107 protein-coding genes and 1 pseudogene (1 of these 108 only partly in view) are annotated in these 110,157 nt (G+C 73.7%); 50 read left to right on the forward strand and 58 right to left on the reverse strand.

The window, feature by feature from the left end; genetic code table 11:
- The first annotated feature begins 166 nt into the window (after positions 1-166).
- The 3 genes from ACFWUZ_RS11760 to ACFWUZ_RS11770 all read left to right on the forward strand — a co-directional run bounded on the left by ACFWUZ_RS11760 (position 167) and on the right by ACFWUZ_RS11770 (position 2,913).
- The gene (locus tag ACFWUZ_RS11760) at positions 167-583 is read left to right on the forward strand and encodes an ankyrin repeat domain-containing protein (protein ID WP_384370869.1); all 417 of its coding nucleotides are present in this window, start codon (positions 167-169) and stop codon (positions 581-583) included.
- A gap of 98 nt (positions 584-681) precedes the next feature.
- Complete coding sequence (locus ACFWUZ_RS11765) at positions 682-2,046, forward strand: cytochrome P450 (RefSeq protein ID WP_384370871.1); 1,365 nt, start codon at positions 682-684, stop codon at positions 2,044-2,046.
- Positions 2,047-2,124: 78 nt separating this feature from the next.
- Positions 2,125-2,913: a GNAT family N-acetyltransferase gene (locus tag ACFWUZ_RS11770; RefSeq protein ID WP_384370873.1), complete on the forward strand. Its 789-nt coding sequence runs from the start codon at positions 2,125-2,127 to the stop codon at positions 2,911-2,913.
- Between the two features lie 55 nt (positions 2,914-2,968).
- On the opposite strand, the gene ACFWUZ_RS11775 is transcribed toward ACFWUZ_RS11770, so the two are convergent.
- Positions 2,969-3,526 carry a DUF4232 domain-containing protein gene (locus tag ACFWUZ_RS11775; RefSeq protein WP_384370875.1) on the reverse strand — a complete coding sequence of 186 codons (558 nt, stop codon included), beginning with the start codon at positions 3,524-3,526 and terminating at the stop codon, positions 2,969-2,971.
- Between the two features lie 673 nt (positions 3,527-4,199).
- Between ACFWUZ_RS11775 and ACFWUZ_RS11780 the strand changes: the two genes are divergently transcribed.
- From ACFWUZ_RS11780 to ACFWUZ_RS11790, 3 genes are all read left to right on the forward strand, one after another.
- Positions 4,200-6,164 carry a DUF6777 domain-containing protein gene (locus ACFWUZ_RS11780; RefSeq protein WP_384370877.1) on the forward strand — a complete coding sequence of 655 codons (1,965 nt, stop codon included), beginning with the start codon at positions 4,200-4,202 and terminating at the stop codon, positions 6,162-6,164.
- A gap of 206 nt (positions 6,165-6,370) precedes the next feature.
- The gene (locus ACFWUZ_RS11785) at positions 6,371-6,493 is read left to right on the forward strand and encodes a hypothetical protein (RefSeq protein WP_384370879.1); all 123 of its coding nucleotides are present in this window, start codon (positions 6,371-6,373) and stop codon (positions 6,491-6,493) included.
- Positions 6,493-7,512 carry a serine/threonine-protein kinase gene (locus ACFWUZ_RS11790; RefSeq protein ID WP_384370881.1) on the forward strand — a complete coding sequence of 340 codons (1,020 nt, stop codon included), beginning with the start codon at positions 6,493-6,495 and terminating at the stop codon, positions 7,510-7,512. The genes ACFWUZ_RS11785 and ACFWUZ_RS11790 overlap by 1 nt, the downstream gene beginning before the upstream one ends.
- 44 nt (positions 7,513-7,556) lie before the next feature.
- Here the strand turns inward: ACFWUZ_RS11790 and ACFWUZ_RS11795 are convergent, their stop codons facing one another.
- On the reverse strand, positions 7,557-10,055 hold the full coding sequence (locus tag ACFWUZ_RS11795; RefSeq protein WP_384370883.1) for a SpoIIE family protein phosphatase: 2,499 nt from the start codon (positions 10,053-10,055) through the stop codon (positions 7,557-7,559).
- Between the two features lie 173 nt (positions 10,056-10,228).
- On the opposite strand from ACFWUZ_RS11795, the gene ACFWUZ_RS11800 reads away from it, so the two are divergent.
- Positions 10,229-10,558 (forward strand): deoxyxylulose-5-phosphate synthase, encoded by a 330-nt coding sequence (locus tag ACFWUZ_RS11800; RefSeq protein ID WP_384370885.1) that lies wholly within the window; start codon positions 10,229-10,231, stop codon positions 10,556-10,558.
- Positions 10,559-10,716: 158 nt separating this feature from the next.
- Here ACFWUZ_RS11800 and ACFWUZ_RS11805 read toward each other — a convergent pair whose 3' ends face one another.
- Complete coding sequence (locus tag ACFWUZ_RS11805; RefSeq protein WP_384370887.1) at positions 10,717-11,151, reverse strand: STAS domain-containing protein; 435 nt, start codon at positions 11,149-11,151, stop codon at positions 10,717-10,719.
- Positions 11,152-11,286: 135 nt separating this feature from the next.
- Between ACFWUZ_RS11805 and ACFWUZ_RS11810 the strand changes: the two genes are divergently transcribed.
- From ACFWUZ_RS11810 to ACFWUZ_RS11820, 3 genes are all read left to right on the forward strand, one after another.
- The gene (locus tag ACFWUZ_RS11810) at positions 11,287-11,709 is read left to right on the forward strand and encodes a helix-turn-helix transcriptional regulator (RefSeq protein ID WP_384370889.1); all 423 of its coding nucleotides are present in this window, start codon (positions 11,287-11,289) and stop codon (positions 11,707-11,709) included.
- Between the two features lie 151 nt (positions 11,710-11,860).
- Complete coding sequence (locus ACFWUZ_RS11815; RefSeq protein WP_384370891.1) at positions 11,861-12,703, forward strand: class I SAM-dependent methyltransferase; 843 nt, start codon at positions 11,861-11,863, stop codon at positions 12,701-12,703.
- Between the two features lie 125 nt (positions 12,704-12,828).
- Complete coding sequence (locus ACFWUZ_RS11820; protein ID WP_384370893.1) at positions 12,829-13,425, forward strand: class I SAM-dependent methyltransferase; 597 nt, start codon at positions 12,829-12,831, stop codon at positions 13,423-13,425.
- Between the two features lie 123 nt (positions 13,426-13,548).
- Here ACFWUZ_RS11820 and ACFWUZ_RS11825 read toward each other — a convergent pair whose 3' ends face one another.
- Complete coding sequence (locus ACFWUZ_RS11825) at positions 13,549-14,082, reverse strand: DoxX family protein (RefSeq protein ID WP_384370895.1); 534 nt, start codon at positions 14,080-14,082, stop codon at positions 13,549-13,551.
- Positions 14,083-14,662: 580 nt separating this feature from the next.
- Positions 14,663-14,920 carry a DUF6225 family protein gene (locus ACFWUZ_RS11830; protein WP_384370897.1) on the reverse strand — a complete coding sequence of 86 codons (258 nt, stop codon included), beginning with the start codon at positions 14,918-14,920 and terminating at the stop codon, positions 14,663-14,665.
- Between the two features lie 378 nt (positions 14,921-15,298).
- On the opposite strand from ACFWUZ_RS11830, the gene ACFWUZ_RS11835 reads away from it, so the two are divergent.
- Entirely contained in the window at positions 15,299-16,129 is an 831-nt protein-coding gene (locus ACFWUZ_RS11835) for a hypothetical protein (RefSeq protein WP_384370899.1), read from the forward strand.
- A gap of 368 nt (positions 16,130-16,497) precedes the next feature.
- On the opposite strand, the gene ACFWUZ_RS11840 is transcribed toward ACFWUZ_RS11835, so the two are convergent.
- Together ACFWUZ_RS11840 and ACFWUZ_RS11845 are read right to left on the reverse strand one after the other, a co-directional pair.
- Positions 16,498-16,911 (reverse strand): RidA family protein, encoded by a 414-nt coding sequence (locus ACFWUZ_RS11840; protein ID WP_384370901.1) that lies wholly within the window; start codon positions 16,909-16,911, stop codon positions 16,498-16,500.
- A gap of 283 nt (positions 16,912-17,194) precedes the next feature.
- Positions 17,195-17,434, reverse strand: a complete 240-nt coding sequence (locus tag ACFWUZ_RS11845) for a hypothetical protein (RefSeq protein WP_384370903.1) — start codon at positions 17,432-17,434, stop codon at positions 17,195-17,197.
- 216 nt (positions 17,435-17,650) lie between these two features.
- Here ACFWUZ_RS11845 and ACFWUZ_RS11850 point away from each other — a divergent pair, with 216 nt between their 5' ends.
- The 4 genes from ACFWUZ_RS11850 to ACFWUZ_RS11865 all read left to right on the forward strand — a co-directional run bounded on the left by ACFWUZ_RS11850 (position 17,651) and on the right by ACFWUZ_RS11865 (position 19,914).
- Positions 17,651-18,103, forward strand: a complete 453-nt coding sequence (locus tag ACFWUZ_RS11850; protein WP_384370905.1) for a hypothetical protein — start codon at positions 17,651-17,653, stop codon at positions 18,101-18,103.
- The gene (locus ACFWUZ_RS11855; RefSeq protein ID WP_384370907.1) at positions 18,100-18,498 is read left to right on the forward strand and encodes a VOC family protein; all 399 of its coding nucleotides are present in this window, start codon (positions 18,100-18,102) and stop codon (positions 18,496-18,498) included. The genes ACFWUZ_RS11850 and ACFWUZ_RS11855 overlap by 4 nt, the downstream gene beginning before the upstream one ends.
- A 404-nt stretch (positions 18,499-18,902) precedes the next feature.
- The gene (locus tag ACFWUZ_RS11860) at positions 18,903-19,169 is read left to right on the forward strand and encodes a DUF4235 domain-containing protein (RefSeq protein WP_384370909.1); all 267 of its coding nucleotides are present in this window, start codon (positions 18,903-18,905) and stop codon (positions 19,167-19,169) included.
- 250 nt (positions 19,170-19,419) lie between these two features.
- Positions 19,420-19,914, forward strand: a complete 495-nt coding sequence (locus ACFWUZ_RS11865; protein WP_384370911.1) for a flavin reductase family protein — start codon at positions 19,420-19,422, stop codon at positions 19,912-19,914.
- 41 nt (positions 19,915-19,955) lie between these two features.
- Here ACFWUZ_RS11865 and ACFWUZ_RS11870 read toward each other — a convergent pair whose 3' ends face one another.
- Positions 19,956-21,428, reverse strand: coding sequence for an MFS transporter (locus ACFWUZ_RS11870; protein WP_384370913.1), 1,473 nt, complete (start codon positions 21,426-21,428; stop codon positions 19,956-19,958).
- A 150-nt stretch (positions 21,429-21,578) separates the two neighbouring features.
- Here ACFWUZ_RS11870 and ACFWUZ_RS11875 point away from each other — a divergent pair, with 150 nt between their 5' ends.
- On the forward strand, positions 21,579-22,145 hold the full coding sequence (locus ACFWUZ_RS11875; protein ID WP_384370915.1) for a cytochrome b: 567 nt from the start codon (positions 21,579-21,581) through the stop codon (positions 22,143-22,145).
- A 4-nt stretch (positions 22,146-22,149) separates the two neighbouring features.
- Here the strand turns inward: ACFWUZ_RS11875 and ACFWUZ_RS11880 are convergent, their stop codons facing one another.
- The 3 genes from ACFWUZ_RS11880 to ACFWUZ_RS11890 all read right to left on the reverse strand — a co-directional run bounded on the left by ACFWUZ_RS11880 (position 22,150) and on the right by ACFWUZ_RS11890 (position 23,651).
- Entirely contained in the window at positions 22,150-22,743 is a 594-nt protein-coding gene (locus ACFWUZ_RS11880) for a hypothetical protein (protein ID WP_384370917.1), read from the reverse strand.
- Positions 22,744-22,846: 103 nt separating this feature from the next.
- The gene (locus ACFWUZ_RS11885) at positions 22,847-23,056 is read right to left on the reverse strand and encodes a DUF6479 family protein (RefSeq protein ID WP_384370919.1); all 210 of its coding nucleotides are present in this window, start codon (positions 23,054-23,056) and stop codon (positions 22,847-22,849) included.
- A 106-nt stretch (positions 23,057-23,162) separates the two neighbouring features.
- Positions 23,163-23,651, reverse strand: coding sequence for a DUF6328 family protein (locus tag ACFWUZ_RS11890; RefSeq protein WP_384370921.1), 489 nt, complete (start codon positions 23,649-23,651; stop codon positions 23,163-23,165).
- Between the two features lie 252 nt (positions 23,652-23,903).
- Here ACFWUZ_RS11890 and ACFWUZ_RS11895 point away from each other — a divergent pair, with 252 nt between their 5' ends.
- Together ACFWUZ_RS11895 and ACFWUZ_RS11900 are read left to right on the forward strand one after the other, a co-directional pair.
- Positions 23,904-24,545: a hypothetical protein gene (locus ACFWUZ_RS11895; protein ID WP_384370923.1), complete on the forward strand. Its 642-nt coding sequence runs from the start codon at positions 23,904-23,906 to the stop codon at positions 24,543-24,545.
- A complete protein-coding gene (locus ACFWUZ_RS11900; protein ID WP_384370925.1) occupies positions 24,542-25,549 on the forward strand; it encodes an NAD-dependent epimerase/dehydratase family protein in 1,008 nt (335 codons plus the stop codon). Before ACFWUZ_RS11895 ends, ACFWUZ_RS11900 begins: the two co-directional genes overlap by 4 nt.
- 40 nt (positions 25,550-25,589) lie before the next feature.
- Here the strand turns inward: ACFWUZ_RS11900 and ACFWUZ_RS11905 are convergent, their stop codons facing one another.
- The 9 genes from ACFWUZ_RS11905 to ACFWUZ_RS11945 all read right to left on the reverse strand — a co-directional run bounded on the left by ACFWUZ_RS11905 (position 25,590) and on the right by ACFWUZ_RS11945 (position 33,449).
- On the reverse strand, positions 25,590-26,606 hold the full coding sequence (locus ACFWUZ_RS11905) for an iron-containing redox enzyme family protein (protein WP_384370927.1): 1,017 nt from the start codon (positions 26,604-26,606) through the stop codon (positions 25,590-25,592).
- A 192-nt stretch (positions 26,607-26,798) separates the two neighbouring features.
- Positions 26,799-27,545, reverse strand: a complete 747-nt coding sequence (locus ACFWUZ_RS11910) for a metallophosphoesterase (RefSeq protein WP_384370929.1) — start codon at positions 27,543-27,545, stop codon at positions 26,799-26,801.
- Positions 27,542-27,802 carry a BON domain-containing protein gene (locus ACFWUZ_RS11915; protein WP_384370931.1) on the reverse strand — a complete coding sequence of 87 codons (261 nt, stop codon included), beginning with the start codon at positions 27,800-27,802 and terminating at the stop codon, positions 27,542-27,544. The genes ACFWUZ_RS11910 and ACFWUZ_RS11915 overlap by 4 nt, the downstream gene beginning before the upstream one ends.
- On the reverse strand, positions 27,774-28,391 hold the full coding sequence (locus ACFWUZ_RS11920) for a nucleotidyltransferase family protein (protein WP_384370933.1): 618 nt from the start codon (positions 28,389-28,391) through the stop codon (positions 27,774-27,776). The genes ACFWUZ_RS11915 and ACFWUZ_RS11920 overlap by 29 nt, the downstream gene beginning before the upstream one ends.
- A 91-nt stretch (positions 28,392-28,482) precedes the next feature.
- On the reverse strand, positions 28,483-29,769 hold the full coding sequence (locus ACFWUZ_RS11925; protein ID WP_384370935.1) for a cytochrome P450: 1,287 nt from the start codon (positions 29,767-29,769) through the stop codon (positions 28,483-28,485).
- Between the two features lie 414 nt (positions 29,770-30,183).
- Positions 30,184-31,695: a hypothetical protein gene (locus tag ACFWUZ_RS11930; protein ID WP_384370938.1), complete on the reverse strand. Its 1,512-nt coding sequence runs from the start codon at positions 31,693-31,695 to the stop codon at positions 30,184-30,186.
- Between the two features lie 121 nt (positions 31,696-31,816).
- Entirely contained in the window at positions 31,817-32,290 is a 474-nt protein-coding gene (locus tag ACFWUZ_RS11935) for a hypothetical protein (protein WP_384370940.1), read from the reverse strand.
- A gap of 25 nt (positions 32,291-32,315) precedes the next feature.
- Positions 32,316-32,858: a hypothetical protein gene (locus tag ACFWUZ_RS11940; protein ID WP_384370942.1), complete on the reverse strand. Its 543-nt coding sequence runs from the start codon at positions 32,856-32,858 to the stop codon at positions 32,316-32,318.
- 84 nt (positions 32,859-32,942) lie between these two features.
- The gene (locus ACFWUZ_RS11945) at positions 32,943-33,449 is read right to left on the reverse strand and encodes a hemerythrin domain-containing protein (RefSeq protein WP_384370944.1); all 507 of its coding nucleotides are present in this window, start codon (positions 33,447-33,449) and stop codon (positions 32,943-32,945) included.
- 269 nt (positions 33,450-33,718) lie between these two features.
- Here ACFWUZ_RS11945 and ACFWUZ_RS11950 point away from each other — a divergent pair, with 269 nt between their 5' ends.
- Together ACFWUZ_RS11950 and ACFWUZ_RS11955 are read left to right on the forward strand one after the other, a co-directional pair.
- A complete protein-coding gene (locus ACFWUZ_RS11950; protein WP_384370946.1) occupies positions 33,719-34,261 on the forward strand; it encodes a type 1 glutamine amidotransferase domain-containing protein in 543 nt (180 codons plus the stop codon).
- A gap of 162 nt (positions 34,262-34,423) precedes the next feature.
- Positions 34,424-35,641 carry an aromatic acid exporter family protein gene (locus ACFWUZ_RS11955; RefSeq protein WP_384370948.1) on the forward strand — a complete coding sequence of 406 codons (1,218 nt, stop codon included), beginning with the start codon at positions 34,424-34,426 and terminating at the stop codon, positions 35,639-35,641.
- Positions 35,642-35,821: 180 nt separating this feature from the next.
- Here the strand turns inward: ACFWUZ_RS11955 and ACFWUZ_RS11960 are convergent, their stop codons facing one another.
- Entirely contained in the window at positions 35,822-36,622 is an 801-nt protein-coding gene (locus tag ACFWUZ_RS11960) for a CAP domain-containing protein (protein ID WP_384370950.1), read from the reverse strand.
- 544 nt (positions 36,623-37,166) lie between these two features.
- Between ACFWUZ_RS11960 and ACFWUZ_RS11965 the strand changes: the two genes are divergently transcribed.
- Entirely contained in the window at positions 37,167-38,429 is a 1,263-nt protein-coding gene (locus tag ACFWUZ_RS11965) for a cation:proton antiporter (protein WP_384371348.1), read from the forward strand.
- Between the two features lie 470 nt (positions 38,430-38,899).
- On the opposite strand, the gene ACFWUZ_RS11970 is transcribed toward ACFWUZ_RS11965, so the two are convergent.
- The gene (locus ACFWUZ_RS11970) at positions 38,900-39,277 is read right to left on the reverse strand and encodes a PRC-barrel domain-containing protein (RefSeq protein ID WP_384370952.1); all 378 of its coding nucleotides are present in this window, start codon (positions 39,275-39,277) and stop codon (positions 38,900-38,902) included.
- A gap of 186 nt (positions 39,278-39,463) precedes the next feature.
- Positions 39,464-39,625, reverse strand: coding sequence for a hydrophobic protein (locus tag ACFWUZ_RS11975; RefSeq protein ID WP_384370954.1), 162 nt, complete (start codon positions 39,623-39,625; stop codon positions 39,464-39,466).
- Positions 39,626-39,775: 150 nt separating this feature from the next.
- On the opposite strand from ACFWUZ_RS11975, the gene ACFWUZ_RS11980 reads away from it, so the two are divergent.
- Positions 39,776-40,279 carry a metallophosphoesterase family protein gene (locus ACFWUZ_RS11980; protein WP_384370956.1) on the forward strand — a complete coding sequence of 168 codons (504 nt, stop codon included), beginning with the start codon at positions 39,776-39,778 and terminating at the stop codon, positions 40,277-40,279.
- A gap of 43 nt (positions 40,280-40,322) precedes the next feature.
- Here ACFWUZ_RS11980 and ACFWUZ_RS11985 read toward each other — a convergent pair whose 3' ends face one another.
- The gene (locus ACFWUZ_RS11985) at positions 40,323-41,696 is read right to left on the reverse strand and encodes a mycothione reductase (RefSeq protein ID WP_384370958.1); all 1,374 of its coding nucleotides are present in this window, start codon (positions 41,694-41,696) and stop codon (positions 40,323-40,325) included.
- A 196-nt stretch (positions 41,697-41,892) separates the two neighbouring features.
- On the opposite strand from ACFWUZ_RS11985, the gene ACFWUZ_RS11990 reads away from it, so the two are divergent.
- The 5 genes from ACFWUZ_RS11990 (at position 41,893) to ACFWUZ_RS12010 (ending at position 45,352) form a co-directional block, all read left to right on the forward strand.
- Complete coding sequence (locus tag ACFWUZ_RS11990) at positions 41,893-42,144, forward strand: DUF4404 family protein (protein ID WP_384370960.1); 252 nt, start codon at positions 41,893-41,895, stop codon at positions 42,142-42,144.
- 122 nt (positions 42,145-42,266) lie between these two features.
- Positions 42,267-43,001: an ArsR/SmtB family transcription factor gene (locus tag ACFWUZ_RS11995; RefSeq protein WP_384370962.1), complete on the forward strand. Its 735-nt coding sequence runs from the start codon at positions 42,267-42,269 to the stop codon at positions 42,999-43,001.
- A gap of 68 nt (positions 43,002-43,069) precedes the next feature.
- Complete coding sequence (locus ACFWUZ_RS12000; RefSeq protein WP_384370964.1) at positions 43,070-44,011, forward strand: DMT family transporter; 942 nt, start codon at positions 43,070-43,072, stop codon at positions 44,009-44,011.
- Positions 44,012-44,306: 295 nt separating this feature from the next.
- Entirely contained in the window at positions 44,307-44,816 is a 510-nt protein-coding gene (locus tag ACFWUZ_RS12005) for a hypothetical protein (protein WP_384370966.1), read from the forward strand.
- A gap of 188 nt (positions 44,817-45,004) precedes the next feature.
- Positions 45,005-45,352, forward strand: coding sequence for a DUF3040 domain-containing protein (locus ACFWUZ_RS12010; protein ID WP_384370968.1), 348 nt, complete (start codon positions 45,005-45,007; stop codon positions 45,350-45,352).
- 38 nt (positions 45,353-45,390) lie between these two features.
- Here the strand turns inward: ACFWUZ_RS12010 and ACFWUZ_RS12015 are convergent, their stop codons facing one another.
- A complete protein-coding gene (locus ACFWUZ_RS12015; RefSeq protein WP_384370970.1) occupies positions 45,391-46,590 on the reverse strand; it encodes a glutamate--cysteine ligase in 1,200 nt (399 codons plus the stop codon).
- A gap of 474 nt (positions 46,591-47,064) precedes the next feature.
- Between ACFWUZ_RS12015 and ACFWUZ_RS12020 the strand changes: the two genes are divergently transcribed.
- Entirely contained in the window at positions 47,065-47,211 is a 147-nt protein-coding gene (locus ACFWUZ_RS12020; protein WP_384370972.1) for a hypothetical protein, read from the forward strand.
- A gap of 7 nt (positions 47,212-47,218) precedes the next feature.
- Here the strand turns inward: ACFWUZ_RS12020 and ACFWUZ_RS12025 are convergent, their stop codons facing one another.
- The 4 genes from ACFWUZ_RS12025 to ACFWUZ_RS12040 all read right to left on the reverse strand — a co-directional run bounded on the left by ACFWUZ_RS12025 (position 47,219) and on the right by ACFWUZ_RS12040 (position 55,006).
- Positions 47,219-47,566: an STAS domain-containing protein gene (locus tag ACFWUZ_RS12025; RefSeq protein ID WP_384370974.1), complete on the reverse strand. Its 348-nt coding sequence runs from the start codon at positions 47,564-47,566 to the stop codon at positions 47,219-47,221.
- 96 nt (positions 47,567-47,662) lie between these two features.
- The gene (locus ACFWUZ_RS12030) at positions 47,663-48,079 is read right to left on the reverse strand and encodes an ATP-binding protein (RefSeq protein ID WP_384370976.1); all 417 of its coding nucleotides are present in this window, start codon (positions 48,077-48,079) and stop codon (positions 47,663-47,665) included.
- Between the two features lie 131 nt (positions 48,080-48,210).
- Complete coding sequence (locus ACFWUZ_RS12035) at positions 48,211-50,646, reverse strand: SpoIIE family protein phosphatase (protein WP_384370978.1); 2,436 nt, start codon at positions 50,644-50,646, stop codon at positions 48,211-48,213.
- Positions 50,647-50,731: 85 nt separating this feature from the next.
- Positions 50,732-55,006 (reverse strand): HAMP domain-containing protein, encoded by a 4,275-nt coding sequence (locus tag ACFWUZ_RS12040; RefSeq protein ID WP_384370981.1) that lies wholly within the window; start codon positions 55,004-55,006, stop codon positions 50,732-50,734.
- A 737-nt stretch (positions 55,007-55,743) separates the two neighbouring features.
- Between ACFWUZ_RS12040 and ACFWUZ_RS12045 the strand changes: the two genes are divergently transcribed.
- On the forward strand, positions 55,744-56,769 hold the full coding sequence (locus tag ACFWUZ_RS12045) for an alpha/beta hydrolase (RefSeq protein WP_384370983.1): 1,026 nt from the start codon (positions 55,744-55,746) through the stop codon (positions 56,767-56,769).
- Between the two features lie 165 nt (positions 56,770-56,934).
- On the opposite strand, the gene ACFWUZ_RS12050 is transcribed toward ACFWUZ_RS12045, so the two are convergent.
- The 5 genes from ACFWUZ_RS12050 to ACFWUZ_RS12070 form a co-directional block, all read right to left on the reverse strand.
- A complete protein-coding gene (locus tag ACFWUZ_RS12050; protein WP_384370985.1) occupies positions 56,935-57,096 on the reverse strand; it encodes a hypothetical protein in 162 nt (53 codons plus the stop codon).
- 418 nt (positions 57,097-57,514) lie between these two features.
- The gene (locus ACFWUZ_RS12055) at positions 57,515-57,952 is read right to left on the reverse strand and encodes a hypothetical protein (RefSeq protein WP_384370987.1); all 438 of its coding nucleotides are present in this window, start codon (positions 57,950-57,952) and stop codon (positions 57,515-57,517) included.
- A gap of 313 nt (positions 57,953-58,265) precedes the next feature.
- Complete coding sequence (locus ACFWUZ_RS12060; protein WP_384370989.1) at positions 58,266-58,691, reverse strand: hypothetical protein; 426 nt, start codon at positions 58,689-58,691, stop codon at positions 58,266-58,268.
- A 49-nt stretch (positions 58,692-58,740) separates the two neighbouring features.
- Positions 58,741-58,974, reverse strand: a complete 234-nt coding sequence (locus ACFWUZ_RS12065; RefSeq protein ID WP_384370991.1) for a hypothetical protein — start codon at positions 58,972-58,974, stop codon at positions 58,741-58,743.
- 154 nt (positions 58,975-59,128) lie between these two features.
- Positions 59,129-60,856, reverse strand: a complete 1,728-nt coding sequence (locus ACFWUZ_RS12070) for a thiamine pyrophosphate-dependent enzyme (RefSeq protein WP_384370993.1) — start codon at positions 60,854-60,856, stop codon at positions 59,129-59,131.
- Between the two features lie 447 nt (positions 60,857-61,303).
- On the opposite strand from ACFWUZ_RS12070, the gene ACFWUZ_RS12075 reads away from it, so the two are divergent.
- On the forward strand, positions 61,304-62,056 hold the full coding sequence (locus tag ACFWUZ_RS12075; protein ID WP_384371350.1) for a VOC family protein: 753 nt from the start codon (positions 61,304-61,306) through the stop codon (positions 62,054-62,056).
- A 45-nt stretch (positions 62,057-62,101) separates the two neighbouring features.
- On the opposite strand, the gene ACFWUZ_RS12080 is transcribed toward ACFWUZ_RS12075, so the two are convergent.
- The 6 genes from ACFWUZ_RS12080 to ACFWUZ_RS12105 form a co-directional block, all read right to left on the reverse strand.
- Positions 62,102-63,196, reverse strand: a complete 1,095-nt coding sequence (locus ACFWUZ_RS12080) for a glutamate--cysteine ligase (RefSeq protein ID WP_384370995.1) — start codon at positions 63,194-63,196, stop codon at positions 62,102-62,104.
- 109 nt (positions 63,197-63,305) lie between these two features.
- A complete protein-coding gene (locus ACFWUZ_RS12085; protein WP_384370997.1) occupies positions 63,306-63,989 on the reverse strand; it encodes an HAD family hydrolase in 684 nt (227 codons plus the stop codon).
- Between the two features lie 13 nt (positions 63,990-64,002).
- Positions 64,003-64,968, reverse strand: coding sequence for an LLM class F420-dependent oxidoreductase (locus ACFWUZ_RS12090; protein ID WP_384370999.1), 966 nt, complete (start codon positions 64,966-64,968; stop codon positions 64,003-64,005).
- Positions 64,969-65,155: 187 nt separating this feature from the next.
- Positions 65,156-70,027: a hypothetical protein gene (locus tag ACFWUZ_RS12095; RefSeq protein WP_384371001.1), complete on the reverse strand. Its 4,872-nt coding sequence runs from the start codon at positions 70,025-70,027 to the stop codon at positions 65,156-65,158.
- Positions 70,028-70,189: 162 nt separating this feature from the next.
- Positions 70,190-70,780 carry an RICIN domain-containing protein gene (locus ACFWUZ_RS12100; RefSeq protein WP_384371003.1) on the reverse strand — a complete coding sequence of 197 codons (591 nt, stop codon included), beginning with the start codon at positions 70,778-70,780 and terminating at the stop codon, positions 70,190-70,192.
- Between the two features lie 192 nt (positions 70,781-70,972).
- A complete protein-coding gene (locus ACFWUZ_RS12105) occupies positions 70,973-74,194 on the reverse strand; it encodes an AAA family ATPase (protein ID WP_384371005.1) in 3,222 nt (1,073 codons plus the stop codon).
- A 235-nt stretch (positions 74,195-74,429) separates the two neighbouring features.
- On the opposite strand from ACFWUZ_RS12105, the gene ACFWUZ_RS12110 reads away from it, so the two are divergent.
- Both ACFWUZ_RS12110 and ACFWUZ_RS12115 read left to right on the forward strand, forming a co-directional pair.
- Entirely contained in the window at positions 74,430-74,975 is a 546-nt protein-coding gene (locus ACFWUZ_RS12110; RefSeq protein ID WP_384371007.1) for a winged helix-turn-helix transcriptional regulator, read from the forward strand.
- Positions 74,972-75,898 (forward strand): 2-dehydropantoate 2-reductase, encoded by a 927-nt coding sequence (locus ACFWUZ_RS12115; RefSeq protein ID WP_384371009.1) that lies wholly within the window; start codon positions 74,972-74,974, stop codon positions 75,896-75,898. The genes ACFWUZ_RS12110 and ACFWUZ_RS12115 overlap by 4 nt, the downstream gene beginning before the upstream one ends.
- A gap of 40 nt (positions 75,899-75,938) precedes the next feature.
- On the opposite strand, the gene ACFWUZ_RS12120 is transcribed toward ACFWUZ_RS12115, so the two are convergent.
- From ACFWUZ_RS12120 to ACFWUZ_RS12135, 4 genes are all read right to left on the reverse strand, one after another.
- Positions 75,939-76,388, reverse strand: coding sequence for a hypothetical protein (locus ACFWUZ_RS12120; protein WP_384371011.1), 450 nt, complete (start codon positions 76,386-76,388; stop codon positions 75,939-75,941).
- Positions 76,389-76,522: 134 nt separating this feature from the next.
- Positions 76,523-77,074 (reverse strand): VanZ family protein, encoded by a 552-nt coding sequence (locus ACFWUZ_RS12125; protein WP_384371013.1) that lies wholly within the window; start codon positions 77,072-77,074, stop codon positions 76,523-76,525.
- Positions 77,075-77,424: 350 nt separating this feature from the next.
- The gene (locus ACFWUZ_RS12130) at positions 77,425-77,742 is read right to left on the reverse strand and encodes a hypothetical protein (RefSeq protein ID WP_384371015.1); all 318 of its coding nucleotides are present in this window, start codon (positions 77,740-77,742) and stop codon (positions 77,425-77,427) included.
- 91 nt (positions 77,743-77,833) lie between these two features.
- Positions 77,834-78,337, reverse strand: a complete 504-nt coding sequence (locus ACFWUZ_RS12135) for a tetratricopeptide repeat protein (protein WP_384371017.1) — start codon at positions 78,335-78,337, stop codon at positions 77,834-77,836.
- Positions 78,338-78,940: 603 nt separating this feature from the next.
- Here ACFWUZ_RS12135 and ACFWUZ_RS12140 point away from each other — a divergent pair.
- Complete coding sequence (locus tag ACFWUZ_RS12140) at positions 78,941-79,621, forward strand: hypothetical protein (RefSeq protein WP_384371019.1); 681 nt, start codon at positions 78,941-78,943, stop codon at positions 79,619-79,621.
- On the opposite strand, the gene ACFWUZ_RS12145 is transcribed toward ACFWUZ_RS12140, so the two are convergent.
- The gene (locus ACFWUZ_RS12145; protein ID WP_384371021.1) at positions 79,609-80,022 is read right to left on the reverse strand and encodes an SCO4225 family membrane protein; all 414 of its coding nucleotides are present in this window, start codon (positions 80,020-80,022) and stop codon (positions 79,609-79,611) included. The two genes, ACFWUZ_RS12140 and ACFWUZ_RS12145, sit on opposite strands and share 13 nt — an antisense overlap.
- 195 nt (positions 80,023-80,217) lie before the next feature.
- Between ACFWUZ_RS12145 and ACFWUZ_RS12150 the strand changes: the two genes are divergently transcribed.
- Positions 80,218-81,306 (forward strand): MerR family transcriptional regulator, encoded by a 1,089-nt coding sequence (locus tag ACFWUZ_RS12150; protein WP_384371023.1) that lies wholly within the window; start codon positions 80,218-80,220, stop codon positions 81,304-81,306.
- A gap of 213 nt (positions 81,307-81,519) precedes the next feature.
- On the opposite strand, the gene ACFWUZ_RS12155 is transcribed toward ACFWUZ_RS12150, so the two are convergent.
- Both ACFWUZ_RS12155 and ACFWUZ_RS12160 read right to left on the reverse strand, forming a co-directional pair.
- Positions 81,520-82,281 (reverse strand): GNAT family N-acetyltransferase, encoded by a 762-nt coding sequence (locus tag ACFWUZ_RS12155; RefSeq protein WP_384371025.1) that lies wholly within the window; start codon positions 82,279-82,281, stop codon positions 81,520-81,522.
- A 9-nt stretch (positions 82,282-82,290) separates the two neighbouring features.
- Complete coding sequence (locus ACFWUZ_RS12160) at positions 82,291-83,550, reverse strand: MFS transporter (RefSeq protein ID WP_384371027.1); 1,260 nt, start codon at positions 83,548-83,550, stop codon at positions 82,291-82,293.
- A gap of 1,127 nt (positions 83,551-84,677) precedes the next feature.
- Here ACFWUZ_RS12160 and ACFWUZ_RS12165 point away from each other — a divergent pair.
- Both ACFWUZ_RS12165 and ACFWUZ_RS12170 read left to right on the forward strand, forming a co-directional pair.
- Positions 84,678-84,905: a hypothetical protein gene (locus tag ACFWUZ_RS12165; RefSeq protein WP_384371029.1), complete on the forward strand. Its 228-nt coding sequence runs from the start codon at positions 84,678-84,680 to the stop codon at positions 84,903-84,905.
- A gap of 158 nt (positions 84,906-85,063) precedes the next feature.
- A complete protein-coding gene (locus tag ACFWUZ_RS12170) occupies positions 85,064-86,236 on the forward strand; it encodes a glycosyltransferase (RefSeq protein WP_384371031.1) in 1,173 nt (390 codons plus the stop codon).
- Between the two features lie 31 nt (positions 86,237-86,267).
- On the opposite strand, the gene ACFWUZ_RS12175 is transcribed toward ACFWUZ_RS12170, so the two are convergent.
- On the reverse strand, positions 86,268-87,170 hold the full coding sequence (locus ACFWUZ_RS12175; RefSeq protein WP_384371354.1) for a slipin family protein: 903 nt from the start codon (positions 87,168-87,170) through the stop codon (positions 86,268-86,270).
- A 265-nt stretch (positions 87,171-87,435) separates the two neighbouring features.
- On the opposite strand from ACFWUZ_RS12175, the gene ACFWUZ_RS12180 reads away from it, so the two are divergent.
- Entirely contained in the window at positions 87,436-87,756 is a 321-nt protein-coding gene (locus ACFWUZ_RS12180; protein WP_384371033.1) for a hypothetical protein, read from the forward strand.
- A 281-nt stretch (positions 87,757-88,037) separates the two neighbouring features.
- On the opposite strand, the gene ACFWUZ_RS12185 is transcribed toward ACFWUZ_RS12180, so the two are convergent.
- Positions 88,038-89,405: a pyridoxal phosphate-dependent decarboxylase family protein gene (locus ACFWUZ_RS12185; RefSeq protein WP_384371035.1), complete on the reverse strand. Its 1,368-nt coding sequence runs from the start codon at positions 89,403-89,405 to the stop codon at positions 88,038-88,040.
- A gap of 149 nt (positions 89,406-89,554) precedes the next feature.
- Here ACFWUZ_RS12185 and ACFWUZ_RS12190 point away from each other — a divergent pair, with 149 nt between their 5' ends.
- Positions 89,555-90,547, forward strand: a complete 993-nt coding sequence (locus tag ACFWUZ_RS12190; RefSeq protein ID WP_384371037.1) for a TerC family protein — start codon at positions 89,555-89,557, stop codon at positions 90,545-90,547.
- A 52-nt stretch (positions 90,548-90,599) separates the two neighbouring features.
- The gene (locus ACFWUZ_RS12195) at positions 90,600-90,791 is read left to right on the forward strand and encodes a hypothetical protein (protein WP_384371039.1); all 192 of its coding nucleotides are present in this window, start codon (positions 90,600-90,602) and stop codon (positions 90,789-90,791) included.
- 83 nt (positions 90,792-90,874) lie between these two features.
- Here the strand turns inward: ACFWUZ_RS12195 and ACFWUZ_RS12200 are convergent, their stop codons facing one another.
- The gene (locus tag ACFWUZ_RS12200) at positions 90,875-91,294 is read right to left on the reverse strand and encodes an MmpS family transport accessory protein (protein WP_384371041.1); all 420 of its coding nucleotides are present in this window, start codon (positions 91,292-91,294) and stop codon (positions 90,875-90,877) included.
- A gap of 283 nt (positions 91,295-91,577) precedes the next feature.
- On the opposite strand from ACFWUZ_RS12200, the gene ACFWUZ_RS12205 reads away from it, so the two are divergent.
- From ACFWUZ_RS12205 to ACFWUZ_RS12220, 4 genes and pseudogenes are all read left to right on the forward strand, one after another.
- The gene (locus ACFWUZ_RS12205) at positions 91,578-92,795 is read left to right on the forward strand and encodes an amidinotransferase (protein ID WP_384371043.1); all 1,218 of its coding nucleotides are present in this window, start codon (positions 91,578-91,580) and stop codon (positions 92,793-92,795) included.
- An 86-nt stretch (positions 92,796-92,881) separates the two neighbouring features.
- Complete coding sequence (locus ACFWUZ_RS12210; RefSeq protein ID WP_384371045.1) at positions 92,882-93,436, forward strand: hypothetical protein; 555 nt, start codon at positions 92,882-92,884, stop codon at positions 93,434-93,436.
- A gap of 744 nt (positions 93,437-94,180) precedes the next feature.
- Positions 94,181-94,367: pseudogene (locus ACFWUZ_RS12215) on the forward strand (sugar ABC transporter substrate-binding protein); the annotation flags it as partial.
- A 37-nt stretch (positions 94,368-94,404) separates the two neighbouring features.
- Positions 94,405-94,767, forward strand: coding sequence for a hypothetical protein (locus tag ACFWUZ_RS12220; RefSeq protein WP_384371047.1), 363 nt, complete (start codon positions 94,405-94,407; stop codon positions 94,765-94,767).
- Here the strand turns inward: ACFWUZ_RS12220 and ACFWUZ_RS12225 are convergent.
- Positions 94,752-95,153 carry a hypothetical protein gene (locus tag ACFWUZ_RS12225; protein ID WP_384371049.1) on the reverse strand — a complete coding sequence of 134 codons (402 nt, stop codon included), beginning with the start codon at positions 95,151-95,153 and terminating at the stop codon, positions 94,752-94,754. The two genes, ACFWUZ_RS12220 and ACFWUZ_RS12225, sit on opposite strands and share 16 nt — an antisense overlap.
- Positions 95,154-95,770: 617 nt before the next feature.
- Here ACFWUZ_RS12225 and ACFWUZ_RS12230 point away from each other — a divergent pair.
- Positions 95,771-96,679 (forward strand): DUF5829 family protein, encoded by a 909-nt coding sequence (locus ACFWUZ_RS12230; protein ID WP_384371051.1) that lies wholly within the window; start codon positions 95,771-95,773, stop codon positions 96,677-96,679.
- A 54-nt stretch (positions 96,680-96,733) separates the two neighbouring features.
- On the opposite strand, the gene ACFWUZ_RS12235 is transcribed toward ACFWUZ_RS12230, so the two are convergent.
- A complete protein-coding gene (locus ACFWUZ_RS12235) occupies positions 96,734-98,263 on the reverse strand; it encodes a glutamate synthase subunit beta (protein WP_384371053.1) in 1,530 nt (509 codons plus the stop codon).
- A gap of 251 nt (positions 98,264-98,514) precedes the next feature.
- On the opposite strand from ACFWUZ_RS12235, the gene ACFWUZ_RS12240 reads away from it, so the two are divergent.
- Entirely contained in the window at positions 98,515-99,051 is a 537-nt protein-coding gene (locus tag ACFWUZ_RS12240; protein WP_384371055.1) for an AAA family ATPase, read from the forward strand.
- Positions 99,052-99,078: 27 nt separating this feature from the next.
- Here ACFWUZ_RS12240 and ACFWUZ_RS12245 read toward each other — a convergent pair whose 3' ends face one another.
- Together ACFWUZ_RS12245 and ACFWUZ_RS12250 are read right to left on the reverse strand one after the other, a co-directional pair.
- Positions 99,079-100,272, reverse strand: coding sequence for a serine hydrolase domain-containing protein (locus ACFWUZ_RS12245; RefSeq protein ID WP_384371057.1), 1,194 nt, complete (start codon positions 100,270-100,272; stop codon positions 99,079-99,081).
- 683 nt (positions 100,273-100,955) lie between these two features.
- Positions 100,956-102,293: a chloride channel protein gene (locus ACFWUZ_RS12250; RefSeq protein WP_384371059.1), complete on the reverse strand. Its 1,338-nt coding sequence runs from the start codon at positions 102,291-102,293 to the stop codon at positions 100,956-100,958.
- A 280-nt stretch (positions 102,294-102,573) separates the two neighbouring features.
- On the opposite strand from ACFWUZ_RS12250, the gene ACFWUZ_RS12255 reads away from it, so the two are divergent.
- Positions 102,574-102,699 (forward strand): hypothetical protein, encoded by a 126-nt coding sequence (locus ACFWUZ_RS12255; protein WP_384371061.1) that lies wholly within the window; start codon positions 102,574-102,576, stop codon positions 102,697-102,699.
- 199 nt (positions 102,700-102,898) lie between these two features.
- Here the strand turns inward: ACFWUZ_RS12255 and ACFWUZ_RS12260 are convergent, their stop codons facing one another.
- Positions 102,899-103,375 (reverse strand): carboxymuconolactone decarboxylase family protein, encoded by a 477-nt coding sequence (locus tag ACFWUZ_RS12260; protein ID WP_384371063.1) that lies wholly within the window; start codon positions 103,373-103,375, stop codon positions 102,899-102,901.
- A gap of 230 nt (positions 103,376-103,605) precedes the next feature.
- On the opposite strand from ACFWUZ_RS12260, the gene ACFWUZ_RS12265 reads away from it, so the two are divergent.
- Positions 103,606-104,037, forward strand: a complete 432-nt coding sequence (locus ACFWUZ_RS12265) for a pyridoxamine 5'-phosphate oxidase family protein (RefSeq protein ID WP_384371065.1) — start codon at positions 103,606-103,608, stop codon at positions 104,035-104,037.
- Positions 104,038-104,157: 120 nt separating this feature from the next.
- A complete protein-coding gene (gene dacB, locus ACFWUZ_RS12270) occupies positions 104,158-105,780 on the forward strand; it encodes a D-alanyl-D-alanine carboxypeptidase/D-alanyl-D-alanine-endopeptidase (protein WP_384371066.1) in 1,623 nt (540 codons plus the stop codon).
- Between the two features lie 194 nt (positions 105,781-105,974).
- Here the strand turns inward: dacB and ACFWUZ_RS12275 are convergent, their stop codons facing one another.
- Both ACFWUZ_RS12275 and ACFWUZ_RS12280 read right to left on the reverse strand, forming a co-directional pair.
- Complete coding sequence (locus ACFWUZ_RS12275; RefSeq protein ID WP_384371068.1) at positions 105,975-106,946, reverse strand: zinc-binding dehydrogenase; 972 nt, start codon at positions 106,944-106,946, stop codon at positions 105,975-105,977.
- Between the two features lie 134 nt (positions 106,947-107,080).
- Positions 107,081-107,914 carry a class I SAM-dependent methyltransferase gene (locus ACFWUZ_RS12280; protein WP_384371070.1) on the reverse strand — a complete coding sequence of 278 codons (834 nt, stop codon included), beginning with the start codon at positions 107,912-107,914 and terminating at the stop codon, positions 107,081-107,083.
- A 232-nt stretch (positions 107,915-108,146) separates the two neighbouring features.
- Here ACFWUZ_RS12280 and ACFWUZ_RS12285 point away from each other — a divergent pair, with 232 nt between their 5' ends.
- Entirely contained in the window at positions 108,147-108,413 is a 267-nt protein-coding gene (locus ACFWUZ_RS12285) for a hypothetical protein (RefSeq protein ID WP_384371072.1), read from the forward strand.
- A gap of 379 nt (positions 108,414-108,792) precedes the next feature.
- On the opposite strand, the gene ACFWUZ_RS12290 is transcribed toward ACFWUZ_RS12285, so the two are convergent.
- Positions 108,793-109,857 carry an alkene reductase gene (locus ACFWUZ_RS12290; RefSeq protein WP_384371074.1) on the reverse strand — a complete coding sequence of 355 codons (1,065 nt, stop codon included), beginning with the start codon at positions 109,855-109,857 and terminating at the stop codon, positions 108,793-108,795.
- 184 nt (positions 109,858-110,041) lie between these two features.
- On the opposite strand from ACFWUZ_RS12290, the gene ACFWUZ_RS12295 reads away from it, so the two are divergent.
- On the forward strand, positions 110,042-110,157 hold the start of the coding sequence (locus tag ACFWUZ_RS12295) for a MarR family winged helix-turn-helix transcriptional regulator (RefSeq protein WP_384371076.1). Its footprint extends 427 nt past the window's final position; the window shows 116 of its 543 coding nt (coding positions 1-116); it begins with the start codon at positions 110,042-110,044; its stop codon lies off the right edge, out of view.

Genomic DNA, 110,157 nt, shown 5'->3' on the forward strand with positions numbered 1-110,157 from the left:
GTCTCCGTTTCCGGTGTGTCTCTCCCGGTGGGGCGTGCTTCCAGTAGAGCCCGCACGCCACCCCCGCGTCATGTAACCGAAACTCGTGGCTTGACACCAACAATCGAACCTGATAGAAGCTCCCGCGGACGCTGATCACCGCGGCGGCATGCTGTTGAATGCTCCGGTGAGTAGGGAATGCTGGACGCCGGCCCACTGGGCCGTCGAGAACGAGGACGCCGACGCCGTGGGCCGGCTGCTGGCCGAGGGCGCCGACCCGGACGAGGTCTGCCACGGAACGACGCTGCTGACCCACGCCATCGAGGTGGAGAGCGACGGCGCCCTGCAGAACCGTCGACCGCTCAGTGTCCGGACCACTGCCGTCCTGCTGGCTCACGGCGCAAACCCCGAGCTGGCGGATCCGGACGGTGATACGCCCCTGGACCTCGCCCTGTACTACGGCCACGATCTGGCGGTGGACCTGCTGCACGCCCTGCTCGAGGGACCCGGCGACGGAGGGAGAGCAGGGAGCCGCGTCGTGGGGCATCTTGCTCGACCGCATCCGGGACCTCGTTCCTGGCGACTGGCTCGACGAGCCCGCTGAGTCCTCCCACCCACCCGAAGCCGAAAGGGCAGCGGCCGGGCGGGAGTTCGGCGACGGGAGCCCTGGCGCCCTGACGGGCGCGCTGTCACCATGCGTGCGTGACCGCCACCCAGCCGACGCCCGCGGGCGCCGAGCGCGGACCACGCCAGTGGCCGCTGCTCGGGAACCTCCCGGCCTTCGCCCGCGACCCGCTGGCCTTCTTCGAGTCCCTGCGCGACGAGTACGGGGACTGGGTGCCGTGGGCGCTCGGGCCGCAGCGCAACGTCCTGGTGTCCCGGCCCGAGCACGCCGGGGAGCTGCTCGGCGCGGTCGAGGGTACGTTCCGGCCGACCGAGCTGGGCTGGGCCTTCCGCCGCCTGCTGGGCAACGGCGTGGTCGTCGCCACCGGGGACGACTGGCGCCGCAAGCGGGCCCTGGTGCAGCCCGCGGTACGGCCCCGCCAGGTGCGCGAGTACGCCGCCACGATGGTGGAGTGTGCGGACGCGCTGACCCGTAGCTGGGCGGAAGGCGACCGGATCGACGTCCACAAGGAGATGGCCGGGCTGACCCAGCGGATCGCGGTGCGCACCCTCTTCGGGAGTGACGCGGCCGGGCGGGAGGCCCCGATCAGCGCGGCGATGGCCACGGCCCAGCACGAGCTGGGCATGGAGTTCCGCGGGGTGACGCTCTTCCTGCCTCCCTGGGTGCTGACGCCGGGTCGCCGCCGCATGCGGGCGGCGGTGGCTGTCCTGGACCGGGAGATCGACCACGTCATACGCGAGCACGAGGCGGCCTCCGCGGCGGGTGAGGAGCGGGACGACCTGCTGAGCCGGCTGCTGGCGGCCCGCGACGAGAAGGGCCTTCCACTGTCCCGTACGGAGCTGCGTGACGAGTCGATCACGCTGTACATCGGCGGACACGAGACCACCTCGACCACGCTGACCTGGGCCTGGCAGCTGCTGTCGGGCGCGCCGCGAGCCCGGGAACGGCTGGCGGAGGAGCTCGACCGGGTACTCGGCGGGCGGCTGCCCGCGTACGAGGACTACGCGCGGCTTCCCTGGACGCAGCAGGTGGTCAAGGAGGCCTTGCGGATCTATCCGCCGATCTGGCTGATCTCGGCGGTGGCCGGCGAGGGCGCGGCGATCGGCGGCCGGGCGGTGCCCGCCGGCACCTCGGTGTGGACCAGCCCCTGGTCGGTGCACCGGGACGAGCGCTGGTTCCCTGAACCAGAGGCCTTCCGCCCGGAGCGCTGGGACGCGGACGCTCCCCATCCGGTGCCGGAGCACGCCTGGTTCCCGTTCGGCGGCGGCCCGCGGGCCTGCCTGGGGGCACGGTTCGCCCTCGTGGAGGCGGCGCTGGTGCTGGCCGTACTGGGGCAGCGGTTCCACCTGGACACCGGGGCCGTACGGGCGAAGGTCTTCCCCGGGCTCACCCTGCAGCCCGCGGAGCCCGTCCTGGCGACCCTCCGGCCCGGTCGCGGGTAGGCCCCGCCGGGCTGCCCGCCCGCGGGCCGGGGCAGGGTCCCTGACCGGCGGGTCCGGGCCTCCCCGTAGGCTGGGCCGGTGACCCTGCGCAGCCTCCACGACCGATCCGCCCTGGCCGACCGCTTCGGGCGGGACCCGGCGATGCACCTGATGGAACTCGGCGACCTGGACGATCTGTTGTGGCCCCACACCAGTTGGTACACGGTGTCGGAGGACGGGCCGGTCGCACTGCTCTACGCGGTCGGCGACACCCCGACCCTGCTCGCCTTCGCCCGCCCCGAGCAGGCGGCCGGGCTGGAGGAGCTCGCCGAGGCACTGCTGCCCGTCCTCCCCCGGCGCTTCTTCGGGCACCTCACCGGCGAGGCCGGCAAGGTGCTGGAGTCGGCGTACGCGGTGCAGCCGCACGGCACCCTGCTGCGGATGACGCTCACCGACCCCGAGCGCGCCGCCCTGCACCCGGAGGGCCCGTGGCGGCCCGCTCCGCTGGGCCGGGGCGACCTGCCGGAGCTGCTGGAGCTGTTCGCGCAGGCGTACCCGGGGAACTGGTTCGACGACCGGATGCTCGACACCGGCCAGTACGTGGGCGCGCGGCAGGACGGGCGGCTGGTGGCCGTCGCCGGTGTGCACGTCTACTCGACCGCCTACCGGGTCGCCGCGATCGGAAACGTCACCACCCACCCCGGGGTGCGCGGGCAGGGCGCGGGCGGAGCCTGCGTCGCCGACCTGTGCCGACGGCTCGGGAAGACCGTGGACCACATCGGCTTGAACGTCCGGGCGGACAACGCCACGGCCGCCGGGCTCTACCGCAGGCTCGGTTTCTCCGAGGTCACGGAGTTCACCGAGGCCACCTTCACGGCCCTTCCGTAGGCCCGCCCCGTAGGCCCGCCCGGCTGACGTGAACGACGGACCGGGGCACTTGAGGTCATCTGCTGCCCCGGAAGGCGGTGGCCCGGACGGTGGTCCCGCAGAGTGCGAACCCGCCGCCGTCGTCGGGAGCCAGCTGGAGGCCGCCGCCTCCCACCCCCAGCACGAGGGAAGGGGCGACGGACGGCTCGGCGCCGGAGGCACAGTAGCCTTCGGCCTCGCCGAGGACCGGGGTGAAGGTGAGCCGGATCGCGGCCCGGCCGCCGACCACCAGCTGCACGTCACGCGCCGGACCCTGGCCGACCACGTTCAGGGGTGTGTTGCGGTCCGGCGAGCCCTGCCCGGCCAGCGCGACCGTGGGGAACCCCTTCAGGACGCAGGCCCGCGGACCGTCGTTGATCACGGTGATCCGCACCTGGTGGCTGCCGATACGCTGCGCGCTGTCCGCGATGAGCTGCGTGCTCGTACACGGCGCACCGGGCGCCTGCCGGCCGGCCGTCTCCTGCGCGGCGGCGGCAGCGCCGGTGGCGAGCAGCAGAGCGCAGCTGATGGCCCCGGCCACCGCGAGCCCGAGGAACCCGACCCTGCCCGGATCTCTCCGCGTCACGACCCTCATGGGGTCTCCTCGAAGTCCGCACGGACCCCCGCTCGCCCCCGGCCGCACCGCCCGCTCCCCACCGGCCACGTCCTCGTCCCAGCGTCGCACCGCCGCGGGAGGACGGCACGCGTGAGGCTCTGGCCCGGCCGGGCACGGCCGCACTGCACGGCGCACACCGCTGCGCCGGCTGCTCCTCCCCGCTGATCCCCGGGTGCTCCGCCTCCCCTCCCCCGCGACGCCAGCTGTCAAGTCCCGAAAAGGCGCGACGTGACGCGCCCCGGAGCCGAGGGCTTACTCAGGAGATGGGCCCGCGAGCGCGGAAATTCCATGATCCACGCCTCCACCGCAGGGAGGCCATAATGGCGTTAAGGAGCGAGCACATGTGGATAGCCATCATTTTCCCGATGTCGTACTTCGGGAGGAGAGTGCCGTGAGTTCCCTACCTCCTCCGTCCGAGCGCCCCACCGGCCCCCCGTCCGGTCCGCTGTCCAGTCGGCCGTCGAACCAGCAGCCTCCGCCACCGGTGCCGCCGCCCCCGCCGCCCTCGGCAGCGGGGCCGCCGCCACCACCGGTGACCCCTGGTCCGCCGACCGGCAGCGACGACCCCGGTGAGCCCGGGAAGCGCCGTGAAAAGCCCGCTCGCGCGCGGCGGTCGCGCAGGGTCCTGCTGACCGCCGGCACGGCCGTGGCCATGGCTACGGCAGTGGTCCTCAGCCTGACCGTCCTCGGCGGGAACAAGGCATCCGGCGGTGAGGTCTTCCTCCAGAGCGCCGCTGCCGCCGGCCCCGACCCGTTCACGCCCTCGACCGCCACGGTGTCCCAGACCGTCGAGATCAAGCCCTCGGCCAAGGCCAAGGCCAGGCCCCCCACGAGCGGTGCCAAGGCCGGCGCGGTACGCACGCTGGAGGTCCACGGCGCGTACCCGGGGCTGTACGGAGGCACGCGGAACGTCACGAGCTGCGACGTCGAGAAGCAGGTCAAGTTCCTCACGCAGCACTCGGAGAAGGGAAAGGCGTTCGCCACTCCCCTGCGCATCCAGCAGCCCGAGATCCCCACCTACCTGCGGTCGCTGACGCCCGTCCGCCTGGGCTGGGACACGCGGGTCACCAACTACGGGTACAAGAACGACGCACCCACCAGCTACCAGGCGGTCCTGCAGGCCGGTACGGCCGTCCTCGTGGACGACCGCGGCGTACCTCGTGTCCGTTGTGCCTGCGGCAACCCCCTAAGCCCGCCGGTCGCCGTCAAGGGCAAGCAGACGTACAGCGGCAAGGAGTGGTCGGCGTTCCAGTCCTCCGACCTGGTCGCGGTCAAGCCCGCCGAGGAGCCGGTGGAGACCGTCACGATGTACGACCAGGACGGCAAGGGCTGGTACGCCCGCCCGAGCGGGGACGTACAGGGCAGGCACGACCACGCGGTGCCCACCCCGAAGGGTCAGACCCCCGACGCGCCGTACCCGGTCCTGCCGCCGGCGCATCCGTCATCGGAGGACAACCCGTCCGAGAACGAGCCGGGCAACCAGCCGGCCGAGGACCCCGCCAAGGAACCCGAGAAGGACCCGGGCGACCAGCCCGGCAAGGACCCGGCCAAGGAACCGGCCAAGGAGCCCGGCAGAGACCCGGCCAAGGATTTCGAGAAGGACCCGGGCGACCAGCCCGGGAAGGACCCGGCCAAGGAGCCTGACAAGGACCCCGCCAAGGAACCGCCGAAGGAACCGGAAAAGGACCCCGCGAAGAACCCGCCGAAGGAACCTGAGAAGGAGCCCGCCAAGGAACCCGAGAAGGAACCCGCGAAGGAACCGCCGAAGGAACCCGAAAAGGACCCGGCCAAGGAACCCGACAAGGACCCGGCGAAGGAACCGCCGAAGGAACCCGAGAAGGAGCCCGCCAAGGAACCTGACAAGGAACCCGACAAGGACCCGGCGAAGGAACCGCCGAAGGAACCCGAAAAGGACCCGGCCAAGGAACCCGACAAGGACCCGGCGAAGGAACCGCCGAAGGAACCTGAGAAGGACCCGGCCAAGGAACCCGACAAGGACCCGGCGAAGGAACCGCCGAAGGAACCTGAGAAGGAACCGGCCAAGGAACCTGACAAGGACCCGGCCAAGGAACCGCCGAAGGAACCTGAGAAGGAACCGGCCAAGGAACCCGACAAGGACCCGGCCAAGGAACCGCCGAAGGAACCCGAAAAGGAGCCCGCCAAGGAACCCGACAAGGACCCGGCCAAGGAACCGCCGAAGGAACCCGAAAAGGAGCCCGCCAAGGAACCGCCGAAGGAACCTGAGAAGGAACCGGCCAAGGAGCCTGAGAAGGACCCCGCCAAGGAGCCTGAAAAGGACCCCGCCAAGGAACCGCCCAAGGAACCCGAAAAGGAGCCCGCCAAGGAACCCGACAAGGACCCGGGCAACGCCCCGGGGACCGATCCCGGCAACGGGTCGGGCCAGGATTCCGGAAACCAACCCGGCAACCAGCCGGGCCAGGGTGACACCGGCAACGATCAGCCGGGGCAGGACTCCGGCAATGAGCCCGGCCGGGACTCCGGCGGAGGCAACGGCAACGGTGAGCAGCCGGGCCAGGACTCCGGCGGAGGCAACGGCAACGGCAACGGCAACGGTGAGTCGGGCCAGGACTCCGGCAACCAGGAGCAGTCCGAATGAGCGAGTCGGCCGGGAGCATCGGGAGGATCGCCCCGGCCCCTCCTCCCAGGCCCGCAGGGCGCCCCCGCACCCCACGTCCGGCGCGCTCATCGCCGGAGGTGGCCGTGCGGGCCGGCTCCGTGTGCATCGCACCGGAGCCGTCCGCCCGTCCCCGCCCACCGGTCTTGAACGGGCACTGGTGTGGATCACTGGATAGACTTTCAGGTGTGGAAGAGCGGCCTGTCACGGGCCGCGCGGAGGACCGGGTCACCACGATCGGCACCTTCGCCCAACGGCACCACAGCGGCGCCGAGCCGTCCTCGGTTCGGCCGGGTGAGGGGGTCTCCTGATGGGCTCGGCATCGAATCTGAGCCTGTACACGGGCGGGGCCTCCGACCTGATCGGGAAGCAGGTCGCGGGCTACCGGGTCGAGCGCATGATCGGCCACGGTGGCATGGCCGTCGTCTACCGTGCGCAGGACCTCCGCCTGGACCGTACGGTCGCGCTCAAGCTGATCGCCCCGGAGCGAGCCCGCGACGAGACCTTCCGGCGTCGCTTCACCCACGAGTCGCGCGTGGCCGCGAAGATCGACCACCCGCACATCGTGCCGATCTTCGAGGCCGGTGAGACGGACGGCGTGCTGTACATCGCCATGCGGTACGTTCCCGGCCTGGACCTGCGGGGCTTGCTGGACCGGGACGGTCCGCTCCCCGTCGCGACGGCTCTGCGCATCGCCGCCCAGGTGGCATCCGCACTCGACGCGGCCCACGAGCACGATCTGGTGCACCGGGACGTCAAACCCGGCAACATCCTGGTCGCCGCGGGCACCGACAGCGACCACCCCGAGCACGTCTACCTCACCGACTTCGGACTGACGAAGAAGTCCCTGTCGCTGACCGGGTTCACCACGGCCGGCGAGTTCGTCGGCACGCTCGACTACATGGCGCCGGAACAGATCTCGGGCCGGCCGGTGGACGGCAGGTGCGACCTGTACAGCCTCGCCTGCGTCGTCCACGAGACCCTGGCCGGCGGGCCGCCCTTCCAGCGCGAGGAGGACGTGGCACTGCTGTGGGCGCACCAGTACGACCAGCCGCCGGCCCTGACCGAGAGCCGCCCGGAGATCGCACCCGCCGCCGACGACGTCCTGGCGAAGGCCCTGGCCAAGGTCCCTGAGGACCGTTACGACTCCTGCCTGGAATTCGTGGCGGCCCTGCGCCTCGCCACCGGGGGCGGCGGCCGCCGCGAGCGTCCGGGTCCGCCGCCCAAGACTGCTCCGCGGCCTTCCGGGATCTCGGGAAGTGCTCTGCCACCGCCGCCCGAGCCTCCGGCCTGGGCCCGGCCCGTGTTCCACCCCCTGCCCGAGCCGTAGGGCCGCCGCCAGCAGAGCGGGGGCCCAGTACCCGAGTCTGGAGCTCAGTACCCGAGGAGGGACTGCTCGGCCCAGATGGTCTTGCCGATGGGCGCGTGCCGGGTGCCCCAGCGCTGGGCGAGCTGGGCGACCAGCAGCAGGCCCCGCCCGCCCTCGTCGAAGATCCGGGCGCGCCGCATGTGCGGGGCGGTGCTGCTGGCGTCGGAGACTTCGCAGATCAGGGTGGTGCTCTCGTGGATGAGCCGTAGCTGGATGGGGGCTTCGCCGTACCGGATGGCATTGGTGACCAGTTCGCTCACCAGGAGTTCGGTCACGAAGGCGGCCTCCTCCAGTCCCCACGCCGTCAGTTGGTCGGTGGTGTTCCGGCGGGCCTGGGAGACGACGGAGGGGTCCGAGGAGAGGTCCCAGACGACGACCTGGTCGGAGTGCAGCACCCGGGTGCGGGCGACCAGCAGGGCCACGTCGTCGTCGGGAGGGTGCGTCAACAGGGCCGTCAGTACGCGGTCGCAGACCGTTTCCAGGGTGGTGGCGGGACGGACGAGCGCCGCGAACATGCTGTCCAGCGCCTCGTCGATGTCGTGGTCGCGGGCCTGCAGCAGGCCATCGGTGTAGAGGGCGAGCATGCTGCCCTCGGGGAGTTCGACCTCGACGGTCTCGAAGGGCAGGCCGCCCAGGCCCAGCGGCGGGCCGGCCGGGACGTCGAGGAGGTACACGGAGCCCTCCGGGGAGACCACGGCGGGCGGTGGATGACCGGCCCGGGCGACGGTGCAGCGGCGGGTGACCGGGTCGTAGACCACGTACAGGCAGGTGGTGCCGATGCCCCCGGCGGCCTCCCCGGCGGCGTCCCGGTCGGCCTCGTCGGCGGAGAGGTGGATGATGAGGTCGTCGAGGTGGGTGAGCAGTTCGTCGGGCGGCAGGTCGACGTCGGCCAGAGTGCGTACGGCGGTCCGCAGCCGGCCCATGGTGGCGGCGGCGCGGATTCCGTGGCCTACGACATCGCCCACGACGAGGGCGACCCGCGCGCCGGACAGCGGGATGACGTCGAACCAGTCCCCGCCCACCCCCGCCTCGCTGCCGGCGGGCAGGTAGCGGGAGGCGATCTCCAGGGCCGTGTGCGGCGGCAGCGTGTGCGGGAGCAGGCTGCGCTGGAGCGTCATGGTGCTGGTGTGCTCCCGGGTGTGCCGGCGTGCGTTGTGGATGCTGACGGCCGCCCTGGTCGTGAGTTCCTCGGCCAGCCAGAGGTCCTTCGGCTGGAAGGGCTCCCGGCGCGGATGCCGGCTGAAGATGGCCAGGCCGAGGGTGACTCCACCGGCCCGCAGCGGCACCACCATCATCGAGTGGGTCCCGTACGCGCTGATCCAGGCGGCCCCGGGGTCCTCGGCCACCCAGCGGGCGATGGCCGAGTCGGTGGCCCCGTACACGGCGCCGCGGCCTGCGGCCAGGCACTCGGCGGGAGGTGACAGCGGCGGGTAGACGGTCGTCCCGCCGACCGCGACCTGGGACTCCGGACTTCCGTCGAGGACCGACCGCACGGCGGTACGGCAGACGGTGACCGGGCCCGTCACCGGACCGGTGGACGGATCGTCGCCGCGCGGGGGAGGCTCCAGCAGGTCGACGACGATGAAGTCGGCGAGCCGGGGGACGGCGACGTCGGCCAACTCCTGTGCGGTGCGGGCACTGTCCAGGGTGGTGCCGATGGCGCCGGCGACCTCCGGCACCAGCAGCTGCTGCCGGTCGACCTCGGCCCCGGTCCTGTCGTGCACGGCCAGGTTCACGGCCCGCACCTGCCCGTCCGCGTCCCGCAAGGGGTTCAGCGACGTCGCCCAGGCGTGCTCGCTGCCCGCACCTGCGGGCCGGAGGAACGCGTCCACGTACTGCGGCTCACCGGTCTCCAGCACCAGGCGCATCTTCCGTTCGGTCTCGTCGCTCACCGGATCCGGTGCGATCTCGGGCAGTCGCAGCCCTCTCACCTCGTCCTCCGAGAGGGACAGGGTGCGCTCCATGCCGGCGTTGGCCCGCACCAGGCGCAGGTCCGCATCGAAGATCGCCAGGAAGCAGGGGGACTGGGTGAACGCCCATTCGTTCAGCTCCTGCAGCGGTTCGCCCCCGCTCGTTCCCGCGGGGCCGGACGCTCCGGGCGCATCCGCGGTGCCGCCCCCGGTGTCGGGGGTGCCCGCTACTGCGGACACGACGGTCCACTTGGTGGTTCCGCCGGTGGACGTCCAGCGGTGCGCGAGCAGCCGCAGCTCCAGTCGGCGGCCGTCGCGGTGCCGCACCGCGACCGTGCCGCTCCAGCGCTCCTGTTCCGGCGCGATCCCCCGCGCCGTGTCGCCGACGGCGTCGGCGTCATCGGCGAGCAGCCGTGCGGCGGGCAGTCCCACGACCTCGGAGGGCAGGTAGCCGAGCAGGCGGCGGGCGTCCTCGCTCCACTCGGTCACGGCGCCCTGCTCGCTGATGGTGGCCGTGGCCGTGTACGCCGTCGGCTCGTGGGAGGGGTTCGTCTCCCCCGGCCGCTCATCAGGAGAGGTGGGAAGTTGCTCCATCGCCGCTCATCTCGCCCTCGCTGAGTTCCTTCGCCGCGGTCCCACGGGCAACCTGCACGGGCAGGGCTCCACTGACAAGCATGATCTGGCGGGGCGAGGAACACCAACGGAGTGCTGTCCCGGCGGGCCGTATTCGCTCGCTTCGGCGGCGGGGCGATGCCTACGATGCCCGGATGGCTCACGCGAAGACCTCGTACGTCTGCCTGCCCTGCCGGGCCTCGTACAAGCAGCCCCACGACAGGGATCGCCAGCGGGCCTGCCCGCGGTGCGCGGAGCCCCTGGTCCACGTGGGGTCGGCCTTCGCCGCGCCGCGACGTCGGGACACCGCGGCGTGGCGGGCGCTTTCGGTGCTGCTGAACGCGGGGGTGCGCTTCCACAAGAGCTGCTGCGGCGGCCCCGGCTACCGGCCGCGCACCCTGAGCGAGGTGCGCGAGCGGATGACCTACGCACAACGGACCGGCCTCCCCTTCGCGGAAGCGCTCGTCCTGCGCGACCTGCCGTGACCGTGCAGGAGGACCTGCCACAGCGTCGGCGGATCCACTGGGCGGCGCGGTGCTTCAGCACGCCCGGTCTCCTTCGATCACCAGAATGCCGCGCTCCTCGTCGGCGTGGGTGCACACCCCGGGCCGCTGCCGAGACGGTGCGCTTCCGCTGACGCAGTTCAGGCTGTCAACGGCGCGGGCGGTCGCAGGACCCGATCATCGGTGTCGCCTGCCCCGCCGGCGGGGGTGGGGCGGGCGCAGAGGAGGGCCTCCGTGCCGGTGAGCCGGAGCAGCCGTCCCACCTGCCGGCCTGCGGCGGTGATCCACATCTGCCTGCGGACGTTCAAGGCGTCACTGCGTGCTTGGAGGAGGGCGTTGAGGCCGGCGCAATCACAGAATGTGACCGCCTCGAGGTCCACGGTGACGGTGCCCCGGTAGGTGGTGAGGGCGACCAGGAGTGCCCCGCGGAGGCCGGCGGCGTTGTGGAGGTCGATCTCGCCGCAGACGAGGACGTGGACGTTCCCCCGCGCACCGGGGGTGACGCTCACCTGCAGCCGGGGCGTGTCGCCCGATTCGGGAGCGTCACTGCAATCGGGGTCCAAGGTCTGGGCCATGACTGCCTCCCTGGCCGAGCGGGTCGCCGTCCTTCTCTTCAGCATGGTCAGGCAGCTCTCGGACGTACGTCAAGAATTACCTGAATAACAGGACGTACTTTGTCGAGACGTCTCAGATATGGGCATAGTGGATGTATGGGAGATGCCGCCGGCAACCGGCCACCTTGGACCTTCCTGACCAGCCATGCTCGGGTTCTCCTGGCGATCTCCAGGGATCCTGGCGTGCGCCTGCGCGAGGTCGCCGGCATCTGCACCCTCACGGAGCGCACGGTCCAGTCGATCGTGGCCGACCTGGAGGAAGCCGGATACCTGCGGCGCGTCCGTGACGGCCGCCGCAATCACTACGAGATCGTCCTCGGCGCGAAGTTCCGCCACCCCGCCGAAGCGGGGCACGACATCGCCGGGCTCCTCGCCCTTCTCGCCGAAGGCCCTTTGACGCCGTCAGCCGATGGCGCCCCGGCTGACTGGATGAGCCGGGAGCCCGCCCAGCGGCGACCCGTACACATCCGGCTCGGCGGCCGGGAGAGCAAGGGCAGCGGCGGCAGCCGGCACGGGTGACCACCCGGCACCCCGTACGCCCGCCCGCCCCCTGCTCGGTCGGTTCCACCCGTATCCCCCGGGGCGTAGCGGCGGTCCGCCACCGGACTGCGGCTCCTGCGAAAGACGCCTACGCTCGTGGAAGGGGTCGGACCGAGCCCTGGAGGTGGTCATGCCCGAAGCGACCGACGCGATCACGGCCGATCGCGCGCTGAAAGCCCGTCACCGCGCCATGTGGGCCATGGGCGACTACCCGTCCGTGGCCACCCACGTCATCCCGAACGCCGGCGCCGAACTCGTGGCGGAGTGCGGGGTGCAGCAGGGCGACCGCGTGCTGGACGTGGCCGCGGGCGCCGGCAACGCAGCCATTCCCGCCGCTCTGGCCGGGGCGGACGTCGTGGCGAGCGACCTGACGCCGGAGCTCCTCGAAGTGGGCCGGAACGTCGCCGGAGTGCGCGGAGTCCGCCTGGAGTGGCGCGAGGCGGACGCGGAGCACCTGCCGTTCGCGGACGGGGAGTTCGACGTCGTGATGTCCTGCTTCGGCGTCATGTTCGCCCCGCACCACCAGACCGCCGCCGACGAACTGGTCCGCGTCTGCCGTACCGGTGGCACGGTGGGCCTGGCGAACTGGACACCTCAGGGGTTCATCGGCCGGATGTTCGCGACGATGAAACCGTACGCGCCGCCTCCGCCGCCCGGAGCCCAGCCGCCGCCCCTGTGGGGAGACGAGGAGCACGTGTACGGGCTCCTCGGCGACCGCGTCACGGACGTGGACGCCCGTCGGCGGACCGTCCGGGTGGAGGCCTTCCCCGCTCCAGGTGACTTCCGTACCTTCTTCAAGACCTGTTACGGGCCGGCCATCGCGGTCTACCGAGCCATCGGGGACGACCACGACCGGGCGGCGGAACTGGACCGCCAACTCGACGCGCTGGCCGAGGAGAACACCCGGGACGGGGTCATGGAGTGGGAGTACCTGCTCCTCACGGCTCACCGGGCCGCTCCCCCGGCCGCCTGACCGCCCACCCGGCCCGATCGGCGCCCCCGCCGTGGAGGATCCCGCGCCGCCGCCTGCGTCGACACGGCCGCACCCTCGGCGCCCGCTTGCCGCGCCCGCTGTACGCGGCGTGCTTCGATGGGAGGGTGGAGAGCATCACGCGGCAGCTCCTGACCAAGGGTTTCGGCCGCCCCAGCGGCCTGTTGGGTCGCCTCGGCGGCCGACTCATGGCCCACGGCAACGCCGCCACCGAGCGTCACGTCGTCACCCTCGCCGCCCCCTCCGAGCAGGACGTCGTCCTGGTCATCGGCCCTGGCCCGGGAGTCGGGCTGGCAGCCGCCGCCGGGCGCTCGGCCCACGTCATCGGCATCGACCCCTCCGACGTCATACGGGCCATGGCCCGCCGCCGCTGCGCGTCCCCGATCGCCCGCGGCCGTCTGCACCTCGCACCCGGAACCGCCGCCCGCACCGGCCGGCCCGACGCCTCCGTCGACATCGTGATCGCCGTCAACAACGTCCAGCTCTGGCCCGACGTCCCCGCGGCCCTCGCGGATCTCCACCGCGTCCTGCGCCCGGGCGGCCGCATCCTCCTCGCCGCCCACGAGAAGTGGCTCCCCGCCGGCCTCGCCACCCTCGCGAGCACGGTCCTCGCAGCGGGCTTCACCAGCGTCCGCACCTGGACCTGGGAACCCCCGAGCCGCATGGCCCCCACAGCGGCCCTGCTGAGCGCCGTACGCAGGTAGGCCGTCCCCTTCGGCTCCTGTCGGCCGAGCCCGCGTTGTCCGGCCCCGTGCACCGCAAGGCGGAGGGGGCTCCCCGGTACTGACGTACCGGGGTCCCCGGGGGGCCGGCGCCGGGCCGGCGGCTCAGTCGCGCACCAGCAGTACGACCACGGCCAGGACGACGGCCAGGAGCAGCGCGAGGAAGCCGTGGACCAGCCGGTGGTCGCGGAGCACCGGCAGGAACCGGTCCAGGGCGTACCGGCCCGGGCCCGTGAGGGCGAGGGTGACGGCCGCGGCGATGATCAGGGACTCGAACTCCACGCCTTCCTGGCCGATCACGGCACCGGTCCACTTCACGGCGACGGCGTTGATCATGACGCCGACGACGCCTGCTGCGGCCAGCGGGGTGAGGAGGCCGAGGATCAGGCCCAGACCGCCCAGCGTCTCGGTCAGGCCGGCGACGGCCGCCATCGTCTCGCCCGCCGGGTAGCCGGCCCGGCTGAAGAACATGCCGGTGCCCTTGATGCCGGGGCCGTCGAACCACTGGAACAGCTTCTGGGTGCCGTGGACGAACATGATCGCGCCGAGGACCAGGCGCAGCACGGGCAGGCCGACGTCGAAGGGGGTGGTGCTGCCGATCGTGGTGCGCGGAGCTGCGGGGAAGTGGGGGGAGGACATCGTGGCTCTTTCTGTCGTGGCGGAAGAGAGCAAGGAGTCAGGATGCCCAGACTGACGAACAGCGGGACGAAATGCCCGGTAGGGGGCTGCGCGAGTCGGCTGCGCTTCACCGGTACCGGTGACCCCCACCCCGCTGCCGTCGGACGCTCGCGGAGCCGCCCGCCGGGTCCCCGTGCCGCCCTCCTGCCCCGCGAGATCGTACGGCTCGCCGCCCGCGCGGGCTTCGCGTCCACGTCACGGCCGACCTCGGCAACGGCCAGGTCTGCGGCGAGACGGTCGAATGCGCCGTCGTCACGCGCGCCGACCACTCCAACTCCAGCAACCGCAAGCACGACGTCCACGTCCCGGTGACCTGCACCCGAGCAGGAGCGGAGGGGCATTACGTCGCCTTCTGCAAGGAGAACGGCGACAACCGGTTTCCCGCGCCCTGTGCAGGGGGTGCCGGCATGACCGGCAGGTCCTAAGGCCTCGCAGGGGATCGTGCTCAAGGGGGACGGTCACCGCGGCCGAACTGGGCATCCCGTACGCCGGGGGCAGCTGCCTGAGGTGTGCGGCGCTGCGCACCCGGCCCCGGTGTGCGTCAGTCGACGTCGAGGTAGTAGGCACCGGCCCGGACGTCCGCGAACAGGGTGAACTGCACCTGTGTCACCCCCGCGTCGCTGATGTCCGTCTCCACCGGCTCGGCGTCCACCAGGACGTATTCGCCGTATCCCTCGAAGTCCCCCGGCCCGTCCGCGACCCCGATGTGGATCGGCGTCTCGTCGGGGACGTCTGTGAGCGCTTCGCGCAGTCGCGCGGCAGTCCACACCTGCGGGGTGTGGTCGAACGTGTCAGCCATGCGCCGAGGTTAGAACCGTCGCCGTTGCGTGCGGGAACGCCGCGCCGTTGCCCTGGCGGTCAGGGTCGGCATACGAGTGGCAGGCGTGTGCGCGGCACGCGCCTGCCGGGCGCGGCACCCGGCGGGTGGGGGCGTGACCTCAGGTGCGGCGAATCGTTTTTCTGTACGTCGCCCCGCAGCCCGGCGACCGACGTGTGGTGCGCAGCGGGGTCGAAACGGTGTGCCGTGGGGCGGGCGCCGCCCCCACTCGGTTCCGGTTCCGCGGTCTACGGCGAGGCCGGAGGAGTGCAGCGGATTTCAACGGGAAGGAACTGCGGGTGCCTGATGGTGAGTAACATCCGGCAGCAACACCCTGAGGTATGAGGAGAGTGAGCCGCAATGAACAACGAGCCGGACACCACGCCCATCCACACGCTGTACGCGCAGCGGTTCTCCGCCGATCTCGAGACCAACCGCAAGGAACAGGAAGTCGTCGCCGGCCAGCTCGCGGAACTCGAAGTCCGCCTGAAGCAGCTGAAGGCGGACGAGCACTGGCTGTGCGGCATGCAGGGTGGCCTGTCCGCGTCCGCGGACGAGAACCCCGCCGCCACCGCCGACGGCACCGCCGCCCCCACCGGACCGGAAGCACCCCAGCCGCTCCGTTCCCCCGCCGACGAGGCCCCGGCCGCGCCTTCCGCATCTGCCGGGGCTGCCGCAGGGGCGGTGCCCCAGCCCCGCCAGGCGAGGAAGGCCACGGGGACGGCACGGGCGCGGAAGGCACCGCAGGCCAAGGAGGCGTCCAGCACTGCCGCGTCAGCCACGAAGGGCAAGACCGCCGCGCGCAAGCCCGCCGTACGCAAGCCCGCGGTACGCAAGCCCGCCGCCGCAGCAGTGACGACGAGTGCCGAGCCGGTCAAGGCCGAGACGAAGCCGGTCAAGGGAGAAACCCCGCTGCGCGAACTCGTCCTCACCCTCCTGGTCGGGACGGCGGAGCCCCGTATGGTCAGTGAGGTGGCCGCGGAACTGGCCCAGGCGCACCCCGGCCGGCCCGCGTCCGTGCAGGTCGTGCGCAACACCCTTGAGGCGCTGGCCAAGAAGGGGCTCATCGAGAAGGAGCACAAGCAGGGCTCGGTGATGTACTCCGCGCCCCGGCCCGCGGAGGGCACGCCGCACACCGCGGCGTCGACGGCCACCGAAGCGGCGCAGGAGAAGGAGTCGGTGGAGGTCTGACCGCCCCGCACTGCGCCACCTCCACCGGCACTCGCTCCGGCACACTCCCGCTCCGCCACCAACCGCCCCCGCCCGGCCCCTGCCGTCGAACGGACCGGCCGGCCGTCGGCCCCGATCGCGTGGGCCGGCCGGTCGAGGGCCCGGTGCACCGCGTACATGGGGAGCTTGCGGCCGCCTGGCTCAGGCTGCTTCGGGTGCGGAGGGTGGGCGGATGCCGGGCGACACTGAAGATGTCAACGGGTCCGGCACTGAAGGTGCCGATGACGGCGGACAAGATCGCCCCGCTGGGGTGGTCCCAGCGGGGTGCTTGTCGACGAGGTGTTGCGGTCGTAGGCAAGCTGCCCAAGCTGCCGCACCCATAGGTAACTTCAACGACGTGCAACAGGGCGGACCGCGACCGCGTCGATCTCGAAGAGCATGCCGGGCAGGGCGAGGCAGGCGACCCCGCTGAGGGTCTGCGCGGGCAGCCGGTCGGCCCAGGTGCGGTGCAGGGCCTTGCCGAGGATCTCCAGCTTCGCCAGGTCGTGGTCGACGACGTACGAGCCGACCCGGACGACGTGTTCGAAGCCGAGGCCGACGCCGGCGAGGGCCAGGCGCAGGTTGTCGAAGGAGCGCTCGACCTGTGCGGCGAAGTCTCCGGGGACGACCTGACCGGTGGCGTCCGAGGCGTACTGCCCGGCGATGAAGACGAGTTCGCCGGGGGCGGAGGCGGCATGGCTGTATCCGAACGGGGCGGGGTCGTGCAGTCCGGCGGGGTCGGTGAGGGTGCGGTGGTCGCTCATGCGGGTGTTCCTTCCAGGTGCGGTGGCGGCATCGGGTCGCCGTCCGATGCTCGTACAGCGGTCACGCCGGGCGCCGGGCGGCCGGGACGGCGGGTGAGGAACCGCACGAGTGCGGCGTCCGCCGCGGCGATGGCCAGGGCGCCGGCGTCAGGGAGTCGTGGGGGATCTCCACCGCGGCGGAGAGGAACACCACGCTCGCGCCGGCCCAGGACGTGGGAGACGGTCGCGCCGACCGGTACCGCCCCGGCGCCGCGACGACGACCCCTCCAGGAGTGCGGACCGCTCACTTGCCCTTGAGCAGCTGGTCGATCCTCGGTACCGAGAGGCCGGTGAGGCCGGCGACTTCCTTGAGGGTGCGTCCCTGCCGCAACTCGCCGACGGCGGCGGTGCGTACATCCTTGGCCGCTTTGAGCGCGGTGGACAGCAGTTCCTCGGTGACCAGGCGGGCGGCCCGTTCGCGTACGACCGGGTCTTCGACCTCGGCGAGGCGGGAGCGGACGGCGTTCATGTATTCAGCGGTCAAGGCGCGCAGATCTGCAGGTACTTGCTGATCGGAAAGGCTGATGTAGACCATGCGGCCACGGTAGCGCGGGCCGTCTGGATCTTTCTAGACGCCCCTAAGGTCAATCGTATGAGAAGGTGTCGGACCGTCAGGGACGGTGCGCAGGAGCGAGATTCGGCCAGGCGTCGGTGCGGCTGTCCGCCCCGGCGCAGGACATCACACACCAGGAGCACCCCTTTGATCATCGATCTCGCCGTGATCTACACCACCCGGCTCGACGCGTGCCGCGACTTCTACAGCGGTCTCGGTCTCGACCTCGTGCCCGAACGGCACGGCAACGGACCGGCACACTACGCGGCGGCCCTCTCCGGCGGAGGCGTCCTGGAGCTGTACCCGACCACGCGCCGTCCGGCGACCGGCTACCTGCGCCTGGGGCTGACAGCGCCGTCGTCCGCCGCCGTGGAGCTGCCGACGGGCCGGCACACCCTGATCGACCCGGACGGCCGCACGATCGTCCTGACGGTGCCGGAAGGACCGGCGGACGGTTCCGGCTCGGAAGGATCTGGCCGACGGGGCGCACCGGACCGTAGGGTCGCGATCATGACTGAGGAGACCTCCCCCGGAACCGAGCCGCCGACCGCCCCCACGGGCCGCACCGCACCCCGTGCGGACACGGAGGGATCCGCGTGATCGACTCCACGGCGCACGTCCGCGTCGCCCGCCCCGCACGGGACCTCGCCGCCTCGGAACGCTTCTACGTGGACGGCCTCGGCCTCGACGTCCTGTGGCGGACCGCCGAGCACACCCCGGGCGAACACGACCTCCTGATGGTCGGCCCGTCCGGCGGGTCCTGGCACTTCGAGCTGACCCATGACCCCGAGCAGCCGCTGGAACCCACCCCGACCGTGGACGACCTGTTCGTCGTCTACTTGGGTGCTCCCGTGGACGAGGCCCTGGTCGACCGCCTGGTGGCCACCGGCGGCGCGCGGGTCCCCTCGCACAACCCGTACTGGGACGAGCACGGGGTGACGGTCGCCGACCCGGACGGTTACCGCCTCGTCCTGTGCAGCCGCACCTGGGGGTGACGGCACGGCCGGCGCAGCCGGTTACCGCCCTGCCGATCATGGCCGCATCGGGGGACGGGACGCCCTGATACGCCCTGGCTCATCGACCTCCTCGACACCCCGCCGACGGGCGACAGCGGCCGGACCGGTCCGCTCCTGCTGCGGGTTCGTCACCGTCCTCGGTGCGATTGCCTGCGTCGTGGGCCGCGCGCACGGTCCGGCGGGCCGGGCGGCCGGCGGAACTCCTCGTCGCTCAGGATCGACCCTGCCCGGCGGCGACACCGAGGAGCCCGCCACCTGACGGAGGCGGCCGGAGCGGGCGCCGCCGGGCGCGGCACCCGTACATCAACGCTGGTCCACGGGGCAGGCGCCCGGTACGGACGAAGGTCGCGGCCCGGACGGGCCGCCTGGCTCGGGAGGTCACCGTGAACAAGGCGAAGCTCGCATACAGGCCCGTAGGACTGGGCCTCGGCATGGTCAGCGGTCTGCTCGCGGGACTGCTGTTCAAGGAAGTGTGGAAGGTCCTCGGCAAGGAGGGGGACGCGCCCGACGCCATGGACGAGTCCCGGACCTGGCGGGAGGTGCTCATCGCCGCCGCGATGCAGGGTGCGGTGTTCGCTGCGGTCAAGGCGGCCGTCGACCGGGCGGGGGCCACGGGCGTGCGCCGGCTGACCGGCACATGGCCCTCCTGACCCGCGGGACGCCGTACGGTGCGCTCCGGCCACGGGCGGGCCGGCCCGGTCTCGGCTCCTCAGTCGCCGGCGGCCGGCCGCAGCGCGAGCAGTTCCGGGCCCCCGGTTCGGTGGCGAGCCGCCCGCCGTCGGCGCACACCAGGTGCAGCAGGCAGGCCGTCTCGCCGCGACCTTGCGGCCACCCGTTCAACCGATCGCGGTGCGGCGCCGATAAAGGGGCGTACGCCCGTACGGACCTGTGAGGAGTCACATGCCGGACGCAGACCCCGTCCCCTTCTCCGACGCGATGGACGGACCGATGTACGTGGTCACCGCTGCGTCGGGCGGGCAGCTGGCCGGCTGCCTGGTCGGATTCGCCTCGCAGTGCTCGATCGAGCCGCCGCGCTTCATGGTGTGGCTGTCGACCGCCAACCGGACCTTCCGGGTCGCGAGCGGGGCCACCCATCTCACCGTGCACGTCCTGCGCCGGGACCAGCGGGCGCTGGCCGAGCTCTTCGGCGGCCGTACCGGGGACGAGGTGGACAAGTTCGCCGACGTCCGCTGGCGGCCCGGCGCGGGCGGGGCTCCCGTGCTGTCCGAGGTGCGGGCGTGGTTCACCGGCCGTGTCGAGGACGTCGTACCGGGCGGTGACCACGTGGGCTTCCTCCTCTCACCGGCCGAGCAGTCCCCGCCGGACAGCGCTCCGGCCGTCCCGGCGCTGCGGTACGCCGACGTCCGCGACCTGGAGGCCGGCCACCCTGCGTGACGCGGCGGGGTCCGGGGCGGACGGCGCCGCCCGGACCCCTCTCACGGGGCCGCGGTATCGGACCGGGCCGAGAGCGGGGTGGCGATGTCCTCCAGGGAGCGGCCTTCGGCGGCGACCGCGTAGAAGACGGCGACGACGCCCGCGGCCACCATCAGGCCGGCCCCGATGCAGAAGGCGAGGACCGCGTCGGAGACCACCCCGCTGGAGGTGAGGCCGGCGAAGATCAGCGGGCCGGAAATGCCGCCGGCTGCCGTGCCGACGGCGTAGAAGAAGGCGATCGCCATCGCCCGGGTCTCCATCGGGAAGATCTCACTGACGGTCAGGTACGCCGAACTCGCCCCGGCGGAGGCGAAGAACAGCACCACGCACCAGCAGGCGGTCATGGTCACGGCGGTGAGCCGCCCCGCACCGAAGAGCCAGGCGGTGACGAACAGGAGCAGACCGGAGAGGACGTAGGTGCCCGCGATCATCGGCCGCCGGCCGACCGTGTCGAACAGGCGGCCCAGCAGCAGCGGGCCCAGGAAGTTCCCGAAGGCCACGACGGCGAAGTAGTAGCCGGTCACCGCGCTGGAGACGTCGAAGTAGGTGACCAGGATGGTCCCGAAGCCGAAGGTGATCGCGTTGTAGAGGAAGGCCTGGCCGATGAAGAGGGACAGACCGAGCACGGCCCGGCGCGGGTAGGTGCGGAACACGGTCTTCGCGATCTCGCCGAAGCCGATGCTGCGGCGCACGGTGACGGTGATGGCCCGTTCGGGCTCGGGCAGGCGACGTCCCGTCTCCGCCTCCACCTGCCGCTCGACGTCCGCGACCAGTTCCTCGGCCTCCCGGGCCCGGCCGTGCATGAACATCCAGCGCGGGCTCTCGGGCACGTGACGCCGTACGAGCAGGATGGCCAGGCCGAGGACGACGCCGAGGGCGAAGGTCAGCCGCCAGCCCACCGAGGGCGCGAAGATCTCCGTGTTCAGGGCCACCACCGACAGCAGGGCTCCGGCGACCGCGCCGAGCCAGAAGCTGCCGTTGATGATCAGGTCGACGCGGCCGCGGTACTTGCTGGGGATCAGTTCGTCGATCGCGGAGTTGATGGCCGCGTACTCGCCGCCGATGCCGAAGCCGGTCAGGAAGCGGAAGAGGAAGAACCACCACACGGAGAAGGACACGGCGGTCAGCGCCGTCGCCGCCAGGTACACGGCGAGCGTGATCAGGAAGAGCTTCTTGCGGCCGTAGAGGTCAGTGAGGCGCCCGAAGACCAGTGCTCCGGAGCAAGCGCCCGCCACGTACAGCGCGGCCGCGAGACCCGTGACCTGCGCATCGGTGATCGACAGCCCGCTGCCGTCCTCGGAGAGGCGGCTGGCGATGCTGCCGACCACGGTGACTTCCAGGCCGTCCAGGATCCACACCGTGCCGAGCCCGACCACGATCATCCAGTGCCAGCGCGACCAGGGCAGGCGGTCCAGCCGTGCAGGCACCTTGGTGGTGACGGTTCCCGTGTTCACCGACTCGGCAGTCTCGGACATGCCGCCCGTCTGCCCCCCGCCGGACACGGACAAACGGGGCCCGGAACCGTCCGCCCGGCCATACGCGCCCCCGGTCCCCGGCAGTTGGGCACGCCAGGACGGCTCCGCATCCGGGCGGCGGAGGCGGCGGCGTCGGGGCAGACTGGGCAGATGACGGATCCCCGCGGTCCGCACCCGCGTTGGCGCAACGGCGAGCACGGCTACGGACTGGTGACCAAGGCACTGCACTGGACCGTGGCCGCGCTCCTCGTCGCCCAGTTCGCCGTCGGGTACCGGCTCGGGTCCGACGGTGGGCACGGGCGCGGCCGGGGACGCGGCGGGGACTCCGGCCGGGGACGCGGGCGGGGCGGTGAGGACCGGTTCGAGCTGTTCGGCGACGACCGGCTGCTGACGGCGCACGCGGTCCTCGGGCTGACGGTCCTGCTGCTGACGGTGGTCCGGCTCGTCTGGCGCCGGGCCACTCCCCTGCCGCCGTGGGCGCCGGTGCTCTCCCCCGCCGAGCGCAGGCTGGCACACCGGACCGAGGTCTGCCTGTACGCCGCGCTCTTCGCGATGCCGCTCACCGGGCTGTGGCTGATCGTCGTGGGCGACGACGACGCACTGGCCCCGCACGTCGCGGCCCACCTGTTCTTCTTCGCCGCCCTCGCCGCACACGTGGGGCTGGTGCTCAAGCACACCCTGCTCCGCGGTGACCGCCTGTTGCGGCGCATGCTGTGAAGGGTCAGGACGCGCGAGCGGCTTCACGTACGCGGGCGGGGTACCAGGCGGTGAACTTCACCGCGAGGACGAGCAGGACGACCGGGATCACCCAGTTGAACCAGTCCCCGTGCCGGCCCGCCTCCACGGCGACCAGGCCGAAGACCGCGATGAGCACGAACACCGCGCCCCAGACGGCCGTCAGTACGCGGTTGGTGCGCCGGAACAGCGGTGAGCCCCAGTGTTCGCGCGGCACCGATTCGCGGGCGTACTGCTCGGTGAAGGGGGTGAACGCCAGCGACCCCAGCGCCACCGCCGCGATCACCGCACTCGACAGCGTCTGCGCGTACGTCTCCAGCCACAGCAGGTCGTGCCGGCCGAGGACCAGGGCCAGCACGGAGACGACCGCGAAGAACACCACTCCGGTGACCTGCAGCAGCTTCACGCTCCCGTGCCGCAGGTCGGGCAGGTTCAGTACCACCGAGGCGACGAGTGCGGTAAGTGCGGCCAGCTCCCAGGTGCTGGGGCCCGCCACCACGTCGAAGATGATCCACGGCGCGAACCCCGTCAGGATGCCGGTGCGGCGGGTGGTCCTGTCGTCGGTACGGTCCGCAGCCATGGGGCCTCCTGAACGGTACGGAGCGGGCGCCCCGGTGAGCCGGGGCCGGCACCCGCCCCGCTCCCATCCTGCGAGCGCCCGCCCCGGCCCGCACTCCGGGAGGTCAGCGTTCCTCGCGGGAGGCGGGCGGGTCCGGGGTCTGCCAGGAGTCGCCGCGCGGCTGCCCGGCGAGCCGGTCGGCGCTCTTGCGGCGGCGGGCGCGGCTGCCCCACCAGAACGCGCCCAGCAGACCGGCTGCGACGAGCACCCCGATGAGGATGAGCAGGTAGGAGGGCTGGCTTTCCACTGCGATCATGTACTCCGACACGTTCATGTCGGTGCGCGTACCCCGAACCGGTGCCGCCATGTGCCCGGGATCGGAGCGGCCGGGTGGGTCGTACGGGGTGCGGGCGGGCGCGCGGAGAGCCGGCGGGTGGCGCTCAGCTGTTCTGGGTGGTGTACCGGACCCGGGCCCACAGCGGCAGCACGAACCAGCACAGCAGGTACCAGCACACCACCGCGGCCACGAGCCAGGGGGCCAGGGCGTTGTGCGTGGCCACGCGCAGGACGAGGAAGAGCGCGCACGTACAGGTGGCGAGCAGGAGGACGAGGCCGGTGAACGTGAGGCGCGAGGCCCAGGCCACCGCTTCCGGCTTGATGCGGCGGCCCGAGACGATGCGGTGGAAGGCGACGGGGCCTATCAGCGCGCCCGTGGCCAGCGAGCCGAGGACGACGGTGATGATGTAGACCGTCTTGTCGGTCTGGGGAAGTCCCTGGTAGTGCGGGGTGAAGACGACGGTCAGCAGGAATCCGAGGAGGATCTGCACCCCCGTCTGGGCCACTCTTATCTCCTGGATCAGCTCCTGCCACTGCCGGTCCGCTCGCTCCTCGGCGCTCTCCCGACGCCCCTGCGACTGCTCTTCCTGCACGTCCCCTCCAACGGATCACGGATCGCTTGTCGTACCTTGCCGCCGCGTATGCCCGGGTCGGGGCTTTCCACCGCCGCAGCTCGCCGCGGAGGGGCCCGCGGCTTCCGAACCCCTCCCGGCCGTCCGTTTCGTCCCGGAAGGGTCGGGCAGGGGCCGGGCGGGACGCGCTGAGGGACGCCTTCGGGCGCGGCCCGCAGGCGGGCCGCCGGGCAGGGTCCCGGTGGTCCCGGACACCATGCGATGGGACACGCCATGACGGACACCCTGCGCACCACCTCGCGTACCGGCGGCCGCGTACGGCGCGCCGCGCGTGCGGCCCCGTCTCCGGACCGGCTGCTCGGCATCTACCTCAACGACCATCTGGCGGGCGCCGGCGCCGGCGTCGCCCTGGCCCGCCGGATGGCGCGTACCCACCGGGACACCCCCGCCGGACCGCGGCTCGCCGAGATGGCCTCCGAGATCGCCGAGGACCAGGACAGCCTGCGCGAGGCCATGACCGCCCTCGACGTTCCCCTGCAGTGGCCCCGGACCGCGGTCGGGCGGCTGGCGGAGAAGGTGGGGCGGGCCAAGCTCAACGGGCGGCTGGTACGCCGGTCGCCGCTGAGCGACCTGATCGAACTGGAGGCGTTGCGACTGGGTGTCGAAGGCAAGGGGGCCCTGTGGCGTGCGCTGCTGGTCGTCGCCGCGTCCGACACCCGGCTCGACCGGGTCGCCCTCGCACGGCTCGCGGAACGCGCGGAGCGGCAGGCACGCCTGCTGGAGAGCCTGCGCCTCGACGCGGTGCACCGGGCCTTCGAGCCCGGACCGGCCTCGCAGGGCGGGACGGCTGACCGGCGGCACGGCCCGGCGGACCGGCGGCACGGGCTGCGGAGGAAGGGCGGGCGGGTGTCATGAAGGTCGTCGTCACCGGAGCCACGGGCAATGCGGGCACCAGTGTCGTCCAGGCCCTGGCCTCGGACGGCGCCGTCTCCGACGTCGTCGGATGTGCCCGCCGGCTGCCCCTCCACCACATCCCCGGAGTCCGTTGGGCGGCCGTCGACATCGACCCCGGCGGCACCGACCTCGTACCGCTCCTCGCCGGGGCGGACGCCGTCGTCCACCTCGCCTGGAAGTTCCAGCCGACGCACGATCCCGTGGAGACGTGGCGCACCAACGTGCTCGGGAGCATCCGCGTCTTCGAGGCCTGCGCCCGCGCCGACGTGCGGGCCCTGGTGCACGCCTCCTCCGTCGGCGCCTACTCGCCGGGCCCCGACGACGGGCGGCCGGTGGACGAGGGCTGGCCGACCCACGGGTGGCCGGGCGCCGCCTACACCCGCGAGAAGGCCTACCTGGAGCGCTACCTCGACGCGTTCCAGCTCGTCCATCCGCAGCTGCGCGTGGTCCGGATGCGGCCGGCCTTCCTCTTCAAGGAGTCCTCGGCCTCCGAGCAGCGCCGGATCTTCGCCGGCCCGCTGCTGCCGTGGCGGCTGATCCGGCCGGGCCTCGTACCCGCCCTCCCGGCCGTGACCGGGCTCCGCTTCCAGGCCCTGCACACCGATGACGCCGCCGAGGCCTATCGGGCGGCCGTGGTGCGGCAGGTGCACGGCCCGTTCAACCTGGTGGCCGACCCGGTCCTGGACACCGCCGCGGTGGCCCGGCTGCTGCACGCCCGTACGGTGCCGTTGCCGGCCGGAGCGGCCCGCGCGGCGCTCGCCGCGGCCTGGCGGATGCACCTGGCGCCGGCCGCGCCGGGACTGCTCGACGCGGTCCTCAGGCTGCCGCTGCTGGACGCGGGCCGGGCCCGGGCGGAACTGGGCTGGACGGCGACCCGTACGGCCACGGAGGCGATCGGAGAGTTCTTGGAGGGCCTCCGCACGGGGGCCGGGCTCGACACCCCGCCGCTCGCCGGGGTGCGGTGAGGGGCCCCGCGGTCTCCTCCTCGGGTGGAACGTGCGGCGCTCAGGCCGGGAGCGGGCGGCGCAGTGCGCTGTCGCCGCGTTCCCAGGCGGTCAGGGCGTGGTCGGCGAGCCGGTCGTCCAGCAGGACGGTGGCGTCGCAGCCGAATGCGATCTGGGGCTCCCGTGCGGGCTCGTCCGCCAGCAGGCCGGCGATGACCTCGCGGCGCAGGGTCTGCCCGTGCACGGTGTCGGCGGTCGCGCGCCCGGCGTGGAAACGGATCGCGGCCGGCCCCGCCCCGCAGGCGGTCAGGGCCTCGACCATGCGTTCCGACCCGGGCGGGGAGGTGGTCCCGACACAGGCGAAGTGGCCGACGAGTGCTCCGAGCCAGGCACGGTGCAGTCCGAACAGCGACATCAGGTTGACGCGGGCGAGCGCGACGGCGGGGACGTGGCCGAGGTAGTGGTTGTCCCCCGGGTCCAGCCCGAGGTCGGCCATCAGGTCGGCGTACAGCCGGGTGCGGTCGGCCTCCGGGTGGCCGGCGCCGAACGCGTCGTACTCGGCGGCGACGAAGGCCGCCTTGGCGCGTCCGGTGAGGCGGGGGACGGCCCAGGCGTGCGGGTCGGCCTCCTTGAGGTGGTGGAGCGAGCGCAGGGCCACGTACTCGCGGGCCTGCCACAAGTGGCCGCCGGCGGCGAGGTGCGCGGCCACGCTGCCGGAGGCGTTCGCGGGTTCGGTCAGCTGCGGGCCGAAGGCCTCGTCGACGCTGCGGCCGCGGGGGACGGCACCCTCCAGGGCGGCGATGAACTCCTGCTCCAGTGCTGCGCGCAGGGCGAGGAGCGCGGGGTCCCATTCCCGGTCGTCGGACACGCCGGGCAGGCCGCGGTAATGGAGTTCGTAGAGGAGGTAGAGGGCCAGGTGGAGGTCTTCCCCCCACGGGTCGGTCCCGGCTGCGGCCACGGCGTCGGCGAGGCCGGGGGACGGTGCGGTCTGGGTGAGGAGGGCGGTGGTGACGGCTGCGGACAGCGGGCCGCGGGGGTCGGTGTGCCAGGCGGCTTCCGCGCCCGGAAGGACGGTCATTTCGGGGGCGCTCCTCGGGACGGCGGCCGGTGCCGCACGACGGGTGGTCATGTCACGCGCGGGCCCCGGCAGCGGGGGAGGTATACCGCCCCGTCCCCCTGCGGTGGGGGGAGCGGCCCCGGGCGGCGACGGTCGGCGCAGGTCGCAGCGGTGCGGGAGGTCGTCCTCGGCGCCCGTTCGCCTCCGCCGGTGTCAGGCCGTCGAGGGGTCCGGGGCTCCCGGGCCGAGGTGGTAGACGGCGTAGGCCCGGTCGATGACGGGCATGGCGACGTTGCGTACGCGGACGCCGCCGGTGGTCATGCCGTGTTCCGTGCCCATGTGGGCGTGCCCGTGGACGGCCAGGTCCGCGCCTTCCTCGTCGATGGCCTGCGCCAGCAGGTAGCTGCCGAGGAAGGGGTGGATCTCCGGGGGTTCGCCGGCCAGGGTGTCGGCGACGGGCGAGTAGTGGGTCAGGGCGATCCGTGCCGTGCAGTCGGCTCCGCCCAGGTCGGCGAGGGCGCGGCGGAGGCTGGCGGCGCAGTCGCGGGAGTGCCCCATGAAGGCCTTCATCTCGGGCTCGCCGAAGTCGCTGCCGCAGCGGCCTGCGAAGCCTCCGCCGAACCCCTTCGCGCCGGCCACCCCGACCCGGCCGCCCGGGATGTCGAAGACGGCGCTCTGCCCTTCCAGCACCGCGACGCCCGCCGCGGCCAGCAGGGCCACGACTTCGTCCTGCCGGTCGCTCTGGTAGTCGTGGTTCCCGAGGACGGCGACCACGGGTACGGGGAGCCCCGCGACTTCCGCGGCCACGACCGCTGCCTCTTCCGGGGTGCCGTGCCGGGTCAGGTCACCTGCGAGGAGCAACAGGTCGGCGTGGTCCGCGACCGTGTCGAAGGCAGGGCGCAGGGTGCCCGCGCTGTCCGGTCCGAGGTGGATGTCGCCGACGGCTGCGATGCGGATCACAGGAGGCGCTCCTCGTGGTCCGGGGGGTCGGTGTGGACGACCGACAGGTCGTGGCGCCAGGGCAGCGGGGCGAGGACTTCGGCGGCGATCCGCAGGACGGTGTCCCGGCAGGAGGCCGAGGCCACGGGCCCCCACACCAGGACGGTGCCGCCACGGACCTCGACGCGGACGCCGAGTTCGGCGATGTCGTCCTGCGCGAGGCGGTCGCGCAGGTGTTCCGCCCGGTACTCAGGTGTCGTCGTCGGGCACGTGTCCATCGGCGGGCTCCTTCCGCGGCGGGATCACCTGCATGCGTTCGAGGAGGTAGAGGAAGGCGTCGGGGAGCGGGGCGCTGCGGTGGCGCTCGTCGAGGTGCTCCCAGTCGATGCTCTCGCGGAGCATCCTCGCCATCGGGAGGAGGTCGGCGAAGTCGCAGTAGTGCTCGCACAGGGCGGACATGCGGCTGTCCATGAGGTCGGTGGGGGCGAGCACGGGCATCCGTACCGAGTCCACGGCGCGGGTCTCCGCGCGGTCGAGCAGCTCGGGGGCGACCGGCCGTCCGGCGAGGTCGAGGATGAGGTCGATCTCCTCGTCGCCGTCCCGTCCCTTGATCAGCCAGTCCTCCGGCGCGTCGACGATGACGATCCCGCCGGCGGTCAGGGCCTTGACGGCCGCGTCGCTGTCGGACCGGCACAGGCAGAAGTCGGTGTCGTGGCGGAAGCGGGCGGGGACCCCGTGGGCGAATGCGGCGACGCTGCCCGCCAGGGCGAAGGGAACTCCTGCCTCCTTGAGGAGGGCGGCAACCCGTTTCGTGGTCTGCAGGATCGCCTGCGTGTGGTCGTGGGGCAGGGTCGTGCTGTCGCTCACGGTGGCCACCTCCTGCACCGGGACGGGTTCAGGTCCGTCGTCTGCCCCTGGCTCCCGGTGCTAAACCCGGGGCGCGTCGCAGGGGGGCCGGTCACCGGGGCACGGGCCTTCGGACGGAGGAGGGCGAGAGGGTGAACACGAAGCCGCTGTGGGGCAGGGTGGGGATCCGGGTCAGGCTGATGGTGAGGTCCTGTTCGGGGACGTCCATGTCGAGGTGGGCCAGCTCGGCGGCGAGTACGGCGAGCGCCGCGACCGTGATGTCCTCGCCCGGGCAGCGGTGTCCGCGCACGGGGTCCCCGCCGCCCTGCGGGATGAGGTCCGCGAGACCCGGGTGCGCCGGGAGGAAGCGGTGGGGGTCGAAGCGGTACGGGTGGGGGAACAGGTGGGGGTCGTGGTGGTGCCCGTACAGGTCGAGCAGGACCAGGGTGCCCTCGGTGAGGGGCGTGCCGTGGAAGTCGAGGTCGGCGGCGGCGAAACCGCCCACGAAGGGCGCGAAGGGGTAGAAGCGCCGGACCTCGTGCGCGAAGGCGCGGGCGTAGCGGCCGTCGCCGTCCTCGCGCAGCAGGGTCCTGTGCTGCGGCCACCGGTGCAGGGCATGGGCGGCGAACGCGGTGAACCAGGCGATGGCCACGGTCGGGCGGATGACGTTGAGGAGTTCGACCGCGGCGGTGTGGGCGTCGAGGAGGGCGCCGTCTGCGTCCCGGTGCCGGGCCACGGCCTCCAGGACGGTCGCGGAGGCCTCGCCGGGTGCCTCGGGGCCGCCCGCGTCGCGGGTGCGGACGACGAGGTCGGCGAGGAGCGTCTCCTGGCGGGCGCGGGCGTGCCGGGCGCGCAGGTGACGGGGGCCGGGGACGGCGAATCCGTTGACCATGGCCGTGCAGTCGGCGGCCATCCGCGCGATCTGGGAGTCGGACAGGGGCAGGCCCGCCCAGTCGCACACCGACCTGGCGAGGACGCGCGCGGCCTCGTCGAAGACCACGACCGGCTCGCTTCCCCAGCCCGCGGCGGCCTGCCGCCAGCGGAGGGTGACGTGGCCGGCGAGGGTCGTGACGCCCCGGGGGTCCTTCAGGAGGCCGAGGAAGAGCTCCTTGCGGGCGCGGTGCGCGGGGCCGTCCAGGGTGTGTACGGCGCCGCGGCCGAAGAGCGTGTCCAGCACGGGGCCCGGCAGGGCGGCGCTGCGGGCGATGTGGCCCTCCTCGTAGAAGAACGCCACGGCGTCCCGTCCGTGCAGGGCGGTCGCCGAGTGGCCCAGCAGGCGGGCGCGCACGGGGGCGCCGCCGGACTTGCGGAACTGGTCGGGCAGCCACGCGTAGCCGCGGATCAGCAGGGCCAGGGTGCTGTCGGCCCAGGGGACGGTGCGCACCACATGAGAAGACATATCGGATATCTACCCCTTTACGGATGGTGAACCCATCCGGAGCGCCGCGTCCTGGCCGCCGACGGCGCCCGGCACCTGTCCTGGCCGTCCGCTGAGGGTGCCGCCGCGGTAGGGGCCCGGACGGACCGGTCCCCTCGCCCGTCCGGCGCCCCGGCCACGAGGCCGTGCCGGATCGGGCGCCCGCGACGGGGGGCGAGGCCGGGGGCGGACGTCGCCGCGGATCGGGCCGGCGGGGCGCCGACAGCGGCGCCGTGCCGCCCTGGGAGGACGGCACGGCCCAGCAACTGCGCGGGCCGGGCGTCAGCCGGTGCTCTTCGTCGGACCGGCCACGTCGGCGCGCACCCCGCTGACAGGCCGCCCAGGACCCTGTGACGGCGGGCGCGCCGGGAACCGCCGGCCGCTCCCGGCCAGGGTCTACGACTTCTTCAGGCGGCGGGCGATCTCCTCGCTGAGGCGGCGGTTGAGGTCCGCCAGCTGTTCGGGCGTGTAGGCGGAGAGGTCACCGGTGTCCGGCTGGGCGGCAGGAGGCTGCGCCGTGCGTTTCTCTTCCTCCCGGCGTCGCAGTTCCTGCTCCTCCGGTGAGCCGGGGGCCGCGTAGGCACACCTGATGAGTGCGCCGTCGGCCGCCTTGAGGCAGGTCGCCTCCCGGCCGTCGATGCGGCCCCGGCCCTCCACGCGGTAGCGGATGTTCTGGGCGCTGCCGATGGTGGCCGTCCAGGTGCTGCCGCCCGTGGGCGCGACCTCGAACACGCGGTCGTCGTTGTAGCAGCAGACGTCCCGGTACTCGGCCTTGATCAGCGCGACGATCGCCTGCGGGGACGACCAGGTCGGGTCGAGGCGGTGGACGGTCAGCGGCGCGAGTGAGCCGCCGCGGTGCCGGGTGGGGACCGTCGAGACGGCCACGACCGAGCTGGCCTCGCCCTGCGGCGTGAGGAGGGTGACGTAGGCGCTGCCGGTCCCGTCGCGGTGGCGCAGGGTGAACTCGGATTCGTTGCCCGTGTTGGCGCCGTCCTCCGAGGCGTCCCAGCCGCTTCGCTCGAACCACCAGTCGCTGAAGCTGCCGACGGCGGCGGTGGCTTCGCGCTGGCGCGCCGCGAGGCTGAGGGGGTAGGAGGCGCCCGGGACCGATCCCGTGTCGTCGGTGACCGTGAGCCTGCCGGTGCGGCCGTCGTAGAGGGCGAGGCCCGCGGGCCGCTCGGTGACGACGAAGACCCCGGTCTGGCGCTTGAGGGGGACCACGACCACGGGTGTGCCGTCCCCGCGGCAGGTCACGTAGGCGTCGTCGGCGTCGAAGCGGACCCAGCGCTGCTGGGCGGAGATCTTCCGGCCGAGGTTGTGCGTGAACCATCCGCCGATCCGCGCGTCCGCCGTGTCCACGTCGAAGGGGCAGCGCTGCTGGGACCGGCCGCCGCTGCCCAGCGGAACCTCCTGCACCAGCCCGACCTCGTACCCCGCGAGCCAGCCGCGCCGTTCGACGAGGGTGGCGAACCGGTCGGTGTCGGGCAGGTAGGTGATGTCCGCTATCTCACCGGTGACATCGCCCAGGTGGGGAGCGGCCTGGGCCTGGCCGACGACGTACGGCGAGCGGGCGTCCAGTGCGGGCACCGGCTCGGTCACGGTCTTCGTGTGCTCCATGTACGCGCGGTCCTGCAGGTACGCGCCGAAGACCAGCCAGCAGATGCCCAGGACCAGGCCGGCCACGACGCTCACACCGGCGAGGACGCCCACGGCCGTCCCGGCGGAGGCGGCGCGTCCGCGCAGCAGCGGCCGGGCCAGCCAGGGGAGCGAAAGGAGGACGGGCAGCCAGATCCAGGAGAAGAGCTTGCGCAGCTCCCACGCCAGGATCGTCGTGTAGTACGAGCCGTACCAGAGGGCGAGGAGCAGCAGCCCCGCGGCCATGGCCCAACGCAGCAGTACCCGCCCCATGCGTGCCCCTCCCCCGCGGCCCCCGTGCGGTTCGCGCCCATTGTGTACCGCCGGTCACGGGGCGCGTAAGGGGCATGCCGCGATCCGCCGGGGCGTGCCGCATGCGCCCCGGCGGATCGCCTCAGGTCTTCAGGAGCCGGTTGAAGAAGGAGCGGTAGCGCTGGAGGGCGACCCGCAGGTCCTCCGTCGCCACCTCCTCACCCCGGCCCCACTGGCCTTCCAGGTCCTGCTTGTGCGTGGAGAAGGTGCCCGCGAGGGTCTGCATGACCTCGGCCACGAGGGTGTCCGCCGATTTGACGGCGTCCTTCGGGTCGTCGACGAACCGGCCCTGGATCTCGCTCCATTGGCTGCGGTACCGCTCGGTGTCGGCGGCGCCCAGGAGCGGCTGCTCCTCGTCCGCCGGCTCCTGCGAGGCGGTGGCTGCGGGCTCGGGGCCGGCATCCTCGTCGGCGGTGCCGCCCGGGGTGGCCTCGCCGGGGTAGAGCGGCGCCTCGCGCTCCTCGGCGGCGGCCGGTCGGGCCAGGTCCTCCGTGGTCAGTTCGGACTCGGCGGTGGTGCCGTCATTCGGCCGCGGGTCCTCGTCGTTGTAGCGCATCTGTCCCACCTCTCTCCCGGTTCTCTCACCGGCTCTTCTGGTCCGTGAGCAGTTCCTCGAACAGGGCCCGGTAGTGGACCATCGCTCCCCGCAGCTCCTCGGTCGTCGCCTGCCCGTCAGCGCTCCGCACCCGTACGTCGTGTGCGGCCCGGTAGTGGTCCAGGGTCGCGCCGTGCTCCACGGACAGGTCCCGGACGGTGCCCTGGTACCCCTCCGTGGGGTAGCCGCGCTCCCGCATCAGGTTCGAGACCAGTTCGTCCGCCTCTTCGACCGACCCTTCCGGACGGTCCACGAAGTGTTCCTGCACCCCGCTCCACTCCTGCGCGTACTGGATGCGCCGTTCGGCGGGAAGCTCCTTCAGCTCGAGCTGGTCGTGCCGCTCCTCGCGGGCGCGCAGTTCACGCTCGGCCGCGAGCGTGCCGCCCTCTTCCCGGACCGCGCGCTCGTATTCCGGTCCGAAGCGGCCGCGCAGCCGGCGTCGCCTGGCCATCATCGCCAGGGCCGCGGCGATGGCGATCACCACGACTGCGGCGACGGCGATGATCACGATCAGAGTGCTCGTCGACATGGTGTCTGGCCTCCGTCCTGGGGCCTTGCCCCCTATGGTGGCGGCTGCCCCCGCCCGGGTCGGACAAACCCCCGGGCGCCGCCGTCAGCGGCCCACGACGGCGCGCACGTTGTCGACGCTGCCGCAGTCCGCCGCCAGCTGCCGTTCGCGTTCCTGCAGGAAGGCGACGCCCAGCTCGGCCCGGCGCTCGTCGGGGACGTTCTCCCTGGCAGCGTTGAGGATCGTCCGCTCCTCCTCGTCCAGGTGGTGGGAGACCGCCTTGACGAGGTCCTCCAGCCGGCTGTCCCACGCGTCGGAGCCCACCTCGTCCACTTCCAGCAGCGCCAGCAGGGCCTCGTTGCCTTCCGCGTGCTCCTCCGTCCCGTGCTCGACCTCCTCGGCGTCCACGTTCTTGAACCGCTTCAGCGCGCCGTACACCTCCGACTCCTCCGCCTCGCCGTGGGCGATCAGCAGCGCGGAGAACTTCATGAGCGCGTCCTTGCGGTCCGACTCCACGCTCCGCATCCGGCGGAACAGCTCCTCCATGCGGCGATGGTCCTTGAGGATCAACGCCACGACGTCCTGCTCCTGGTGCTGCCGGTCCGTGGTCATGCCACCTGCCTCCTCGCTCGGGTCCGCCCCGTCCCCCGCCGGGTGCTCGCCGCCGGACGGTTGAAACCTCCCGTACGGCTCGTCCGCAGCGCCGGGAGCCCGGTCGCGGGGTGGTCGGGGGACGGCTCGGGAGGGCCGGGAAGGAGGAGGCGTGAGGGGCTCGCGCCCGGGCAGGCGCGGGGTGCGAGCGGCATCCCTGCGCGGGTGACCGCGCCGCGTCCGGCGGCCGGACCCGTACCCGTATCCCGGTGAAAGAGGAGGTGGACCCGGTGCGCATCGCCTTTCTGACCGCGCCCGAAGGTGTGGAGGAGATCGAACTCACCCGGCCGTGGAAAGCGGTCGAGGAGGCGGGCTGGAACCCGCAGCTGGTGTCGACCGAGCCCGGACAGGTCCAGGCGTTCGACCATCTGGACAGGGCGGGCCGCTTCACGGTCGACCATGTCCTGGCCGGGGACACGGCCGACGCGTTCGACGCCCTCGTCCTGCCCGGCGGTGTCGCCAACCCCGACGCCCTGCGGCTGGACGAGCGCGCCGTGGGCTTCACCCGAGGGTTCTTCTCGGCGGGCAAGCCCGTGGCGGCGATCTGTCACGCCCCCTGGACCCTGGTCGAGGCGGACGTGCTGCACGGCCGGACGCTGACCTCGTGGCCGAGCCTGGCCACGGACATCCGCAACGCCGGCGGAACCTGGGTGGACGAGGCGGTCCACGTCTGCCGCGCCGCGGACTCCACGCTGGTCACCAGCCGCAAGCCGGACGACCTGGACGACTTCTGCGCGGCCCTCGTCGAGGAGTTCGCGCGCCAGGACCGGTGACGGTCGGCTGACCGAAAACCCTTTCCCCGCCCGGAGCGCCGCGCTCCGGGCGGGTCTGCGTGTCCGGCCCCGCACGCCGGCGGACGCCGGTGGTGGAACCGCCCTTCCCTGACGGCATGTCAAATCCGCGATGAGGCACCGCGTTCCGGGAAGGTGCGGATCATGACGCAAGCACTTGCCTCACTCCAGCACCTCGTACGTCGGCACCGGGAGCCCGCGGTCGTCCAGGCCGTCCGCTCCACGGCCGCCGCCGTCGTCTCCTACGTCGTCGCGCTCCAGCTGAGCAGCGAGCCCGCACCGCTGACCGCACCCCTGACCGCTCTGCTCGTCGTGCAGGTGACCCTCTACACCACGCTCACCACCGGCATCCGGCGCGTGAACTCCGTGGTCGCGGGCGTCCTCATCGCAATCGGGTTCAGCGCTCTGGTGGGTCTGACCTGGTGGAGCCTCGGTCTGATCATCCTGGCCTCCCTCGTCGTGGGCCGACTGGTGCGGGCGGGCGAGTTCGTACCCGAGGTCGCGATCAGCGCCATGCTCGTCCTCGGGGTGACCCGGGTGGCGGACACCGCCTGGGACCGGGTCCTCGAAACCCTGATCGGCGCCGCGGTCGGCCTGGCCTTCAACGTGCTCCTCGCACCACCTGTGTGGGTGGAGCCCGCGCGCGACGCCATCGTCGACCTCGCGGCCGGCATGCGCACGCTCCTGCTGCACATCGGGAGCGGGGCGGGTCAGGCGACCACGGTGGAGACGGCCGCCGCGCGGCTGCACGAGGCCCGCCGGCTCGACAACGACATCGCCGAGGTCGACGGTGCGCTGCGGCAGGCCGAGGACAGCCTGCGGCTGAACCCGCGCGTGCGCGAGGGCACCCTCTTCAGGCTGGTGCTGCGGACGGGTCTCGACACCCTGGAGATCTGCGCGGTGGTGCTGCGGGTGTCCTGCCGGACCCTGACCGACCTGGCCCGGACGCGGGGAGCGGAGCCCCTCTTTTCGCCGAAGCCGGCCGAAGCACTGCAGGACGTGTACGCCCACATGGCGGTGGCGGTCGAGTCCTTCGCCCAGCTCATCACGGCCCAGGTCAGCGCCAACGCGGAGGCGGCCGAAGCCAGGCTCACCGAGGAGCTCGCGACCGCCCGCCGCAGTCGCGAGCGGTTCGCGGCCCTGCTCCCGGAGCAGATCGCCCTGCACCCCGACGAGTGGCAGCTCTACGGGGCCCTGCTGGCCGAAGCGGACCGCGTCCTGGACGAACTGGACGTGGACAAGCGCTCCGCGCGGCTGCTGGAGGAGCTGGACCGGCACGGCCGCGAACGGCGGGAACGGTATCCGCGGCTGCACGCCCTCGCCGCGCGGGCGACCCGCGGTCGCCGCGAGACCGGCAAGTGAGGCGGGGCGGGCGGCGGACCCGGGCGGGCCGGGCGGGCACGGGCGGGCCGGGCGGGCCGGGCGGCCTCCGGGCCTTCGGCGGCCGGCCGCTCCGGCCCGGACGCGGGGGCGGGCGTGAGGGGCGGCCTGGTTCCGGCCGCCCCTCACGTCGTACGCGCCCGCTGCCGGCGCGGCGTCCGGTCAGCGCGCCGCGCCGAAGTTCTGCGTCCAGTAGTGGCCCGGCTGCGCGAGGCCGATGCCGATCTCCTTGAAGGAGCAGTCGAGGATGTTCCGCTTGTGGCCCGGGCTGTTCATCCAGCCCTCCATGACCTTCGCGGGGGTGCTGTAGCCGTAGGCGACGTTCTCGCCGTACGTGCTCCACACGTAGCCCGCGCGGGTGATCCGCCGGCCCGGGTCGGAACCGTCGGAGCCGGTGTGGGACATGTTGCTGTGGGCGGCCATGTCCGCGCTGTGGTCCTGCGCGGCCTTGGTGAGCTTCGCGTTCACGGTCAGCGCCTGGCATCCGACGGCGGCGCGCTCCTTGTTCACGAGCACGAGGACCTCGGCCGCAGGGCCGGAGGGCGCCTGGGAGGCCTCCGGCGCGGACGGCGCGGCGGGCGGCTTCGGGGGCTGCGGCTTCTGCGGCTTCTGCGGCTGCGGCCGCACCGGGGGCGTGGTCTCGGCGACCGGCTCCGCGGGCGGTTCGGCGACCGGCTCCACAGGCCGCTCGGTGACGGGCTCCGCGGGCGCCTGGGGCGGAGCCTCGGGGCTCTCGGGGGTGCCGGCCTGGACCTGGGTCTCGACGGGCTGCTGGGAGCCCGGGTCGCCTGCGGGGCCGTTCTGCCAGCGTCGGCTGTCCTGCTGGGCCGCGGCGGCCCGTACGAGGTCGGCGTCCCCGTTGTCGAGGCACGCCAGGGCGGCGGTGGGCACGCCCACGACGGCCAGCGCCCCGACGGCGACGATTATTTTCCTGTGGTGGGCTTTCTTACGGTGCTTCTTCATGCGTGACCTCACTCGGATCGCGAAGCTCCCGGCGCCGGACCGCAAGGGCGCCGGAGGAGCCGCCATTCTGAGAAGTCCCGCAGCTGCCTGGCAAGCTGCCGCTACTAAGCCGGGTAGGAGGTCCGGGGCACGGCTTGAATCGGCCCGAAGATCGTGCATGCATCCCCCACGGCCGTCTCGGCCCGCATCTGACGCCTCGCTAGAACCACCGTCCATCAGCCCCGTTGACGAAAGCGGAATCCGAGTCGCCGCTTCCGTTTCTGGCGGAGTGAGGCATGTCAACCCCAAACAGGTACAAACATCGAAATGTCGACCACCCGACGGCCGCCCCGGGCCTGTCGGACCGCAACCCGGACCGTGACGCATGTCACGGTTTCCGGAGGAACCGGACGGCGGGCGCGCCCACCCCGGGTACCCACGGCACGTGCGCCCACTCCCTCCTCTCCTGGTGCCGATCTGCACAGGGGCCCCGGCGGCGGCCGGAGCGGGATCGGGGTAGACGCGTGTCGAGCGTTTCGTACGGGATGGGGTGGTCGGGTTGGGTCTGACGGGAATCGACGTGGTGTATGCGTGCGTGGGGCTGGGGGCGTTGTGCGCGGCGGTGCTGCCGACAGCCTTGGCGAAACGTCCCCTCTCGCTGCCCATGGTCTTCCTGGCCGCCGGGTTCCTGGTGTTCCTGCTCCCGCTCGACGCCCTCCCCGACCTCGATCCCGTCCGGCACCGCGGTGTGGTGGAGCACCTCACGGAGGTCTGCGTCGTGGTGGCGCTGATGGGGGCCGGCCTGGCCATCAACCGGCCGCCGGGCCTGCGCGCCTGGGCGACCACCTGGCGGCTGCTGGGGCTGGCCATGCCCCTCACCATCCTGCTGACGGCGGCCGCCGCGGGGTGGCTGCTCGGGTGGCCGCCGGCCGTCGCCCTGCTGGTAGCAGCCGTCCTCGCGCCCACGGACCCGGTCCTGGCCGCCGAAGTGCGGGTGGGCGAACCGACGGACGAAGAGGACGACGAGGACGAGGCCCGCTTCGCGTTGACCAGCGAAGCCGGCCTCAACGACGGCCTCGCCTTCCCCTTCGTCCTGGCCGCCGTGGCGCTGACCACGGCCTCCACGACGGGCTGGTCCACGGAAGGGCTCTGGCACTGGGCCTGGAGCGACGTGCTGGTGCGCAGCGCGGTGGGGCTGCTGGTGGGCATCGCCGTGGGACGGCTCCTCGGCTGGATGTTCTTCCAGGCGACCTGGAAGGCGCTGCGGCTGTCCGAACACCGGGAGGGCTTCGTCGCGCTGGCGGCCACCTTCACCGCGTACGGGCTGGCGGAGCTGCTGCACGGCTACGGCTTCGTCGCCGTGTTCGTCACCGCCTGCACCATCCGCGGGGCCGAACGCGGCCACCGCTACCACCGCGTCATGCACGCCTTCACCGACCAGATCGAGCGGCTCCTCACCGCCGTGATCCTCTTCCTCGTCGGGGGCTACGTCGCCGACGGCGGCCTCGCCGCCCTGACCTGGCGCGGGGCCGCTCTGGGACTGGTGCTCTTCCTGCTGATCCGCCCCGTCGTGGGGTGGGTCGTGCAGGCACGGGGACGGGCCGTCGGGAGGGAGCGGGCCATTATCGCGGTCTTCGGGATCCGCGGGATCGGCTCCTTCTTCTACCTGGCGTACGCCTTGGGGGTGGCGGAGTTCGCCGCTCCCGCACGGGAGCTGTGGGCGGTGGTGACCTTCACGGTCATCCTGTCGGTGCTCCTCCACGGCATCGCGGCGACTCCCGTCACCGGGCGCCTCGACCGCGCGCGGGAACCGGACGACGGCTCCTGAAGACGGAATTCCGCACCCCACGTACCGCGCCGGGGCCGCGGAGCCGCGGCCCCGCCGGCGCTCAGGGGCAGGCCGTACGCGCGCGGGGGGGACAGGGGCCGCCGGTCGCCGCGGGCGGGATCCGCATCCGGCGCAGCAGATCACGCGTGGTACGCAGCCTCCGGGTGCTGCGCCGGGCCAGTCCGGGGTGGCGTGAGCGCAGGTGGGAGAGGGCTCGGATGCCGATCCCTCCCCGCCGTGACGGGCGGCCCCGCCCCCGGGGGGTGGTGTCGCGGCGCCGGCGGCCCGCCGGAAGGAGGTGCTCGTAGGACGCGCATGCTGTCCGTGCATGCTGCGCGTGTGCCCGTCCCCGCATGTCGATGCCCGCGCGGTCGCACGGGCATCGGTGAGCCCACGGTCCGGTTCCGGGCCGGAACGCGGCAACGGGCCCGAACTCGGAGAGTTCGGGCCCGTTGCTCGGCATGCGCGGGTCAGACGGGGCGGCCGCCGAAGGGGATCCCCGGGATGTACGGGCCGTAGTACGTGCCCAGTGCGGCACGGTAGCCGGGGTCCCCCAGGTGCTTGTCCCGGTGGAACTCGGGGGCGTCCTTGATCTGCTCCTTGGTGCGGTCGACGAAGATCTTGTTCTCTTCGGGGTCGATCCGCGTCACGGTGCCGGCCGGGAGGAGCACTTCCTTCCCGAAGATCCAGACGCCGGTGTCCACGACCAGATACGCGTCGCCGACCTCGTCGGAGTGCTTGTCGACCTTGCCGATGCTGCCGTCGGTCGCTTCGACCTTGTAGCCCGTCAGGTCGGTTCCGGCCAGGTGGCCCGAGGTCGACGTGTAACTCCACACGTGCTCAGTCACGCGAAACAACTCCTCCGGTGGATCGGGGCTGCGAGGAATCTCCTGCCGCCCTTTTCTTTTCCGTCTGTCGTGCGGGACGGTCTCCGTTTCCGCTCGGCCGCACGTGCCCGGTACGGGGCACTTCATTCGCCGGGACCGGAGACCTGGAATACGAATTCCACGCCCCCTGTCACGCCTCCGGCGCCGCTACCAGCGGTACCAGCGGCCACTGCCGTTCTTGGGGCGGGCGACGAAGCCGATCAGCCACAGCACCAGTACGGCGATCGCGATCCACCAGAGGATCTTCACCGCGAAACCGGCACCGAAGAGAATCAGGACCAGCAGAAGAACAAGAAGCAGGGGAACCATGATTATCAACCTCCGAAAAGCCGTTTGCCCCGGCATCTCCCGCCCACACGTGCGAATTGACGGACCGTATCCGTGACGGCCCCGGAATTCCCCCCGTACGGGCGCCCTCATCGCCGTGCCTCCCCCACCGGGCGTGCCTACGGTGGGCGCATGCGACTGCTGCTGACCTCCGACACCCACGTACCCGCGCGTGCCACCCGCCTGCCGGAGGCCCTGCTGACGGCCGTCGACGAGGCCGACGCGGTGATCCATGCCGGGGACTGGATCGACGAGGCCACCCTCGACCTGCTGGAGTCGCGGTCCCGCCGCCTCATCGGCGTGTACGGCAACAACGACGGGCCCGCCCTGCGCCGCAGGCTGCCCGAGGTCGCCCGCGCGGAGCTCGGCGGCCTGCGCTTCGCCGTCGTGCACGAGACCGGCCCGGCCGCCGGCCGCGAACGGCGCTGCGCCGCCCGCTTTCCCGACGCGGACGTCCTGGTGTTCGGCCACAGCCACATCCCGTGGGACTCCACGGCCCCGGGCGGGCTGCGCCTGCTCAACCCCGGTTCGCCGACCGACCGCCGGCGGCAGCCCCACCACACCTTCCTCACCCTCACGGTCACGGACGGCGCCCTGGACCGGATCACGCTCCACCGGCTGCCCGGGCGGCGCTGAAGCCGTGAACTGCCCGGCCGGGGCGCTTCGGTGCCGTTCGCCTTCAGGGACCGAGGTCCAGGTCGAGCAGCGCGTTGGAGACCGCCTCGGTGGGCGCAGGATGGATCCAGTACGGCGTGCCCGCCAGGGCGGCTGCGGTGATCCCCAGGCTCATGGCGACCACCAGCGGCTGGATGAGGGCGGCGGCCTGCGGCCCCATGATGTGCGCGCCCAGGAGGTGCCCGGTGACCCGGTCCGCAAGCACCTTGCAGAAACCCGTGGTGTCCTCCAGGGCCCACCCGTACGCGGTGTCGGAGAACCGGCGCACCGCGACCGCGTAGTCGAGCCCCTCCTCCCGGCACTCCCGCTCGGTCCTTCCCACCTGGGCGATCTGAGGGCAGGTGAACACCGCCGCCGGGACCGCGTCGTGGGAGGTGCGGACCAGGTCGTCGGGGTGCAGCAGGTTGTGCGCCACGACCTGCGCCTCCCGGTTCGCGACGTGTTTGAGGGGGAAGGGCGTGCACACGTCGCCGAGGGCGAAGACCCCCGGGGCGGTGGTCCGCTGGAAGGCGTCCACGACGACGCGGCCGTCGTCGTGGAGGGACATGCCGGCGCGTTCGGCCCGGAGCCTGTCGCTGTTGGGCGTGCGTCCCACGGCGACGAGCAGGGTGTCCGCTTCGACGGTCGTGCCGTCGTCGAGCCGCAGCCGCAGACGTCCCGGCTCGCCCTCGACGCGGGTCAGCGCGGTGCCCGTGCGGACGTCGTATCGGGCTGCGGCCAGCTCGGTGTAGGCGGCGGAGACGGAGGCGTCCTGGGCGGCGAGCAGCCGGTCCTCCTGCTCGACGACGGTGACGCGGCTGCCCACGGCGTGGAAGACGTGCGCGAGTTCGGCCGCGATGTAGCCGCCGCCCAGCACCGCCAGGTGCCGGGGCGGGGCGTCCAGGCGCATGACGGTGTCGGAGGTCTCGTACGGCAGGCCCGAGTCCGCGACCGGCGCGGGTACGGAGGGGCGGCTGCCGGCGGCGACGACGACCTGCTCCCCGCGGATCAGGAGGGTTTCGTCCCCGGTATCGACCTGCAGGGTCCGTTCGGCGGTGAAGCGGGCGCGCCCGCGGTACACGTGGACGAACCCGGAGCTGCGCCGGCCCTCCTCGCCCTCGGCGGCCTCCTTGTCCAGGCGTCCGAAGACCCGGGTGCGGGCGTCGCCCCAGCGGACCCCGTGCAGCGCGGCGTCCACGTCGAAGCGGCCCGCTTCGCGGACACCGTCGGCGACTTCCGCGGTGTGGACGAGCATCTTGCTCGGGATGCACCCCCGGTTCAGGCACGTGCCGCCGAAGGGGCCCTCGTCGACGACGGCCACGTCCAGGTGGGAGAACCGCTCGTCGACGACGGCGTTGCCGGAGCCCGCTCCGACGATGACGAGGTCATGAGTGCGCATGCCCGGGAAGGTACCGCCGCATCGGGCGGGTTCCCGCAGGCGCGCCCGGGTGGCCGCGGACGTGCCGTTCCGGACGCGTGTGTGCGCCCGGGCCGCCACCGCCAGGGGTACGGACCGCTCCGGCGGGGCAGCCGGTCGGTACCGCCGCGCGGGACGGACCCCGGCGGTACGGACGGCGAGCGACGGAGGACGAACGGTGTCGGACCACGTGACGAAGGAACACCTCGAGGCCCTGCGGGAGGAGCTCCGGACGAGGGGCTCCCACCTCTCGCCGCAGGAGCGCGAGCACCTGGAGGCCCTGCTCCGCGGGCTGGAGGCGGACGCGGCGGCCGACCCCGGCGTGGCGCAGGCGCTGCAGCACGCCGCGGAGCGGTTCGAGGTGAACCACCCTTCGGTCGCCGCGGCGCTGCGCAACATCGGCGTGAGTCTGGCCAACATCGGGATCTGAGAGCCGCCGCCGGGCGCGGAGGTACGGCTTCTCCCTCCTCCCGGCCGTACCGGTGCGGTGCGGTGCGGTGGGTGGCTGTGATGGTTCGCCATGGACCGAAGTTTTGGGGCATCCTGGGATGCATGAACGAGTTGCATCCCGGGACCCCGGAGGACGCGGCGGCGCCCGCGGCCCGGCTGGCCGCCTTCGCTGCGGCGCTGGCCGACGAGACACGGGCCGCCATCTGCATGACCCTGCTGGAGGGCCGGGCCTGGACGGCGGGCGAGCTGGCCCGTATCACCGCCGTGGCGCCCTCCACCGTCAGCGGCCATCTGACCCGGCTGCTCGATGCGGGCCTGTGCGTGACCGAACGGCAGGGCCGCCACAGTTACGTGCGCATCGCCGACGCCGCGACCGCCCGCCTGGTCGACCGGCTCGCCTCGTACGCGATCCCGGACCGGGACGCGGCGCACGCGGTCCCCGTGGTCTCCGCACCGGACCCGCTGGCCCGCGCCCGGACCTGCTACGACCACTTCGCCGGGCGGCTGGGCATGGCGGTGACCGACGCGATGGAGCGGCGCGGGCTGCTGCGCACCGAGGGCGTCTTCGAGCTGACGGAGGAGGGCCGGGCCTGGTGCGCCCGGGCCGGTGTCGACCTCGCCCAGGTGGGGCGCAGGCCGCTGGCGAGTTCCTGCCTGGACTGGACCGAGCGGCGCCGGCACCTGGGCGGGACCGCCGGGGCGCGGCTGTGCGCAAGGGCCCTGCGGGAGAAGTGGGTGGTGCGCCCGGCGGGAGGCGGGCGGGCGCTGGAGGTGACGGCTCGCGGAGAGCGGGCCTTCGGCGGCCTGCTGGGCATCACCCCGGAAGCGTGGCACTGAGCCGGCCGACACTCTCACCGTCAATAATTCGGTCGTTGCCGAAGCGTTTTGGTCGTAGGGTGGTCCCCATGACGTTCCGCACGAGTCCGATTCCGCCCGGCGCGCTCACGGTCGGCGCCGTCACCTTCACGGTGTTCGCCTGGGCCTCCGCCTTCGTCTCGATACGCAGCGCGGGCTCCGCGTACTCACCGGGGGCCCTGGCCCTCGGCCGGCTGCTGGCCGCCTCGGTGGTGCTCGCCGTCCTGCTGCTGGTCCGCCGCCAGGGCCTTCCCCCGCGCGAGGCCTGGCGCGGGATCCTCGTGTCCGGCCTGGTGTGGTTCTGCGGCTACACCGTCGCGCTGAACTGGGGCGAGCGGCTGGTCGACGCGGGCACGGCCGCGCTGCTCGTGAACACGGGGCCCATCCTGATGGCACTCCTCGCGGCCCGTCTGCTCGGCGAGGCGCTGCCGCCTCGGCTGCTGGCGGGGATGGCCGTCTCCTTCGGCGGAGCCGTGGTCGTGGGCCTGTCCATGTCCGGTGACGGCGGCTCCACCTCGGTGCTCGGGGTGGTGCTCTGCCTGCTCGCGGCCGTGGCCTACGCGACCGGCGTCGTCGCGCAGAAGCCCGCGCTCTCCTACGGCACACCCCTGCAGATCACCGCGTACAGCTGCCTGACGGGAGCCGTGGTCTGTCTGCCCTTCACGGGGCAGCTGGTCTCGGAGCTGCCCGCGGCCCCGCTGTCGGCGACCTTGAACATGGTCTACCTGGGCGTCGTACCGACCGCCCTCGCCTTCACCACGTGGACCTACGCCCTGGCCCGCATGCCGGCCGGAAAGCTGGGCGCGACGACCTACGCCGTGCCGGCCGTCGTCGTCCTGATGAGCTGGGCCTTCCTGGGCGAGGTGCCCGCCTGGCTCACCCTGCTGGGCGGGGTGCTCTGCCTGGCCGGAGTCGCCGTGTCCCGGTACGGGCCGCGTGGCCCGCGGAAGGCCGTACGCGACGACCGCGGGGTGCCCGCAGGGCGGGCGTGACGGCCGGGTCAGTCCCTGGCCAGGTTGAAGATCAGGACGAGCAGGGCCCCTGCCATGACCACCAGGTGGAACCACGCCGGGGCCCCCAGCACGCCTTCTCCGCCGAACCAGGTCATCGCGGACTCCTCTCGTCCTCGGACACCGGGCCGCCGAGCCGCGGCCCTGGTGCGCGCTTGCCCGGAAACCGGGCCACGACACTCCGGACGGGCCTCACCCGGATGCCCGGTCCGCTGGGCATCGCGGCGGACGGGCCGTTGACTGGGTCGTCCGCAGGGCTCTGACTCCGGGAGGCGTGGTGGCGGTGATCGCGTGGATGCGTGGCGCGGCAGGTGGGATGGTGCTGGCGGTGGTGGCGCTCGGTGCCACGGGATGTTCGAACGGCGACGGCAACCCGTCCGGCGCCGTGTCGAGCGCGGCGTCGGCGGTGCAGTCTGCCGGTGACGCGGTCTCCTCCGCCGCCGCCGAGGCCGGGAAGGCCGCCGAGTCCGCCGCGGCCGTCGCGAAGGACAAGCTCGCGGAGGTCAAGGACGGGGTCGACGCCAGGGACCAGACGTCCCTGGGCACGGTGACGACCGACTCGAACGGCTTCACGACGGTCCCGGTGACGGTCCGGAACACCGACGAGGCGGCGAAGTCCTTCGCGGTGCAGGTCGAATTCAAGGACGAGAGCGGCAAGATGCTCGACACCGTGGTGACGACCGTGTCGGACGTCGCCGGCAAGGGCACCGGGGAGGGAACGGCCCGCAGTACGCACAAGCTGTCGGGCACGGTGTCCGCCCAGATCGGTACCGCACTGCGCTACTGAGACCGGGCCGGGGGCCCGGCCCCGCCCCCGGTCCGTTCCCCCGTCCACCCGGCCCGTGGACCGTGACCTCCCGGTACGTGCCCCCGCTCCCTGCTCGTCCCGGCGGGGCTCCGGCTGCTTACGGAGCGACGCCGGGGGTACGTGCCCAGCAGACGGACACGGCGGACGCTGAGGATGGGGGCTCCGGTATGGACGGCCCTGAGCTCTCCCGGCAGGAGCAGAGAATGCTCGCCGACATCGAGCGGGATCTGTGTGCCGACCCGCTGCTGGACCGCAGGCTGCGCACCATGCACCGTGGGATCAGGCCCTGGAGCAGTCCCGCGGCCCGGGCCCGGCGCAACGGCCTCGCCCTGTGCGCGTCGTTCCTCGGCTTCGTCTGCGCGGTGCTGTTCGTCCGCGCCGCCGCCACCTCCTCCCCCGCTCTGCTCTGGGCCTTCGCCGCGGTCTGGGTCGTCACCCTGGTCTGCCTGCTGCTGCTCGTGATGCGGCGGTGGCGCAGGGCGGCGGCGGTCCTTGCCGCGCGCAAAAGGACCTGAGCGCCTCGCACCGGCGGTGTCGGCCCCGCGGTCGTCCCTCAGCGGGGCTCCGGGGCCGTGCTCGCCGCCAGGTCGTCCACCACGGCGGTCAGGCTGCCCGTCCGCCGGTACACCGCGCGCTGGCGCTCCGCGCCGGTGCCGTACCGCTGCAGACCGTCGAGCAGCCGCTCCGCTTCCGCGAGGTCTCCCGCGGCGTCCAGGCCCGGCTCGGCCCGCCGCAGCAGAGCGGTGATCAGCCCCTGCCCCGTAACGGTGTCGCCGGTCAGGGGGTCTACCGCCGCGCCGGTACGACCGTGACGGGCCGCGGAGCGGTGGGCCGCCCGGAGCCGGCCGTACGGAACCTCCGGCGGCGGGCCGCCCCCCGCTGCGGCCTCGGCCGTGAACACCGTGCACAGGCCGCGGACCAGCAGGGCGAGGAGGAGGGTCGTGTCCGGGTCGGCGCTGACGTCCGCGATCCGGATCTCGACGGTCGGTACGTGCTCGGACGGCCGGGTGAACCAGTAGATCATCGCCCGGTCGAGGAGGATCCCCGACCGCACCAGGGCGTCGGCGGTCTGCTCGTAGCCCGCCGGATCGAGGACAGGGGCGGGTTCCACCGTCGGCCAGCGCCCGAACTCCACCGCACGCCGGCTCGCGTACCCGCTCTCGCGGCCCCCGTGGAACGGCGAGTTCACCGCAAGGGCCTGGAGTGCGGGCAGGTAGGGACGCAGCCGGTTGGACAGGTCCAGGGCGCGGGAGCGGTCGACGGAGCCGATGTGGACGTGGCAGCCGCACACCACCCCGAGGCTGCCGTCCACCAGGGCGCCGTAGTAGCCGGCCATGCGCCGGTAGCGCGGTGTGTCGGTGACCGGAACGGGTTCGCGGGGCGGCACCACGGCGGTGCCCGCGCCCACGAGCAGGCACCCCGCCTCGCGTGCCGCCAGAGCGGCGGTCGCACGCAGCGCCCGCAGCTGCTCCCGCAACTGGATTGCGGACGCGGTGGGCTGCGTGCACATCTCCAGCTGGCAGCTGTAGAACTCGGACTGCGCCTGCGGCCCCAGCTCCGTGGAGAGCGCCGCGAGCACCTGGGCCGCCCGGGGCACCGGCGCCCGCGTCCGGCGGTCGACGAGGAAGAACTCCTCCTCGACGCCCATCGTGAGCGCGGCGTCACCGGCCGCGTCCGGTGGCGTCCGACGGGCGGACGGGGCGCGCTCCCCCGGGCCCGCGCTGCCGGTCCGCCGCCGTACGGTCGCCGTCATGCCCGGCGTCTGCCCCCGCCAACGGTCCGCCATGCCGGGACCCCGGGCGCTCGTCCCCGGGGCAGGTTTCTGCTGCGGATGTCCGGGCAGCGGCACGGCGAGAGGTACTCCGCGAGCGGAAGGAAAGGCCATGGACGACCAGGGCGGTGCCGGGGGCGCACCTTTGCACGGCGACGACGACCAGGCGCGGCGGCGCACACCCGGCGGGAAGGCGCACTCCCGCGCATCCCGCGACTCCGAAGGGCCCCGCGCGTCCCGGGAACGGGAGGCGGAAGGGACGGAAGGGACGGAAGAGGGGGGCACCCGCGCCGCGGACACGGACGAGGCGAGCCGGCTCGACCGGCCCAGGACGTCCGGGGAGAGCCGGGGGAAGGGCGCCGGCTGGAAGGGTCCCGACGAGTGACCCGCTAGTGCGCGATCCGGGTCGGTCGCGGGTCGCGCCGCGGCGCGTCAGTTCTGAGGACGGCGAGGGTGATGACGTCCTGGTGGCCGGTGTGCCCGACGGCGGACGGCCCGAGCGCAGTGGCGTTGCGGACGGCCGCCGCCCGCGTGTCCCGGGCCGTGTCCGGCCTCACCGCCGAGGGCGCCGTCCACGGCGTGCGCGAGGGGGAAATGCCCTGACCCACGGTCACCGCGGGGGCAGGTCCATGGTGCGTCCCTCGGCCACCGTGGGGGCCGAGGCGAACACGCGGTCGGCGCCGGTGAGTCTGAGGAGCTGGGAGAGGTGGCCCGGCTGGGTGCCGGCCAGCACCACTTCCTGGGCCAGGGCCGCCTGCAGCATGATCGTCAGGGTGATGGAGTCGGCGAAGGACACCTGGGAGACGTCGACGACGAAGCGCCGCACGCCCTCCGATTGCGGGTCCAGCGCCTGACGCAGGGGGGCCGTGTTGTCGAAATCGAACTCCCCCGCCATCAGCACCACGCGTATGCCGTCGTTCTCGTCGAGCACCTCGACGCGGCAGCGATCAGAAGTCATGCTGGTTACCCCTCAGTCCTTTTCGTGGCGGCCGCGACCATCGTGACACGGAGCAACCACGCACGCCGTATCCGGCGGCCCCGCCACCGGCCCCGCTCACCACAGCGGCACCACCGCCTCGATGGACTTGCCGCCGCCGGGCAGCGGGGTGACGGAGACCTGCTGGGCGAGACGGCATATGAGGGGCCATCCGAAGCCTCCCGGAGTGGCGGGCCCGTGTTCCTTGACGACTACGGCAGGAAGTTCTGCGCTGGCATCGGCGACGGTGACCACCAGGACGTCCCGCTCCACCCGGGCCCCGAAACCGGTGAGGCCCCCACCGTGCCGGAACGCGTTGGTCGCCAGCTCCGAGGTCACCAGCAGGACGTTCGCCAGCGCCTCCCCCGAGGACGCCGTTGCGGCGGCGGGGCGCGAGGCGTCCGCCGCCCGGCCCCGCTGGACCTCCTCGAAGAGCGCCCGCACGCGCGAGCGCGCCTCGGCGACACTGACAGGAGGCGGGGTCGGCACAGCCACGTGGTGCCGTTCCTCGGAATCCATCGACCTCGCTGCTTCCTGTCCGTGACGCGGGCCCATCGGGTCGACAGTTCCCGATGCGCCCACCTTGCTGTGCCCGTTACACCGAGACGGCATGCGCACCCCTCCCCTTACACCAATTGGACACCGATGAGACACGTGTCGTCGTCGGTGTCGGACTTGCTGTGGGTGAGCAGCTGGTCGAGGCGGTGCTCCAGGTCGCGGGGGGAGCGCATGGTCCGCGTCAGGAGTTCCTTGACCGATTCGTTGACCGACAGGTCGCGGCGTTCGACGAGCCCGTCGGTGAACATCAGCAGCGTGTCGTCGCCTCGGAGCCTGATCTCCTGTTCCCCGTACGCGACGTCGTCGAGCACGCCGAGCAGCATGCCGTCGGAGAGCGGGAGCGACTCCGCGACGCCGTCCCGGATCAGGACGGGCGGCAGGTGGCCGGCCCGGGCCCAGCGCAGGATGCCGGTGTCGGGGTTGTAGAGGCCGCAGACGGCCGTGGCGGTGACCTGGTCGGCGAGCCGGTGGGCCACCTTGTTCAGCCAGGCGAGCAGCTGGCCGGGGCCGGCCCCCGTGACGGCGAGGCCGCGCAGGGCGTTGCGCAGGACGACCATGCCGGTGGCCGCGCCGATCCCGTGGCCCGCGACGTCGCCGACGCACAGCAGGACCTCCTTGGAGGGCAGCAGGACCGTGTCGTACCAGTCCCCGCCGACCAGTGCCTCGGACTCGGCGGGGCGGTAGCGCACGGCGATCCGCAGGTGGGGCACCTCCAGCGGGGCGGGCGCGGGAGGCATGATGGCCTGCTGGAGCTGCAGGGTCAGACGTACCCGGTCGGCGGACTCGGCTTCGGTGTACGCGAGTTGGTCGCGGGTGGCGGCCAGCGCGACCTCGGTCCAGTGCTGCGAGGAGATGTCCTGGTAGGCGCCCCTGACCGCGACCAGGGCGCCGAGCGCGTCGAGGACGGGTTCGGCGACCACGCGGATGTGCCGGGTGATCCCGTCGGGGCGCTGGAGGCGGAAGTCCGCGGACGCGTCGCGCCGGTGGTGCATCAGCGCACGCAGGAAGCGGCTGATCGCGACCCAGTCGTCGGGGTGGGCGTGGGCGGCCAGGTCCTCCACCGGTACGGGGGCGGCGGGATGGCCGTAGATGTCGAAGAGCTGGCTGTTCCAGGTGATGTCGCCGGTCGTGAAGTTCTCCTCGAAGCCGCCCACCCGGCCCAGGCGCTGGGCGTGTTCCAGCAGGCTCGCCAGGCGCGCCGTCTCGTCCTCGACCCGCCACAGGAGCAGCAGGGCGTTCCCGTGCCGGCTGATGCTGACCTCGGCGACCGAGGGGAGGGCCACCTGCCCGATCAGCGCCGTGAGGGTGGTGCGGTCGGTGCGGAGCGGCTCACCCGTGGCGTAGGTGCGCTCGATCTTCTCGAACAGGCCGTTGTCCCCCGCGGCCGTGGGGTACGCCTCCAGGAGCAGGGAGCCGCCGATCGCGCCGGAGGGGCGTCCGGCGGGGTCCACGAAGTGGGCGTTGACGTGGTGGATCCGGAAGTCGACCAGGTGTCCTTCGCGGTCCAGGGCGGGGACGAGTACGAGGGCCGGATCGTGCAGGTTGTCGGCCAGGTCCGCGAGTTCGACGAGGGGCGCGGTGGGCCCGGCGGGGATCCGCTCGGAGTGCGGCGGCAGATCGTGCAGCGTGTGCGCGCACAGCTCGGCCAGCGCCTCCAGCTGGCGCATGACCTGCGGCGGCTGCGGGGGGAGCGGCGACGGCCAGCAGATCTCGAGCACGCCGTGGATGCGCCCGCCCAGCCCTACGGGCAGGGCCAGGCGGCCGCCGCCCGGCCAGGTGCGCAGTCCGAGGGAGGGGGCGCCCGGCTCGGGACCCGGCGAGGTCACCGGGCCGCGCTGGGTGAGGGCCTGCCGGGCGAAGGTCGCCACACCCGGGGGGACGTACCGCCAGCGTGCCGCTTCCGGGGCGGCGAAGCCCGCGTACCCCGCCAGGGTGAGGGAGCCGTCGGTTCCGGCGGTCCACACGGCGACGGCGACCGCGCCGAGCGGACCCAGCGCGTTGTCCAGCAGCGACCGTGCGACCGCCTGGGTGTCGCCGGCCGCGAGCACGCCGCTCTCGGCCGTACGGAGGCGGACGGAGACGGAGGAGTCCTCCGGGTCCCAGGTCGGCCCGGCCGTCACCCGGGCCGTGAATTCGGCGGCGAGCTCGCTGACCTGGTCCCGGGACGCCTGATTGACGATGTCGGCGGCCAGTTCGAGGCGGGACGTCCCGGACCGGGCGGCCAGGGTGTCCAGTTGCGCGGCCGCCTGGGCCGGCCCGCAGCGCAGGCGTTCGACGAGGATGCCGGTGGCCATCTCGGTCAGGGCCCGGCCGTCGGCTGCCGCCTCCGCCTCCTGCACCTCCCTGCGCAGGCGCTCCACGGTGGCGACGAGCCTGCCGACCGCGGAGGCGGACTGGGCCGGTACGGGCGCACGGGCGGGGTCGGCCGCGGAGCCCGGGGTGGGCTCGGTCGGCGGCCGGCCGGCCGGCTGGACGTTCTGCGAAGGGCTCTGCGGGGTGGTCACTGTGCCCCATCTCCTGACGTGGGTGGTCGCGGGCTGCGGTCCGTCCGCTGGACGCGGGCCCGTCCTTCGGGGCCGGCGCTCACTGCTACGGCGTCAGCCAGCGGCGCACCCGGGTCATGAGCTCGACGGCGTCCACCGGCTTGGTGACGTAGTCGCTGGCACCCGACGCCAGGCTCTTCTCCCGGTCCCCGGGCATCGCCTTGGCCGTGACCGCGATGATCGGGAGGTCCCGGTGTTCGGGCATCCGGCGGATCTCCGCAGTGGCCGTGTACCCGTCCATCTCGGGCATCATCACGTCCATCAGGATGAGATCCAGGTGCGGGTGGCGCAGCAGGGCCTCGATTCCGCGGCGGCCGTCGACGGCGTGGATGACGTCCATGCCGTGCAGTTCGAGGATGCCGCTGATGGCGTAGAGGTTGCGGGCGTCGTCGTCGACGACCAGGACGGTACGGCCGGCCAGCCTGCCGTCGATCGGCGGCTGCTCCTGGGGGCGCTTGCCCTCTCCCCGCGCCAGCGGCAGTGCGTCGCCCGGCTGTTCGGCCGCCATGTGCAGGGCGATGCGCTCCCGGAGCTCGTCGAGGCTGGTCAGCAGTTCCAGGGGCTGTGATTCGGTGCGCTTGTGGAGGGCCTGCTCGGTGGTGGAGCCGAGGCGGCTGTTGTTGTGGGCGAGGACGGGCAGGGTGGTGAGGGCGGCGTCCCCGTCGAGGGCGGAGAGGAAGCGGATGGCTTCCTCCTGCGGCATGCCGAGGTCCAGGACGACGCAGTGGAAGGGGCGGGCGGCCAGGGCGGTGGCGGCGTCCGCGGCGCTGACGGCGCTCACGATGTCGACGCCGTGGCCCGGCTGGTCGGGCAGGGCCACGAGGTCGGCTGCGGCGCTCTGCGCGACGAGCGAGAGCAGCCCCTTGGGGTTCTCCTCGATGACCAGCAGGCGGCGCTGCTGATCGGACGGGGGCGCGGGCTCCGCCGGGGCGGGCACGGCCGCGGCGGCCTCCGGCGCGGCCTCTGCGGGTGCGTCCGCGGCGAGGGCCTGCTGTGCCGGGGTGTCGGAGGCGGGCAGGTAGAGCGTGAAGGTGGAGCCGCTGCCGAGGGTGCTCTGCGCGGTGATGGCTCCGCCGAGGAGCTGTCCGATCTCGCGGCTGATCGAAAGGCCCAGGCCGGTGCCGCCGTACTTGCGGCTGGTGGTGCCGTCCGACTGCTGGAAGGCGCCGAAGATGACCTCGAGCTGCTGTTCCGCGATGCCGATGCCGGTGTCCGAGACCCGGAAGGCGATCACGGGGCCGGTCGCCCTGAGACCGGCCGGGCGCTCGGAGGGGTCGACGAGTTCGATGCGCAGTTCGACGCGGCCCCGCTCGGTGAACTTGACCGCGTTGGACAGCAGGTTGCGCAGGACCTGCCGCAGCCGGATGTCGTCGGTGAGCAGGGTGGTGGGGACCCCGGGAGCGGTGGTGATGGTGAAGTCGAGGTTCTTCTGGGTGGTCATCGGCCGGAAGGTCGCCTCGACGTAGTCCAGGAGCTGCTTGAGCTGGACGTGTTCGGGGTTGACGTCCATCTTCCCGGCTTCGACCTTCGACAGGTCGAGGATGTCGTTGATCAGCTGGAGCAGGTCCGAGCCGGCCGAGTGGATGATGCCGGCGTATTCCACCTGCTTGGGGGTGAGGTTGCGGCCGGGGTTCTGGGCCAGCAGCTGGGCCAGGATGAGCAGGCTGTTCAGCGGGGTGCGCAGCTCGTGGCTCATGTTGGCGAGGAATTCGGACTTGTAGCGGGAGGTGAGGGACAGTTCCCGTGCGCGGTCCTCGAGTTCCTGGCGGGCCTGCTCGATCTCCAGGTTCTTGTTCTCGATGTCCCGGTTCTGCGCGGCGAGGAGGGCGGCCTTCTCCTCCAGTTCGGTGTTGGAGTGCTGCAGTTCCTCCTGCTGTGACTGGAGTTCGGCGGACCGGGCCTGGAGCTCCGCCGTCAACCGCTGGGACTCGCCCAGGAGTTCGTCGGTGCGGGCGTTGGCGACGATGGTGTTGACGTTGACGCCGATGACCTCCATCAGCTGGGCGAGGAAGTCCCGGTGCACGGCGGTGAAGGGGGTGAAGGCGGCGAGTTCGATGACACCGAGGACCTGGCCCTCGACGACGACGGGCAGCACGATGAGGCTGCCGGGGGTGGTGCGGCCCAGGCCGGAGGAGATGACGTAGCCGGGCGGGACGGCGTCGCTGGAGATGGTGCGCCTGCTGCGCGCCGCCTGCCCGACGAGCGACTCGCCGAGGGCGAAGGCGCCGGATCCGCCGGCGGGGCCCCCGTAGGAGCCGATGAGGGTGAGGACCTCCCCGGCGGGGGTCTCCTCGGCCAGGTAGAAGGCTCCGTACTGGGCGGCGACCAGGGGGGTCAGTTCGTCCATGACGAGTTCGGCGACCACGGCCAGGTCCCGGTGGCCCTGCATCAGGCCGGAGATCCGGGCCAGGTTGGACTTGAGCCAGTCCTGTTCCTGGTTGGCCCGGGTCGTCTCGCGGAGCGAGCCGACCATGGAGTTGATGTTGTCCTTGAGTTCGGCGACCTCGCCGGAGGCGTCCACCGTGATCGAGCGGGTCAGGTCGCCTTCCGCCACGGCGCTGGCGACCTCGGCGATGGCGCGGACCTGCCGGGTCAGGTTGCCCGCGAGTTCGTTGACGTTCTCCGTGAGCCGCTTCCACGTCCCGGAGACGCCCTCGACCTCCGCCTGGCCTCCCAGCCGTCCCGCGCTGCCGACCTCGCGGGCCACGCGGGTGACCTCGGCGGCGAAGGAGGAGAGCTGGTCGACCATCGTGTTGATCGTGGTCTTGAGTTCCAGGATCTCGCCGCGCGCGTCGACGTCGATCTTCTTCGAGAGGTCTCCGTTGGCGACCGCCGTGGTGACCAGGGCGATGTTGCGGACCTGGCCGGTGAGGTTGTTCGCCATCGAGTTGACGTTGTCGGTGAGGTCCTTCCAGGTCCCGGCGACGTTCGGGACCTGGGCCTGGCCGCCCAGGATGCCCTCGGTACCGACCTCGCGCGCCACGCGGGTCACCTCGTCGGCGAACGCCGACAGGGTGTCGACCATCGTGTTGATCACTCCGGCCAGCGCGGCGACCTCGCCCTTGGCCTCCACGGTGATCTTCTGGGAGAGGTCGCCGCGCGCGACGGCGGTGGCGACCTGGGCGATGGAACGGACCTGGCCGGTCAGGTTGGACGCCATCACGTTGACGTTGTCGGTGAGGTCCTTCCAGATGCCCGAGACACCCCGCAGGGTGGCCTGGCCCCCGAGGTTGCCCTCGGTGCCGACCTCGCGGGAGACGCGGGTGACCTCGTCCGCGAAGGCCGACAGCTGGTCGACCATCGTGTTGATGGTCTCCTTCAGCTCCAGGATCTCGCCGCGCGCGTCCACGCGGATCTTCTGCGACAGGTCTCCCTGGGCGACGGCGGTCGTCACCTCGGCGATGGACCGCACCTGAGCCGTCAGGTTGTCGGCCATGACGTTCACCGATTCGGTGAGGTCCTTCCAGGTCCCGGAGACGCCCTGGACGTCGGCCTGCCCGCCCAGCCGGCCCTCGGTGCCGACCTCCCGGGCGACTCGGGTGACTTCGCCCGCGAAGGAGGAGAGCTGGTCGACCATCGTGTTGATGGTCTCCTTCAGCTCCAGGATCTCTCCGCGGGCCGTCACGGTGATCTTCTGGGACAGGTCGCCTTCCGCGACCGCCGTGGCGACCTGGGCGATGGACCGCACCTGCCCGGTCAGGTTGGACGCCATGGAGTTGACCGAGTCCGTGAGGTCGCGCCAGGTGCCCGAGACGTCCTGGACGTCGGCCTGCCCGCCCAGGATCCCCTCGGTCCCGACCTCGCGCGCCATGCGGGTGACCTCGTCGGCGAAGGAGGAGAGCTGGTCGACCATCGTGTTGATGGTCTCCTTCAGCTCCAGGATCTCGCCGCGGGCGTCCACATCGATCTTCTGCGACAGGTCGCCGCGGGCCACGGCCGTCGCGACCTGCGCGATGTCGCGCACCTGGGTCGTCAGGTTCCCGGCCATCGCGTTGACGGATTCCGTGAGGTCCGCCCACGTGCCCGAGACTCCCGGGACGACCGCCTGGCCGCCGAGCGTGCCCTCGGTGCCCACCTCGCGGGCGACGCGGGTCACCTCCGAGGTGAACTGCGACAGCTGGTCCACCATGCCGTTGAAGACCGTGGCGATCTCACCGAGCAGGTCGTCGGCCTCGTACGGCAGCCGGGTGCCGAAGTCGCCGTCCCGCACGGCCGTGAGACCCGCCAGGAGCTGGCGCAGCTCACCCTCCCCCACCGCGCTCCCCGGGCCCGTCCCGAACGTCCGCTCCGCTCGTGCGCCCTGGGTGCTCGCCTCGGCCATCGCATTCCGCCTCTTCGTCAGCAGCGCACCCGGTGAGGGCGGACACCGGCGGCCCCACGTCGGCCGGCTTCCCTCACGGATGCGCTGAACTCCCTCCCCCACCTTGAGGCAGGCACCCGAAGGCTACCTGGCCGGGCCGGACCCCCTCTGCGGAGGCGGTGGAAAGCCGCCGTCACGGCCCCGCGCCCGGGCTCACCGGCGGCGCCTCGGGCGGGTCCGTGCGCCCGCGGCCCGGCCCGACGCGTCCGCCCGGGCGGGCCACCACCCGGAGGGTGGCGCCGGACCGGACCCTCAGCGGCGTGATCACTTCCGCCGGGCCGCCCGACCCGCCGCCCGGCCGTACCGGAGCGATGGGCTGGGCCCCTGCCGGCTCCGGCTGGGCCGGTGGCGTGCCGGTGTCACGTCCACCGGGTCGGAGGCATCGAGGGCGCTTCCGGGGGGCGTGGGCGGTGCGGGTCACGGGACTCCGTTCGCAGCGACCGCCAGGACTCTCCTGGCGGGCCACCTGAAGCCCACCGGCTCCGGCCGCCCGTGCGTGTTCCCTGCGCGCGCCCCACGACCGGGTGCGACGGCTGCGTGGGCCCGCGGGCGGGGACGGTCCCGATCCGTGATCTTCGCTGCACAGCCCGACCAAGGGGTCCGGCAGGTGGTTGACTGTGCCGCATGGATCTCGCGCGAGCCTTCCCTGCGTGCACCGACGCGCGGACGGGCCGTCCCGGCCGGGCGGGAGGGCCGTCATGAGTGCCGACGGCACGGCGCAGCCGGGGCCGGTCCCGACGGCATGGGCCGCGCCCCCTTTCGACCCCGAGCTGGCGGACGCGCTGGCGGCCTTGGGGGGCGGGGAGAGCGAGCCGTTCACCCCGGAGAACCTTGCGGACCGGCAGGAGCGGGATGCGGCGCTCCGGCCCAGGCCGACGCTCCGGGACCTGCGGGCCGAGGGCCGCTTCGAGGTGCACGAGCTGCGGGTGCCGGGGGCGCCGGGCGGTCCGGAGGTCACCCTCGTGAGCGCACGGCCCGCCGGTCCCACCGGACCCCTGCCGCTGCTGTACTACATGCACGGCGGCGGAATGATCATGGGCAACGCGTGGTCCGTGCTCCCGCAGCTGTTGCGCGAATGGGCTCTCGCACTGGAGTTGGCCGTGGTCTCGGTCGAGTACCGGCTGGCGCCGCAGGCCCGCTACCCAGGCCCCCTGGAGGACTGCTACGCCGGACTCCGCTGGGTGGCAGCGCACGCGGCCGAGCTCGGCATCGACCCGGACCGCATCGTCATCGGAGGCAAGAGCGCCGGCGGGGGGCTGGCCGCGGCCCTCGCCCTGCTCACCCGCGACCGGGGCGGACCTGTACCGATCGGGCAGCTTCTCCTGTGTCCGATGCTCGACGACCGCAACGACACCTTCTCCAGCCACCAGATGGCCGGCGTCGACACCTGGGACCGCACCTCCAACGCGACCGCGTGGCAGGCGCTGCTCGGCGACCGGTACGGCGCTGCCGACCTGCCGCCGTACGCGGCTCCCGCCCGCGCCACGGACCTGTCCGGCCTCCCCCCGGCGTACATCGAGGTGGGGTCGGCCGAGACCTTCCGGGACGAGGACGTGGCCTACGCCCAGGCCATCTGGCAGGCCGGCGGCCGGGCCGAACTGCACGTGTGGCCCGGCGCGTTCCACGGCTTCGACACCTTCGCACCGCGGGCGGTCCTCAGCCAGGACGCCCGCGACGCCCGCTCCCACTGGCTGCGGCGCGTCCTCACCGGAAGCCGCCGCTGAGGCGGCCGCCTCGGCCGTCGGACGGTGCCGGGTCCCTCACCGCCGCCGGTGCTCTCCGGTGCGTCGGTGAGCTGGTCGTGGGTCCTGGAGGAGCGGCCGGGGAGGTCGGCGGCCACGGCCTTCTTGCGACAGCTCGGCCCGGGTCGGTTCCCGCAGCTCCCTGCCTCACGGTGCGGTGCGGGGCCGTTTCGTCGCCACCGGCGGCTTCTTCGCCTGCCGGGCCGTGGTGGAGGCCTTCTCCCGGGCGTCCTTGGGACTCCGGGTCTTCTCGGCGCTGGTGCGGAGGACGGCCTTCACGGCGACGAGGTACGCGTGCTGGCGCATCACGAACGTGGCGATGCCGGCCTTCCCGGCGGCGGTCCAGGGGCTGCGCGAGGAGGCTGTAGACCTTGCCGAAGCCGTCGCCCATCGGCGCCAGGCAGTAGGTCCGGTCGAAAAAGATCGGGTCGGTCTCCGCCAGGACGGTGCGCGACCCGTGGATGTCCCCGGAAGCCGCGAGCCGCCGGCCCGCGGCGGCCCGTACGGACCACAGGGGTCAGGCGGCGTCCGCGATCGCGGTGGTCAGGTCGTGACCGGGAGCGGACGCGGGAGCGTGATCGGTCATGACCCAGCATGACCGGGTGACGAGGCGGCGACCTGGGGTTTTCCCGTATCGAGTGCTCCTTGGGGCGGGCCGTGCGGTGACGGGCCCGCCGACAGGAGCCGCCGCCGGCAGGCCCGCGGGTGGAGCCTGGGTGGTCCGGCCTCAGGTCGCGGGGCGGGCCAGGAGGCCGGCGACCTGCTGGGCCGTCTTCTCCCCGGCCCGCTGTTTGATCAGCCCCTCCTTGGCCGCGCCCCGGACCGTCACGGCGGTGCCGTTCTGCCCGGCGGGGGCCAGGGTGACGGTGACGACGACCGGGTTCATGTTCCCGAAGCCGCCTCCGACCACGGCGCGGACCGTCCGCAGCCCGTCCGGGCCCCCGCCGCTGCCGGTGTCCAGGAGGTTCCCCAGCCGGGCCAGGACACCGGCCACGTGCTCCGCGGCCGCGGCCGCGGGGGCAGCCAGCGTCAGCGGTATCTCGTGGACGTTCTTCTTCAGGCGCTTCGCGGCGAAGGTGGCCCCGAGCCGGCCGCCGCTCCCACCGCCGAGGGCCCCCGCCGCGCCGAGCGCCTCCGCGAGGATCCGGTCTTCGTCATGTGTCATGGCGGCAGGGTAGCCGCCCCCGCCGGTGCGGAGGCAGGGACCGGTTCCGCGTCGCTGAACGCCTGTCAGGAGCGCACGGCGGACCGCGTGCCGGGCCCGCCTTACCGCGGCCGGAGAGCTCTACCTGGGTGCCGGGCATGGCGTTCGATGCGGATGTGACGGTGGTGGGGCCGGGCCGACGCTGCGCGGCGTCGTCACGAGCCGGGCCGGGAGGCGCCCGCCGGCCGAAGCCGTCGCCGGGTCCCGGCCCGCCGCTCCGCGGGGCTGACCCTGCGGCGCGGCGACCGGAACGGTTTGTGGCGAGGGCGGGCGGTCAGATGTCCGCCCGCGTGGCGGACTGGGCGGCCCGTACGGCGACGTTGGCCGCGTCCTCCAGGAGCGGCCCGGCTCCCCGTTCGTCGGTCAGCGTCCAGCCGCACAGCGCCGCCCACACCAGGGCGGCCGAGGCCGCCTTCGCGCGCTCGGCCCGGCCGGCCAGGAAGGTGCCGAACAGCAGCGCGTCCGCCGCGTCCACCGCGACCCGGCACAGCACGGCCGCACGCAGCGCCGGGCCCTCGGGGACCGCCGCCATCGCGGCGCCGATGACCGCGTCCCGGGCTCCCAGGGCCCGGATCAGGAGGGCGGTGGAGCCCTGCTCGGGCAGGCCGCACGGGCGGGCCAGCACCCGGGGGCGGCAGGCGACCGCCACCCCGTATCCGAGGGTGGCCACGCCCATCACCCTTGCCGCTGCGGTACGCATGCAGATCACTCCGTTCGATGGGGCCGGGGGACGGTGCGGGGCGGCTTCGTCAGTGGTCCCTGCCGTCCGTCCGCCGCGGGTCCGCCGGCCGGGCCTGCTCCTCGCGGCCGATGCCCGGGCGCTGCTTCTTGGCCGAGTGGCCCCCGGCATCGGCCTCGTCTCCGCCGGGCCGCTGGACGACGGCGTCGTCCGCCTGCTGCCGTGCCTCACGGTCGCCGGCCTCCCCCACGGCCTCGGACGGCGTGGTCCGCGGGTGGCGCCCGGACTTCTCGTGGTCCGTCATCTCGTCCTCCTCAGGTGGTGCTGCTCGGTACTGCTCTACGGCGACTACCCCGCCCGGTCCCCCTCAGACGGCGTCGGCGGCCCGTGATGCCCCGGCCCCGGTCCTGACCGTGGCCTGGTCCTGGTCCTGGTCCTTTTCCTGCTCCCGTCGCGCGTCAGCTCTCGCGGCCCGGGAGGATCTCCTTGACCTTGGCGATGGCGAAGCTCCACCCCTGTGCCGCGGTCGGCTTCCCCGGCACGGCCACTTCCTCCGGGTTGGTCAGCACGTCCAGCAGGACCGGCCCCGGGGTGTCGAAGGCGCGGCGCACGCTGTCGTGGAGGTCCGCCGGGTCGGTGACCCGGATCCCGGTCAGGCCGAGGGCCGTGGCGACCGCGGCGAAGTCGGGGTTGTCGAGCTCCGTGCCGAATTCGGGCAGGCCCGCCTGCTCCTGTTCGAGCTTGACCATGCCCAGACGGCGGTTGTCGAAGACGACGAGCTTCACGGGCAGCCGGTACGTCGCGATGGTCATGAGGTCGCCGAGCAGCATGCTCAGCCCGCCGTCCCCGCAGAAGGCGACGGTCTGCCGGTCGCCCGCCCACAGCTGGGCTCCGAGGGCCTGCGGCATGGCGTTGGCCATGGAGCCCAGGTTGTAGGAGCCGATCAGGCGCCTGGTGCCGCGCATCGTCACGAAACGGGAGAGCCAGACGGTGGCCATGCCGGTGTCGGAAGTGAAGACGGCGTCGTCACTGGCGTACGCGTCCACGGCGGCGGCCAGGGCTTCGGGGCGGATCTCGTGGTCCCGGTTGTCCAGGGCCGACCGGATCCGCCCGGTCCAGCGGTGTTCGTGGGCGGGGTCGGCCAGCCGCCGCTGGCTCTCCTGCCAGCGGACGAAGCGCTCCCGGGCGTCGTCCAGGTGGGCCCGGTCGGGGGCCGTCCTCAGCAGGGGCAGCAGGGCGCGCAGCGTGGCTCCGACGTCGCCGGTGAGTCCTACGTCCACGGGGACGCGGCGGCCCAGGTGCTCCTCCCGGCTGTCGATCTGGACCACCCGGCAGTCCTTCGGGTACCAGTCCCGGTAGGGGAAGTCGGTGCCCAGCATGAGGAGGACGTCGCCGTGGTCGAGGGCGTGGGAGGCGGCGGGGTTGCCGATCAGTCCGGTCTGGCCGACCTGGAAGTCGTTGCCGTCCTCGAACCCCTCCTTGGCCTTGAGGGTGAGGACCATGGGAGCCGAGAGCACTTCTGCCGTACGGAGGACCTCGGCGCGGGCGTCCCGGGCGCCGCGGCCGACGAGCAGGGTGACGCGGGAGGCGCTGTTCAGCAGGTCGGCGGCTTCGGCGAGGGCCGGGTCGTCGGGACGGGTGACCGCGCGGTCGAGGGCGAAGCGGGCGGGCCGGTCGTCGGTCAGCTCCTGGTCGCCCATGTCGCCGGGCACCGTCAGGACGGCCACGCCGCCCCGGCTGACGGCCGCCCGTACGGCGGACTCCAGCATCCGCGGCATCTGCTCCGGGGAGGTGACGGTGGCGCGGTAGACGGCCACGTCGCGGAAGAGGAGGTCGTTGTCGACCTCCTGGAAGTAGTCGCTGCCGATCTCGGCGAGGGGCACCTGGCCGCAGAGGGCGAGCACCGGCGTGCGGCTCTTCGCGGCGTCGTACAGACCGTTGAGGAGGTGGACGGAGCCCGGGCCCACCGTACCCATGCACACCCCGAGGGTTCCCGAGAGCTGGGACTGCGCTCCGGCGGCGAAGGCGGCGGCCTCCTCGTGCCGGCAGCCGACCCACTCCAGGCCGTCCGTGGTGCGGATCGCATCGGTCAGTGGGTTCAGGGCGTCTCCGACGACTCCGAAAACGTGCTGGACGCCCAGTTCCTTGAGTGCGTCGACGGTCACTTGGGCAACGGTGCGTGCCACAGGAGTCCCTTCGGTCGTGCGGTGCTCTGGTGTGGGTGCCGGGTTCCGCGGGTGGTGCGGCCCGGGCGGGCCGCCTGCCTGGCGGATGCCCAGCGGCCGGGCACTGATGCGGCCGCGGACGAGCCGGGGGGGCGGCCCGACGGCCCCGGTCCGGCCGGAGGTGCCCCTGACCGGCGGGTGCCGCGCCCGCGGGGAGCGGTGCGCCCAGCCTGCCTGACCAGGTACGGAGCGCCGGTGCCCCGACCGTGCCCGGTGCTCCCCGCGCGGAGCGTGTCCGTGCGGTCCGCGCCGGGCCCCGTGCACCGTTTCGGACCGCGCCTCACGGCCGGGTGCCGTCGCCGGGTTTACGGTGGAGGGGTTCCCGACCCACCTGAGCGGTAGATGAGGCTGGCAGCTGTGTCGACGTCGAGCCACGAGATCTTCGGTGCCCCCTGCTGGGTCACCCTGCTGGCCCGGGATCTCGGTTCCGCACAGCGGTTCTACGGTGCCGTACTCGGATGGGAGTTCCGCCCCGTCGAGCTGGGGGACGGCGTGATGGTCGCCTTCCACGACGGGGCCCCCGTCGCGGGCATCGGCGCGCTCGCCGGAAGCCAGGGCGTGGCGGTGGTGTGGACGCCGTACTTCGCCGTCGACGACGCCGACGTGACCGCCGCACGGATCCGTGAGCGCGGTGCGACCATGGCGGTCGGCCCGCTGTCCTTCGGTACCGGGCGCGCCGCGCTGGCGGCGGACCCCGCCGGTGCCGTCTTCGGCTTCTGGCAGGGGCAGGTCGTCCCCGACTGGTCGGTGGGCCGCGGGAGCGCCCCCGCGTGGCTGGAACTGCGGACCCGGGACGCCTTCGCCGCGGCCATCTTCTACGGTGAGGTGCTCGACTGGGGCAGCGATCGGCCCGGTAGCTGCACCGTCTCGTACGAGCACGCCCACGTCGTCCTGCGCCACGGTCGCGACACCGTCGCCCGCATCAGCGGCGGGGCCCTGGAAGAGACCCCGGATCCCGAGGTCCGCCCCCGCTGGCACGTCCACTTCCGGGTGACCGATCTGGAGGCGACGGTCGCCGCCGCCGGCCGGCTGGGCGGCAGGACGGCCTCTCCCGTGCAGACGAACGGCACCAGCCGGTGGGTCGTCCTCGCCGATCCCGAGGGGGCGCTGTTCACCGTCGTGGCCCCGCAGGACACGCCAGCCGCCCCTGGTTCCCCGTAGGGGGCGTCCGGCCCGGCCCGTCGGCCGGTCGCCCCAGCCTCGGCCTCAGCCCGAAGGTGTCGCGGCGTTGATCAGGTCGATGAGCCCCGGCAGGCCCTCTTCGGCCAGGGCGCGGCGCTGGCGGTCGGCGGGCGTGCCCTCCTGCAGGAGGCGGTGGACGAGGGCGCTCACCTGCCGCAGGTCCCCTGCGTCCTCCAGGGCCGGTGTGATGTGGCGCAGGAGCGAGCACAGGACGTCACCGCTGCTGTGGGGTCTGCCCTGCGGGTCCACCAGGGTGCTGTTCAAGCCGTGCCGGGCGGCGTGCCAGTTTCCGGCCTGGAGCAGCTCGGGGGCGCACACGGCCGGCGGGAGGCCGGCCTTCTCCTCGGCGATGGCGGTGGCGACCATCGCCCTGACGATGCCGGCCAGCATGACGGCATCGTCCGCGCGCAGCTGCACGTCAAGACAGCGCACCTCGACGGTGGGGTAGCGGTCGGACAGCCGGGCCTGCCAGTACACCTGTCCCCGGTCGGCGATCACCCCGGACGCCACCAGGGCCTCCAGGCGCTGCTCGTAGTCGGAGAAGCCCTCGAAGTGCGGCGGCGGGCCGCTGACGGGCCACCGGCCGAAGACGATCGTGCGCCAGCTCGAGAAACCCGTGTCCCGCCCGTCCCACAGGGGCGAGTTGGCGGACATGGCGAGCAGCGTCGGCAGCCACACCCGGATCCGGTTCAGCACCGCCACGCCGGTCTCCGGGTCGGGCACCGCGACGTGCACGTGCATCCCGCTGATCAGGTGCTCGTCCACCAGCTGCCGCGCCTCGCCCTCCATCTTCAGGTAGCGAGGCGTCGGGGTCACGGGTACGGGGCTGGTCCCCCGCAGCGGGGCCGCCCCGGTCGCGGCGATCCGGCAGCCGTTGGCCTCGGCGGCGGAGGCAACGGCGTGACGCAGGCGCAGGAGGTGTCCGCCCACCTCTTCCAGGGTGGTGCACACCGGGGTGGCCACCTCGACCTGGGCCTGCAGCAGCTCGTCCTGGACCTCACCGCGCTCCGCGACGGGTCCGAGGCCCGCGGTACGGCGTACGTCCTCCACGAGGGGGACGGGCAGCGCCGTGACCGGGTCCACCAGCAGATATTCCTCTTCGACGCCTACGGTGATCACGCTCAGCCGCTACCCGCATCCCGCATGATCACCCCTGCCGGATCCGGTGACGGGAATGCTCCCCGTCCGGCGGGGACGACCGCCCCGGAGCCCCGCGGCGCGGCCCGGCTCATCCGGTCCGCGTCCGGCCGAAGGGGCTGGCGTCGAGGCGGGCCAGGAGGTCGGCCGGGTCGCGGTAGACGGCGGCGGCTCCCGCCTCCTCCAGGTCCTCACGGGGGATGCCTCCGCACAGCAGGCCGATCGCGGCCACGCCCGCCCGGGTGGCCGCCTTCATGTCCCAGACCGTGTCGCCGACGAAGACCGCGCGTTCGGGCGGCACCTGCGCCAGTTCGAGGGCGTGGCGTACGGGGTCGGGCGCGGGTTTGCCCTTCTCCACGTCGTCGGAGGTCGCGGTGTCGGTGATGACGTCGTCGGCGCCGATCGCTGTGCGGAGGGCGTCGAGCTCCCTGTCCTTCGCGGAGGTGACGAGGAGGACGCGCCAGCCGGCCCGCGACAGGGCGCGCAGGAGGCCTGCGGCCGAGTCCAGGGGGGCGATCCGGTCGAAGTAGGTGGCGTAGAGGGTGTCGTGGGCGGCGCTCATCCGGTCGTCGCCGGTGCGGTCGCGGTCCGCGTCGAGGAGGTGGTCGAGGAGGTCCTCGCCGGGCAGGCCGACGGCCCGGTGGATGGCGTGCATGGGCACCTGGTGCCCGGCCTGGCGCAGCGCTTCCCACCAGCAGGTGATGTGGAGGTGGTTGGTGTCCGTGAGGGTGCCGTCGACGTCGAAGAGCGCAGCGCGGTTCGTGACGGTGTTCATGATGGTGGGATCCTCACAGGTTCCGCAGGGCGGGCAGCAGCTCGGCCTCGGCCCATTCCAGGAAGGGCTCCTGCCGGTCGCCGCCGATCTGGACCAGGGCGAGCTCCGTGAACCCCGCCTCCGCGTAGGGGCGGACCGCATCGACGAAGGCGTCCACGTCGTCGCCGCACGGGACGGCCTCGGCCACGTCTTCGGGCCGGATCTGTTCCGCGGCCTGGGCGAATCCGGCGGGGCCGGGGAGTTCGGAGTTGACCTTCCATCCGCCGAGAGCCCAGCGGAACTGGTCGTGCGCGCGGGCCACCGCGGCGTCACGGTCGGTGTCGTAGCAGACCGGGAGCTGGCCGACGCGCGGTTTGCCCGCGCCGCCGTGGACGTCGAACTGCTGGAGGAGTTCCCGCTTCGGCTCCGTCGCGATCACGAGGTCGCCGTGCCGGCCGGCCAGTTCGCAGGACCGGGGGCCGGACACGGCGATCCCGATCGGCGGCGGCTCGTCGGGGAGGTCCCAGAGCCTGGCGTTCTCCACGTCGAAGTGGGCGCCGTGATGGCTGACGTTCTCCCCGGTGAACAGTCGCCGGATGATGTCGACGGCCTCTTCCAGCATCTCCAGGCGTACGTGGGCGGCGGGCCAGCCCGCCCCGACGATGTGCTCGTTGAGGTTCTCGCCCGAGCCCAGTCCCAGCCGGAAGCGTCCCCCGGACAGGATCTGCATCGTCGCCGCCTTCTGCGCGACGACCGCGGGGTGGTAGCGGAAGGTCGGACACGTCACGTACGTCATCAGCGGGATCCGGGAGGTCGCCTGTGCGGCCGCGCCCAGGACGCTCCAGGCGTAGGGTGCGTGCCCCTGGGACTCCAGCCAGGGGAAGGAGTGGTCCGAGATGACGGAGAAGTCGAACCCCGCCTTCTCCGCCCCCACCACGTGGGACACCAGCTCACGCGGCCCGGCCTGTTCGGTCATCATCGTGTACCCGATTTGCACCATAGGGGGCGCCTAGCCGCGATCGGGTCCCGCGAAACCCTCCACCCTGCGCGAGCCTCCGTACGGCCCATGCTCCGTACGGCCGACCGTTCCCGTTCGTCGTGCTGGCGGCGGCGCTCCTCGACGAAGGGCAGCGCCGCCGGGGTCCCGGAGGCGGTGACCCCGAGAGGCGGTCCACCGGCCCCACCGGCTACCGGCTCCCGCCCCCGGTGGACCGCCGTTCCCATGCCTCCGTGAACATCTCGTGCAGGGGAGCCGTCGGCAGGATCCGCTCGAACGGGCCGTGGATCTGGTTGCCGTACCGCGGGCGCACCCGGTGCGTCGCAAGCTTCGCGGTCTCCAGCGGCAGGTGCGGGGCCTTGAGTTCGGTCCAGTCCCCGGGCAGGAACAGCGTGCGGCCCGCACGGGCGCGCTTGGCCTCCAGCACCGCGCCCGTGCCGAGGAGCTCCCTCCGGACCTCGGCGTGCCGCTTGGCCGACCAGCCGTTCCAGCGCCGTACGTTCCGGTCGGTCGGCTCGGCCAGCGTCGCCAGCTGGAGGTACAGCGCCGCCGCGTCCGGGCCGGCCCCGAGCTCCCGCGCCGCCCGCTCGACCAGCTCCGGGCAGGACCGCCGCGGATCCGCCTCGTACGCCCCGGCCGGTACCGCTCCCGAGGCCGCCCGGCGCATCATCCGCTCCAGGCCGCCGCCGGCCAGCAGCGGCGCCACGCGGTCCAGTTCCCCGACCAGGTCGGTGACCTCCCGGACCCGCTGCCACGCCTCGGGGCCGGCGACGGCCGCGGGCCGCAGGAACGAGGCACCGCCGGGCGCGCACACCACCAGCGGCCCGGAGTCGTACGCGGTCACCGGCACCGGGCCCTCCTCCGTGCGGCGGCCCCTCATCACCGGCAGCCGGGCCGGTCCGAACCGCTCCGCGATCCCCTCCGCGGTGTCCTGGACCCGTCCGCCGGGCAGCGCCAGCAGCAGTTCCGGACGCTCCAGCTCGGCCCGCAGCACCTCGTACAGGGCCGTTGCCCCGGCGACCGCGGGATCGCCCGCGGGCCGGTCCGTCCACGCCCACACCAGCGCGCTCGCGATCCGGCCGAGCGGGAGACCCACCGGGGTGCGGTACGGCAGCTCGGGTCCCGCCGGCGGCACGGGCGTCACCTCGACACCGACCCCGTACGGGGTCGTCGCCAACTCCCAGCCGGCCGCGGGCACCGTCGCGTCGGCGGCTGCCTCGTAGCCGCCGGCCAGTCGCCGGGCCCACACCTCGCACAGCCCGAGGCCAGCCTCCAGGGCGTCGGCCGCCTCGTCGTGCACGGCAGGCAGCGCTCCGACCAGCTCCTGCCACACCGCGGCCATCCGTTCCACGGCTGCCTCGACCCCGCCCGGCTGCCACAGTCCGGCCGGGTCCTGCGGCACGGCGGCGGCCAGGACGGCCCGGCGGCCCGCGCCCCCGAGCCGCGTGCGGAGCCGCTCGTACGCCTCGGCCGTCATCGGGGTCGCCTTGTACGGGGCCCGGCGCGCCAGGGCCCGGTCCTCGTCCCGCCCGTACCTGCCGACCAGCCCGGCCACGACGAGCCGGGCCACGGACCGCCGTACGCCCGTCAGTTCGGCGAAGCGCGCGGCCGCCGACTCCGGCAGCGGGAGCGGCCCGTGCTGCTCGACCGCCGCCAGCAGGGCGCGCAGCCGGGTGGCGTCGTCCCGCTCGACGGGAACGAGCCGCGCCCCGGCGACGGCCGCCGGCACCGGGTCGCCGTCCGCGTCGGGGGCGGCGGGAGCGACGAACCAGGACGACGACCCGCCCGTCGGCACCGCTGCGGATGCCACGGCGGTCCCGCCCGCCCGCAGGTCCTCCAGGGTCGCGGAGTCGGCCCGGCCCACCCACCACCGGCTGCCCGCCCGGGCGAACGGCTGGGCGGACCAGGTGTCCAGGAGTGCCAGCAGCGCCGTCCGCGCCGGCTCCGGGGTCGGTGCGACCGCGGCACGCCAGGCCACGGCGTCGATGGCACCCAGCAGCTGCGACCAGTCGCGCGGCGGCGCGGGCGGCGAGAGGCGGCGCACCTCCTCCGCCAGGGTCCCGGCCAGGCAGGCACCGTCGGCGGCGAGGGCGCTCAGTGTCGCCGGCAGGGCAACGCGCCACGGCTCGCGGTCCCCGGCGGAGAGCAGTCCGAACAGCGCGGGCACCAGCTCGGTGTCCGGCGCGGAGCGGCGCGGCAGGGCGGGCGGCGCCCCGGCGAGCAGGGTGACGCGCCGGTGCAGGGCGCGCCGTCGCCGCTCCACCCGGGCGGCCCGCGCGGCCACGGCCACGACGGCGTCGACGAGCACCGGGTCGGTGACGTCCGGCAACTCCCGGGCCACAGCGGCGCGCAGTACCGCCGGGCCGTCGAGTGCGGCCGTCAGCAGGGTGTCCGCCGTCCGGCGTCCCACGGTCCGCAGCGCGCGGGAGCCGGCCGGGTCCCGGGTCCGCAGCAGGTACCAGAAGGCCGGCGGCGGGGCGACGCCGCCGGACGCGGTGACCCGCCGGGCGGGCCGCACCCGCGGGTGCCGGGGCGAGTGGTGCCCGTCCAGCTCCCAGAGCAGGGCCCCGTCGGCGGTGTACGCGCGCACTCCCGTCCGGGTCTGTGCCTCGGCGAGGACGACGTCCTCCACCGCGCCTTCCGGCGGTGCCCACAGGGCCCAGGGCTCCTGTCCCGGCCGGTCGATGTCGAAGCGGGCCGTACGGCCGTCCGCGCTCTCCACGAGGAAGTGGTCGGGCGCGTGGTCGCGGTGCCGGGTGCGGAACAGCACCCGGGTTCCGGTCAGCCCGTCCCGGCTGCCCAGCGGGGAGCCGGCCAGGCCGGCGGGCAGGGGCGCCAGTTGGAGGGCCTCCACCGCCAGGGCCATGCCCGTCTCGGACGGGTCCGCGGCCGGATCGTCGCTCGCGGCGCGGCCCGGGAAGTCCGGCAGCGCCGCCGGGCCCTGCCGCTCCCCGGTGACCGGGTCCACGGTCTCCCAGGGCCGCCTCCCGAAGACGGCGTTGGTCCAGATCCGGGAGCCGTCGCCGAGCTGCAGCTCGTCCCGGTCGATGCCCTCCCTGCCGCCCGGGCGCAGCACGCCCCCGCCGCCGTGCCGTCCGCCTCCGTCGGCGGTCTCGAACTGGAAGCCGTAGGCCCCGTCCAGGCTCCCGCCGAAGGGCACGAGGCCGCCCGTCTCGTCCGGGGTGAACGGCTCTTCGGGGCGGTCGGCCCAGACGGCGGTGTCGCAGTGGTAAGGGCTCGCGGCGAGGGTCCAGCTCACCAGGAAGGAGCCGCCCACGTAGTGGACGGCGAACATGGTCGCGCCGTCCGGCACCGTGAACCGGCAGGAGCCCCGCACCCCGTCCGGGGCGACGGCGACCGCACGGTCACGGCCGAAGACCGTCAGCACGGGCCAGGTACAGGTCACCCCGGCCACACCGGCCACCCCCACCGCTTCCGCGGGGGCCGCCGGGACCGGCGCCTCCGCCGGAGCCGCCGTGGCCGTCGGGTCCGTCGCGTCCGTTACGCCCGCCGGGGCGGCCGCTGAGGGGGCGGCCGTCGCGGCCGGGTGTGCCTCGTCCGCCGACGCGCCGGGGGAGGCTTCCGCGGCGAACTGGGCGTACACGGACTCCAGGGCGGGCCAAGCCAGTTCCTCCGGCAGACCGGCCGCCAGCGAGCGCCTCAGCGCGCCCGCGGGCCCCGCCCCGGCGAGGGCGTCGGCGATCCCTCCGAGCGCGGTCACGGTCGGGCGGTCCAGCAGGGTCTCCAGCTCGGCCACGGCCTCCTCGGCCCCCGCCATGCCGCCTCCCGCGACGGTGTCGACCAGCTTGCCCACCCGCCCGGCCACCTCGTGGGCGATGCCCGCGTTGCCCGGCAGCAGCGTCACCGCCGACCCCGGCCGGCGGCCGGGTGCCAGGGGCCTGCCGGGGACCAGGGACCCGTGCACGGTTCCCTCCAGCCGGGGGCCGAACACCGGGTCGGCCGCCAGCGCGGCGAGGTCCCGCCGGGACCGCTCGCCCCAGAAGCGCATCCGGGTCTCCGGGCCCGGATCGACGACCGCGACCCCGGCCGCCAGGCAGGCGTCCAGTACGTCCGCGTCGAAGCCCTGGTAGTGGTGCCGGGTGGAGTGCAGGGTGACGGGGGCGCCCGCGGCCCGCAGCATCGGCCCCAGCCGGCCCACCAGGTCCAGGAATTCCGCCGGCAGCGGCTGTCGCCCGACGCCGCCGCCGGGCTGGGCCGCGTACTGGTACATCCGTACTAAGTTCCCGACCCACTGGGGCAGCCCGCCCTCCGGGACCACCCGCCCGGTCTCCATCGCCTCGGCGGCTCCGCAGCCGATCAGCATCCGCAGCCAGGCCCCGCCGTCGGTGACGCCGTCCGGGAAGACCTCCACCAGCCCGGCCGCGACCGCGTCCACCGGCGGGTGGGCCGCCAGGACCGGGCCCGCGGCGGTGAACAGCGCGTCCGGCACCGCCTTCGTCCGGGTGACCGACAGGATCGCTCCGACCAGCCGCGCGACCTCCTCGTCCCCCCGCCCGGCCGCCTTGGCGGAAGCCCGTACGCGGCGCACGAGATCGGCCGGCAGGTCCGCCCGCGAGCCCGCCCACGCGCCCAGGAACGCCTCCAGGGCCGCGTGCGCCTCCGCCGGCTCCGACGTCTCGGCGAGGAAGCGCTGATGGGCCCCGAACTCCTTCGCCGGCATGGCCCCGCCGGTGGCGAAGAGCAGCGCGTTGGCCCGGCGGTAACCGGGGTCGACCGGCAGTCCGTGCTCGGCCTCGGCGGCCCGCGCCGCCCCGTAGGCCCGCCCGCCCGGCCGGCTCCCGTGGCCGATCAGCCGATGGCCCACGGTGTCCCAGAACCACGGCAGGTGCGCCGGCGGCAGTCGCCGCGCCCGCGCCGCCATGGCGTCGACGAACCGCCCGGGCTTGGTCCGGGACCGGTTGAGTTCGGCGCCCATCTCCTGGACGAGGTCGCGCGCGGCCCCGGCGGCGTCCGGGTCGTGCGCGGCGACCCAGTCGGCGTAGGTGGTCGAGAGGTGCGTGCCGGCCGCGGCGGGCAACAGGCCATCGAGCGAGACGATCATGCCCGGGATCCTCGCACGCCCCACCGACACCGCCCGCCGGCACCGTTCGCGTTCCGGTCCGCTCCCCAGCGGCGCCCTGTCCGGCCTGCGTACGCGGCCCCACCGCTCCGCCGCCGCCCCCGGTCCTGCCCTCCCCGGTCGGGCAGGAGGGGCGGTGGGAGGTCAGACGCACTCCCATACGGCCGCCTGGGTGCCGGAGGAGGTACTGGCACCGGGCATGTCCAGGCACATCCAGGTGGGGGCGCCGCTCGGGGTGGTGCCGCTGATCCACCAGCCGGGGTTGCCGTCGATGTTGTCCGTGTCCCACCACTTCTGGTTCAGGCCGCCGGAGCAGTCCCACTGGATGATCTTCGCGCCCTTGCGTGCCGCACCCCCGGAGATGTCCATGCACTTGCCGGAGTTCGCGTTGCGCAGCTGGACGTACGTACCCCCGTCGGTGACCTCCGCCTTCCACAACCCCTCGCTCGCGGTGCCGCATTCGGCCTGGACCACCGGAGCCCCGTTGTCGTTCGAGCCGCCCTTCACCTTCAGACACATGCCGCTGTGCACGTTGGCGATCTCGTGGCGGCTGCCCCGCTTGCGCAGCTGCCACAGCTCGTTGGGCGCCAGCATGGCCCCGGCTCCGGAGGCGGTCTGCAGGGCGGGAAGGGCGGTGGGAACGGCGGCGGGGGCGGTCTCGGCGGCGGTCGCGGGAAGGGTCGCCCCGGTTACGGCGATCAGGGCGACCAGGCCCGTGAAGGCGGACGTGCGCATCGTGGTGAGCATGCTGAAGGCCTTTCGTACGCGGCTCCGCCGCGGGTGCGGGGCGCCGTTCGGTGGATGGGGCGCCGGACCGCGGGGGCCGGACCGGCGCGGTGCCCACTCTGTCCGGCGGCCGGGTGCGCGCACATCGTGGAAGACCACGAACACGGCGCTCCCGCGTTCTCGTGGTCAGCCGCGTGCCCCTCACCCTGCGGTGTCGGTTCCGCCGGTGCCGGTCCCGGCCAGGCCGGCCGCGAGCTGGGTGCGGCGGGTCACCTTCAACTTCCGGTAGGCGCTGGTGAGGTGGGACTCGACGGTGCGCCGGGTCAGGTGGAGCGTGTCGCCGATCTCCGCGTTCGTGTGCCCGACGGCGGCGAGGTCGACGACCCTCCGTTCCGCTCCGGTCAGTGCACCGGGCCCGGTCCGGGCCCGTGTCGTGGTGCGCGCGTTCGCGGCGCGGAGCGCTGCCCGCGTCGCGCGCAGGAGCCGGCCCGCCGGAGGGGGTGGGGGCGCCGTGGCACGGCCGCCGTCGCGCGGGGGGCCGGTTGGTGCCTCGCCGGGGTGCTCGGCGGTGCGTCCGCCCGCGTGTGCGCAGGGGAAGTGTGCGCAGGGGAAGTCGTCCGTTCCGCCGCCCCCATGGGCGGGGTCCGGGGACAGCAGCCGGGCCGCCTCGGCGTCGGCGGCGCGCAGGTCCTCGCGGCCCCTGCGGCCGAACCCGGCCTCGATGCGCGCCCGGCCGAGGTCGAGCAGGGTCTCGATGCGTTCCACCGGTGCGGGCGCCCCCTCCAGCAGGGCGGCCGCCTCGACGAGCGACTCGAGGCCGGAGCGGCCGCCGGTGGCCGCGGCGCGGGCGCGCAGCGCCCTTCCGACCGTACGGGGGGTTCCCCAGCGGCGCGCGTGACGCAGTTCCTCCTCCGCCAGCTCCTGGGCTTCGGCCGCCCGGCCGAGGTGGACCAGGGCGAAGGCGGCACCGGAGCGCCAGGGTGTGGCCACGGGGCTGACGAAGTCGCGGGCGCTCTGGCCGGTTCCGCAAGCGAAGTGGTCGTCGAGCGCGGCCTGCCAGCGTCCTTCGTGGCCGTGGAGCAGGGCGCGTACGTAGCGCAGTTCGTTCCACTCCCAGGAGCTGTCCGCGGTGGCCTCGTCGGGCGTGGAGAGCAGCTGCCAGGCCTGGTCGCGGCGGCCGAGTTCGTACCGGGCGAGCGCCACCATGGACACCAGGTGGGGCGCGCGGATGCCGCGTCCGGTGCAGGTGTGCGCGAGGAGGGTGTTCTCGGCGACGACGAGCCGGAAGTCCCCTGCCCAGAGTGCGGCTTCCGCCCGTGCGCTCAGCAGGCACTGCAGACCCGCGTCGGTCAGGTCCGGCGGCGCGGGTGGTGCGGGGAGCCCCTGCTCGGCGAGCGCCCGCGCGTCCTCCAGGCGGTCCGCCCACTGCAGCAGGGTGGCGGCGCTGCCCAGCCAGGCGGTGCGCAGCCGCGGGTGGACCGGTGCCGCGGCCAGCCGGGGCCGGATGCGGGCGAGCACCTCGGCGGCGGAGAGCAGCCCGGCACCCGTCTCGTACTCCGTGATCAGACCGCAGACCAGCGGTTCGACGGTGGCGGGCACCGCGGGGGCGAGGGAGCGCAGGCCCGCCACCGCGTGGCGCCAGGCGGTCGCGTCGTGGGAGGAGACGAGGGCGGCGACGGCCCGCAGGACGTGCACCAGCTCCTCGTCGTCCGTGCCGCTGCTCGCCCGCTCCAGGACGCTCAGCGCACGGTCCGTACGGCCGAGGGCGGCGAGGGCGGCGCCGAGGGCGGGCGCTGCGGCGGCGCGCTCCTGGTGGTCGGGGTGCAGGTCGAGGCCCGCGCGGAGCCTGCGGACACCCGCCTCGGCGCTGTGCGGGAACTCCAGCGATCCCAGGCGGAGGGTGAGGTCGGCCCGCCGGTCCGGGGCCAGGGGCGGTCGGGTGCGCAGGGCGTGGCGCAGCAGCCGGACGGCGTCTTCGGCGCGTCCGGCCCGTACGGCGTCCTCGGCCGCGTCCTCCAGGCACCGGGCCATCCACGGCTCGCGCGGACGGTCCAGGCGCAGCAGGCGGGCCGCGACGGTCGCGGCGGGAGCGCCGCGGTCGTGCAGCAGCCGGGCGGCATGGGTGTGGAGGGCGGCCAGCGCTCCGGGGTCGGCGGCGTCCAGTACGGCATCGCGGGCGAGCGGATGGGAGAGCATCCGGGCCAGCCCCGGCACGCGCGGCGCCGCCGCGTGACGGGCGGCCGGGCAGAGCGCGAGAGCCTCCTGGAGCAGGTCGGTACCGGTGGCGGGCGAGCACTGGGCGGTAGCGGCGAGGGCGAGGCCGATGTGGCGGGTCTCGTCGTCCGCGCGGTACCGGATCCAGCGCCTGAGCGCGGCGCGGTAGCGGGTCAGAGGGGCTCCACCCGGCTGGTGCGGAAGCCTCCCGGTGCCGGACGGTGTCCCCGGGCCGGTGCCGTCGGCGGGACCGCTGGGCCCGGCCGGGTCGGCCAGTCCGGCCGGCGGATCGGCGAGGTCCGGAAGGCCCGCGGGACGGGAGTGGCCGGCCGGGCCGGAGGGCCCGGCGAAGGCCGGAGGTCCGTGACGGACCGCGGGATCGGCGTCACCGGCCGGCGCCGACGGGTCGACGGCGCCCGGGAGACCGGCCGGGCCCACCGGACCGGCGAGGGCCGGAGGGCCGGCATCGGCCGGAAGTGCCGAACGGGCGGAGAGATCGGCGGGGCCGGCCAGGGCCCGGGGGTCGTGGGCGTCCAGGAGACCATCGGGTTCCGGGTGGTCGGTGAGATCGGCAAGGAGGGCCTGGACGAGGGCCGGGTTGCCGCCGGTCGCGTCCCAGCACAGGGCGCGCCGCCCGGCGGGGAGTCCGCGGTCCCGCGCGAGCCGGGCCACGGCGTCCGGCCCGAGCGGGGGGAGCGGGAGGCAGACGCCCGCGCTCGGGGGCAGCCAGGTGACGTCGGCGGGCTCACGGCATTCCGTGGCCAGCAGCAGCACCGGAAGTCCCGCGATCCGCCGCGCCAGGTAGCCCGTCCAGCGGCGGGACACCGGGTCCGCGCAGTGCAGGTCGTCGACGGCCAGCAGCACGGGCCGGTCCGCGGCGGCCCGGGCCAGCAGGTCCAGCAGCCGGTGGAAGACCTGTTGCTCCTGCTCGGCGCCGGGCTCGGCGAAGGGGATGCCGTCGGCGGTGGGGAGGACCTGGCGGGCGAGGGCGAAGGGGAAGGCCGTCTCCTCGGGTGCGCAGCGCGCCGACAGCACGCGCAGGCCCTCGTCGGCAGCCGCCCGGCGGACGACGGCGTCGAGCACGGCGGTCCGCCCCCGCCCCGGCGGCGCGGCCAGCATCAGCCAGCTGCCCCGCCCGGACCGTGCACGGTCCACCGCGGCGGCCGCGTCCCGGAGTACGCCGTCGCGTTCGAGCAGTACGTGTGTCACTTCCGCCCTCCCCCACTGTGCCGGCGGCAGCGTGCCGCCCGTGACGAATCATGGAGGGACGCAGCACGAGAAGTGGGCTGATCTTCGGTCAGATTTGCCTGAAAGGGCATCAGCCGGTCCATCTCGGCCGAACTGGCCGCAGATTGACCGGATCCGGAGGCGAGGCCGGGTGGGTACAGCCGCGGCGACAGAGAAAGAGTTCGTTCACCGAACTCTTTGCACTATCGTCCTCCCCATGAGCCTCCCCCGCGACTACAGCGGCCAGGGCTGCGCCCTCGCACGCTCCCTGGAGGTCGTCGGCGAGCGCTGGACCCTGCTGATCGTGCGCGACGCCTTCTTCGGCGTCCGCCGTTTCGGCGACTTCGTCGCCCACCTCGGCATCCCGCGGGCCGTCCTGTCCGATCGCCTCGCCACGCTGACCGGGGCCTCGGTCCTCACCCGCGTACCGGCCTCCGGCAAGCGCGAGGTGTACGAACTCACCGGCAAGGGCCTGGAACTGTGGCCGGTGATCCGGGCCCTGACCCTGTGGGGCGAGCAGTTCTACGCGCCCGAGGGCGGCGGCCCCCGCCGGATCCTGCGCCATGCCGCCGACGGCGCCGCCCTGGCGGCGGACGACCGCTGCACACGGTGCGGCGTCCTCGTCGGGGTGCGGGACATCCTCCTCACCCCGGGCCCCGGACTCCCGGGACCCGACTCCGCCGACGACCCCGTCACGGCGGCCCTGCACCACCCGCACCGTCTCCTGAGCACGCTCCCTCCCGCGAAAGGCAACCCCTCATGAGGATCCTCACGGTCGGCGCCGGCGCCGTCGGCGGCTTCTTCGGCGCCCGCCTCGCCCAGGCGGGCCAGGACGTCTCCTTCCTCGTCCGGCCGGCCCGCGCCAAGGCCCTCGCCGCCCGCGGGCTGCGCGTCGAGGGCCAGGGGGAGAGCCTCCGCCTCACGCCGAGGCTGGTGACGGCCGACGCCCCGGGCGGGCCGTACGACCTCGTCCTGCTGTCGGTGAAGGCCACGGCCCTGCACACGGCGCTGGCGGACATAGCACCCGCCGTAGGCCCGGACACCGCCGTGGTCCCGCTGCTCAACGGGGTAGCCCATCTCGACGCACTCGTCGCGCGCCTCGGCGCCCGGACGGTCCTCGGCGGGGTCGCGAAGGTGGTCACCACCTTGAACGAGGAGGGCGACATCCTCCGCATGGCTCCGCCCGCCGTCGTCCTGACCGGCGAGATCGACGCCCGGCCCTCGGCCCGCGTGGACGCGATCCGTACGGTCCTGGCCGGCGCCGGCATCGACTCACCGGCGACCGAGGACATCGTCGCGACCATGTGGCACAAGTGGGTGTTCATCTCCACCCTGGTCGCCCTCACCTGCCTGATGCGCGGCACGGTCGGAGAGGTGAACGCCGTCCCCGGCGGGGCGTCCCTGGGCCCGGCCCTGCTCGCCGAGGCCGCGGCCGTGGCAGCGGCGGCCGGCCACCCGGTGCCCGAGTCCGAACTCGCCTTCACCACGCAGACCGTCACGACCCCCGGCTCGCCCCTGACGCCGTCCCTCTACCGGGATCTCGTCGCCGGGGCACCCACGGAGGCCGAGCACGTCCTGACCGACCTCACCGTCCGCTCCCGGGCGTTGGGCGTGGCCACTCCACTGCTCGACCTCGCCGCCCTCCACCTGCGCGTCCACGAACACCGCATCGCTGCGGCACGCTGAGGCCCGCCCGGCGGGAGCCGTCCGCGGGGCGCGGCCCGCGCTACCCGCCGGGCTGCGCCCGCCTCAGCCGCGAGACGCCGCTCTCCTTGCCCGCCGTACCCTCCCGGATGGCCTGCGCACGGTCCATGCGTCCCCAGCCGGCGCCGTTGCCCGCGTTGACCTCGTCCCGGGGGTCCCTGAGGCCGTAGTGGCCGAACAACTGCTCCTCCTCCGCCACGGAGAGCACGCTCCCGCAGTCCAGCGCGGCGCAGGGGGCCTCCTCGATCAGGGCGACGGGATACGGCACCACCAAGCGTTCGCCCGTGAGTTCTGCGTGCCGCAGCGGGATGAAGACCCCGCCCAGTCCCGATGCCCGGTCGACGATCCGCGCCCATTCGGGCCGACCGGTGGTGTCGTCCACCAGGACGTACTGCACCGCCCCGATCCGCAGGCCCCGTTCCGTCCAGGCCTCCAATCCAGCCAGTGCCGTCAGCTGCTCCTGAGTGATCACGTCGCCTCCGCCTCCTCGTCCCCGTATGTCGTATGTCGTATGTCGTATGTCGTATTCATCTGCGGCTTCGGGCTCGTCGCAGTCCCGGGTCGCGTACCCACGCTCGGGTGGCCGAAAAGGGCGGGGCCGTACCTTCAGCCCCGGGGCTCCCCGGCCGGCACCGGGGGATGCTCAGGCGAACCGTCCGGAGCGCGACGGGTCCAGCGGTGCCACCAGTGGCGGCGGCGGGAGTGGACGGCGCGGCTCAGGCGACGTCCGAGCAGCAGGTAACCCAGCAGCGCGCCCGCGGTGTTGAGGATGACGTCGTCGACGTCGAAGGCCCGCCCGGTGACCAGCGCGCCCTGGACCAGTTCGACGAGCACCATGACCAGCGCGGTCGGCAGGGTCACCCGCAGCAGACCGCGGGTCTGCGGCAGCAGTACGGGGAGCAGGAGGCCGAAGGGCACGCCCAACAGCAGGTTGCCGCCGAGCTGTTTCACCGCGTCCTTGACGGAGTTTCCGTCGAGATAGGCGTCGATCGACGCACCCGGGCGGACGTTGCTGTGGACGAGGTCCACCGACGCGGCGGAGGGTTCGAGGGTGACGCGGGCCAGGACGATGCTGAACGCCACCGTCCCCACGAAGGCAGCCAGCACCGCCAGGGCCCGCACCACCGGATGCACGGGCGGCCGGTAGGGGTCCGGCAATCCGCCCGGGCTCGGGGCACCTCCGGTGCTCCCGGTGCTCCCCGAACCGTCGGCGCTCCCCGCGTCAGCGGAACCACCGGCGCGGCGGAAACCGGCGAAACGGCGGGCACCGACGGACCGGTCTGAGGTCTTTCGCTCGTGCATGGATCGCCCTCACTCTTCTCGAACCGCCCGGATGCCGCCCGTGTACCCCGGGTCCGGACGGTCACGCGTGGCGGAGCACGCCGGACGCGGTCACGGGGCGCGTGCCCGCCGGCGGGTGCGGCGGCACGTCCCCACGGGGTTCCCGCCGACGTCCAGGGCGGCGCGGAGGCCGGCCCTGACGGTCGGGTCGGCCGGGGCCGGCGGGCTCAGCTGCCGCTGTCGATCCCCGTGACGACCGGAGGGCCCAGCGGCGCGTCGTTCTCCGAGAGGCCCGAAGCCCGCAGGGCCGAGGCCGCCAGGCGCAGGGCGGTGTCCTCCGCGCTCGCCCGGTCCGCGGCCTCGACCTCCAGGCGGAGGCAGAAGGTGCCGTCGTCGTTGACGGAGAGCAGGTCCAGCTCCTCCACCTCGCCCAGGTCCGAGCGCGCGGGGTCCATGGGACGCAGCCTGCCCGCCACCTCGGAGCGCGTGGTGGCGGGTACGTCGTTGATGAAGGTGCCGGGCACGGTGATCACATAGGCGGTCACTGGTCATTCACTCCTCTGGTCGGGTCGGGTCGGTGAACGTGTACCCCCCGGGGCACACATGCCCCGGCCTCCGGGTACCCGAACACTTCCGTCACCCTCGGACCGTCTCGTTCAGGTCCTCGGCGTAGTGCTCGATGGCCCTGCGGTACCGGCTCACCCTGGGGTCCCCGCTGGTGGCGGCGAGGAGCTTCAGCAGGAGCCGCATGGCTTCGTGGTGCCGGTCGGTGTTGAACAGGGCCATCGAGAGGAAGGTCTGCAGGGCTCCGTCGCCGGGGAACTCGCCGAGCCCGCGCCGGAGGGTGTCGACGGCGTCCCCGTACCGGCCGAGCACCCGGTAGGTGCTGCCGAGGCCGAGGAGGGCGTCGCGACGGTCCCGAGGCGACAGGCCGCCGCCGAGGGCGGCCTCGTAGAAGGGGACGGCTTCGGCCTCCAGGCCGAGCACGTCGTGGACCCAGGCGGTCTGGTAGGCCACTTCGGCGTCGTGGGGATGCGCGGCGGCCACGGCGAGCAGCCGTTGCCGGGCCTGCTCGTGGTGGCCTTGCTCACGCAGTCGGATGGCTTCGGACAGGAGGTCGTCTCGTGCGGGTCCGCTCATCGCTCCATGCTCCCAGAGGCGGCCGAAAGGGGCGGGGCGCGGGACCACGGCTCGGCGTCCCGGCTGTCGGTGGCGCCTGGAACACTGGCCGGCATGGCCGAACCGGAACGGAAAGCTTCGAGGAACCGCCCGCCGGATTCGCTCAGGACGCGGAACGGGACTCCGACATGGGCCACGGCGGACGAGTCGGGCGGGCAGATCGTGGAGCTGTACCGCCGGACCGGGCGGCACGCGGACGCCACGATCGCCGCGCTCCCCTCGATGCGACGGGCCGTATTCCGTAGTGGCCCGAGGAGCGCGGAGAGGTGACACCGCACCACGTACTGGTACGTGTGATCGCCTATGCCCAACGGCATGCCGGGCACGCCGACATCCTCCGCGAGTTCATCGACGGCGCCGTGGGGATGGCGGAGGCCAACTCCAGCATGCCGCCGGGGGGCCGGTCGTACGGGGAGGACCACCGGCGGCGGCTGGAGGACCCTCGTCCATCCCGGACTCGCACACGGCACGCGGAATTCGCCGCGGAGCCCCCGCCCGTCTTCCCCCGCGCGGCCGGGCCGTCGGAGAATGCGGGTGGGTCGGGCGCAGCGGTGGGGGGACGTCGTGGGAGAGATACCGGGTGCGCGGGCGCGGCTCGACCGGGAGGTGGCGGCCGTCTTCGACTGCCTCCGCTCGCTCGCCGAGCTGCTGACCCCTGGTCAGGTCCCCGACCTGGCCGTGCCGCGGGAGCCGTTCCGGGACGGCGGCACCGTGCCGGCCACGTACCACTACTCGGCCGTCCACCGGGTCGACGCGCGGGAGGCCCGGCCGCCGCGCTCGGCGTACGGGCCGGAACTCGCCTTCCTCGCCGGGGGGTTCCTCCGTGCCGACGGCTGGGTGACCAGCGAGGGGACTCGCCGCCCCGGTACCGGTGCCGGGAGCACCGTGGTGAACGGCGAGCGCGGCGGGGCGCGGGTCGGCGTGTCCGTGGCGCACGACCGTTCCTCGGTGCTGTACACGGGGCGGACCTCGGCGGTCGCCCTGTACGAACCCGAGCCGCACGTGCGTCCCGAACCGGTGGTGACCGCGCGGACACTGTCGAGCGGGTACGCGCTCTGCTACGAGTGCGACGGCCTCGGGTGGTGCCCCGCCTGTGAGGGACAGGGCTGGGTCCTGGGGTCGAGCCCGGGCCCGCCCGCGGGGCCGGTCCCGCGGGACCCCCACCGCCTGGGCCTGTGCCCGCTGTGCTCCGCCCGGCGGATCTGCCCGGTCTGCCGGGGCGCGGGGCAGCTCTACGACGGCTGACGGGCGGCCTGCCGGCGGTGTACGACGCAACGCACCAGCGCCCAGAGTGCCGTGGCGTTCACCAGGGCGCCGGCCAGGACCGCTCCGTAGAGACCGAGACCCGCCCACACCTCGGGCTGCTCGGCGATGCCCGGATCCACCGCCCAGCCGGAGGGAGGCGGAGACAGGGGCGGCTCCTCCAGGACCAAGGGGGCGGGCGGCTCCGGGCCCGTGTGGACGGGGTGCACCGGTGCCCCGGATACCGGATCCGGAGCGGGGTGGGTGAGCGGCAGCGCCAGGACGCTGACCGGTGCGGTGGCCAGCAACGGCCACACACCGGCGAAGCCCGCGTCCCCGGTCCGGGCGAGCACCTCCACCCAGGCCTGGATCCCGACCACCACGGACAGATAGCCGCCCGGCACCCATATATCCGGCCGTGACCTGCGTTCCACCACTGCGTCCTCCGTTCGCCGGCCCCCACTCTCGGACCGGTGGATCCCGCGCACCTGAGTACGGCTACTCATCGCGTACCGCCGCGGTACTCGATGGGCCGCTTCGACCTTCGAGTTGACCTTCGAGTTGACCTTCAAGCAGCTTGAATGCCGACAATCTCAGGCATGGACGACACCGACGCACTGATGGGCATCGGCGCCTTCGCCCGCCGGGTGGGACTGGCGCCGAGCGCCCTGCGCTTCTACGACGACTGCGACGTACTGCGCCCCGCCCACGTGGACGAGGGGACCGGCTACCGCTACTACGCCCCGAACCAGGAAGCGCGTGCGGTCCTCGTCCGGCGGCTCCGCGAGGCCGGAATGCCGCTCCTCGAGGCTTCGGTGGTGCTCGACGGGACCCGCGAGGAAGCCCGGGTGCTGCTGGAAGGCCACGCGAGAAGAGCGCGTGAGACGGCTGCGTCCGCCCGGTCGGCGATCGAGGAGATCCTCCGAGGTCTCACGGGCCCGCGCCGGGCCACGGCCCGGATCGGCGGAGCGGAGCTGGCCAGTGCCGTACGGCAGGTCGCCCCGGCGGCGGCTGCCGCTCCCCTGCGGGACGAGTTCCCGGTGCTCGGCTGCGTACTGATCGAGGTCGATCGCCCGGAGGTGCGGCTGGTGGCCACCGACCGCTACCGCCTGGCGGTCCGCGCACTGCGGCCGTCCTCCGGCGAGGGCGAGGGCGATCCGTGCGGTGTCCTGGTCGGTGTCACGGAGATCGGGGACGTCGCGTCCTGGGCGATGCGTCAGCCGGAGCTGACCGTGGAGGTGGACGAGCAGGGCGTACGGCTCCGCGGCGACGGCGGCGCGGCTCGCGCACTGCGCGCCGTCGACGGGACGTTCCCCGACTACCGGACGGTCCTGGACGGCCTGCCGGCCACCCAGCACCGGATCATCGCCCACCGGGCGGCCCTGCGCGCGGCTGTCGCGGAGGCGGGGCACGACGGGCCGTTCGTCCTGCGGACCGACGGGCGACAGCTCACCCTGGCCTCCCGCGCCGCCGTCCCGGCCGTGGTCCCCGCCCACTGCACGGGGGCGGCCGTACGGATCGCCTTCGACCCGGGGGTGCTGCTGCCCGCACTGGACGCGGGCGTCGGCCCCGACGTACTGCTGGAGATCTCGTCGCCCACCGGACCGGTGGTCGTCCGCTCGGCGGACCAGGGCAGCTTCACGACCTTGGTCATGCCGGTCCACGACTCCCCGGACGGCCGTGCGTGACGTGACCGTCCGTCCCCCACGACGAGCGGGTCCTGAACATGGCCACGGCGTACGAGGACCTCGACGGCCCCGGCACGGCACACGGGCACCACGGCCCTGCACATGCTCCACGCGGCCCGCTGCCTGCCCGAGGACGAGCAGAGCACCCTCGGCGGGGTCCTCCGTGCGCTGACCGGCTCGGCCACGGCGGCCTGACCGGGCGAACCGGACGCGTCAGCCGCGTTCGAAGCAGTGCTGGCGGCCGACCACGGAGAAACCGCGGCGCTCGTACCACTGGCGGGGCCAGTCCGCCGCGTCGGCGGTCAGGAACCGGGTCCCGCAGCCCTCGTCGGCGGCCACGTGCAGGGCGGTGGCCAGGACGGCGTCGGCGTAGCCGCGCCTGAGGTGTGCCACGGAGGTGATGAGGTCCTCGATCTGGGCCGTGCCGGTGGCCGGGTCCACGTAGAGGTCGGCCCAGGAGGCGACCTCGTCCTCCTCGGTACGGGCACCGATGAAGCGGACGGTGTCAGCCCCTCGGCGGCGCGCCTCGCGCCGGTCGACGAGGTGCCGCACGACCTCGTCGTCGACGTCCGGGAGGACGCCGCGCCACCACCGGGTGAGCGGACCGCGCAGCGCGTCGAGATCCACCTCCCCCGCGGCGCCGGGGGCCGGCACCGGGCCGGTGTGCCTCATGACCAGATAGGTGGAGTGGGTGTATCCGGCCCGGATCAGCGGCTCCGCGCACGCCCTCGCGCCGTCGTCGTCGAGGACGGAGACCAGCCGGTGCGGGAGGTGCCCCAGCGCCTCCTCCGCGATGCCGGGCAGCGCCCCGGGATCGACCGCCGTCTCGATGACGACCTGGTTGTTCGCGCGGGAGTGGAAGAGGGCGTCGTCGTACGCGGCGAACCCGCCGGGCAGTTCGGCGGTGCGTGCGGCCTGGCGGCGGGCGAAGGCCGCCAGGAAGCAGTTGATCCGCTGCTGTTCGAAGTGGGGCATGGCAGCAGCCTAGGCCGACTCCTCCGGATCCTGTCGGCCGAGGCCGCCCTGTCCGGTGCCGTCGCCGTCATCGGCGGGGACGCGGGACACGAAGGGCCGGGAGACGACGGTGACCAGGACGGAGAGCGCGGCGAGGACGGTGATCGCCGTACCGGGGGTGAGCCACTGGGCGACGCCGCCGGCGAGCGCGGCGCCCAGGCCCTGCCACGTCATCCGGCCGGCGGACTCCACGCCCTGCACCTGGCCGTGCACCGCGGCGGGGGTCGACGCGAGGAGCTGCTCCTGGAGCGGCAGGGTGGCGGCGAAGCCCGCGCCGGCCACGAAGACCGCGGCTGCCGCCACGAGCGTCGGCGGGTGGGTGGCGAACAGCAGGTACGGGACGGCCAGCAGCAGTCGGAGGGCGTACGCCCCGCGGCGTCGCCGATCGGCGGTGAGCAGCCGGCCGACCAGCAGGTCTCCGAGCAGCATGCCGGCCGATCCGGCAGCCAGGAGAAGGCCGGCGTGCTCCGGGTCGTAGGAGAGGAAGAGGGCTTCGCAGCCGACGATCAGGCCGTTGGGGACCCACAGGTTCAGCAGCAGCGCACGCCGGCCGGGGTGGGCGAAGAGCGCCTTGTTGGCCGTCCAGGTCTGGCGCAGTCCGGAGCGGCGGGTCGGTCGGACGGCGTGCTCGCGGACGGTCGTGGCCACCACGACCAGCCCGAGTCCGGTCAGCCCGGCGGCGACGGCGAAGACCGCCTGCGGGCTTCCGTGCCGCAGCAGCAGGGCGCCGGCAGCGAAGCCGAGGACCGCCGTACAGCCCGCCGTGATGTTCATCAGCGACCGCGCCAGGGCGTACGCGGAGGCCGGCGCGACCTCGGTGAGCAGTCCCATCCGCGTTCCGGTCCCCAGGGACTGGAAGAAGCCCAGGACGAGGAGGAGGCCGAACCGGGCGGTCAGCGGCAGCCCCGGGACCGCCTGCGCGGCCATACCCGCCAGGGAGAGGCACTGGAGCGCGACGAGGGTCCGGCGAGGACGGTTCCCGTCCGCGACCGACATGAGCGTCAGCGCGCCGAGCACCGTCGCGAAGGTGGCGCCGTACATGCTCACGGCTGTCAGGAACGGGGAGTTGGTCCGGTCGTTGACCAGCGTGCCGAGTGCGAAGCCCGACAGGGTGGTCGCGGCGACCGTCAGGGTGAAGCCGGCGTACAGGCCTGCGAACTCCCTGTTGCGGAGCAGGGCGCGGTAGCCGGAGGTGGTCGGGGCGGTGGGTGAGGAGGTGTCGGAAGGCATGAAAAAAGCCTCCGGACACACCCGCCGGGGGCGCCGAAGGCCAGCGCACGCATTCTAACAGGCGGGACCGGCCGACCACCTCCAACGGGCGAGAGGATCCGCTCGAACACGGGCCGGGAACGGGCGGGCACGGCACGACTCGGCCCCTGGGGTCGATGTTCGGCACGGTGCGCGGAGGGCGGTCGCGATGGGGCAGGGGAGGCAGGAACAGGGCCTGGGGCAGGACGGGTTCGGGGCTGCCAGGCGCCCGGCCGCGCACAGCCGGGGAGAGTCGGCCCGTGCTCCCACGCGGGACGGCCGGCCGCTCTCCCACCAGCGACTTCCGGAAGCCGGCGCAGCCGACGGGCCTCGGACGGGGCATCAGCAGCGGTTACGCCCGTGGTCTTCGAAGGCGGGTGGGCGGCCGGACGGTCGTACGGGGCCCGGGTCCAGGCGGGGTGTCCGGCGCCGCGCCCACCGTGGTCCACGACCACGGCGGACTCGGCCGCAGTGCCCCTGGTCGCGGGTCGCGCCGACCGGACGGTCCGGACCGTCCGGCCGCGGACCTGAACGGACTCCTCGGCCACCTCGGCCCGGACCCGTTCGTCCTGGTCGGACACGGCTGGGGAGGCCCGCTCGTACGTCTGGCCGCGGCAGGCCGGCCGGAGCGGGCCGCCGGCATGCGCGCCGAGGGGTACACCGGTCGCCGCGATGCGGACAAGGGACAGGGAACCGGAGGACACCCAGGGCGGTCTGCGGCCCTGCTGGGGAGCCCGCCGCACCTGGGCGGGCTCCCGCTGCCCGCCGTGTCGGCGGGCCGCCCCTCGATCGGCATGCCGCAGGCCGTACGGGAGCGGGGCCGCGGCCTCGCACGCATAGTGGGCCGCGCAGTCGGGCGCAGGGGCGTCACATCGTGCTGGACGGGGCGGACCCCAGGTGCCGGCCACGGCGCCGGACGGTCTCGCCACCGGTTCGCCGGAGCGTGAAGTCGCACGCGGCAGGCACGCGCCGCGCGCCGTACGCCCCCGCCGCTCCGCAGGCCGGTCGGATCCGCCCGCGACGGGCCACCTGATGTAAATTCGGTGCACTATCGCGCAGAATCGGTGCGATAGTGGTGCGGAATTGCCGATACGACGAAGGGCTGCGCCATGGATCAGCTTCCCCCTCACCCCGACAGCGAGCGGTACTCCGTGACCCTGTGCCCGCCGGCCGTCACCGTGGTCGCCGAGCTCACGGCGGCGACCGGCGTCAGCAAGTCCGATGTGATCAACCGAGCGGTACTGCTGCTCGGATTCATCGAGAGCGAACGCGCCAAGGGCCACGACCTGATGATCCGTGACACCTCCGGCTCGCTGGAGCGCATCCACATCATCTGAGTGCGGCAGGCGGCGCGGCGCGATCCCGCCCCGACGACGGGGTCGCGCCCGTGCCTCCGGGCACCGGAGGCAACGGAGACCGCCGCGCCCCGCGCCCCGCTGCCCTACAGGCCCGGCCCGGTGCGGAAGCGCGTCGCGCGATCAGTAGGGTTGCCCGGATGAACACTTCTCCGCTCCCGCGTTCCTTCCGGCTCCTCGTCACGGGTGGAGGGACCGGCGGTCACACCTACCCGGCCCTGACCGCGATCCGTACGCTGCAAGCCCGTCTCGCGGCGGCCGGCAGCACGCTCGACGTCCTGTGGATCGGAACGGCCGACGGCCTGGAGGCGCGCGTCGCCCCTGCGGAGGGCATCGCGTTCAGGACGGTCGCCACGGGGAAGATCCGCCGCTCGGCGAACCCCCTGAAGATGCTGTCCGCGGCGAACGTGAAGGACATGGCCCGCGTACCGCTCGGCGTGGCCCAGGCCAGGACCATCGTGTCCGAGTTCCAGCCGGACGTCGTGCTCGCCACGGGCGGGTACGTCGCGGTTCCGGCCGGTCTCGCCGCCCGCCTGTGCCGGCGCCCGCTCGTCCTGCACGAGCAGACCGTCCGACTGGGCCTGGCCAACCGGAAGCTGGCCGGTTCGGCCACCCGGATCGCGGTGTCCTCCGAATCCTCGCTGCCGCTGCTCCCGGCCGAGGTGCGTGACCGTGCCGTCGTCACCGGCAACCCGATCCGTCCCGAAGTCCTCACCGGACACGGGGAGAAGGCGGTGCACGCACTGAACCTCACCGGGTTCGACCGGCGCCTGCCGACGGTCTACGTCACCGGCGGGGCGCAGGGCGCCCAGCAGATCAACGGCGTCGTCCGGGACGTGCTCCCCTGGCTCCTGGGTCACGCGAACGTGATCCACCAGTGCGGCCCGGCGAACGTGGCCGAGCTCCAGGCGGCCGCCGCCGGGCTCGACCCGTACCTGGCCGGCCGGTACCACCTGACGGGATTCGTGGGGGCGGAACTGCCCGACGTCCTGGCACTGGCCGACGTCGTGATCTCGCGGAGCGGGGCGGGCACGCTGGCCGAGCTGACCGCGCTCGGCAAGCCCGCCGTGTTCGTCCCGCTCGCCACCTCGGCAGGGAACGAACAGGCGCACAACGCCCGCCACCTGGCCGACGCCGGAGCGGCGGTGGCCCTGCTCGGCGAGGTCACCCCGTACGCCCTGCAGGAGGCCGTCGGCCCGCTGCTGACGGATCCCGTCCGGCGGACGGCGATGGCGGACCGGGCCCGGGCGTACGGGCGGCCGGACGCGGCGGAGCGGCTGGTGGACGTGCTCCTGGCGGCGGCCGGCAGCTGAACCCGGCCCCTGCCGCGCCGGGTGTACGGGCTCAGGCCGCCGGGGCCTGAGCCCGGCCGGGGGCCCCGGGAGGGCCGGGCTCCCGGGCGCGGGCGTCCCCGGCCCCCGTCAGCGGGGCCACGACGGCGGCCGGCTCGGCCGTCGCCGGCCCGTGCCGCTCGGGCGCGGGCTGCGCCGGGGTCGCGCGCTCCAGGAAGCGCAGCAGTTCCACGGGGAACGGCAGGACGAGGGTGGAGTTCTTCTCGGCGGCGACCGCGACCACCGTCTGCAACAGCCTGAGCTGGAGGGCAGCCGGCTGGTCGGACATCACGGCGGCGGCTTCCGCCAGGGTCCTGGACGCCTGGAGTTCGGCATCGGCGTTGATGATCCTGGCCCGGCGCTCACGGTCGGCCTCCGCCTGCCGGGCCATCGACCGCTTCATCGTCTCCGGGAGGGAGACGTCCTTGATCTCGACGCGGTCGATGGTCACGCCCCATTCGACGGCCGGGCTGTCCATCATCAGTTCGAGACCCTGATTGAGCTTCTCCCGGTTGGAGAGGAGTTCGTCGAGGTCGCTCTTGCCCAGGATCGACCGGAGCGAGGTCTGCGCCATCTGCGAGACGGCGAAGCGGTAGTCCTCGACGCGGATGATCGCGTCGACCGGGTCCACGACCTTGAAGTAGATGACCGCGTCGACGCGGACCGTCACGTTGTCCCGGGTGATGCCGTCCTGCGCGGGCACCGGCAGCGTCACGATCTGCATGTTGACCTTGTGCATCCGGTCGATCCCCGGGATCACCATGGCGAAGCCGGGCCCCCGGACCCCGCCGCTGAGCCGGCCGAAGCGCAGCACGACACCCCGTTCGTACTGCCGGACGACCCTGGCCGCCGCGGCCAGGTACGCCGCGCCCGCGGCGCCCGCCAACGCCAGTGCCGCCAGCAGCTCCTGGACCATGTCGGCCACCTCCTCCGAAACGCACACCCATAGGCTCTATGCCCGATATGCGGTCTTTTGACCACCGGTCGAACCGCGCGTGCGGCCAGGGTCGGCACACCGGGCGGAGTCGGCGCGTCACCTAGGGAAACGGCCCTGGTCAGGCCGCTGCGGCGCCGCTAGCGTGTGGGCCCGAACGGTCCGTCCCCGTACTCCCGGCCCCCCGGCCTCCCCCTGCGCACCACCGCTGCGGCGAGCGCCTGCCGTCCCGGAAGGAACACCCGACATGCAGTGGCACTGGATCGGCCTCTCCGTCTTCTCCCTCACCCTGCTGCCCGCGGGTCTGGCCATGCTGGCCGACCGGGTGCCCCGCCGCTGGCGCGGTCGGCTGGCGCCGGTCCGGCCTCGCGGCGCGGCCGTTCTGCTCTTCTACGCCACCGCACCCGTCAATGCGGTGCCGCGCCTGGCGGGCGCCTCCGCGGAGACGACCCTGACGTGCACGGCGATCGCGGGGGCCCTGGCCGTCGCGGGCGCCCTGGTCCTCGGCTTCGCCACCCACTGGCCGCGGCACCGCCGCCCGGCGCGGGCGGTACGGGAGACCGCCTGACAGCCCCGGCGCCCCACGACGCGGAAAGGCCCCGCCCTCCGTGAGGAGGGCGGGGCCTTGAGCGAGCGCTGGGCAGGCCTTGCACCTGCATCCCCCCGCGGGAAGCGGGGTGTCTTTCCTTGGACCACCAACGCGAGTCCCACAACCGGGAATCACGGCTGCGAGCGCAAGATCAATGTACCGCAGGATTGCGGCCCTCGTGTCATGGGGCAGGGCGCGCCGCCGCCCGATTACCCCGTTCGGCCCCGCCTGCGGGAAGAGCGGCGCAGCCGCGGCCGTCGTCAGGGGGTCACGGAGGCGCGTCGGATCGCGGCGAGTGCGCGGGCCACGTCGTCGTCGGTCGTCGACCAGTTGCTCACCGAGATGCGTACGACGCGCCGGCCGTGCCAGGTCGAGCCGCTGATCCAGGCCGTGCCGTCGTCGAGCAGCCGGGCGAGTACCCGTTCCGTGCGGCCGTCGTCGCCGAACGCCGCGCAGACCTGGGTGAACACCACCTCGTTGAGGACGGTTGCGCCGTCGGTCGCGGCGATGCCGGCGGCGAAGGCGCCGGCATGCCGGCACAGCCGGTCGACGAGGTCGGCCACGCCGGACCGGCCGAGGGACCTGAGCGCGGCCCAGACGGGGAAGGCCCGGCCGCGCCGGGAGAGTTCGGGGACCTTGTCGACGGGGTCGCCGTGCTCGTGCTGGATGAGGTAGTCGCCGCGCAGGCCCATCGCCGCCCTGAGCGCCGGGGGGTCGCGCACGACGGCGAGGCCGCAGTCGTAGGGGACGTTCAGGGTCTTGTGGGCGTCCGTGGCCCAGGAGTCGGCGTCCGCGCAGCCCGCCGTGAGGTGCGCGTACGCGGGAGATGCCGAGGCCCACAGTCCGAAGGCGCCGTCGACGTGCACCCACGCGTCCGCCTCCCGAGCGGTACGGATCGCCTCGGGGAAGGGGTCGAAGGCGCCGGAGTGGATGTCACCGGCCTGGAGGACCACGAGGGTGGGGCCCTGCCCGCCGGCCGCCAGGGCCTGCCGCAGGGCCCCGGGCTCGATGCGCCCCTGGTCGTCCGCCTTCACCGTTTCGGGTGCGCCGAGCCCCAGGTAGCGCAGGGCCAGGTCGATGGCCATGTGGCGGTCCTCGCCGGCGAGGACGCGGACGGCCGGCCCGCCGGCGAGGCCGTCGCGGGCCACGTCCCAGCCTCTGCGCCGCAGCACGGCGTCGCGTCCGGCGGCGAGGCAGGTGAAGTTCGCCATCGTGGCGCCCGTGGTGAAGCCGACGGCGCTGCCGCCCGGGAGACCGAGCAGGTCGAGCAGCCACGCCGCTGCGACCTCCTCGGCCGCGGTGTACGCGGGCGAGACGGCGCGCATCACGCAGTTCTGGTCCCAGGCGCTGACCAGCCAGTCCGCGGCCAGCGCGGCCGGTTCGGTGCCGCCGACCACGAACCCGTAGAAGCGGCCGCTGGGGAACGCGGTGAGCCCGGGCTCGCAGGCGGTGGCCAGCAGGTCGACGACGTCCGCGGGCACACCGGGGTCGTCGGGCAGTCCGGCGCCGAGCGCGCGCACGATCTCGTCGACCGAGGCGCGGGCGGGAACCGGGCGGTCGGACAGGCTCGCCAGCCACCGGACGGCATGGCCGTACGCCTGTCGGAGCGCCGCCTCGCGCGCGTCCATACCTCGGACTATGAGCCGGTCGCCGCGGCCCCGCAAGCCCCCAGGTGCACGCCGGGCCGCTGCCGACGAGCCGGGGCCCGCGGGATACCGCAGACTCCTGTATGAGGACCGGTGCGCCCTTGCGCCGGCCAGGGGTGGAGGTGGACCACGTGCTCGAGGTACCGCTCTGGCTGTGGGGGGCGTTCGCCGCGACCGTGGTGGTGTCGCTGGCGGTGGACCTGCTGGCGCACCGGAGCGCGCACGTCATCGGGTTCAAGGAGGCGGCCGCCTGGAGCGCCGGCTGGGTGAGCCTGGCGCTCATCTTCGGCGGCGTCGTGTTCCTCGTGCTGGGCACGACGGCGGGAACCGAGTACACGACGGCCTGGCTGCTGGAGAAGAGCCTGTCCGTCGACAACCTGTTCGTCTTCGCCGTGATCTTCGCGTACTTCAAGGTGCCCCGCGCCTACCAGCACCGCGTGCTGTTCTACGGTGTGATCGGCGCACTGGTCTTCCGCGGGATCTTCCTCTCCCTCGGCGTGGCGGTGGTCAGCCGCTTCACGGCGGTGCTGTTCGTCTTCGCCGCGATCCTCTTCTACAGCACCTACAAACTCCTCAAGGGCGAGGAGGAGAGCTTCGACCCCGGCAAGAGCATCGCCGTCCGGCTGCTGCGCAAGGTCATCCCCGTCCGGGACGAGTACGCGGGCACGAAGTTCTTCGTCAAGGAAGCCGGCAAGCGCGTGGCCACCCCGCTCCTCGCGGTGGTCGCGGCGATCGAGGCGGCCGACCTGGTCTTCGCCGTGGACAGCGTCCCGGCCGTCCTCGCCGTCAGCGACGACGCCTTCGTCGTCTACACGAGCAACGCCTTCGCGATCCTGGGCCTGCGGGCGCTCTACTTCCTGCTCGCAGGGCTCCTGGACCGGTTCCATCACCTCAGCAAGGGCCTGGCGATCATCCTCGCCTTCATCGGCGTCAAGCTCGTCCTCCAGGCCTGCCACAAGATGATCAGCCCCAGCATCCCGGAGATCCCGACTCCGGTCAGCCTCGCCGTGATCGTCGTGGTCCTGGCCGGCTCGATCGTCCTCAGTCTCACCCGGCCCCCCGTGAGCTCCGGCGAGACGTCCACGGACCGTGAGCGGAGCGCTCCGCCCGAGGACCGTGAGTGACCGTCAGGCCCCGCGACTACCGGACTCGCCAGTAGGGACTTATCGTAAAAAAATGGTCAAGATGGAGCGTGACGCCAAGACGTACACCTGCCCGGCCTGTGAGCGGCCCGTCGAGGCCGCGATCACACGACACAAGACCCTCGGGGTGTTCGTCCCCGTGTGGGGACCGGGCCCCTGCCACAACCGTGACTGCCCCGACTACGTGCCCCGACCGCACCACACGCCCGAATCCCACGCGCAGTAGAAGTCCCCGCGCCCAGCAGGACGCCCCCGGCCTTCGAGCTTCCGGGGGCGGCTGCGGTGACCGGTGCGGGCGGCGGACGGCGGCTAGCCGGCGATCGGCGAGGCGGCGACGCAGCCCCCGGCCGTGACGAGCCCCTGCGCGGACTGCTCGGCGATCGTCTTGCCCTTGTGGATCACCTTGCAGGTGACCTGGGCACCGGTCACGTCCGCGGCGACCGGCACCACCGACGCGGGCATGATGCCGCGCAGGGTGACGGTCTTCGTCCACGGGAGGGCCGGCTTCTCGACCGTCTCCATCTTCGGCTCGATCGCGGTGCCGCCGCCGGCGGCGAACTGGATGGAGTCGACGCCCTGGCCCGTGACCTCGTAGGTGACCTCGTAGGTGTCGTTCACCGCCTTGTCGACCTTGTCGACCGCGTCGGAGGCCGAGCACGCGGTCACCCCGAGGAGGAGGGCAGCGGCGACGGCGGAGGTACGGGCGAGGCGGGACACGGGGAGCGGCATGCTGAACGATTCCTTAACGGCGCAGCGGACGGATGATCCGTACGCAATCGTAAAGATCTCGCAAAGTCAAACCGCCAGGCGCTCGACGGGGACGAATCGTCCGGGGAACGGTCGGCACCCCGGCGCGTCGGCAGCCCGGCCGTGGCCCCGCCGCGCCGTACGCGACCCGGCCGTACGGGCTCCCGGGCGGTGGGTTTGCCGGTGCGCTGAACGGTAAGTCGCCCCATGGGGCCGAGGCCCGACGGCCGCCCCGCGCACGCCCTCACTCCAGGGAGGTCCGGCTGTGGTGATGCAGAGGCCCCAGATTCTGGCAGCGCCGGCAAGCGGCGGCACCCCTGCGCGGGCCGCGGATGCGAAGGCGGAGGCGGGTGCGCGGACACGTGCGACGGGGGCCGCTGACGGCACAGATGCCGCGGAATCCCTCGTCTCCCCGGTCAGTTCGCACAACGAGTGGGATCCGCTGGAAGAGGTCGTCGTAGGGCGGCTCGACGGGGCGACGATCCCCGGCAGCCATCCGGTCGTGGCCTGCAACATCCCGCCCTGGGCAGCGCGGCTGCAGGGACTGAGCGCCGGTTTCGGGTACCCGCGACGGCTGGTCGAGCCGGCCCAGCAGGAGCTCGACGCGTTCATCGCCCTCCTGAAGTCCCTCGGTGTCACGGTCCGGCAGCCGGACGCGGTCGAGCACCGGAAGCGCTTCAGCACCCCGCACTGGTCCTCGCGCGGTTTCGGCAACACCTGCCCGCGCGACAGCCTGCTCGTGATCGGCGACGAGATCATCGAGACGCCCATGGCATGGCCGTGCCGGTACTTCGAGACCCACTCCTACCGCGAGATCCTCAAGGACTATTTCCGGCGCGGCGCACGCTGGACCGCAGCGCCGAAGCCGGAGCTCACCGACGCGCTGTTCGACCCCGACTTCCGCATCCCCGGGGCCGGGGAGCCCATGCGCTACATCCTCACCGAGTTCGAGCCGGTGTTCGATGCCGCGGACTTCGTCCGTGCGGGCCGCGACCTCTTCGTCACGCGGAGCAACGTCACCAACCGGATGGGCATCGACTGGCTGCGCCGCCACCTCGGCCCCGGCTACCGCATCCACGAGATCGAGAGCCGCTGCCGCACGCCGATGCACATCGACACGACGTTCCTCCCGCTCGCGCCCGGCAAGGCACTGGTCAATCCCGAGTACATCGACGTCGACCGCCTGCCCGAGGTACTGAGCTCGTGGGACATCCTGGTCGCCCCCCAGCCCGACCCGATCGACGACCGCCTGCTCAAGATCACCTCGATGTGCGGCAAGTGGCTCAGCATGAACATCTTCATGATCGACGAGAAGCGGGTCATCGCGGAGCGGCACCACACCGGCATGCTGCGCGCGCTCGAAGGATGGGGTTTCGAGCCCGTCCCGTGCGACCTGTTGCACTACGCGCCGTTCGCCGGCTCCTTCCACTGCGCGACGCTCGACGTCCGCCGCCGGGGCCCGCTGCAGTCGTACTTCCCCTGACCGGCGTGACCGGCCGACGCGAGGCCGGCCCGCCCGGCGGCGGGCTGATCCGGTCGCATCGACAAGCCGCCCTCTAGGCTGCCGGGATGGGTGACGATGAGGCCTGCGGCGCCGTTCCCGGTCCTGACGGGCGGATCGGCGCCGCTGCCGCGGGTCGGGATGCGGCGGCCGCCGGCGCCCGGCTGAAGGAGCGGCTGTACGCGACCATCACCATGATCTCCGTGGTGATCGGCCTCGCGGTCTCCGAGCACGCCGACGCCGCCGGGACCGCGGCGACGGTGCTGACCGCCGCCGTCGGACTGTGGCTGGCTTCGCTCGTCGCCGACCAGCAGGCCCACCGCGTGGTCCACGGCCGGCTCGCCACCGGCATGGAGTTGCGCCGCATGCTGTGGGTCAGCAGCCCTTTGCTGCTGTCCGCCGTCGGTCCGCTGATCCTGATCGGCTCCGCCGTCCTCGGCGTGATGGACCTGCGGACCGCCCTGTACGCGGCTGCCGGGGTGAGCGTCGCCGGCCTGTTCGGCTGGGGCTGGTACGGCGGCGTCCGCATGGGCGGCGGGGCGGCCCTCGCCCTGCTGGCCGGAGCCCTCGACGCGGGGATCGGCCTGGCCGTGGCCCTGGTGAAAGCGGCCGCCGGCCACTGACCGGGCTCGGCACCGCAGCCTCCCCGGGCCGGGCGAACCGCGCCGGCGCGCGGCGGCCCGGCGGACGGTGCCTCAGAGTCCCTGGAGGCCGCGGAGCGGGACGCCGTGGTGTCCTCGACGGGCCGTGACAGGTGGAGCGCGGTGCCGCCTTCTCGGTGGTCAGCCCGTACGGGGTCAGCCCGTCGGCGATGTGCGCGTAGGAGCCGGTGCGCAGGACGAACGCGGCGACCCACACCGGCTGCCGGGCGGCGGCGAGGAGCGGCCGGAAGGTCGCGGGTCCGGCCGCGAGGGCGTAGGCGACGGCACGGGCGGCGGGGTCGAGGCCGATGACCCGGACGGCGTCGGGGCGCCGACGGGCCGCGTAGTAGGCGCGGTCCCGTTCGAACAGCTCGGCGGTGCTCAGGTGCGCCGCCTGCGGCGACGTGTAGGGGGCGTCCAGGTCCTCCAGTGTCAGGTCGTGGTTGAGCAGTGCCGCGTTGATCCCGTACGAGCAGCAGAGGTCCAGCGTGGTGAGCGGGTCGGCGGCGCCGTCCGCGCGGGCTGCCGCCATGCGCCGGAACGGGCCCTGGGCGTGCCCGGGCCCGGGGCGGAGCGCTCCTCCCGCCTGCCGGTCCCCGCGCCGTCCCCACCGCTGTTGCCCGTACGCGTCATGGTGCGTGTCCCCTTCCTGTCGCGGGCCTGCTCCGCGGCAAGCAGTACCGCGTGTCCGCAGCCGGGAAGAGGGCCTCGACGGAACCGGCTCCGTTCGCCACCGTCCCCGAACCGCTGTCCCAGCAGGGCCGGCAGGGCATCGACGGGTTCAGCCGCGCCTTCGCCGGCCGGTGGCTGCGTCGCCCCGGTCCACGTCGCCACCGCCGGCAACACCGCGGGCGCCACCTCCCGGGATCCGTCCGGCTGCCGGGAGGCGTACCGGAAGATCTGGGGCAGGTGACGGCTCCGTCGCGCCGCCCCGGCGCTACCCTCCGGGGATGGAGCGCTCAGAGGTCCTCAAGCGAGTCATCGGCATCCTCACCGAAGCCCAGGAGATCCGCCGGGCAGCCGAAGCCGGGGAGGAGGACGACGGCCCCGCGACGGAGGCGGGGGTCGTCACGCAGCTGCTGAACGAGATGCTGCCCTCGATCAGCGTGCCGGCCGAAGCGTCCCCGCAGCAGGTCGCCCGTCTCGTCGCGGAGGCGCTCGGCCCCGCCCTGCACACGATGGTCGCGGGTTTCAGCCTGGCCTTCACGAGTCTCGCCATGGCGCACGACGGCGGCCGGACCGACATCACCTCGATCGAAGTACTGCAGCAGCTCGCACTCGAAGTGGAGGCGGGGACCTACGACGGCGACTGACCACCGGTCCCGTCAGCACGGCGTCCGTCGGGGATGCTGACCCGGTGGTACGCGGCGCGCGCCCCCGTGAGCCGGCCGACCAGGGTTCCGGTGCCCGCGGCCAGGAGGAGGCAGGCGAGGCGGCCCAGGTCGTAGGGGGCCGCCCAGGTCAGTTCGCCCATGGGCGGTGTGGCGAAGCCGTTCAGCAGGAGCCAGCACACCAGGGCCGTGCCCGGAGCCGCGACCAGGTGCGCCCTCATGCTCAGGACGGCCGCGAAGACGCAGAGCGCGACGAGGTCGAGGGCCGGATCGCCCTGGGCGTCCAGGAAGTTGAGCGCGGCCACCAGGACGGAGGACGCGACGCACGCGGCGGCCCAGACCGAGACGGGGGCGGCCGGCCTCGGCACGGGGCGCACTCCGGAACGCAGTCTCCGCCACACCAACATGCCTGCCTCCCGTTCCGTGACCGCCCTGGCCCCTCGCCATGATGCACGATCCGCAGGAGGCCCCCGGCGCGTGCGCGGCACCTGCCGCCCCGGCCGCGGAGCCTCTGCCCGGGGTGTCCGCGACGCGGGTCGACACGGCCCCGTCCGATCTCGGCCACGTCGTCGCCGAGCCCTCCACGAGCGCTGCCGGGCACCCGCCCGGCCGGCATACGACGCCGAGGCCGGCGCCCGCCCCGACCCGGTCCGTACCCTGCGCGCACCGGGACCGGACCTGGACACGGTGCGCCGGGTCCCGGCGGAGCAGGTGACGGTGCGCGACGTGGACCCGGGCCCGCCTCCGGGCCGGCCGTGGAAGCGGAGATCCGCAACACTGCAGGTGCGGCGGACGGTGGTGCAGCGGGTCGCCCGACACGGCGGTACCACCGAGAAGATGGGACGTGTGCACGGGCCGGCCCGTGTCCGCGGACGGAGGACGGCAGAGGACTGCGGCCCGTCCGGAACTCTTCGAACAGCCGACGAATCCGAGGCCTGCGGCCTACGATCGCCCCATGTCGTTCCGCCGTGCCTTACACGTCCTCATGGTCTTCGCCGTCGCACTGACCGGGCTGGTCGGTGGTGCCACGAGCACCGCGTGGGCCGGCGAGGAGAACTCGCCGACCGGCCAGCAGCTGCTCTTCTACAACCACGCGTACGGGGTGCTCGACCGCGAGACCGCCGATGCCGTCGAGCGCTCCGCCTATCTGCGGGAGTTCGCCAACTTCCAGGTCCGCACCACGACCGGATCGGGCGGGGAGACCTGGACCGGCCGGTACCTGATGGGACGCGAGACCTACCTCGAACTGTTCGGCGTCGGCGACCTCCCCGGCGGCGAGGGGACGCTCGGTGCCGGAGGGCTGGGGGTCTCGGCCGAACGCGCGGGCGACCTCGCCACGGTGACCCGGCGGCTGCGCGACCAGGGAGTCCCCGAGCCCGTCGCCTTCCGCCAGACGCGCGACTTCGGCGACGGCGTCCCGGTGCCGTGGTTCGACGCCGTCCTCACCACCACCGAGTACGACGCCTTCGCGGCGTGGGGCATGGAGTACCTGCCGGAGTACTTCGCCGACCCGCGCTCCACCACCGAGCCGCCCGGCCACCCCGGTGACGTCGGCCGCGAGCGCTACCTGTCCGACGACTACCGCGACCGCCTGATGCGGGACGTGACCTCGATCCGCCTCGCGCTGACCGCGGGCGACCTCGCCGACACGGTGCCGCTGCTCCGCGCGGGCGGGTTCACCGTCCGGAAGGTCCCGGGCGGGGGCGTCGTCGCACAGGGCGGTGGCACCACCATCCGCCTGGACTCCGTCGCACGCGAGGAGGCCGGGCTGCGTCAGGTCGAGATGTCCCTCAACCGTCCCGTGGCGTACCGCCACGAGGAACGCATCGGGAACTCGACCCTCACCGTGGGCCCGGGCACGCGCGCCGTATGGACGTTCGGTACGGCCCGGTGACGCCGCGGCGTCACCGCACGGCCCGGGCGGCCTGCAAGTGCGCGGACTGGGCGTCTACCGGTCCCCGTACCGCAGGCGGCCCAGGGCCGTCATCGGCTGGTCGTGGGCGGCGACGGGGGCCGGGAGGCAGGTGGAACCGGTGAGGTGGCGGTCCACGGCGGCGGCCGCGGCCCGGCCCTCGGCGATGGCCCACACCACCAGGGACTGACCCCGGCCCGCGTCGCCCGCGACGAACACTCCCGGCGCCCCTGCGCCGCGGGCCGCGAAGGTGGCGTCGCGGGCGAGGTTGCCGCGGTCGTCCAGCTCCAGCCCCAGCCGCTCGCGCAGGCCGCCCGCCCGCTCGGGCCCCGAGAAGCCGAGGGCCAGCACGACCAGGCCGGCCGGCAGCACCCGCTCGGTGCCGGCCAGCGGGTCACGGCCCACCGGCTCGACGGCGGTCAGGTGCAGGGCCCGTACCCGGCCCGAGGCGTCCCCCTCGAAGTGCAGGGTGGCGCAGGAGAACAGCCGGGGGTCGCGTCCTTCGCGCCCCCTGGCCTCCTCGTGGGCGTGCGAGATCCGGTAGACCTTCGGGTACACCGGCCAGGGCTCTCCGTCGGTGCGGCCCGCGCCGGGCTCCGGGTTGATGTCGAGCTGGACCACGGACAGCGCACCCTGCCGCAAGGCCGTGCCGAGGCAGTCCGAGCCGGTGTCCCCGCCGCCCACGATGACCACGTGCCGGCCCTCGGCGGTGACGGGCGGCACGGGGTAGTCGCCCTCCCTCACCCGGTTGGCACAGGTCAGGTAGTCCATGGCCTGGTGGATGCCGTGCAGCGAGCGGCCCGGGACGGGCAGTTCCCGGCGTTCGCCGGCCCCGATCGCGACGACCACGGCATCGCACCGGCTGCGCAGCTCGGCCGCGTCGGTACCGGCTTCGCCGTCCCCGCGCGCGCCGCCCACGGCCGCGCCCGTGACGAAGACCGTGCCCTCCGCGCGCATCTGCTCGATCCGGCGGTCCAGGTGCACCTTCTCCATCTTGAACTCGGGGATGCCGTAGCGCAGCAGACCGCCGATGCGGTCGGCGCGCTCGTACACGACCACGGTGTGGCCGGCCCGGGTCAGCTGCTGCGCCGCGGCCAGACCGGCCGGTCCCGACCCTATGACGGCCACCGTCCTGCCGCTGTGACGCTCCGGGGGCCGCGGGGTCATGTAGCCGCGCCGCAGGCCCTCGTCCGCGATGGTCTGCTCGACGTTCTTGATGGTCACCGGATCCGCGTTGATCGTGAGGACGCAGGCGTCCTCACAGGGGGCGGGGCAGAGCCGGCCGGTGACCTCCGGGAAGTTGTTGGTGGCGTGCAGCCGCTCGTAGGCGGCGTGCCAGTCCTCGCGCGCGGCGTACGCGTTCCACTCCGGTACGAGGTTGCCCAGGGGGCAGCCGGTGTGGCAGAAGGGGATGCCGCAGTCCATGCAGCGGGCTGCCTGGCGGGAGACGAGCGGCAGCAGCGCCCGGCCCGCGTGGACCTCGCGCCAGTCGCCGAGCCGTTCCTCGACGGGGCGGGACGGAACGGGCTCGCGGGGGATCCTGAGGAAACCGAACGGATCGGTCACGCGCCACCTCCCTGGAGGGTGTGCGCCGACGGGTCGAGCGGGCGTGCACGTCGCCCCGCGCGGTCCCTCGCGGTCCCTTGCGGGGGTCGCGCGGTCCCTCGTGGCCTCTCGTGCACGCGTGGTGAGGCGGTTCGACCAGATTACGCCGTCTCCGCCGTCGAACCCCTCCGCGACGGGAACCCGGTGACGGGCCGGCTACCGAAGGTGGCGACGGGGCCGGGGCACAGGCCCCGCCGGATAGCGTGGAGCGCATGACGGTAGGCACTCCGGACACCCGGCTCGTGGTCCTGCGCGGGAACAGCGCTTCGGGCAAGTCGTCGGTCGCGGCCGGCCTCCGCGAGCGGTTCGGCCGGGGCCTGGCCCTGGTCGGTCAGGACCACCTGCGCCGCGTCGTGCTGCGCGAACACGACCGGCCCGACGGCGCGAACATCGGCCTGATCGACACCGTCGCCCGCTACGCCCTCGACGCCGGCTACCACGTCGTCGTCGAGGGGATCCTCTACGCCGACCACTACGGCGCCATGCTCGCGCGGCTGCGCTCCGACCACCGCGGGCCGACGCACGGGTACTACCTGGACGTGCCGATCGAGGAGACCCTCGCCCGGCACGCGACGAAGCCGATCGCGGACGAGGTCTCCGAGACCGAGCTCCGCTCCTGGTACCGGCCCCTCGACCTGCTGCCCGGCGGCGTCGAGACGGTCGTCGGCGCCGCCGGTTCCCTCGACGACACCGTCGCGCGCATCCTGCGCGACACCGGCCTGGCCGGGCTGCCCGCGCGCGAGCACTGACGGCACGTACGGCCGGCCGGCCGCGGGTCATCTGCGCAGCAGGGCGCAGACGAAGTCCTCCTGGACCTCCCGGACCCGGGCGAGGAGGCCGGGATCGTTGTCGAGGGAGGTCTGCGTGGTGATCGAGAAGGTCAGCGAACGCCGGCCGTCCTCCGTGGCCGCCGCGAGCTGGGTGTAGCCGGGTGTGTTGCTGGTGTGGCCGTACACGGCTCCGCAGCGGGTGGTGTAGCGGTAGAGGGCCAGGCCCGCATCCGTGCGCCCCGGCCCCGGGGGCTGGGACCGTGCGCCGGGGATGAACCTGAACTGCTGGTCGCGGGTGCGGTCGGAGAGGAGCGCGCCGCCCGCGTAGCCGCGGATGAAGGCGGTCAGGTCCTTCGGCGTCGAGACGATTCCCCCGGCCGCCCAGGCTCCCGAGGCGCTGATGGCCTCGCTGACGTCGACGGGGCCCTCCAGCGGGTCGATCTGGTAGCCGTGGAGGTACGGGGTGGGCAGCCGGTACCCCTGCGGCAGGCTCGTCGCCTCCAGACCGAGCGGTTCGTGGACGAGCTCGCGCAGCAGTGCCTCGTACCGGCGTCCGGTGGCGGCCTCGGCCATCAGGGCGACGGCGATGTTGTCGGAGTTGGAGTACTGGTAGCGCCTGCCCGGCCGGAACTCGAGGTCTTCGTCGGCGACGAACTCCAGCAGGCGCCGGGGGTCGAAACGGTGGCGGGGGTCCTCGGAGACGATGTCGACGAAGCCCGGGGATGCCGAGTAGTCGGGGAGCCCGCTGGTGTGGTTCAGCAGTTGACGCAGCGTCACCCGGTGCCATGCGGCCGGCTGGCGGGGCAGCACCTCGCCGATCGTGTCGTCCAGGTGCAGCCGTCCGCGGTCGACGAGGCGCAGGGCCACCGCTCCGCTGAAGGCCTTGGCGACACTGGCGATCCGCATGTGGTCGGTCGCCTCCGGCGGCCGGCCGCTCTCCACGTCGGCCACGCCGGCCCGGTAGATCTCCGTACGGTCGCCGTCGCGCAGGACGGCAATGACCCCGGGGGGACCGCCGGGGGTCGCCACCAGTTCCCGCAGTTCCTGCCGGAGGACGGCCCTGGGCGGCGGGCCGTCGCCGTCTCCGGCTTGGGCGGGCTGCACCGCTGCGGCGAGCAGGGCGCCGCACACGGCGGTGGCGGCGGCCAGGCGCAGGGGCGGCCGGAGCCGGCGGGTGTGGCCGTACGGGCGTGGGGACACGGAGGTACCTCCCGGGAAGACGGAACGCGCGGCCCACCCTGGCAGGAGCGGGGCGGGCGGTAGCGGCGACACGGCCGCGCGGCGGCCGACGTGGCCCGTCCAGCCCTGCCGGACGCCGCCCCCTGGAGACCCTGTTGGAGCCGGCCGCGGACGGCGTTCGCCTCCTCGGTGAAGCCGGGTCGTGCATGGCGCGTGCCGAGAGGGAGGCGTCGCGGACCCCGGTGGAGCGGCGGTCCCAGTTCCGGTCGCCGCCCCCTTCTCGCGCCGCCCCCTCCTCGGGCAGCCCCGTGGTGGCGGCGTCGACGGGTGCACCGGTCGGCGCGTGCGTGAGGAGCTTGAGGGTGTTGCTGGTACGCGCCCTGACGCCCGGGCCGTCGAAGCCGCGCGGTCGCCCCGGCCGGGACCGGGCCGTGCGGCGCCCTGCCGTAGTCGAAGCGGGGCCGGCACTCCAGCGCGAAGGGGACGGTCCCGCGCGCACGACCCGTACCACCTGGTGCCGGTCGGTCGGGGTGGGCTCCTCCTCCACGGGCATGAAGTCGACGACCTCGCCGACGCCCTGGGAGGTGAGGAAACGGGTGATCAGTGCGGCGGTGCCGGCCAGGTAGGGCCGGACGGTGAAGACCTCCGGCGGCCGGCGCGCCCGTCGTGAGCGGCGGCACAGGGCGGGCGGTCGGCGAGGCGGCTCAGACGGCCTGCTCCCGCGCGCCGGGCAGCAGTTCGGTCACGGCGAAGGCGACCACGGCCGCCAGGATCACCACGGGCATCATGGCGGAGCTGCCGAGGAGCAGGGTCACGAGGACCACGCTGCTCACCGGCAGCCGCAGCGTCGTGGCCGTTGCCGCGGCCATGCCCGCCGCCAGTGCGGGGACGATGCCCAGCCCCGGCAGGGGCGCGAGCAGGACGCCCGCTGCCGCGCCGAGGAAGAGCGCGGGGAACACCGGTCCGCCGCGCAGGCTGCCGAGGCAGAGCGTGTACGCGGCGCCCTTGAACAGCAGGACGGCGATCAGCGCGCCGACCCCCCAGCTGTGCGGCTCCGCGGCCAGTGCGGCCAGTGCGGACTGTCCCGAAGAGGCGACCTCGACGGGGGTGCGGCCGGTGGTCAGCGCGTAGAGGGCGGCGCAGGCCGCGGCGCCGAGGGCGCACTGCACGGTGCGGGCCAGCGGCCTGCCGTGGACGTACGAGGCCACGGACCGGGCCGCGGCCAGCACGGGGTGCAGGGCGACCGCGAGGGCCACGGCGAGGACCAGGCCCCAGAGGACGTCCCAGGCGTCCAGGCGGGGGAAGGGCGCGGACAGGTCCAGGGAGAGGTTGCCGGTCGGCAGGCCGGTCCAGCGTCCGAGGCCGGTGAACACCAGCGAGCCGATGCCGCTGGACAGCAGGGCGGGCAGCATGACGGCGAACAGCTGGGGCCCGCCCACGCCCGCCACCTCGATCAGCAGCACCGCGGCGATCAGCGGGTTGCCGAAGATGGCGGCGATGGCGGCCGCCGCCCCCGCCGCGCCGAGGAGGGCGGTGCCCTGCGCGGTCGCAGGCGCCTGCGCCAGGTCCCGGAACAGCAGGGCCAGGCCGCCGCCCAGCGCGATCAGCGGAGCCTCCGGACCCAGCACCGCGCCGAAGGGCAGGGCGGCCAGACCGGCGATGACCACCCCGGGCAGGGCGGCCGAGGACGCGCCGCCGGTATGGAGTCCGGCGGCGGGGACGTGCCCGCCCGCCCCGGGCAGGTGGGCGACGACCAGCCCCACGACGGTTCCGGCGACGAGCAGCAGCGGCAGCGGCCACCACCAGGGCGGTGCGTCCCAGCCCAGGACCGCCGGGAGGTCCGCCCACAGGACGTGCTCCAGTTCGTGCAGCACGACGAGGAACCAGAAGGCGGCGAGGGAGATCGGGATGCCGATCAGCCCGCAGAAGACGAGCACCTTGAGGTAGGCGGGGCTGCGGAGCAGGTGTTGCAGGACCTCCGCTTCCTGTGGCTGTGTCCCGGTGACGGGCGGGGAATCGGATCGAGGGCGCGGCTCCGTCATGGGCACCTCCCCTTTCCCCTCGATGGTGCCCCCGAGCGGCCTTCCCCGCCGCTCCGCGCTGGTTTGACGGGAGACGGGCCCGACCAAGATCGGAGTATGGCTGACGCGAGCACACCCGTATCCGGGACCCGGCGGCAACACGACCCGTACCGCGGGGTGGATCTCCTGCCGGACGGCGCGGCACGGCGGCCCGATACCGCCGGAACGGCCGGTCACGGCGGGGCACCGCACGGTCCCCCGGGGCTGCTGCCGGGGGTTCGGGGCCACGGCTGAGGCGATCGTGCGGGCCGTCTCTGCCGGTGACGACGACCGCATCCGCCACCTGCTGGCCGGTTTCGCCGCCATCGCCGATCTTGACGCCCTCCTCCACCTGCGCAGCCGCCTGTACGCGGCCCGCCGCGGGTGAGGGCGGCGGCGCAGGGGCCGGGCGGGTACGCCGATGTGGTGTTCCCGCCGCATGTCGCCTTCGCGCGCGCCGCGCCGGGCGGTGGGGGGGCCTCCCCTCGCGCCCGCTGCCGCTGCCGCCGTCGCCCTCCCTCCGGGTCCCCGGATCGGCCGGCTCATGAGCCGGCCCTTTGCCCCCTGCGCCTCTGGTCCCCCGCGGGCTACCTGGCGTGCTGGCCCGGCTGGTAGTCGCCCGCCGGCTGCTGGACGATGACGTTCAGCCGGTTGTAGGTGTTGATGAGGCCGATGAGGCACACCAGCGCGAGCAACTGATCCTCGTCGTAGTACTTGGCCGCGTTCGCCCAGGCTTCGTCCGTGACGCCGCCGGCCGCATCGGCGATGCGCGTGCCCTGTTCCGTCAGCTCCAGGGCCGCCCGTTCGGCGTCCGTGAAGACCTTGGCGTCGCGCCAGACCGCGACCAGGTGGAGGCGAACCGAGGTCTCGCCGGCGTGCGCGGCGTCCTTGGTGTGCATGTCGGTGCAGAAGCCGCAGCCGTTGATCTGGCTGGCCCTGATGTTCACCAGCTCCTGCGTCGAGACCGGGAGCCCCGAGTCCGTGATGACCTTGCCCGCCGCGTTGAGGTGCTTCGCGAACTTGGGAGCGAGAGGGCTGGCGAAGAAGTTGAGGCGGGCATCCATGGTGATCTCCTTGCGGTGTCGAACCGTTTCACACACAGGACGGGACAGCCCGCCGGAATGTGACACGCGGACGAGCCGTCCCTCTGTGACCTGCGTCGCTCCCGGCCCGTCCGAGGCGTCCGTCAGGGCCGCGGCCCGGTCCTCCGGACCCGGACGGGTGAGTCGGGGAATCGGCAGGGGGCGGGGCCTGGTTGTAGGGGCACAGACCTCTTCTGCCGAAGGAGCGAACAGTGGCCCTGTCCCCTGACGAACGCGAGCAGTTCCTGGCCGAGCCCCACATCGCCGCGCTGGCCGTGAGTGCGGGCGAGAAGGGCGACCGCGCACCGCTGACGGTGCCCATCTGGTACCAGTACGCGCCCGGCGGCGATGTGTGGATCATGACGGTCCGTGATTCGCGCAAAGCCGCGCTGATCGCTGCCGCGGGCCGGTTCAGTCTGATGGTGGACCGGGTGGAGCCGACGATCCGGTACGTGTCGGTGGAGGGCCCGGTGGTCTCGACCGTGCCGGCCACGCGGGAGCTGCTCACGGAGATCGCGGCGCGCTACCTGCCCGCGGACAAGGTGGAGGGGTACGTCGACTTCGCCTGGAAGAACCACGGCGAACAGGTCGTGATCCACCTGCGGCCGGAACGGTGGCTGAGCTCGGACCTCGGTCAGGTCTGAGTCCGGGCGCGGGGGCGCGGGCGGCGGGTGCGGGCGGCCGGTGACATGCACGCCGCATCCCGGCGTGCCACGCTGTTCACAGGCTCGGGGACCAGGCAGCCGCGACGAACGGAGCGCGCTGTGACCCGTCCGATCCGCGCCGCCGCAGGGCCGCGGCGCAGCGTCGCCGCCGTCTGCGCCGCCCTGCTCTTCGTGACGCTGGCCTCGGGTACCGCGGCGGGCGCGGACCCCACGCCGTCTGCGTCCGCGGACGCGGAGCAGGCCCCGCTGGATCCGCGCATCTCGGAGATCATGCGGAAGCCGGACTACCGGTATGCGCAGTGGGGGCTGCTGCAGACCGGGCCGGACGACGGCCGGGTGGTGCACGGCCTGTTCCCCGATCAGTTCTTCATCCCCGGGTCCACCGCGAAACTGATCAGTGTCTCGGGCCCGTGGCAGACCCTCGGCACGGACCACCGCTTCGTCACCCCGGTCTACGCGGTCGGCGAGCGCAACGGCGGCACGCTGACCGGCGACCTCGACCTCGTCGCCCAGGGCGACCTCACCATGGGCGGCCGGACCCGTCCCGACGGCACCGTCGCGTACACGGATCTCGACCACACCTACGCCAACGACTTCCCCGGCGCGACCCTCACGCCGGAGAACCCCCTCGCCGGGATCGACCACCTCGCCCGGCAGGTGCGGGAGTCCGGCATCACCCGTCTCGACGGCGACGTGATCGTCGACAGCCGGATCTTCCTGCCCGACCCGGTCCTCGACCCCACCCCGACCCCTCTGATCATCAACGACAACCTGATCGACCTGACGACCGCCCCCGGGGCCCGGGCCGGCGCGGACGCCCGGCTGGACTGGCGGCCGAAGGTGGCTCCGTACGAGGTCAGTTCGACGGTGAAGACCGTGGCGGCCGGAAGGCCGACGGCGGTCACGGTGACGGCCACCGAGGGCGGGACCCGGATCCGGCTGTCCGGGACCATCGCGGCGGACGCCGAGCCGCTGCTGCGCACCTCCCCGATCGCCGACCCGGCCGCGTTCGGCCGTGCGGCCCTGATCGAGGCCCTGCGCCGGGCCGGGGTCCAGGTCACCGCCGATCCGGCGGGCCCCAACCCGGCCGCCCGGCTGCCGCGCGACTACGCGGGCCGGCCCCGGGTGGCCGCGTACACCTCCCCGCCCTACGCGCAGTACGCCGAACTGATCCTGAAGGTCAGCCACAACCTGGGCGCCAACCTCGGCATCTGTCTGCTGGCGGTCACGGCCGGCAGCAAACAGTGCGAGGACGGCTTCCCCGTCCTCGCCGACTTCCTGGACCGGGCAGGTGTCGACCGCGAGCAGGTGCAGCTCATGGACGGCCGTGGAGGCAACCCGGCCGACCGGGTCACGCCCCGGGCCCTGGTGCAGATGCTGGCGTACTGGCAGCGCACCCCTGACGCGCGGCTCTTCCGGGAGGCCCTGCCCGTCCTCGGGGTCGACGGGCTGCTGGCCGAGAACTGCCGCGACTGCCCGGCACGCGGGAAGGTGTTCGGCAAGACCGGCGCGGCCGTGGGGGGCGACGCCCTCAACGACCGCCTGGCCGTCGGCGCCATCACGATCGCCGGGTACCTGGACAAGGGCGGCGGCCGCTTCGACACCTTCTTCGCGGGCGTCAACGGCGCGTCCACGCCGACCGCCGATCCCGCCGGGGTGCTGACCATCGCCGACGACCTGGCCATGATCGCCGCCTACCTCCAGGAGTCGCCGCCGCGCTGACCCGCGGACGCCCCGCCGGCACCACTGCCGGCGCTCCGGCAGGCTCTGCGGGCCGCTCCTGCGGGCCCTGGCCGGCCGTCCGCCGAGCCGGGTCCGGAGGCTGTGGGGCCGGGCGGGCTCTCGCCCTCCCCGGCGCGCCCGTCCCGGGCTGCCCTGCCGGGGCGGTGCGCGGCGGCAGCTCCTCACCCGGCGCATCACACGGTGATCACCGTCTTGCCCAGGAGTTCCCGGGACTCGATCGCCTCGTGGGCCGCTGCCGCGCGCTCCAGGGGGAAGGTCGCCCCGATCACCGGGCGCAGCGTGCCCTCGGCCGCCGCCCGCAGGGTGTGTGCCGCGAGTGCGGCGTGCTCGGAGTCCGTCAGCTGGACGTCGGCGATGCCGAGCAGGCGGATACCGCGGGCCGCCGCCTCCGCCGGGTCCACCGGGGCGAAGCCACCGGTGGGGGCCCCGTGGGCGGAGAACCGGCCGCCGGTCGCCACCAGGGAGAACGCGGCCAGGCCGACTTCGCCCCCCACCCCGTCCAGCACGACGTCCGCGCCCGTCCCGCCGAGCGCCTCCCGGGCCCGTTCCACCCAGTCGGGGCGGGCCGCGTCGACGACGGCGTCCGCACCCAGCTCCCGGACCAGGCCGGTCTTGCGGTCGCCGCGGGCCACCCCGACGACCCGGGCGCCGGCCGCTCTGGCCAACTGGACCATGACGGTGCCCATGCCGCCCGAGGCGCCCACGACCAGCACCTGTTCACCGGGCCGGACGGCCGTGGCCTCCAGCAGCCTGGCGGCCGTCGCCCCGTCGTGGACCAGGGCGGCCGCGTCGGTGAAGGACACCTCGTCCGGTACGGCGGCCAGCGCCCCGGCCGGGGCCAGGGCCAGTTCCGCGTAGCCGCCCGTGATGCCGATGGAGGCGACGATCCTGCGGCCGTTCCACGCCGGGTCCACGCCCTCGCCGGTCGCGCGGACCGTGCCGGCGATGCCGCCGCCCGGTACGTAGGGCGGGGTGACCGGGAAGTACTCGCGTCCCCAGCCGCCGCGCACCTGGGTCTCCACGAAGATCGTGTCCACGGCGGCGACGGTGACCAGCACCTGGCCCGGGCCCGCCGTCGGCTCGGGCAACTCGGTCGGGACCAGTACGTCCGGACCGCCGAACTCGATCGCCTGTGTCGCACGCATGGCACTCACCCCTCCACCCGGGCGCCGGACCCTCCGGCGCCCGCACCTGGAGTCTCGGACGTCAAGCGCGGTCGAGGTCAAGCGATCACACGGCACCGGCCGGACGGGACCGGTCGCGCCGGGCCGACGAGGGGTCAGGGCCTGGTGGCGGTGACCAGGTAGTAGTCCAGGACCTGCTGCTGCCAGGCGGCCAGGAAGTTCCGGGGCCAGGTGCCCGGTTCCCAGAGACGGGCGAGCCAGCGGTCCCAGCCGGGCCAGACCTGCGGGCCGATCGAGGCCGTCCGTACGTCGACGAGGCCCGCTGCGGCCAGGGCATCGGTGAGCCGTGCGACGGGCCGGGCGATGTCCAGGCCGCTGGCGAACGAGTCGAGCAGCCCCGCGAGCCGCTCGGCGTGGGCGGGAGCGCCGTCCACGGTGAAGAAGCTGGCGACGGCCACCCGCCCGCCGGGCCGCAGGACCCTGGCCGCCTCCCGGGCGAAGGCGGCCAGGTCCGGGAAGTGCTGGGCCGCCTCGACGCTGTAGAGGCAGTCGAACTCCGCGTCGCCGAGCGGCAGGCTCTCCGCGGCTCCCAGGACGAAGCGCAGCCGGTCCGGCTGCGCCGCCAGGAGCCGCCCGTTCGCCTCGCGGGCCCGCTGGAGCTGCTGGGGGTGGATGTCCACCCCGGTGACGCCCGTCGGCCCGTACTCCTCCAGGGCGAGCGCGCACCCGAGGCCGAGACCGCAGCCGATCTCCACGGCCCGGCCGCCCGCGGGGGCGGCGGCGTCGAGGACCCGCCGGTAGAGGTCCTGCTCGCTGCGGACGCGGTCGCCCTGCGACAGGGGCCGGTCGAGGTCGACGGACTGCCAGTACCCGAAGTTGATGAACCCTCCGGCGAACACGGGCACGGCGCTGAGATCGGCCGGCCCGTACGTCTCCCACACCGCGGGCCGCACGACCGGAGCGGACTGCTCCGCAGGCTCACCCGTCAACGCCCCACCGCCTTCCGTCCGTACGGGGCCGCGTTCGGCCCCGACGTCATCAGTGTGGCGCCTGAAGGAGCGTCACGACAGACCGCCCGGCCGGGCGCGCCCGGCGGGCGAGGTGCGGGACGTACGCGAGAACGGCCCCGGTCCCTTCATCCGCAACCGCCGCGCGAGGAGAATCCCCTTCGGCGGAACACGCGCCGGACGGCGCGGTGCGATCGGGATGAGGCGAACCGGAATGGACCCCTGGGAACACGACGAGCCGATGGCCGTACGGCGGGCGGCCGACGGCCGGCTCTACTTCGCCGCCACCGACGTGACCGGCATGCTCCGCGACATCGCGCGGGCCATCGCCGTCCACGCGCGGGACGGGGACCTCACCTGGACCGGCGACGGCCGGGGCCCGGTGTCCCTGGACGCGTCCACCATGCTCACCGTCGCGCGCATCCTCACGACGCAGGCGGACCGGATGGACGTCCAGCTGATCACCATCGCCGGAGAGTGACCCGCCTCCTGAGAGGAGCTGACACCATGTCTGGACTCGCCTGTAGGTGATCACACGAAGCCGTGGATCCACGCGTTCGTCCGCTCGTCCACCTACGACGCCCAGCTCGCCGCAGGCGCCGTGCAGCCGATGCCGGCGGACGTCGCGATCAACGGCGTACCCGCCTCCGCTTCGGCCACGGGCACGGCCGAGCAGCTGATCGCCTGGGAGCCCGAGGAGTAGCCGGTCGATACCGCCGGCGGACGGCCTTGATGACGTCCGCCTCGGTGAACATCACGAACAGCTCCGCGCCCGCGGCGGACGGCCGGTACGGCCTCGTACAGCTCGGGCCCGAGCGCCTCCCACAGCACTGCTGACCCAGCCAGGAAGGGGATATGGCTCAGAGGGCCGGGTAGTCCGTGTAGCCGCGGGCGTCGCCCCCGAAAAAGGTGGCCGGGTCCGGGGTGTTGTACGGGCCCTCGGTGCGCAGGCGCGCCGGCAGGTCCGGGTTGGCCAGGAAGAGGGCGCCGAAGGCGAGGAGGTCGGCGGTGCCGTCCTCGATCAGCGTGAGGGCGCGGTGGTCGGTGGAGCCTTCGGTCGCGGGGTTCAGCACGAGCATCCCGGAAAACTGCTTGCGCAGGGCGAGGGTGGCCTCCCGGGCCCCGGGGCCGTGCTCCATGACGTGGAGGTAGGCCAGGCCGAGGCCGTCGATCTCCTTGACCAGGGCCTCGTAGGCGGGCTGCGGGTCGGGCTCGGAGATGTCGTTGTACGGGTTCCCGGGCGAGACGCGCAGCGCCGTGCGCCCGGCGCCGATCGCGGCGGCCACCGCCTTCACGGCTTCCACGGCGAAGCGGATCCGGTTCTCCGCCGGGCCGCCCCACTCGTCGGTGCGCAGGTTCGTGCCGGGGGCCAGGAACTGGTGGATCAGGTAGCCGTTGGCGCCGTGCAGCTCCACTCCGTCGAATCCGGCCTCCACCGCGTTGCGGGCGGCCTCCGCGTAGTCGGCGACGGTGTCCCACACCTCGTCCCCGGTCAGTTCGCGGGGGGTCACGAAGTCCTTCATGCCGTCGCCGGTGAAGAGCTGCCCCTGCGCGGCGACCGCGGACGGGGCCACCGGGACGAGGCCGTCGGGCAGCAGCGTCGGGTGGCCGATCCGGCCGGAGTGCATGAGCTGGGCGAAGATCCGGCCGCCGGCCGCGTGCACGGCGTCGGTGACCTCGCGCCAGGAGGCGACCTGCTCGGCGGTGTGCAGGCCGGGGGTGAAGGGGTAGCCCTGCCCGACCACGGAGGGCTGGATCCCCTCGGTGATGATCAGGCCGGCGCCGGCGCGCTGGGTGTAGTACTCGGCGACGAGGCCGGTCGCGACACCGCCCTCCCCTGCGCGGCTGCGGGTCATCGGAGCCATGGCGATCCGGTTGGAGAGGGTGGCTCCGGCCAGGTGAACGGGTTCGAAAGCGCTGGTCATCTTTGCCCCACATAGATAGTTGGTCGGCCAATGATTGGCTTCGGGGTGAAGCGTACCTCATTAGTTGGCCGACCAAGGTAAAATGTTCGGGGCAGGTAGAATCCACCTGACGGTGATCAGAGCGACCGCTCAGCACGGCGGCCGCCGACCGGATCCGCCGGACCGACCCAGGAGGAGCACTCCCATGACCGCGGAATCCGTTCAGGAACCGCGCACCGCCTCAGGGTGTGCGACGGCGCCCAGCGCCGTGCTGGAAGGGCCGGTGAGCCATGCGATCAGCCGGGTCGCCCGGCTCCACCG

The organism is Streptomyces sp. NPDC058646 (assembly GCF_042716875.1).
Lineage (GTDB): Bacteria > Actinomycetota > Actinomycetes > Streptomycetales > Streptomycetaceae > Streptomyces.

Excerpts from the sequence above, each read along its gene's own strand:
- ACFWUZ_RS11775 (WP_384370875.1), bottom strand. The coding sequence starts at position 3,526 with ATGAGGGTCGTGACGCGGAGAGATCCGGGCAGGGTCGGGTTCCTCGGG.
- ACFWUZ_RS11780 (WP_384370877.1), top strand. The coding sequence starts at position 4,200 with ATGGCTACGGCAGTGGTCCTCAGCCTGACCGTCCTCGGCGGGAACAAG.
- ACFWUZ_RS11790 (WP_384370881.1), top strand. The coding sequence starts at position 6,493 with ATGGGCTCGGCATCGAATCTGAGCCTGTACACGGGCGGGGCCTCCGAC.
- ACFWUZ_RS11795 (WP_384370883.1), bottom strand. The coding sequence starts at position 10,055 with ATGGAGCAACTTCCCACCTCTCCTGATGAGCGGCCGGGGGAGACGAAC.
- ACFWUZ_RS11800 (WP_384370885.1), top strand. The coding sequence starts at position 10,229 with ATGGCTCACGCGAAGACCTCGTACGTCTGCCTGCCCTGCCGGGCCTCG.
- ACFWUZ_RS11805 (WP_384370887.1), bottom strand. The coding sequence starts at position 11,151 with ATGGCCCAGACCTTGGACCCCGATTGCAGTGACGCTCCCGAATCGGGC.
- ACFWUZ_RS11810 (WP_384370889.1), top strand. The coding sequence starts at position 11,287 with ATGGGAGATGCCGCCGGCAACCGGCCACCTTGGACCTTCCTGACCAGC.
- ACFWUZ_RS11815 (WP_384370891.1), top strand. The coding sequence starts at position 11,861 with ATGCCCGAAGCGACCGACGCGATCACGGCCGATCGCGCGCTGAAAGCC.
- ACFWUZ_RS11825 (WP_384370895.1), bottom strand. The coding sequence starts at position 14,082 with ATGTCCTCCCCCCACTTCCCCGCAGCTCCGCGCACCACGATCGGCAGC.
- ACFWUZ_RS11830 (WP_384370897.1), bottom strand. The coding sequence starts at position 14,920 with ATGGCTGACACGTTCGACCACACCCCGCAGGTGTGGACTGCCGCGCGA.
- ACFWUZ_RS11835 (WP_384370899.1), top strand. The coding sequence starts at position 15,299 with ATGAACAACGAGCCGGACACCACGCCCATCCACACGCTGTACGCGCAG.
- ACFWUZ_RS11840 (WP_384370901.1), bottom strand. The coding sequence starts at position 16,911 with ATGAGCGACCACCGCACCCTCACCGACCCCGCCGGACTGCACGACCCC.
- ACFWUZ_RS11865 (WP_384370911.1), top strand. The coding sequence starts at position 19,420 with ATGCCGGACGCAGACCCCGTCCCCTTCTCCGACGCGATGGACGGACCG.
- ACFWUZ_RS11870 (WP_384370913.1), bottom strand. The coding sequence starts at position 21,428 with ATGTCCGAGACTGCCGAGTCGGTGAACACGGGAACCGTCACCACCAAG.
- ACFWUZ_RS11875 (WP_384370915.1), top strand. The coding sequence starts at position 21,579 with ATGACGGATCCCCGCGGTCCGCACCCGCGTTGGCGCAACGGCGAGCAC.
- ACFWUZ_RS11880 (WP_384370917.1), bottom strand. The coding sequence starts at position 22,743 with ATGGCTGCGGACCGTACCGACGACAGGACCACCCGCCGCACCGGCATC.
- ACFWUZ_RS11885 (WP_384370919.1), bottom strand. The coding sequence starts at position 23,056 with ATGAACGTGTCGGAGTACATGATCGCAGTGGAAAGCCAGCCCTCCTAC.
- ACFWUZ_RS11895 (WP_384370923.1), top strand. The coding sequence starts at position 23,904 with ATGACGGACACCCTGCGCACCACCTCGCGTACCGGCGGCCGCGTACGG.
- ACFWUZ_RS11900 (WP_384370925.1), top strand. The coding sequence starts at position 24,542 with ATGAAGGTCGTCGTCACCGGAGCCACGGGCAATGCGGGCACCAGTGTC.
- ACFWUZ_RS11905 (WP_384370927.1), bottom strand. The coding sequence starts at position 26,606 with ATGACCGTCCTTCCGGGCGCGGAAGCCGCCTGGCACACCGACCCCCGC.
- ACFWUZ_RS11915 (WP_384370931.1), bottom strand. The coding sequence starts at position 27,802 with ATGGACACGTGCCCGACGACGACACCTGAGTACCGGGCGGAACACCTG.
- ACFWUZ_RS11925 (WP_384370935.1), bottom strand. The coding sequence starts at position 29,769 with ATGTCTTCTCATGTGGTGCGCACCGTCCCCTGGGCCGACAGCACCCTG.
- ACFWUZ_RS11930 (WP_384370938.1), bottom strand. The coding sequence starts at position 31,695 with ATGGGGCGGGTACTGCTGCGTTGGGCCATGGCCGCGGGGCTGCTGCTC.
- ACFWUZ_RS11935 (WP_384370940.1), bottom strand. The coding sequence starts at position 32,290 with ATGCGCTACAACGACGAGGACCCGCGGCCGAATGACGGCACCACCGCC.
- ACFWUZ_RS11940 (WP_384370942.1), bottom strand. The coding sequence starts at position 32,858 with ATGTCGACGAGCACTCTGATCGTGATCATCGCCGTCGCCGCAGTCGTG.
- ACFWUZ_RS11945 (WP_384370944.1), bottom strand. The coding sequence starts at position 33,449 with ATGACCACGGACCGGCAGCACCAGGAGCAGGACGTCGTGGCGTTGATC.
- ACFWUZ_RS11955 (WP_384370948.1), top strand. The coding sequence starts at position 34,424 with ATGACGCAAGCACTTGCCTCACTCCAGCACCTCGTACGTCGGCACCGG.
- ACFWUZ_RS11960 (WP_384370950.1), bottom strand. The coding sequence starts at position 36,622 with ATGAAGAAGCACCGTAAGAAAGCCCACCACAGGAAAATAATCGTCGCC.
- ACFWUZ_RS11975 (WP_384370954.1), bottom strand. The coding sequence starts at position 39,625 with ATGGTTCCCCTGCTTCTTGTTCTTCTGCTGGTCCTGATTCTCTTCGGT.
- ACFWUZ_RS11980 (WP_384370956.1), top strand. The coding sequence starts at position 39,776 with ATGCGACTGCTGCTGACCTCCGACACCCACGTACCCGCGCGTGCCACC.
- ACFWUZ_RS11985 (WP_384370958.1), bottom strand. The coding sequence starts at position 41,696 with ATGCGCACTCATGACCTCGTCATCGTCGGAGCGGGCTCCGGCAACGCC.
- ACFWUZ_RS11995 (WP_384370962.1), top strand. The coding sequence starts at position 42,267 with ATGAACGAGTTGCATCCCGGGACCCCGGAGGACGCGGCGGCGCCCGCG.
- ACFWUZ_RS12000 (WP_384370964.1), top strand. The coding sequence starts at position 43,070 with ATGACGTTCCGCACGAGTCCGATTCCGCCCGGCGCGCTCACGGTCGGC.
- ACFWUZ_RS12010 (WP_384370968.1), top strand. The coding sequence starts at position 45,005 with ATGGACGGCCCTGAGCTCTCCCGGCAGGAGCAGAGAATGCTCGCCGAC.
- ACFWUZ_RS12015 (WP_384370970.1), bottom strand. The coding sequence starts at position 46,590 with ATGACGGCGACCGTACGGCGGCGGACCGGCAGCGCGGGCCCGGGGGAG.
- ACFWUZ_RS12020 (WP_384370972.1), top strand. The coding sequence starts at position 47,065 with ATGACGTCCTGGTGGCCGGTGTGCCCGACGGCGGACGGCCCGAGCGCA.
- ACFWUZ_RS12025 (WP_384370974.1), bottom strand. The coding sequence starts at position 47,566 with ATGACTTCTGATCGCTGCCGCGTCGAGGTGCTCGACGAGAACGACGGC.
- ACFWUZ_RS12040 (WP_384370981.1), bottom strand. The coding sequence starts at position 55,006 with ATGGCCGAGGCGAGCACCCAGGGCGCACGAGCGGAGCGGACGTTCGGG.
- ACFWUZ_RS12045 (WP_384370983.1), top strand. The coding sequence starts at position 55,744 with ATGAGTGCCGACGGCACGGCGCAGCCGGGGCCGGTCCCGACGGCATGG.
- ACFWUZ_RS12055 (WP_384370987.1), bottom strand. The coding sequence starts at position 57,952 with ATGACACATGACGAAGACCGGATCCTCGCGGAGGCGCTCGGCGCGGCG.
- ACFWUZ_RS12060 (WP_384370989.1), bottom strand. The coding sequence starts at position 58,691 with ATGCGTACCGCAGCGGCAAGGGTGATGGGCGTGGCCACCCTCGGATAC.
- ACFWUZ_RS12065 (WP_384370991.1), bottom strand. The coding sequence starts at position 58,974 with ATGACGGACCACGAGAAGTCCGGGCGCCACCCGCGGACCACGCCGTCC.
- ACFWUZ_RS12085 (WP_384370997.1), bottom strand. The coding sequence starts at position 63,989 with ATGAACACCGTCACGAACCGCGCTGCGCTCTTCGACGTCGACGGCACC.
- ACFWUZ_RS12090 (WP_384370999.1), bottom strand. The coding sequence starts at position 64,968 with ATGGTGCAAATCGGGTACACGATGATGACCGAACAGGCCGGGCCGCGT.
- ACFWUZ_RS12095 (WP_384371001.1), bottom strand. The coding sequence starts at position 70,027 with ATGATCGTCTCGCTCGATGGCCTGTTGCCCGCCGCGGCCGGCACGCAC.
- ACFWUZ_RS12100 (WP_384371003.1), bottom strand. The coding sequence starts at position 70,780 with ATGCGCACGTCCGCCTTCACGGGCCTGGTCGCCCTGATCGCCGTAACC.
- ACFWUZ_RS12110 (WP_384371007.1), top strand. The coding sequence starts at position 74,430 with ATGAGCCTCCCCCGCGACTACAGCGGCCAGGGCTGCGCCCTCGCACGC.
- ACFWUZ_RS12115 (WP_384371009.1), top strand. The coding sequence starts at position 74,972 with ATGAGGATCCTCACGGTCGGCGCCGGCGCCGTCGGCGGCTTCTTCGGC.
- ACFWUZ_RS12135 (WP_384371017.1), bottom strand. The coding sequence starts at position 78,337 with ATGAGCGGACCCGCACGAGACGACCTCCTGTCCGAAGCCATCCGACTG.
- ACFWUZ_RS12150 (WP_384371023.1), top strand. The coding sequence starts at position 80,218 with ATGGACGACACCGACGCACTGATGGGCATCGGCGCCTTCGCCCGCCGG.
- ACFWUZ_RS12155 (WP_384371025.1), bottom strand. The coding sequence starts at position 82,281 with ATGCCCCACTTCGAACAGCAGCGGATCAACTGCTTCCTGGCGGCCTTC.
- ACFWUZ_RS12160 (WP_384371027.1), bottom strand. The coding sequence starts at position 83,550 with ATGCCTTCCGACACCTCCTCACCCACCGCCCCGACCACCTCCGGCTAC.
- ACFWUZ_RS12165 (WP_384371029.1), top strand. The coding sequence starts at position 84,678 with ATGGATCAGCTTCCCCCTCACCCCGACAGCGAGCGGTACTCCGTGACC.
- ACFWUZ_RS12170 (WP_384371031.1), top strand. The coding sequence starts at position 85,064 with ATGAACACTTCTCCGCTCCCGCGTTCCTTCCGGCTCCTCGTCACGGGT.
- ACFWUZ_RS12175 (WP_384371354.1), bottom strand. The coding sequence starts at position 87,170 with ATGGTCCAGGAGCTGCTGGCGGCACTGGCGTTGGCGGGCGCCGCGGGC.
- ACFWUZ_RS12180 (WP_384371033.1), top strand. The coding sequence starts at position 87,436 with ATGCAGTGGCACTGGATCGGCCTCTCCGTCTTCTCCCTCACCCTGCTG.
- ACFWUZ_RS12185 (WP_384371035.1), bottom strand. The coding sequence starts at position 89,405 with ATGGACGCGCGCGAGGCGGCGCTCCGACAGGCGTACGGCCATGCCGTC.
- ACFWUZ_RS12195 (WP_384371039.1), top strand. The coding sequence starts at position 90,600 with ATGGTCAAGATGGAGCGTGACGCCAAGACGTACACCTGCCCGGCCTGT.
- ACFWUZ_RS12200 (WP_384371041.1), bottom strand. The coding sequence starts at position 91,294 with ATGCCGCTCCCCGTGTCCCGCCTCGCCCGTACCTCCGCCGTCGCCGCT.
- ACFWUZ_RS12210 (WP_384371045.1), top strand. The coding sequence starts at position 92,882 with ATGGGTGACGATGAGGCCTGCGGCGCCGTTCCCGGTCCTGACGGGCGG.
- ACFWUZ_RS12220 (WP_384371047.1), top strand. The coding sequence starts at position 94,405 with ATGGAGCGCTCAGAGGTCCTCAAGCGAGTCATCGGCATCCTCACCGAA.
- ACFWUZ_RS12230 (WP_384371051.1), top strand. The coding sequence starts at position 95,771 with ATGGTCTTCGCCGTCGCACTGACCGGGCTGGTCGGTGGTGCCACGAGC.
- ACFWUZ_RS12240 (WP_384371055.1), top strand. The coding sequence starts at position 98,515 with ATGACGGTAGGCACTCCGGACACCCGGCTCGTGGTCCTGCGCGGGAAC.
- ACFWUZ_RS12250 (WP_384371059.1), bottom strand. The coding sequence starts at position 102,293 with ATGACGGAGCCGCGCCCTCGATCCGATTCCCCGCCCGTCACCGGGACA.
- ACFWUZ_RS12260 (WP_384371063.1), bottom strand. The coding sequence starts at position 103,375 with ATGGATGCCCGCCTCAACTTCTTCGCCAGCCCTCTCGCTCCCAAGTTC.
- ACFWUZ_RS12275 (WP_384371068.1), bottom strand. The coding sequence starts at position 106,946 with ATGCGTGCGACACAGGCGATCGAGTTCGGCGGTCCGGACGTACTGGTC.
- ACFWUZ_RS12285 (WP_384371072.1), top strand. The coding sequence starts at position 108,147 with ATGGACCCCTGGGAACACGACGAGCCGATGGCCGTACGGCGGGCGGCC.
- ACFWUZ_RS12290 (WP_384371074.1), bottom strand. The coding sequence starts at position 109,857 with ATGACCAGCGCTTTCGAACCCGTTCACCTGGCCGGAGCCACCCTCTCC.